Below are 111,082 nucleotides of genomic sequence, written 5' to 3'. Positions count from 1 at the left end.
GGGCAGATGCTTGTCGTGCGACAGCGCCTCGCCCGCGGCAAGGAAGAAGCTGCCATAGAGCGGCCCCGAGGCGCCGCCGACCGTCATCACCAGGGTCTTGCCGATCATCTTCAGCGCTTCGTCGAGCGGCTGCGCCGAGATCGCATCAAGCTTGCCGAGCACGGCTTCGCAACCGCGCTTCATGTTGGTCCCGTGGTCGCCGTCGCCGATCGCCTGATCGAGGCTGGTCAGCTCCGGCGCACTGGCGATGACCTGCTCTGCGGCCGCCTTGACCAACGACTTCAATGTCTCTGATGGCACCGACATCTCCTCGATCCTCTCGCCCCTCTAATGAACCGCCGCGGCAATACGCTGCCCCGTGCGGTCGAAACACAGCGGATGCACCAGATGCAGATCGACCTCCTGGCCGGCCTGCAGCGGCTGATGCGGATCCGCCAGCGTCACCAGCGTCTCGCCCTTATAGTCCAGATGAATATGATTCTGCTCGCCGAGGTGCTCCACCCGATGCACGCGGCCGACCATCTGCCCGCCGTTGCGCGCGGCGAGCTGAAGATGCTCGGTGCGAATGCCGACTGTCTCGGTGCCAGCCGGCATCGCGACATCGGCGAGCAGGCGAGCCGGCAGGAAGTTGATCTGCGGCGTCCCCAGCCGCGAGGCGACATAGCTGCTGGACGGGCTTTCGTAGATCTCCCGGGGCGTGCCGAGCTGCAGCAGCTGGCCGTCCCTGATCACGCCTATGCGCGAGGCCATCGTCATCGCCTCGACCTGATCGTGGGTGACGTAAAGGATGGTCGCGCCCAGTTCGATCTGGATCCGCTTGAGTTCGAGCCGGAGTTCGGCGCGGAGCTTTGCATCCAGCGAGGACAGCGGCTCGTCCATCAGATAGATCGAGGGATCGCGGACCAGCGCCCGGCCGATCGCCACGCGCTGCATCTCGCCGCCGGACAGCCGGGTGGCGCGGTTGTTCAGCTTGCTCGCGATATGCAACAGCTCCGCGGTCTGTTCGACGCGCTTGCGGATGATCGGCTCCGCCACCCGCCGTGCGGGAGAGCGCAGCGGAAACGCCAGATTGTCGTAGACCGTGAGATGCGGGTACAGCGAGTATTGCTGGAACACGAAGGCGATATCCCGCGAGCCCGGTGGATCATGCGTCACATCGCGGCCGTCGATCATGACGGAGCCCGCATCGGGGCTCTCCAGTCCGGTGATCAGCCGCAGCGTCGTGGTCTTGCCGGCGCCGCTCGGTCCGAGCAGGACCAGGAACTCGCCGTCGCTCACCGTCAGCGACAAGTCGCGGACGGCTTCCACCGCGCCGAAGCGCTTGTTGACGTTGCGCAGGGTGACGTCAGCCATGGCGCACGCCCTCCGCGCTCGCGGTCCGGATCGCACGGCCGCTGCCGATGTCGAACAGCGCCAGCCGCTCGGCATTGAATTCGAGACCGATGGTCTCGCCGATCTGCACCGACGCGCTGGAGGGCAGCCGCGCCGCGACCCGTCCATAGGCCGTGTCGACGGTGACGATCTGGGTGGTGCCGAGATATTCCGCACCGAACACCTCGCCGCGAACGGCGCCCGCGTCGGCGAAGCGGATATGCTCCGGACGGACGCCGAGCGCCAGCGGCGCGTTGGCGCGGTCCTCGCGGATCTCCGGCACCGCAAGCCTGGTGTCGTGGAAGCTGACCGCGCGGTCGCCGGACCGCAGGCCGCCCTCGAAGCGCAGGAAGTTCATCGGCGGCGAGCCGATGAAGTCGGCAACGAACATGCTCGCGGGCCGGTCATAGACCTCCTGCGGCGTCCCGATCTGCTCGACACGTCCCTTGTTCATGACGGCGATCTGGTCGGCCATCGACATCGCCTCCAGCTGGTCGTGCGTGACATAGACCGTCGTTGCCTTGATACGATCGTGCAGGTCGCGCAGCTCGCCGCACATCAGATGGCGAAACTCGGCGTCGAGCGCGCCCAGCGGCTCGTCCATCAGGAACGCCTTTGGACGCCGCACCATGGCGCGCCCGAGCGCGACGCGCTGCCGGTCGCCGCCCGAGAGCTTCGAGGTCTTGCTCGACAGCAGATGCTCGATCCGCAACATCCGCGCGGTCTCCTGCACCCGCTCGCGGATCTCGCGGCGACCCATGCCCTGGCACTTCAGGGGGAAGCCGATGTTCTCCCCGACATTCATGTGCGGATAGAGCGCAAACAGCTGGAACACGAAGGCGATATCGCGCGCGGCGGCACGGTGGAACGTGACGTCCTCGCCATCGAGCAGGATCTTGCCTTCGGTCGGCAGCTCGAGGCCGGCAATCATGCGCAGGGTGGTGGTCTTGCCGCAGCCGGAGGGCCCGAGCATCGCGAAGAACGTGCCGTCGTCGATCGTGAAGGTCGAGCCTTCCACCGCGGTGAACTGATCGAACGACTTGCGCAGGTTTTCGATACGGATCTGTGCCATGGCCCTATTCCGGAAAATGGCTGACGATGACGAAGCCGACCGTGCCGGCCAGGATCGTCACGAAGGAGTAGCTGTAGAGATCGATCGACCAGGGCTGCACCAGCATGATGATGCCGCCTCCGATCAGGGTCATCGCGATGGCTTCCCACGGCCCGCGACGAAACCAGCGCGCTACGCCAGCTTTGGCAATCACTGAGCCGCTCATTTGCGCACCGCTCCGAAGGTGATGCCGCGCAGCAGATGCTTGCGCAACAGCACGGTGAACATGACGATCGGGACGACGAACAGCGTGGTCGCGGCGGCAACGGCCGGCCAGTCCTGTCCACCCTCGCCGATGATGAAGGGGATGAAGGGCGGCATGGTCTGCGCCTCGCCGCTGGTCAGCAGCACCGCGAAGGCGTACTCGTTCCAGGAGAAGATCAGGCAGAAGATCGCGGTCGCAGCTATTCCGGTGACGGCCTGCGGCAGCACCACCTTGCGCAGCGCCTGCAGCCGCGTATAGCCGTCGACCAGCGCCGCCTCCTCGTACTCGCGCGGGATCTCGTCGATGAAGCCCTTGAGCAGCCAGACCGCGAGCGAGACGTTCACGGCGGTGTAGAGCAGGATCATGCCGAGCCGCGTGTCGGTCAGGTTGAGCTGCCGGTACATCAGGTAGATCGGGATCGCCACCGCGACCGGCGGCATCATGCGCGTCGAGAGGATGAAGAACAGCAGGTCGTCCGCCAGCGGAATACGGAAGCGCGAGAACGCATAGGCCGCGAGTGTGCCGAGGAAGACCGCAAGAAACGTCGAGCCGAAGCCGATGATCAGCGAATTGACGAAGCGCGGCACGACCTTGGACGGTCCGGCGATCACCATGTCCCGCTTGCGCACCAGCTTGTCGTACCAGGCTTCGGGCGGCGGCAGCTTGGCGATGAAGTCCGGCGTCTGGCGCGTCCGCACGGTGAACAGGTTCACATAGCCTTCGAGGGTCGGCTCGAAGATCACCTTGGGCGGATAGGCGATGGCATCACTCTGCGACTTGAACGCGGTGGCGACGATCCACAGCAGCGGCAGAATCGTGATCAGGGCATACAGGATGACGAGGCCGCTGGCGAACGCCTTGGTGCGCGGTGAGGCCTCGACGATCGAATGCGCGGTGGATTTGGTGGCGGCAGCGGTCATCGTTGCTTCACCTTGTTGAGCGTCTTGACGTAGATGTTGGCGGCGCCGAACACGGTCACGAACAGGATGATGGCGAGCGCCGAGGAATAACCGGTGCGCCACTTCTCGAACGCCGCGCGCTTCAGCGAGATCGACACCAACTCGGTGGTCGAGCCCGGCCCGCCCGAGGTCAGGAGATTGACCATGTCGAACATCTTGAAGTTCTCGATCGCGCGGAACAGCACCGCGAGCATCAGGAACGGCACCGTCATCGGCAACGTGATTGACCAGAATTGCCGCCATGCCGAGGCGCGATCGACTTCCGCGGCCTCATAGATGTAGTCGGGGATCGAGCGCAGCCCGGCGAGGCAGATCAGCATCACGTAGGGCGCCCACATCCAGGTATCGACCAGCACGATGGTCCATGGCGCGAGCGACACCTGCCCGGTCATGCTGAACGAGCTCGGCGGCACGCCGGTGAACAGGCTGATCAGATAGTTGAACGGCCCGATCTGCGGCTGCAGCAGCAGCGTCCAGAAATTGCCGACCACCGCCGGCGACAGCATCATCGGCAGCAGGATGATCGTGGTCCAGAAGCTGTGGCCGCGAAACTGCCGGTTGATCAAGAGCGCCAGGCCGAAGCCGACGACCACCTGCAACGCCACCGACGAGATCACGAACTGCGCCGTGGTCTGCAGCCGGAACCAGACGTCCTCGTCGGTGAGGATGTCCCTGAAATTGTCGAGGCCGACGAACCGCAGCGGCAGATAGGACATGCTGAGGTTGAGGTTGGTGAAGGACAGCCGGATCATCCAGATCAGCGGAAAAATGTTGATCGCGAGCAGCAGCGCGATCGTCGGCGCGACGAACAGCCAGGCGATGGCCCGGTCCGACAGGCCGTGGACGCGCCGGGCGGCGCGGGATTTAACAGGCTTGCTCACGCCGGGGATCGTAGCATGATCGGGTTGCAGGATCGTCGTCATCGTGTCCATCAGCGGGGCTGGGCTGGTTCGGATTCCCCGAGGCAGCCCTCGGGGAATCCAGTTCAGGTGAAGTGTGGACGGGCGCTATTGCGAGGCGACTTCCTTGCCCTGCTCCTTGAACACCTTGGTCCAGTCCTTGACCAGGAGATCGAGCGCCTGCTGTGACGTGCCTTTGTCGGCGACGACGTAGTCATGCACCCGCTTCTGCATGTCGAGCAGCAGCTGCGCGTAGGACGGCTCGGCCCAGAAGTCCTTCACGATACCCATCGACTCCAGGAATTGCGGCGCAAACGCCGCGCTCTTGGGGAAGTCGGGTGCGTCGACCACCGCCTTGAGGGCCGAGTAGCCGCCGATCTGCCACCATTTCTGCTGCACGGCAGGCTGCGCGAACCATTTGATGTAGGCGAGCGCGTCGTCCTTGTGGTCGGAGGTTGCCACCACCGAGATGCCCTGTCCGCCGAGCTGCGTGAAATGTCCCTTGGGACCAGCCGGATTGACGAAGAAGCCGATCTTGTCGCCGCCGACATTCGGATCCTTGTAGAGGCCCGGGAAGAAGGCGAACCAGTTCATCTGCATCGCGACCTGGCCGGACTTGAAGGCATCAAGCCCTTCCTGCATGTAGGCGTTGGTCATGCCCGGCGCCGTGCAACACTTGTAGAGCTCCTTGTAGAACTCGAGACCCTTGGCCGCGTCGGCGGAATTGACGATGCCCTGCATCTGGTACGCCTTCTTCGGATTGTCGTAGGCGAAGCCGTAATTGTAGAGCACGTTGGTCACGCCCATCGTGATGCCTTCCGAGCCGCGCTCGGTGAAGATGTAGGCGCCATAGACCTTCTTGCCGTCGATCTCGCGGCCCTGGAAGAACTCGGCGATCTGCTTCAGCTCGTCATAGGTCTTCGGCGGCGCCAGATCGCGGCCGTACTTGGCCTTGAACGCGGATTGAATCTCGGGCCGCGCGAACCAGTCCTTGCGGTAGGTCCAGCCCACCGCATCGGCCATGGCCGGCAGCGCCCAGTAGTTCGGCGTGTTCTTCGGCCACTGCGAATAGCCGACGACGGTCGCCGGGACGAAATCGTCCATCGAGATCTTCTCTTTGTCGAAGAAGTCGTTGAGCTTGACGTACCACTTGTTCTCGGCGGCGCCGCCGATCCATTGGCTGTCGCCGATGATCAGGTCGCAGAGCTTGCCGTGCGAGTTGAGTTCGTTGAGGAAGCGATCGGCGTAGCTCGTCCAGGGGACGAACTCGTACTTCATCTCGATGCCGGATTGCTTGGTGAAGTCCTTGCCCAATTCAACCAGCGCGTTGGCCGGATCCCATGCCGCCCAGCACAGCGTGAGCTGTTTGCCTTGTGCTGCGGCTTCCCCGCCGCCGAGAACCCCAAGTGCTGCGGCCGCAACGACCGCGGACGCCACCGTACTGCGTAACCATCCCAATCTTCGCATATCCATTTCCTCCCTATCGTTGAAGCACCTAACTCGCCCGGCGTATCCGTGCCGGATCGACGCCGAGACTTTCGAAACCGAGTTGATGAGCGATGATGGAGAGCGAGACTGAACGCTTCCGGACGTCGGGGTCCGGATAGCGCGGCTCCTCCCACACATCAGCTCGATGCGCGATGTTTATCGTTTTTGTAATACTAAACGTATTACTAAATTCAGGAACCCGTCAAGCGGGTTTCTTGCGAGCCTTGAGGAAGAGCTCGCTGCACTATCTTGCGCGGAAAAAATCGTTGCAGTGCACCAACACCGATAGCGAGACCACCCAGCGCCTGGCTCGACTTGGTGTTTAGTGGATCATTTTACTGAACGTTCAGCGCAATGACGGCACCATCTGAAACGAGCGATGGCCAACGCCCCTGCCCGTTTCGCATCACCTCTTCGAAGCAAGGCGAGCGCAATCGAACACAGCCATTCGCGGAGGCTGATTGAGAAGTGTGCATTGCTTCGCGTGGCGCCGCCACGCATGGGCTCCGCGAAATTGGCATGGCAAGAGGAAGGCGTCGCTGGCGCCTAGCGCGCCAGCGCTGCGATCAACTCGACTTCGATCGATGCATTGCGCGGAAGCTGCGCGACGCCAACGCTCGTCCTGGTGTGCAGTCCCCGCTCCGGACCGAACAGCTCCATGATGAGCTCCGATGCGCCGTCAGCGACCGCCGTCTGACCGCTGAAATCCGCCGCGCTGTGCACGAACACAGTGAGCTTCAGGATCTGCGTGACACTGTCGAGCGACCCGAGATGCGCCTTGATCGCGGCCAATCCGCGGATCAGCGCCAACCGGGCCCCGCGCTTGGCGTCTTCCAGTGTGACATCACGGCCAACCTGGCCGACGACATGGACCTTGTCGCCGTCGCGCGGAAGCTGACCGCTGACATAGATCGTGTCGCCATGGACCACGACCGGCGCATAGGCGCCGCCGGCCGCCGCCGACATCGGCAGCTCGATCTTGAGTTCGTTCAGCCGCTGCTCAAGATTCACGATTGCACGCCAGCGAACTGGCCCTCCTGTCGGGACCGCGGCGGCTTCTGAGCGAAGCGGAGCTCGGTCTGCTGCCGGGCGCTCCTGTTAACCCGCTTCTGCGTGAAGCGGCACCCAGGAACATGCTTTCGGAGCAATTCTGCCTGTATCAGCGCTTCGTGAGGCTCTTCCGATACGCGCCGAACATGTCGGCCATGTCTTGCCGCCAGACGGGATTTTGCGGCCATATTTTGGCCATAGCCCGTTTCTTAAAGGCCCGTGCGGGCCATGTCCCCGCCTCTGTTTTGCGTCGCCTGACCGGTGCGGTCGCTTCGCAACCAAATCGCAGATCATCGCTGCGCCCCTCCCAGAATCAGGATGGTCTGCCAACAACAAGAGGACTTTGTAATGCGTAAAACTCTCGCGGCTGTCGCCGTGCTCTTGGCCTTCGCGTCATCTGCTGCCGAAGCTCGCGGCCGTCATCACCATCATCGACATCATGCCCATTCCGGTCGCCCCGCTGCGTGGTGCGGGTGGTTCATGCGCACGCAGGTCGGCAGCGATCCGGGCCCGCAATACAATCTGGCGCGCTCCTGGGCGCGATACGGCAGCAATGCGGGCGGCCCTTCGGTCGGCGCGATCGTGGTCTGGCGTCACCATGTCGGCAAGATCGTGGGCCACGAGAATGGCCAGTGGATCGTCCAGAGCGGCAACGACGGGCATGCCGTGCGCACGCGACCGCGCTCGCTGGCCGGCGCCATCGCGTTCCGAAACGCCTACGCTTCGTTCTAAGGGAACTCTCGAACGCCTCTGCCAGCATGCAAGCCGGCGACGTTCAGCGGTATACGAACCGTTCATCATCGCGGCTTACGTTCAGGCGGGGTTTCGCCCTGAAGCCCTCAGACGGGCGCCGTCACCTGCGTTGACCTGGTGGCGGCGCCTTTTTCAGGAATGCATCGGCTTGGCTCGGAAACCGAAGAAAGTTGCGACAGCCTCACGGACTGCTCCATATTGGTCCGCCGCTTACATGAGTTTCTGCAATGGCGCGGCCGTTTTCGCTGTGACCGGCGGCGTGCTCGGGTTTCTGCTCGTCGCCAAGCACTACACGTGAACGACGGCCGGATCGACGGTGCGCGCTTCAGCGCTTTCCGAGGCTCCTGAGATACGCGCAGAACATGTCGGCCATCGCGTCGGCGTAGCTCTCGATCTCGGCCGGACTTCGCGGGCTTTCTGAAAAATCCTTGCCCACCGTGCTCATCGTGGTCGTGATCAGATCGCCGGCCGTCGCGCGGACCGCGTCGGATGCCTTCGGCAACGCCTCGCGCACCGCGGCCTCCTCGCATTCGGAGCGGATGAAGGCGTGCACCAGCACACGCAACCGCTCCAGTGGCGGCCGCGTGCGGTCGGCGAGAATGTCGCGCAGCAGGCTGGAGTTCGCCCGCCACTCATCGCTCCGCAGCCGGAACAGGATCGACGCCTTGTTCGCACCCGGGACAATCTCGCAGCCGGCGACCTCGACGACCTGGTCGAGATCCGCGAGGGCGACGCGCTCAAGACGCTGCGCGCCGATCTGCCCGATACGATCGATCTCGTGCTGCTCGACGGCGCCAAGGCGCTCTACCCCGACATCCTCGATCTCGTGGAGAACCGCCTGAAGCCGGGCGCCTTCGTCGTCGCCGACAATGCCGATTACAGCCCCGACTATCTGGCGCGGGTGCGCTCGCCGGCGAACGGCTACTTGTCGGTGCCGTTCGGCGAAGACGTCGAGCTGTCGATGCGGCTCGGCTGAGGTTGATGCTGGCGAAGCGCGCGATCAGGCCGTCTTGATCTTGTCGACGATGGCGGACAAGCGCGCGCGCTTGGCGGGGTCGACGACCTGTGCAACGGTGGTTTCGAGGTCGTCGAGCACGCTATCGACTTCCCATTTGGCCTTGCCTTCCGCAATCACATCCTCGGCAAGGTCGTCAGCCTTGTCGGCCTCGCCCAGGTCAAATGCTGCAACAAGCAGCGTCGGGCGATACCATCTGTCGGCAATCTGCAGCCGTCTGGCGCGCTCGCAGGCGGCGATAACTGCACGAAGGGTCGTCTGCGCGCGCTCCTCATCACCTGCCTTTCCCCGCGTTCGATAGAGTCGCGGCAGATTGCTGGAGCAATAATAGGCGTTGAGATCAAGGTCCATTCCCTGCTCATAGCAGTCGATCGCCTTGGAAAGGGCTCCCTTGCGCTCAGATTGACTGGTTGTCGGAGCCTTGAAGAGACGCTTGTAGCGACCACCCATCAGACCAAAGCGTTCCGGTGTCGGTCCCGAAAGATCAATCAGTGTCTGGATTTCGGCGATGGCCCGAACGTCGTCCCCTATCTGGGCCACAGCGAATGCGCGATTTTCCTGCACTTCCGGCTGGTTCGCGAAGCGCTTGGGAAGCCCGCGGGTGTAGTCGAGCAGGGCGTTCCAATCCGCTTTGGTATCGACGCAATCGCGCAACAACAGCAACAAAGCGAGGGCCTTCGCGTAGCTTAGGGGTGGATTTCCCTCCGCGGCGACCAACGCCTGCGCGCGCTTCATGCGCTCGGCCTTCGGTGCTGCGCGCACTGCCCGGATTTTGGTCTGGAATTCGGCTTGCTCGGCGAGTTGATCTCGCATGGTTATCGCCTTCTCCGGATCGACCTTGCAGGGATAGCCGGGGATCGACTGGTGCATCGGCGAAACTCCGTCACGACGCGCCTCGATTTGATCCTTGATCGCGCTCTGCACAGCGGTGGCAGTTGCCTCGGTGATCTCTCCCTCGGGAAGCGGATATCGAACGGTTCGCATCTGCGCGACATCGAACAGCGGCTTGGACCAGTCGGCCGCGAGCAGGACACACCCTGTCTCCTGCGATGCATGACGAATACCGACCTCGTAATACACATTGCCGTTCGGGATCGTCATGTCGGCCAGCACGAGATCGGCGAAGTAGAGCCGTTCCAGCATCTCGCTGATAATCAATGCGCTGGTGTCCTGATCAGCGCGCACCGGCTCATACTTGAGCGCCTTGATGACTGGAACATAACAACGATCCCACAGCGCGTTGAAATCGATCTCGGCCGGCCCGCGCCCGGCCTCAGCCTGGGTCGGCTTGCGACCGTAAGGCATGATCATGAAACACGATGGCATCTTGCAAATCCTTCAGTCCCATAATTTTCGTGTGTCCAGCCAGAAAAGCCGCGTCGTCCTGCGCCCCGCTTCCTCCATCAGGTGCTTGGCGCCGCCAGGGCCATCGCCGCCCTCGCCGTTCCACAGGCAGATGAAGGCGATCTTGTCGGCGCCAAATCGCGCGGCCCGCTCCAGCATCCATTGATTGTCGCGCTCGTAGGCGTTTTGGCCGTCCGGCAGTGGACCCAGTTCGTCCGGCATGACATGGAGCGCCGCGTTCGACTTCGCCGCGAAATAGCGCGCGCGCCAGTTGCCGCCGGCGAAATCGACCGAGTTGGCAAGGAACGTTGGTTCCTCGAATGGAATATAGATTTCAAGCTGCATGCCCCGCGCGAGCGCGGCTTCCGCAAACAGCAGATCGCCGCCGCAGGCGCCGCCGCAAATGGCGAGATCACCTTTGGTGACGCCGATCTTCGCAAGTGCGTCGGCGATCGCAGCGGCCGCAACAACTTCCTTGTCCGGCGGAAAGCGTGGCGTTTTTCGATCTGGCGCATCGATCATGTGACCGCTGAAGAGAACCACCGTGTTCGGTGATTTGGCGTCTTGTTCCGTGGCCATCGCGACACCTCGACTCATGATTGGATCATTGTGTCCAGGTGACGAACTTAACTGAAGGCGAATTCCTTGTCGAAACGGGATCGGAGTGTCGGGACGCCGCGCTCCGCGGCATCACGTGAGATCGAAGACGGGCGGGAAATGTTCCGGCCTGACCTGCTCCTTCGCGGCGAGTTGTCCGATCGCGGCGAGTTCGTCCATGTTCTTCGGGTCGTCCATCGCTGCGACCTTCGCAAGCGCGTCCGGCGTCCGCTCGATGCGGAGCTTCTCCTTCAGCCAAGCCGTTTCCAGCAGCACGTTGTAGCGCGCATAGGTCGCGAGTTGCGGCCCGTTCTGGCTGTCCGCTATCATGTTCGTCACCGCGCGATCGATCGGCCATGGCGTCAGGCAATTGGTCAGCCATTGCAGCATGCCGTGATTGTGCCGAGTGCAATCGTCCATGAGCGATTGCAGCGAGCGCACACCTTGCTCCGCCGCCGGCATGTGGACGATCTGGTCGGTCGAATATGTCGCCTTGAATACGCCGGTACCCGCCGAGATCAGCAGCAGCTTGTCCTTGCCGGTAGGCCAGCGAAAGCCATGGCCATGGAGTGCGGCGAGCATCAGGAGTTGCAGGGCCGGATCGTTGAACGGGCTGACGCCGCCGTCGACGAAGGCGCCGTTGATCGTGTCGCCATTGCGCGCCGAGATCGTGATCTCCTGGGGTTTGAAATAGGTTGGCGCCGCGGTGCTGGCGCGCACCACCTCGGTCAGCCGCAACGCGCCGTCCTGCTTGGCAAAGACCGCGTCCGGATTGTTATGCAGCGGCCAGGGACTGCCGGTATCAAGGCGCTTGGTCATGATCATCAGGCCGGTGCGGATGCGGTCGCCGCCGATCACGGTATCGGCGCCAAGCTGCGCATCGAGCGCGCGCTGCAAGGCGTCGGACTTGAATTTCGGCGCCAGCAGCCCCCGCCGCCAGAACGATTCCTGGAAGATGTCGGTGCCGATCCCGCGATAGAGCTTCTTCAGGGCGTCCACGGTCATGCCGCACGCAAGCCCGGCTGCGATGATCGATCCGGTCGAGGTGCCGCCGATCAGGTCGAAATAATCGCACAGCAACAGGTCGTTGTTCTTGTACCGCTCGCGCAACTGCGTCTCAATTGCTGCCAGATATTCGAGCGTCAGAATGCCGCGAATGCCGCCACCGTCGAGCGCCAATATCCGCTTCGGTCCTGCGTTACGATCAAGATGCTGCTGCTTGGTCTTCGGCATGACTGCCCCCGACTATGACTTTTGCTGATCTCGATACGGCCGACCGATCACGGCCGAAGGCTCAATTGGTCGTGCGTCGCGGCGCGAGCGGCGCCAGGCCGTGAAATGAAGCGATGCATTCAAATCGACACATCGGCAGGGTTTCGAAAAATTTTAGCCAGTCCGACCCGGTGCACGACAACGATCGCGCGCCGGTTCCCTGGGTATCTTGCACATGGCACACCCTAAGGTATAGTGAGATAAATCACTGGCAGGCGGTTTTTCTTTTTTCCGCCCGGCGATCGCAGATTTCAGAGACGAGCTATCATTCGGTCCGCGGCAGGACGTGCAGCCGCGGCATTCGGCCGACGAGACACGGCCAGCCGTCGCATAAAATTCATGCAGATCGGATTTTGCCATGCCCAATGATTTCTCGGTCTTTATCAGCCATCGCGCCGAAGACAGATTTCTCGCGCGTCTCTTGAAGGCGCGGCTCGAATATCTCAGCAGCCTGGACGGTCAGCGTTCGGTGGAATGCTTTGTCTGCGAGGAAATTCCCGGCGGCGCGGAATGGCGGCAATGGATGATCGACAACACGGCGAAAGCCGACTGCCTGATCTTCATCCACACCAATGCCGAACATAACTGGACGTGGTGCGCGTCCGAGATTTCCCAGTTCGACGGCTACAAGCGCGCGTTGAAGCTCATGTCAAAGGTGCTGTGGTTCTCGGTCGATACCTCGCCCTCGTTTCCGATGCTGGCGGAGAACGAGTTTTACGGGATCGGCGAAGACGACGTCCGGCGGTTTCTCGAAGATCTGTTCGTGAAGCCGACCTTCGGCAGCGCCCCACTCAGGCCGCGACTGAATGCCAACCACGCCCGCGACTTCAACGAGGCGGCAAAGGACCTGCACGCGCAGTTCATGCAGATCACTCGCCCCGAAGAGCTGTTTCGCCTGCGGCTTCGCATCGTGTTCAGCGACGAGTTGTCGTTCCGGCAGAAGGCCGATGCGCTGAAGGCATTGCCGCCCTCGGACCGTGCGCGCGGATTCCTGACCGATGCCAAGCTGGAGGCGGATCCCGCCACCACCACGCTGCTGTCCGGCCCTGATGCAGCTGATCTCGACTGGGAGGACCTGCTCAGCGCACAGAATCGGTATGACAGCGGCGCCTGGCTCGACGAGTTGACGAGCTACATCGCGAACTCGTTTGCCGACGTCGATATCGCCTGCCGGCGAAGCCGCGAGCAGGTCCTCAGTCCGATATTCCGCGATTTGAAGCTGTATCAACCGGTCATCGCCCGGCTCGAATATCTCGACAGCACGCCGTTCTCGGTCGTCATCATCTTCGTGCCGATGCCGCCATTCAGCGAGGATCCAAGGCTGATGGTGGCGCAGAACATGCCGAAGGACATCGTCTTCCTGTCGATCCTGCTGCGCCTCGCGCGACGCTTCCGATGGTCGTTTCTCGAACCGCTCTACAACGCAGTCGAGGACCTCGACGATGACTTCAGCGCCAAGCGATGGGACGATCTGCTGCAGCGCTACCACGAATGCCTGGAAAACCTCGATTCAATCCTGCGACAGGGCAACATGCGCGAGCTCGAGACCGTCGGCGACATCAAGTCGACGACCAACATCTCCGACGATGCTCTCTTGAAGGAGATGTACAAGGATTGGGGGACGTTTCAGACCCGGCTGGCGCAAGCCATCGAGAAGAAGTCGCCGGGCGACGTACGGCAGACGCTGGAGCCCTGGCTCAAGCGCAACAAGGACTTCATGAAGCAACTGCTCGTCGAAACCCAGGGCAAGGTGGACAAGCTGCGTCCGCTGGAGGCGCACTAGAGCATCTGGTTCTGATTGAATCAGACCGAAGCTCTAGAATTTTGCTTTGACACGTTTTCTTCACGCGAACCGGCGTCACTTCGATCGAAAACGCTTTTGGATTCGTCGACCGCAGGTTCGGCCTGGCCGACCCCTGCGCTCAGATCATCGAGGCGACGCGTTCGAGGCCGATCAGGCGCGCCAGCGAACGGACCTCGTTCTTCTGATCCTCGCGGAGCTGGAACAGCAGCGGCATCGCCGCCGACTTCAGCTGCTGGACTTCCTCGGAGTCGGGATCGATCGGCATGCTTCCTGAAGCGGGATCGCCCTGGCGCTTGGCGTGGATCTTACGCGCGACAGCGCGCAGCGCAGTCTCGACCGCCGGCCAGTAATACTCCTGCGATGACGACAGCTTCAGCCGGTCCTTGATGCCGGCGATCTGCGCGTCGCTGAGCAGCGCATAGGTCTTCTGCGGCGCCGGCTTGGCGGCAGCCTTGGGCTTCGGCGGCACGGCGGGGACCGCCGGCGCAGGTGCGGCGGGCTCGGCGGTCTGCAGCTGGGCCGCATCGACGGGGTCATTGAGCTTCGGCAGGCCGAGATCGGCAGGCTCGGCGGAGGCATAAGCCTGGCGCACGGTATCGGTCGCGCCCGGGATCGCGGCTTGCGCCCGCAGCAGGAGCGGCGATGGACTGGCGGCAGGCTCGGCAGGCTGCGGCACCTCGAAGGCGGCCGTCGCGAGCGTCGTGACCGCGAGCTTGTCCTGCTTGCTGGCGCGATTGGCGACGGGGCCAATGTCGGCCTGCGCCGCCGGCAGGCTGTCACGGCCCAAAATGGCTGTTATCGCAGCGCCGGCGAGGAGGAGGCAGGTCAGCGCGGCGAGGGTGATGGCTCTGGTCAAAAACTACTCCATTCCCGGCCGGTGTTGCCGCAAACTGCGCGAGAAATGCGGCGTTACCGTGCCGTGACAGCGCCAAATAGGTGAAATCGTCCCGAAACGGCCCGAAAATCAGGCCGCGGCGTCGAGCTCATAGGCTTCCTGGATGTCGGCCACGATCTCATGCGCCGTCCAGAGGGCACCGGGCTGGACCGAGTGCAGGCTGACTGTCCAGTTGGTGCGGCGGGTGCGCGGCGTGCTGACGATGTCGAATTCGACCTGACGGCACAGCGGGTGCCGCTGCAGGGCGTAGAACACGCGGGTCCGGAGATCGTCGAGCGATGCCGGGGTCTTGGCGAGCGCCTCAAAAGCCATGTCGCATTCCCACTACTGCCGGGCGGCCAGCCGCGGCTGGCGGACCATCCCATGGCGCATAGTTGGGACTGGCATGGTTAATGCTGGGTTAAGCGAACAGGCGGGACTTGATGGGTCAGGCGAGCCGCACCCGCGCACTCGCCGCCTCGTACTCCGCCATGGTCTGCGCCACGAGGTCGTCGACGCCAAGCACCTCGGTCACCCCCGAGGTGGAGTGACCGCCGCTCCAGACGTCGCGCCAGCGCTGCGGCCGGCTTTCGCGGGCGCCGATGTCGATGTCCTTGCCGATGTCGATCGCGCCGCGCGCCGGCAGGTTGTCGGGGTCGAGACCGGCGGCCTCGATCGAGGGCCGCAGCATATTGGTCTGCAAGCCGGTGAACGCCGTCGTGAGCACGATGTCGTCGGCGGTGGAGCCGACCAGCATCTGCTTGTACCGCGCGTCCGCCATGCTCTCGCGCGTCGCGATGAACTTGGTGCCCATATAGGCGAGATCGCAGCCGAGCGCCTCTGCGGCGCGCAGCGCGTGACCGTCGCTGATGCCGCCGGCCAGCACGATCGGGCCGTCGAAGAATGCGCGCACCGCGCGGACGAACACGAACGGATTGAGCCAGCCGGTCTGCCCGCCGGCGCCCGCGGTGAGCAGCACGAGCCCGTCGGCGCCGGCCGCGACCGCGCGCTCGGCATGACGGATCGAGGCGACGTCGGCGAAAACAAGCGCGCCGGCATCGTGCAGAGGTGCGAGCACCGGCGCCGGCGAGCCGACCGAGGTGATCACAAGCTCGGGCTTATGCCGCAACAGCACGACGAGGTCCTGCGCCAGCCGCGTGTTGGAGCGGTGCACGATCAGGTTCGGACAGATCGGCGCCGCCGCCCTTCCGCTTGCGTCGGTATGCGCTTGCAGGCGGCGCGCGATGTCGCCGAGCCATGCATCAAGCTGTTCCGTCTCGCGGCAATTCACCGTCGGAAACGAGCCGATCACGCCATTGCGGCAGGCAGCTACCACCAGTTCGACGCCCGACACCAGAAACATCGGCGCGGCAATCAGCGGCAACCGGAGGCGATCGCGAAAACGCGCAAGAAGATCAGCGGACAAGTTGTTTCATCCCTGCATCATTGTGTTAGCGTTATCGCCAACATTGGCACGAGAGAAGCCAAAGACAAAGGCGGGAGGGACAACGACATGAGCAATCCGCTCTATGCATTTCCGGCGGTGTGCGAGCAGACCTTGCGGGCACTGGCGCGCTATCCGTCGCGCACGGCCTTCGCATGGCCGGGCGGCTCGCTCAGCTATCAGGGCGCAACCGATTTGATCGGACGGATGCAGAGCGTGTTCATGCGGCTCGGCTTTGCGCCGGGCACCCGCGTCGCGCTGCTCACCGCCAACCGCGCCGACAGCTGGTGCGCCGGCGTCGCCGCACAATTGTCGCGGCTTGCGATCACCTGGCTGCATCCGCTCGGCTCGCTCGACGACCAGCTGTTCCAGATCGAGGACTCCGAGGCCGAGATGCTGATCGTCGACGGCATCACGTTTCGCGATCGCGGCGGCGAGCTCACGGCGAAAGCCGCCGGCCTGAAGACCGTGTTCACGCTCGGCCCGGCGGATTACGGCGCCGACTTGTTGCAGGTGGTCGAGGATGCCGGCAGCGCGAGCGCGAAGAACTTCGCCCGCGAGGACGACATCTCGACTTTGAACTACACCGGCGGCACGACCGGCAAATCCAAGGGCGCGCTGCGCTATCACCGCGAATATGGCGGCTTCGCCGCCGCCATCCTCGCCGACTTCGAGATTCCGGAGACCCCGCGCTATCTCACGGTGGCGCCCATCAGCCATGTCGCCGGCACAAAAGTGCTACCGACGCTGATGCGCGGCGGCACCGTGCACATGTTGAAGGGGTTCGACCCGGAGGCCGTGTTCACGACCATCGCGCGCGAGAAGATCAACTTCACGCTGTTCGTGCCGACCATGATCTACGTGATGCTGGATCATCCGGCGCTTCCCAGGACCGATCTCTCGTCGCTCGAGCTGTTGCTCTACGGCGCATCCGCGATGTCGCCGAGCCGGCTGGTCGAAGGCATCGAGCGGATCGGCCCGGTATTCTCGCAGCTCTACGGCCAGACCGAATGCTATCCGGTCTCGGTGCTGCGCAAGGCGGACCATGACCCGAAAACGCCGGAGCTGTTCCTGTCCTGCGGCTTCCCGATCACCGCTTGCCAGGTGAAGATCCTCGATCAGGACGACCAGGAGGTCGCGACCGGCGAGGCCGGCGAGATCTGCGTGCGCGCCACGCATGTGATGGCCGAATACTGGAAGCGTCCCGACATCACGGCGGAGACGCTAAAGAACGGCTGGCTGCACACCGGCGACATCGCGCGCAAGGACGAGCGCGGCTACATGTTCATCCTCGACCGCAAGAAGGACATGATCGTCTCCGGCGGCTTCAACATTTTTCCGCGCGAGGTCGAGGATGTCCTGTCGCAGCACGCCGACGTCGCGATGGTCGCGGTGGTCGGCGTGCCCGACGACAAATGGGGCGAGGCCGTCACCGCCGTCGTGGTGGCGCGCGAGGGCGCCGTGCCCGACGCCGACGAGTTGATCAGCCTGGTCAAGGCGAAGAAGGGCTCGGCGCACGCGCCGAAGCAAATCCAGTTCGTCAAGGAGCTGCCGATGACCGGCGTCGGCAAGGTCGACAAGAAGGTGCTGAAAGCCCGCTTCTGGTCCGGCCGCGACCGCATGGTGGGGTGAGCGATCACGCCGCATTCGTCATTGCGAGGAGCTCGCGACAAAATTGCAAAGCAATTTTGCGCTGAAGCGACGAAGCAATCCATCGAGCCGAGACATGGATTGCTTCGCTTCGCTCGCAATGACGTGGACAACGAGCTGCGAACACCAATCCTTCCCCGTCATCGTGAGGTGCGCGCTGTTGCGCGCCTCGAAGGATGCACGGCCCCGATATTTCAGCGTGCGTCTCGTCCATCGCGGCGACAGCCGGGCCGTCGCCCTTCGAGACGCCGCTACGCGGCTCCTCAGAGTGGCGGTGAGAGACCGCTGGGATTTGCGACAGGAGGGAGCTGCCCGGCTCCCTGCCCCAGCAGCTGATCGAGCCGCTCGCGCAGTTGATCCTGGTGGTAGGGCTTGGCCAGCCGCGGCAGGTCGACCTGAGTGCCGTCGGGCAGTTCGGCATAACCGGTGGCGAGCAGCACGACGAGGTGTGGCCGCACTTCGCGCGAGGCCGCGGCGAGTTCGAGGCCGGTCATGCCGGGCATCACGTGATCGGTCATCATCAGGTCGATCTCCTGGTCGCTCCTGAGGATATCGAGCGCGTGCGGTCCGGAATTGGCGCCGATCACGCGATGGCCGAGGTCCTCCAGCATCTCCATGGTCGACATCGCGATCAGCGGATCGTCGTCGACCAGCAGGATCACCGCCGAGCGCTTGACCTTCTGTGCCGCAGGCGCCGGGCTTTCGACCGCCGGCACGGCAGTCGCGACCGGCAGCACCAGCACGGCCGTGGTGCCCTTGCCGACCGCGCTCGACAGCTGCAGCGCGCCGCCGAGCTGAACCGCAAGCCCATGCACCATCGACAGGCCGAGCCCGGTCCCCTTGCCCACCGGCTTTGACGAGAAGAACGGCTCAATCGCCCGCTTCAGCACGTCCGGCGACATGCCGGTGCCGCTATCGACCACCGATAGTTTGAGGTAGTTGCCCGGCTGCAGCGCGGGATCGCCCTTGACCTGATCGCTCCTGGCCTGATCGCTCCTGGCCTGATCGTTTTTAGCCTGCCAGGCCGCGAGGCGGATCTCGATCACGCCGCCATCCGGCATCGCATCGCGCGCATTGATCGCAAGGTTGAGCACGGCAAGCTCGAGCTGGTTGGTGTCGACGCAGGCCGCCGGCAGGCCGTTCGGGATGTCGAGCCGCAGCGTGATGCGCGGCCCGAGCGAGCGCTCGAGCAATTCGCTCATGTCGCGCACCAGCGCGCCGAGATCGACGGGCACCGCGCGCAGATCCTGCTGCCGCGCGAAGGCCAATAGCCGCTGCGTCAGCGAGGCACCGCGCTCGGCGCCCTGCAATGCGCCATCGACCAGCCGGTGCAGGCGCGGGTCCTCCGGCATCCGCTTGCGCAGCAGATCGAGATTGCCCATCACGGCCATCAGCAGATTGTTGAAATCGTGCGCGACGCCGCCGGTGAGCTGGCCGATCGCCTCCATCTTCTGCGCATGGCGGAGCTGTTCTTGCGCCCGCTCGCGCGCGGCGACCTCCTTCATCAGGTCGGCGGTGCGCTGCTCGACCCGCTGCTCCAGCGTCGCGGTGAGCTCGGCAAGCGCGGTGCGCTCCGAGGCGAGCTGCGCCAGCAGCGCCTCGCGCTCGATCTCCGCGGTCTTGCGCGCGGTGATGTCGGAGCAAACCCCAACCAGCGATCGGATGCTGCCGTCGGGCCGGCGCACCGCGCGGGCGCGCACATCGAGCCAGTGCTGGGTGCCGTCGGGCCAGATGTTGCGATACTCGATCCGGTAATCCGCGCCGGTGCGCAGCGTTTGCTCGACGATTTCGCTCCGGCGAGCACGGTCATCGGGATGCACCGCGTCGAGCAGATCCTGATAGGTGAAGGGATCGCGAGGCTTGCGCCCGAAGAATGTCTTGCAGGTCGGCGACGCCTCGAGCTCGAAATCCGGCAGATGAAGTTCAAGCGCGCCGAGATGCCCGGCATCGAGCGCGGTCTGCAACAGGTCTTCGCTCTCGGTCAGATCTTCCAGTATCTGGCGGGTCTGGTACTGACGGCGGCGGCCGCGCACCGCCGCGGCGACCAGGCTCACCAGCGTTGTCGGATGAAACGGCCGCTCGATGAAGGTGACATTGCCGAGCGCGCGGCCGAGCCGCGCCGCCTCGGGATTGCGCTCGGGCCCGCCCTTCTCGCTCATCAGCACGATGGGAAAATCCGACCATGACGGCTGCTCGTTCAGCCAGCGCGTCAGGCCGGCGAGGTCGGCGGTCCTGATCGCCTCATCGGCAATGATGGCAAGGCCCGCCCCGCTCGTGACCTGGTGCTCGAACTCGGCCAGGTCGCCGCAGATGTTGGCGTAGTAACCGGCTTCCTTGATCAAGTGGGCAGTCTTGACGGCGTGCCGCTCGCTCGCGGCGAGGATGACCGCGCGTTCCGAGGACGGGCCGGGCTTCACCGCGAGGCTCCGAGCCGCCGCGCAGCACCGATACCGACTGCCCGCAACGCACACGGCCGCCGGACGGCCTTGGCCAGGAAACCGGCGGCGAGATCGATCCGCGTCATGACACCCCCTAACGGGACCAAAACTCGTTGGTGCCGCCAACCGTTCCGGACCCGCGGGGGTATTTTTGTACACGGGCAGCCGCTGCGGGCCGCCCCTTCTCTCCATCGTGGCGGCTGAAACCAGCCGGCGCTAGCGCCGCTCGATCACCAGGCTCTGGACAGTACGGCCAAAATAGCCGCGCTGGTCGGCGAGCCGCGACATCGCAAGCCCAGCACCATCAGGTCCGATCCAGCTTTCGCTGTCGAGCAGGATCCAATCGCCGACCGGCTCGCGCGCCAGGCTCACGGAGAGATCGGCGTTGATGAAGGTCCACTGGCTGAAATCGAGCGCCGGCGAAACGCCGTTGGAGAAATCCGAGGCGACCACCGCGCGCATCGCCTGCGAAACGGCGACGCCTGCGATCAGCGGCTGGTTGACGCGGAACCAGATCGCGCCCGGGCCCAGCACGCCGAAGCGGCCGCGCGCGGCGCGCATCGAGATGTTCTTCACGAACGGACTGTTCGCGAGGTTCCCCGGCTCGACCATACTCTCGTCGGGGCCCAGCAGATCGACCGCAAGGGCTGCGACATCGGCCGGCAGCTCGGCCGCCTGCTGCTTGATCTTCAGCACGGTGGCCGAGACGACGAGAACGCCGTCGGCGAGCAGCCTGACGCCGCAGAGCTGGATCTTGCGGCCGTCGCGCAGGATCTCGCTCGAGACCGTCAACGGCGCCACCGGCACCGGACGCATCAGGTCGATCGTGACGCGCGCGATCCGCATCGGCACCGGCGTAGGGATAGCTTCGGCGGCCCACACCACCAGCGCGGCCGGCGCGGAGCCGTGCTGCATCCGCGGGTCCCATGGACCCGCAGCATCGGGACTGGTGACGACGCGGTCGCCGTCAACGCGAAAGATCGGCTCCATCAGAGCATGATCCGGAAAAGTGTTGAGCGGTTTTCCCCGCGACAATCGCCAAGCATTTGCGCGCAGATCATGCTCAAACAGAAAGCTAAAGCGCGGTGATCCATCTTGATCACCGTGCTTTAGGCAAGCGCCGGATCAACCGCCTCGTCATACTCTTTCTTGAAGCGCGCAATCAGCTCGGCCGCAGGCACCACCTTGGAGATGCTGCCGACGCCCTGGCCGGAGCCCCAGATCTCCTTCCAGGCCTTCGGCTTGGCGCGCTCGCCCGAGGAATCGGTGCCGAAGCTCATCTTCGAGGGATCGGAGGTCGGCAGGTTTTCCGGATCCATGCCGGCGGCGACGATCGACGGCTTCAAATAGTTGCCGTGCACGCCGGTGAACAGATTGGAATAGACGATGTCCTCGGCGGACGAATTGGTGATCATGCTCTTGTAGCCCTCGACCGCGTTTGCCTCTTTGGTCGCGATGAAGGCGGAGCCGATATAGGCGAAGTCGGCGCCGATGATGCGCGCGGCGCGAATGGCGCGGCCGTTGGCGATGGTGCCTGACAGCGCGATCGGCCCGTCGAACCACTGCCGCGTCTCCGACACGAACGGGAACGGCGACAGCGTGCCGGCATGACCGCCGGCGCCGGCCGCGACCAGGATCAGGCCGTCGGCGCCCTTCTCAATCGCCTTGTGCGCGAACTTCTGGTTGATCACGTCGTGGAACACGATGCCGCCCCAGCCGTGGACGGCCTGGTTCAGCTCCTCGCGCGCGCCGAGCGAGGAGATGATCATCGGCACCTTGTGCTTCTCGCAAAGCGCCATGTCGTGCTCGAGCCGGTTGTTCGACTTGTGCACGATCTGGTTCACCGCGAACGGCGCCGACGGCCGCTCCGGATGCGCCTTGTCGTAAGCGGCGAGTTCCTCCTTGATCCGGTACAGCCATTCGTCGAGCAGTTCCGGCGGCCGGGCATTCAACGACGGAAACGAGCCGACCACGCCGGCCTTGCACTGGGCGATGACGAGATCGGGCACCGAGATGATGAACAGCGGTGCCCCGATCACGGGAAGAGACAGGCGGCCCTTGAACAGAGCAGGCATGGACATTGGCGGCGGATCCTCAAGTTGGTTGGTCTCGAATGCTGACCGTCATACCAACAAGGCAATCTTTCCACTGTCAAGGATTGCGTTTTGGCGCTGCAAAAGGATGACAAAACCTCATCCACACTCGGCATTTTTCGCAGGCGTATGGCATCCCAGACGCAGTTTTGCCCGCCTTATTGGCAGACTGCCCGCGTCACGAAATTTTCCGTCTTGCAGTCGTTCGGTCCGCGCTTGTGGCCGGGCAAATAGACCAGCGGCGAGCATTTCTCCGAGGCGTCGGTGTCGAGGCCCTTGCCCTCCTTGAACCCCTTGCTCTGACACAATCGATCGGCGCCGATCTTGCAGTCCGGCGCGCCGTTCGAGGCCACCACGCAGGCTGCGCGCCCGGTCACCATCGTCGAGGGGCGCGCGATGTTCGACAGGTCGTTGATGGTCTCGCCGGGGCTCTTCAGCTGTGGCAGCGCCGACTTCGATTTCTCGAACAGCTTTCCGATTTCGTTGATCAGTCCCGGATTCTCGCGCTCGACCGGCGCGGGCGGCAGCTCGATCTGCTGCGGCTGGACTTCAACAGGCTGCGACTGCTGCGCCGGCGACTGCACGCCGAGCGCGGGCGGCGCAGTCTGCGCCCGTGCGCTGTCGGTCGCAGGCAGCGCAATCGACAGCGCAAGGCCCGCCATCGCAACGCACGCCTTGGCGGGATTGAGTCTCGCGAGATTCACCGGTCGTCGATTCCATTAGCCAACACAGCGACCGTAGTCCGAAGCCGTCCGCGAGCATAGACGCGAACAGCTAGAACTTTGGTTAGATCAGCTTGAATGCGACAACAAAGCCCAGCACCAGCACGATCGCGCCGATCGCGACCCACAGGCCGAGCCGCTTCTCGAGTTCGGCGCGGATGACATCGCCATAGCGGTTGAGCAGCACCGCGACGAAGAAGAAGCGGCCGCCGCGGGCGACGATCGAGCAGAGCATGAACAGCCAGATGTTGTAGCCGGCAAAGCCCGAGGTGATCGTCACGAGCTTGTAGGGGATCGGCGTCAGCCCCTTCACGAGGATGATCACGGCACCCCACTCGGCATAGGAAGCGCGGAACGCGTCGACCTTGTCGGAGAGGCCGTAGAGATGAATCAGCCACTGGCCGAGCGAGTCGTAGAGCAGCGCGCCGATCGCGTAGCCGAGCACGCCGCCGGCGACGGACGCGACGGTGCAGACGGCCGCGAACCACCACGCCCGCTTCGGCCGCGCCAACGACATCGGCAACAGCATGATGTCAGGAGGGATCGGGAAGAAGGAGCTCTCGGCGAAGGCGACGGCGGCGAGAATCCAGAGTGCGTAGGGCTTGTCAGCCGCTTCGACGCACCAGTCGTAAATCCGTTTCAACATGGGCGCGATGAACCATCATGGAGCGGATTTGTCCATGCCGGGAATGGGCTGATTTGAGGCGTTTTACGGCTGCCGTTTACGCAGCCGGCTCTCCAGCGCGACAATTCGACGCCGAACCACGGGAACGGGCGCGGTCTTAGGGAGCTTAACCGGCGACTTCGGCAGCTTCTCGGCGATCCCGAGCAGCCGCTCGCGCCGCTCCATCTCGCGCCACACATCCCCCGGCTTTACGCCGGCCGATGCCCACAGAACGGTGAGATTGTAGAGCAGGTCGGCGCTCTCGCGGACGACGGCGTCCGGCTTGCCGCTGATGGCGTCGATCACGACTTCGACCGCTTCCTCGGCGAGCTTCTTGGCCATCTTGGCCGGCCCGCGCTGGAACAGCCGTGCCGTGCGCGACGTAGCCGGATCAAGATCCTTGGCCGCGATCACCGCATGGTAAAGCCGCTCGATCGAATCACTCATCCTTCGAGACTAATCGAAACGCGTCGCCAGCGTGTTAACGGGCGGGCCGACAACGAAAAATCCACCGGCCTCGCAGCCGGTGGATTCGATCCTTTGTGACAGTTCTGAGAACCGATGACGGTGTCAGTACGGCGTATAGGGCAGTGTCGAGCGGCGCCCGTAATAACCGTGATAACCATAATACGGTCCGCCGCCGTAATAGGCCGGGCCACCACCATAATAGGCGGGACCGCCGTAGTAGCCCGGGCCGCCATCGTAGTAGCCATAGGAGTCGTAATAGTCGCGACGGTTCTGGGCTGCGGCGATTGCCAGACCCGTGCCGACGATCCCGGCGAACACAGCCGCAGCGGCCGCACCACCGCCTCCGCCACGATAGTAGCGACGGCGCGCGCTGATGTCGGTTGCGCCGCTCGTGCCGTGCGATGTGGTCACAGCGGCCGCCTTGCCCGCCGGAGCAGAACCTGCGAACGCCATCGTCGGCTCAACGGCCGTCAACGCCACCGCGGCAACCGTTGCCAATGTGGCTGCGCGGCCAATGGACGAAAAAACACCTTTTCGCGCAAACATTGCAGTCATCCTTTGTGGAAGCCGGCCCGACGGGCCCTGGTTAGCTAACCACTGCCTCTAGATTAGGTTCCCCAAACCGAATGCAAGCTGAACAACCTGAGGTGAAATCGAGGCAGTCATCGGCTGTTCACCTTGCCTGGGGCAGAATGCCGTCAATACGGCTTGAAATTGATGCTTGAATTGCACCCTGCCCTGGCGCATTTCGATGTCATGAAGCAGGCGCAGCCGGCGCGGCACTTTGTCTCGCCTCCCGGATGTCATGATGCAGGTAAGTCGGACCACCGTTCTCCGCTGGATACTGGCCGGCATGATCGGCCTTTCGGGCGGCGTGTGGCCGGCCGTTACACAGCTGCGCGCCGGCGATGCGCCGCAGCCGCTCACCATCCAGTTCACCCTCGACCGTCCGCTTGATGCCGCCGCGGCCCCATTCGTGATGGCGTCGGCCGGCGGCCTGTTCAGCGCCGAGGGCCTTGCGGTCGGCACCAACGTCGCCACCAGTTCGGCGGACGCCATCGCGCGCGTCGCCGACGGCTCGAGCGACTTCGCCCTCGTCGACATCAACTCGCTGATCCGCTTTCGCGACAAGCCTGGTGCTGCCCCGGTCAAGGCGGTGTTCGTGCTGTTCAACCAGGCGCCTTATGCAATCATTGCCCGCAAGAGCCGTGGCATCAAGGCGCTGACCGACATGCAGGGCAAGAATCTCGGCGTCGCCGAGGGCGACCTCTCGATCCGGCTGTGGCCCGCGGTCGCGAAGCAGAATGGCATCAAGCTTGCGAGCGTGAAGCAGAACACGATCAGCGCCGCGGTGCGTGAGCCGATGCTTTCCGCCGGCCAGATCGATGCCGTCACCGGCTTCTCCTATCTCTCGGCGATCAATCTGCGCGATCGCGGCGTGCCTGCCGACGATCTCGCGGTGCTGCGCTTCGCCGACTATGGCTGCGAAGCCTATGGCTTTACGGTGATCGTCAGCCCGCGCCTTGCCGCGGCGAAGCCGGACGCGGTGAAAGGCTTCGTGCGCGCGGTGATCGGCGGCACCAACCTCGCGGTCAAGGACCCGGCCCGCGCCGCCGGCGAGGTGGTGAGCCGGATGGATGGCGGCTCGCGCGATCTGGAGCTCGAGCGGCTGGGCGCCATCATCCGCGACAACATCCTGACCGGCGAGGTGAAGCGCAACGGCCTCGGCGGCATCGAGGTGGAGCGCTTCGAGCGATCGGTCGACCAGCTCGCGGAGGACTTCAAATTCCAGAAGCGACCGCACGCCGCCGACATCTTCGACGACCAATTCCTGCCGCCGATCGATGGCCGGCTGGTGAATTGAGGGCCTGCGAATGCACGACTGACGAGCGGCACCAAATGTCCAACGTCGTCCTGGCGAAAGCCAGGACCCATTACCCCAGCCGTTTGTTGTTGCGCGACGCTGGGGCCGCTATCCCGCTCTCAATCAAATTCGGTGGCTATGGGTCCTGGCTTCCGCCAGGACGACGACGTAGGGAGCTGCTCGCCACAATCACCGTCACCCTGAGCATGACGCGCTGTCACCGCTGGCCCTCGCTGGCGAACCCTGATTAAATTGCATCCCGCCTGACCGGGCGCCCACCGCTGACGAGTCCCGCCGGCATGTCCATGCTTCGCCTCTACACCCGCGTCCTAGAACTGCTTGGCAAGGAGGCGCGGCTCGGCTGGATCCTCGCCGCCGCCAACATGCTGCTCGCCGGCGCGCAATTCGCTGAGCCCGTGCTGTTCGGCAAGATCGTCGACGTGCTGTCGGGGCGGCCGGTCACCGGGTTGTTCGCGACCTCCTCGGCATGGCCGCTGCTCGCGGCCTGGGCGGCGTTCGGCCTGTTCACGATCGGCTGCAGTGCGATCGTCGCGCTGCAGGCCGACCGGCTGGCGCATCGCCAGCGCCAGGCCGTGCTGACCGATTATTTCGAGCACATCCTGCAGCTGCCGCTGACCTTCCACTCCGGCACCCATTCCGGGCGGCTGATGAAGGTGATGCTGAACGGCACCGATGCGCTGTGGCGGCTCTGGCTCGGCTTCTTCCGCGAACACTTCGCCGCGATCATGTCGCTGATCGTGCTGTTGCCGCTTGCGCTCTACATCAACTGGCGGCTGGCGATCCTGCTGTTCGCGCTCTGCGTCGTGTTCACCGTGCTGACCACGCTGGTGGTGCGCAAGACCTACGGCATGCAGAGCGAGGTCGAGGCCTATTACAGCGACCTGTCGGCGCGCGCCTCCGACGCGCTCGGCAATGTCGCGCTGGTGCAGAGCTTCGTGCGGATCGATTCCGAGGTGCAGGGCCTGCGCTACGTCGCCGACAAGCTGCTCGCGGTGCAGATGCCGGTGCTGTCATGGTGGGCGCTGGTCACCGTGATCACGCGCGCCTCGACCACGATCACGGTGCTCGCGATCTTCACGGTCGGCATCGCGCTCCACAATGAGGGCCTCACCACGGTCGGCGAGATCGTGATGTTCGTCTCGTTCGCCACCATGCTGATCCAGAAGCTCGAGCAGGTGGTGAGCTTCATCAACAACGTGTTCATGGAAGCGCCGCGCCTGCAGGAATTCTTCGACGTGCTCGATGCGGTGCCGGCGGTGCGCGACCGGCCCGGCGCGGTCGATCCCGGCCGGCTGTCGGGGCTGGTCGAGTTCAACGACGTCTCGTTCTCCTATGACGGCAAACGGCCGGCGATCGAGGACCTCACCTTCACCGCGTTGCCCGGCCAGACCATCGCGCTGGTCGGCTCGACCGGCGCCGGCAAGTCCACTGCAATCGCGCTGCTGCATCGGGCATTCGATCCGCAATCCGGCATCATCAAGATCGACGGTATGGACATACGTGCGCTGAAGCTGACGGCGCTGCGGCGGAACATCGGCGTGGTGTTCCAGGAGGCGCTGCTGTTCAACCGCTCGCTCGCCGACAATCTGCGCGTCGGCAAGCCCGATGCGACCGACGAGGAGCTGCGTACCGCCGCGGCGCGCGCGCAGGCGCTGGATTTCATCGAGCGCAGCGAAAAGAAATTCGACACTCATGCCGGCGAGCGCGGCCGCATGCTGTCCGGCGGCGAGCGGCAGCGGCTGTCGATTGCGCGTGCGCTGCTCAAGGATCCGCCGATCCTGATCCTCGACGAGGCGACCAGCGCGCTCGACGCCGTCACCGAGGCCAAGGTCAATGCTGCTCTCGACGAAGTGATGAAGGGCCGCACCACCTTCGTGATCGCGCACCGTCTCTCGACCATCCGCTACGCCACCCGCATCCTGCTGTTCGACCAGGGGCGGGTGATCGAAAGCGGAACTTTCGATGAACTGGTCGCGAAAGGCGGGCGTTTTGCCGAGCTCGCGCGGGCCCAGTTCATGGTCCAGGACCAGGCGCGCGCCGGCATCGAGGCACCATAATTCTCCCCTTTCCAATTGAGGCGGCTGCCGAAATTCAGCCGATTTCGTCCACGATATAATTGCCCGGCCTCTGTTCTCAGCTGGCAAGCCGGTATAGGTTTGCATCGCCGCAATGCGGCGCCGGACACGCTTGAAACCCGTACGTCACATCGCAAGACCTCCTTCTCGAAGGCGGGTCTCAAAGGACCGGAACCGTCGTGTATTTTCCTCGCCCGCTGCGCCCGTCGTTGAAATGGATTCTGGCCGTCGCGATGCTCGCCATCGCAACGCCGCAGGTCGCGCAAGCCGAGGCGCTGCTCGTCGTCGAGGCTGATACCGGGAAGGTGCTGCAGGCCGACAACGCGACGATGCCGTGGTATCCGGCCTCGCTCAGCAAGCTGATGACCGCCTATGTGACGCTGAAGGCGGTCAAGGATGGCCGGGTGTCGCTCGACACGCTGCTCACGGTGTCGCCCACCGCCTCATCGCAGTCGCCCTCGAAGATGGGGCTTCGGCCCGGCACCCAGGTCACCGTCGACAACGCGCTGAAGATGATGCTGGTGAAGTCGGCCAACGACATGGCCGTGGTGCTGGCCGAGGGCATCGGCGGCTCGATCGACGGCTTTGCCGGCGAAATGAACCAGACCGCGCAAAAGCTCGGCATGACGCAAACGAGCTACGTCAACCCGAACGGCCTGCCCGCCGACGGCCAGATCACCTCGGCGCGCGACCTGGCGATCCTCGCCCGCGCCATCATCCGTGACCTGCCGGAATACGAGTATTTCGTCCACATTCCGTCGATTCGCTTCGGCCGCCGCATCACCCAGAACTTCAACAAGCTGATCGGCCGCTATCCCGGCGCCGACGGCTTCAAGACCGGCTTCATCTGCGCCTCCGGCTACAATCTCGTGGCGTCGGCGACGCGCGACGGCAAGCGGCTGATCGCCGTGGTGCTCGGCGCCTCCTCGGGCCGCATGCGCGCGATCCGCGCCGCGCAGCTCTTGGATCGCGGCTTTGCCAATAACGGGCTGGCGTGGCTGCGGCCCTCGCTCGGCACCGTCGACAATCTGGTGCCGATCGATACCACCCCGCCGAACCTGCGCGAGGAGATGTGCGGCGCCAAGCACAAGCGGCCCGCCAGCGACGAGGACGGAGAAGACACCGTCGCCAGCGCCGGCGCGGGCACCAACGGCGACAGCGGCGTGAGCTTCTTCGCCTCAGGCCTGCAGGCCGCGATGCCGACAAAACCGGCCGACCTGCTGGCGCAGCCGGCGGCGGCGTCCGAACCGGTTGTGGTTTATACGGGGCCGACCAAGACCGGCGCTGCGTTGATCGCCGCGGTCGAGGCGGATACCGAGAAGCTGCAGCCGGCCAAGCGCGCCAAGGGAAAGCACACCCGTGTCGCCGGCAAGAAGTCCGATGCGGCAGACGACGCGAAGGGGGACGCCAAGAGCGCTTCCAAGTCGGACAACAAGCCGGTCGCCAAGCCGGTGCGTCACGCCAACGCCAAGCCGGATGCCGCAACTGCGAAGCCCGCCGCGGACAAGCCGGCCGCTGCAAAGCCTGCCGGCAAGCCGGCGGCGACGGCAAAGCCTGCTGCAAAGCCCAAGGCTGAGAAACCCAAAGCTGAGAAGCCGAAGGCCGACGCCAAGCCGGCCGGCTAGCCGAGCGGCCGCTCGTTCTATTCTCCAATGCGTCGATAGCGCGCAGCGGCTTGCCATTGGCCGCGGCATCGCTCAATACTGCCCGAAATAAGGCGGCCAAAATAACCCGGCCACGACACGGTCAGGGGCCGGAAAACCCGGAAACAATCCGGGACATCTGCCAGATTTTGAGAGAGGGAATGACCATTATGGAGCGCATCTGGCTCAAGCATTATCCAGCCGGCGTGCCCGCCGATATCGACGTCACGCAATATTCGTCGCTGGTCGAATTGCTGGAAGAGAGCTTCAAGAAGTTCGCCGATCGCAAGGCGTTCATCTGCATGGACAAGGCGATCACCTATCGCGAGCTCGACGAGATGTCGACCGCGCTCGGCGCCTACCTGCAGAGCAAGGGCCTGCAGAAGGGTGCACGGGTCGCGCTGATGATGCCGAACGTGCTGCAATATCCGGTCGCGACTGCCGCCGTGCTACGTGCCGGCTATGCCGTGGTCAACGTCAACCCGCTCTACACCCCGCGCGAGCTCGAGCATCAGCTCAAGGATTCCGGCGCGGAAGCGATCATCGTGCTGGAGAACTTCGCCACCACCGTGCAGAAGGTGCTGGCGAACACCGCGGTGAAGAACGTGATCGTCGGCAGCATGGGCGACCTGCTCGGCTTCAAGGGCGTGATCGTCAACCTGGTGGTGCGCCGGGTGAAGAAGATGGTCCCGGCCTGGTCGATCCCCGGCGCGGTCTCGTTCAACGAGGCGCTGTCGGCCGGCCGCGGCATGAAGATGAACAAGCCCGCGCTGACGCTCGATGACGTCGCCTTCCTGCAATATACCGGCGGCACCACAGGCGTCTCCAAGGGCGCCACCCTGCTCCATCGCAACATCCTGGCCAACGTGCTGCAGAACGACGCCTGGCTGCAGCCGGCGCTGGCGAAACCGCCGATCGTCGAGCAGATGGTCATTGTTTGTGCGCTGCCGCTCTATCACGTCTTTGCGCTGACCGCGTGCTATCTGCTGGGCATGCGGGCCGGCGGCACCAATCTGCTGATTCCGAATCCGCGCGATATGGCAGGCTTCGTCAAGGAACTGTCGAAGTACCAGGTCAGCTTCTTCCCGGCGGTCAACACCCTCTACAATGGCCTGCTGAACACGCCCGGCTTCGACAAGCTCGACTTCTCCAAACTGAAGATCGCCAATGGCGGCGGCATGGCGACGCAGAAGCCGGTCGCTGAAAAATGGCTGAAAGTCACGGGAATCTCGTTGTCGGAAGGCTACGGTCTGTCGGAGACCTCGCCGACCCTGACGTGCAATCCCGCGACGATCACGGAGTTCTCCGGGACGATCGGCCTTCCGGTCCCCTCGACCTGGCTCTCGATCCGTGACGACGACGGCAATGAACTGCCGCTCGGCGAAGCCGGCGAAATCTGCGCCAAGGGCCCGCAGGTGATGTCGGGGTACTGGAACAGGCCTGACGAGACCGCCAAGGTGATGACGGCGGACGGCTATTTCCGCACCGGCGACATCGGCGTGATGGACGAGAAGGGCTATACCAAGATCGTCGACCGCAAGAAGGACATGATCCTGGTCTCGGGCTTCAACGTCTATCCGAACGAGATCGAGGAAGTGATCGCGAGCCATCCGGGCGTGCTCGAATGCGCCGTGATCGGCGTGCCCGATGCGAAGTCCGGCGAGGCGGTGAAGGCCTTCGTGGTCAAGAAGGACCCGAACATCACGGCCGAGGACATCATCAAGTTCAGCGCCACCCAGCTCACCGCCTACAAGGTGCCGAAGCAGATCGAGTTCAGGACCGATTTGCCGAAGACCAATGTCGGCAAGATCCTGCGCCGCGAGTTGCGCGACGAGAAGAAGGCCGCGGCCTAGAGCGTGAGTGAGGCTGACGTTGGATACGACTGACGTGCGCCTCGCGACGCCTGCCGATGTCATCGCGTTCTGGCGAGAAGCCGGCCGCGACCGCTGGTACACGCACGACGGCGCCTTCGATGCCGAAATCCGCAGCCGCTTCCTTGCCACCTGGCAGAAGGCGGCTGCCGGCGAATTGTCGTCATGGGAGGCGAGCGACGAGGGCGCGCTGGCGCTGACCATCGTGCTCGACCAGTTTCCGCGAAACCTGTTTCGAGGCGACGCCAGGACGTTTTCAAGTGATGCGCTGGCGCGTGACGTGGCAAGGCACGCCATCGACCACGGCGTCGATGCGCGGACCGACCCGGTGCTGCGCGAATTCCTCTATCTGCCTTTCGAGCATTCGGAGAACCTCGACGACCAGCAGCGCTGCGTGACGCTGTTCCAGCAATACGACTGCCATCCCGACAACCTGAAATATGCCGAGGACCACGCCGACATCATCCGCCGGTTCGGCCGCTTCCCGCACCGTAACCGGGTGCTCGGCCGGGAAACGACCGCCGACGAACAGGCCTTTCTCGACGCCGGCGGGTTTTCCGGCTGATGACGGAACGGTGAGTGGAGCCTTTGCCGTTCCGATTGCATCGGAACGGGGCTCCGGATTCTTGTTTTGACGCATTTTCTTCACGCGAACCGGTACCCACTTCGCTCGAAAACGCTCTCACCTTCGGCATTGCCGTTCCTGCAGCAGGTCGTATTGTGCCGTCCGACCGCCGGGTTTAAGACAATTCCGCTTCACTGAGGGAGAACAACGATGACGATCAATGTTGGCGACAAGCTGCCGGAAGCCAAGTTTCGCGTGATGACCGCCGAGGGTCCGCAGGTCAAAACCACCGACGATATTTTCAAGGGCAAGAAGGTCGCCCTGTTCGCGGTGCCCGGCGCCTATACTGGCACCTGCCACAAGATGCATCTGCCGAGCATCTTCCTCAACGCCTATGCCATGAAGAACAAGGGCGTCGACACCATCGCGATCGTCTCGGTCAACGACGCCTTCGTGATGAACGCGTGGAAGCGCGATACCGACCAGCGCGACGAAGCCGTCTTCCTGGCCGACGGCAATGCCGACTTCGCCAAGGCGATCGGCATGGAGCTCGACGCCTCCGGCAACGGCCTCGGCATCCGCTCCCACCGCTACTCGATGCTGGTCGAGGACGGCGTGGTGAAGAAGCTCAACAAGGAGCCGGCTCCGGGCAAGGTCGAGGTCTCCGGCGGCGACACGCTGCTCGGGCAACTCTGAGCTGACGGCCCACGCACACTGTCATTGCCCGGCTCGCCGCCTTCGCTAAAGCTTCGGCGCGCCAAGGATGCATGGCCTCGTCGGAGCCTTGGCGAAGACGGGACCGGGCGATCCAGTACGCCGGGGCCTCTCGGTTCAATCACCACTGTCTCTGGAATACTGGATCGCCCGCCTTCGCGGGCGATGACAGTTGTGGGCATGCGATAGTAGGGGATCGCGGATACGTAGGATGGGTAGAGCGCAGCGAAACCCATCACCTTCGTGCCGTGCTTCGAGATGATGGGTTTCGCTTCGCTCTACCCATCCTACGCAGCCGATATGCGGCGCGCAGCGCGCCCTACCCCTTCAACCTCGCCATCGCCACGCCCTCGCGCGCCAGCTCGTCGGCGCGTTCGTTCTCGGCGTGGCCGGCATGGCCCTTGATCCAGTGCCAGCGCACCTCGTGCGGCTTCAGCGCAGCGTCGAGGCGCTGCCACAGCTCGACATTCTTGACCGGCTTCTTGTCGGCGGTGCGCCAGCCGTTGCGCTTCCAGCCGTGGATCCATCCGGTAATGCCCTGGCGGACGTACTGGCTGTCGGTGGTGAGGTCGACGACGCAGGGCTTCTTCAGGGCTTCCAGCGCCGAGATCGCCGCCATCAGCTCCATGCGGTTGTTGGTGGTGTGCGCCTCGCCGCCCTTCAATTCCTTCTCGACGTCGCCGAACCTGAGGATCGCGCCCCAGCCGCCCGGTCCGGGGTTTCCGGAGCAGGCACCATCGGTAAAGACAATCACATGCGGCTTGTCGCTCACGCCACGCATCCTGCCGGCGTGATGCCGTAGTCGTTCAGGCTCGCGACGTTCTGGTGGAAGCGCAGCTTGCGGACGTATTCCAGCGGATCCTTCGGCTGCACCAGCGCCCCCTCGGGCACGTTGAGGAAATCGACCAGGCGCGTCAGCAGGAAACGGAGCGCGGCGCCGCGCGCGAGCAGCGGCAGCGCGGCCTGTTCCGCCGCCGACAATTGCCGCTCGCGGCCATAGGCATTGAGCAGCGCGCGCGCCTTGGTGACGTTGAAGGAATGATCCGGCTCGAAGCACCAGGCGTTGAGGCAGATCGCGACGTCGTAGGCCAGGATGTCGTTGCAGGCGAACGGAAAGTCGATCAGGCCCGAGACCTTGTCGCCGAGGAAGAAGACGTTGTCGGGAAACAGGTCGGCATGGATCACGCCGACCGGAAGATCGGCCGGCCACGCGGCTTCGAGATGATCGAGCTCGCGCGCGATGAAGTCGTGCAAGCCCGGCTGCACGCTGTCGGCCCGCGCGGCGGCGAGATCGAACAGCGGCCGCCAGCCGGAGACCGACAGCGAATTGTTACGGACCAGCGGAAAGTCGCGGCCGGCCAGATGCATCTTGGCCAACGCCTCGCCGACGCCGGAGCAATGCGCCACGTTCGGCCGCCGCGGCCACATGCCTTCGAGGAAGTTGATGATCGCCGCGGGCCGGCCGGCAAGCCGGCTGTAGACCTCACCCTTGCGGTTGCGCGCCGGTTGCGGACACGACACCCCGCGCTCGGCGAGATGCGCCATCAGCGACAGGAAATACGGCAGATCGTCCTCCGCCACGCGCTTCTCGTAGAGCGTGAGGATGTACGCGCCCTGGCTGGTGTGCAGCAGGAAGTTCGAATTCTCGACGCCCTCGGCGATGCCCTTGTAGGAGAGCAATTCGCCGATGTCGTAGCTCTTGAGGAATTCCGCGAGGTCTTCGGCGGCAACGTCGGTGTAAACCGCCATATGGTCTATTCCGCCGCGGCAGCGTCGGGCCGCAGCGAACGCGGCAGCGGGAAGAACTCGTTCTCTTCCGCAGCCGAGACCGTCTCTACGTGAAGCTCGAAGCGCTCGGCGAAGGCGCCCATGATCTCCTCGACGATCACTTCCGGCGCCGAGGCGCCCGCGGTGATGCCGAGGCTCTTGATGCCTTCAAACCTGCTCCAGTCGATGTCGCTGGCACGTTGGGCAAGAATCGCAATGGGGCAGCCCTCGCGCTCGGCGACCTCGCGCAGGCGCTGCGAGTTCGACGAGTTCGGCGCACCGACCACGATCAGGGCATCGACCACCGGCGCCACCTTCTTGACCGCGAGCTGGCGATTGGTGGTGGCGTAGCAGATGTCTTCCTTGTGCGGACCGTTGACGTTCGGGAAGCGCTGCTTGAGCAGCGCCACGATCTCCGCGGTGTCGTCGATCGACAGCGTGGTCTGGGTCACGAAGGCGAGATTGTCGGGATCCTTCGGCACGAAGGTTTTGGCATCCTCTGCGGTCTCGATTAGGGTCACGGCGCCCTCTGGCAGCTGGCCCAGGGTGCCGACCACCTCGGGGTGATGGGAGTGCCCGATCAGCAGGATCTCGCGGCCGCGCTTGAAATGGATCGCCGCCTCGCGATGGACCTTGGTCACCAGCGGGCAGGTCGCGTCCAGCGAGAAGAAATTGCGGGATTTGGCCTCGGCCGGAACCGACTTGGGAACGCCATGGGCCGAAAATACCACCGGCGCATTGGTATCGTCGGGGATTTCGGCCAATTCCTCGACGAAAATGGCGCCTTTGGTCTTCAGGCTGTCGACCACATACTTGTTATGGACGATTTCGTGCCGGACATAGACCGGGGCACCATAAATGGTGAGCGCGCGCTCGACCGTATCGATGGCGCGGACCACCCCGGCGCAAAAGCCGCGGGGGGAACAAAGCACGATTCTAAGATCGGGTTTTTTCGCTGACATCAGGCTGTCTCGGGGCAATCTCGGGACCGAATCACCCCTCGCCGGCGGGCAGGGAACGGCCAGTTAGGATAAGGACTTGGGACTGCTTTCGGGCGCTGTCAAGGCGATTTTGCTGGCCCATTGCGCCATTCCCCCCGGAGGGCTTATATAGGCCCTATAATTCCCGTCATCGCCGATGACTACCAGCTTCGCCTCTACAGAGGTGGGCGAAGCACAAAGGAGATTTGCCATGAGCAACGCACCGCTGATGCCGAAGGCGACTGCCGTGTGGTTGGTCGATAATACCGCCTTGACGTTCGATCAGGTGGCCGATTTCACCAAAATGCACCCCCTGGAGGTGCGCGCCATCGCTGACGGCGACGCCGCCCAGGGCATCAAGGGCATGGACCCGATTTCGAACGGCCAGCTGACCCGCGAGGAGATCGAGCGCGGCGAGCGGGACCAGAACTACCGCCTCAGGCTCCAGGAGAGCAAGGTGGTGCTGCCGACCGCCGCCAAGAAGAAAGGCCCGCGCTATACCCCGGTGTCGCGCCGCCACGAGCGGCCGAGCGCGATCCTCTGGCTGGTGCGCAACCACCCCGAGCTGAAGGACGCCCAGATCATGCGTCTGGTCGGCACCACCAAGACCACGATCGCGAGCGTGCGCGACCGCACCCACTGGAACGCCTCGACCCTGACCCCGATGGACCCGGTGACGCTCGGCCTGTGCTCGCAGATCGAGCTCGATTTCGAGGTGCAGCGCGCCGCCAAGGAGAAGCCGACCACGACCGTCTATGGCGGCGCCACGCTGCTGCCGGCCTCCGAGACCACGCGCAAGGACGAGCTGGACGATCAGCCGATCGAGCGGCACGACGATCTCAATGTCGATGCCGTGTTCGCCAAGCTGAAGACGATCGGCGGCAAGAAGGCCGACGACGAAGAATAAAGCGCCGGCTAGTTTTCGCGAAGACCGGAATACGAAACGCGGCAGGGCAACCCGCCGCGTTTTTTGTTTGGGGCACGCGGAGCTTAATCCCGCGAGCGGCGCGCCGGTGGCCGGCTTTCGCCTACCCGAACGAGAAGCGCCGGTGGGCGAAGTCGAGCAGCGGACGTTCGAAATATCGATAGCTCAGGGCACACAGGGCGAACGTCAGCGCGAACGCGCCGAAGGTCAGCGAGATGCCGGCAAGGCTCCCGACCGTCCTCGGTTGATGCAGCACGGCGAACAGCAGGTATAGGATGACGTGGTGGGTGAGATACGCCGCGTAGGACGTCCTGGCGAAGAAGTTCGCGACCGAACTGCGCAGCAGCGCGAGTTTTGGCGAGCCGCGGTTTTCCAGAACGACGAACAGCAGAGAACCGAAGAAGATCTCGACCTGCGTGTGCGAGAACGCCACCGACCAGCGCTTCCATCCGAGCAGCCACAGCAGGGGAAGCGAAATGCTCGACCATTTGAGGATGGTGGCGACGCGTCCGGAGACCTCGGCGTCCGGCTTGCGATAGAGGCGCCACCAGGCGATCAGCGCCCCGATCGCAAGCGAATCGATCCTGAATTGCGGCAGCACGTACCAGCCGTAGGCGTCCGGCAGCGCGCTATCGATCAGGCGCCCGACCGGGCAGATCAGGATCGGCACGAGCAGGATCGCAAACAGCCGCTCGGACGGGATGTTCCGGACCAGCAACGGAAACAGCAGATAAAACTGCTCCTCGATCGCGAGCGACCAGGTCACGGCCAGAAAGTAAGCGCCATCGGTCTGCGCCTTGGCCATGCCGAAATTCTGCAAGCCGAACAGATACAGCCAGCCGGGCACACCCCTGGTGTCGAACAGATCAGGGCTTAACGAAAAATACCAGCCGATCGCCGCGCAAGCGCACATCAGGTAGTAGAGCGGCCAGATGCGAAACGCACGCCTGCCGTAGAAGGCCGAGTAATATCGTTCGGCCGCACGGTGGCGCAGAAGAATATCCGTGATGAGATAACCGGACAGAATGAAGAACAGGTCGACGCCGAAGCGGCCGACATGCAGCAGTTTCCACGGCCAGCACTGCGGACCGTCCGGCGCGCCGAAATAGTGCCAGATGACGACGATCAGCAGCGCGATCGCGCGCAGCCCGTCGAGCTCACCGATCCTGTCACGTTGCAACGCGAGCTCGCCTTCCACAAGCACAGGACCTGGTCTCATCCAAAAGGGCCGCTCATTGTCGTATGCGGCGCGCCGATGCCTTGCCGGAATTGGGCCCGGCGGCAATCCACGCATACCTCACCGGGCGGGCCGTCACCATGGCGCCTCGAGCGTTTTCGAGCGAAGTGGATACCGGTTCGCGTGAAGAAAACGCGTCAAAGCAAGAATCCAGGGCCCCGTTCCGATTCATCGGACCGGGGCCCTAGTGGCGGTCCGGATTGTTCATCATGTATTCGCCGAGATCGCGCTGCCGCCGATCGGTGCGGGCTTCGGCGTTCTGGCGCTGGACGTCGCGATCCTTGCGGCAGGCGACATATTCCGGCGAGCCGACCGCGACCTTGCCATTGCCCTGGCAGTATTGATCGTCGTCGCCCATGCTCTCCGCGATCGGCGATCGGCCGCGCTCGAGGCAGCCTGCCAGCAGCGGCAGTGCGAGCAGCAATGCAAGGGGCGCGCGTGCGGAAATGGATCGCATCCGGTGGTCCGTATCTCGTGGCATGTGACAGGGAAGGCCGGGATGACCCGGCAATCCATCAAAATCAAGGCCATTTTGCTTCCAATGGGTTTCGAGGGTGCGCAGGGCCCGATTGCACGATGGCGCGCTCATTGATGGATCTCGCCCGGGGCCACCCCTCTCCCTAACCTCGAGAGCGAGCTTCGCTCGCCTCGAACTCCCACAAGGGGACAGGGAACCCTTCCATCAGGTGGCTAGCTCACGTCAGGTGAGCACGCTGGTAAGGCTCCCTCTCCCCTTGTGGGAGAGGGTGCCGAGCAACACGCTCTCTCGGCAGCGCGCCGACAGCGCAACGAGCAAACTACGCCTTGCCCTTCAGTGCCTCGCCGATTTCGTCGAGCACCTTGGGGTCCTCGATCGTCGCCGGCATGGTCCAGGGCTCGCCGTCGGCGATCTTCTTGATGGTGCCGCGCAGGATCTTGCCGGAACGGGTCTTCGGCAACCGCGCCACCGTGATCGCGAGCTTGAACGCGGCGACCGGCCCGAGCTTCTCGCGCACCAGCGCCACGACTTCCTTCTCGACCTGATCCGGCGCCTTGGTGACGCCGGCCTTGAGCACCAGGAAGCCGCAGGGCACCTCGCCCTTGATCGCATCCTTGACGCCGAGCACGGCGCATTCGGCGACATCGGGATGCGAGGCGAGGATCTCCTCCATGCCGCCGGTGGAGAGCCGGTGACCGGCGACATTGATGATGTCGTCGGTGCGGCCCATCACCCAGACATAGCCGTCCTCATCCTTGTAGCCGGCGTCCGAGGTCTTGTAGTAGCCGGGGAATTCCGTGAGGTAGGCGTCCTTGAAGCGATCGTCCTGCTGCCACAGCGTCGGCAGGCAGGCCGGCGGCATCGGCAGCTTGATCACGATCGAGCCCATGGTGCCCGCAGGGACTGGCTTCGCGGCCTCGTCGACGATGTCGACCTGATAGCCCGGCATCGGCACCGTCGGCGAGCCGTGCTTGACCGGCAACTGGCCGAGCCCCACCGGATTGCCGGCGATGCACCAGCCGGTCTCGGTCTGCCACCAGTGATCGATGACCGGCACCTTGAGCTGCTGCTCCGCCCATTCCACCGTCGGCGGATCGGCGCGCTCACCGGCGAGAAACAGCGTGCGGAAGCGCGAGAGATCGTAGCTCCTCAGCAGCTTGCCTTCGGGGTCTTCCTTCTTGATCGCACGGAATGCGGTCGGCGCGGTGAAGAAGGCGACCGCCTTGTGCTCTGAGATCACGCGCCAGAACGCGCCGGCATCCGGCGTGCCGACCGGCTTGCCCTCATACATGATGGTGGTCGCGCCGTGGATCAGCGGGCCATAGACGATGTAGGAGTGGCCGACCACCCAGCCGATGTCGGAGCCGCACCACCAGATCTCGCCGGGCTTCACGCCGTAGAGATTGTGCATCGACCATTTCAACGCCACCAGATGCCCGCCATTGTCGCGCACCACGCCCTTCGGGATTCCGGTCGTGCCCGACGTGTAGAGGATGTACAGCGGATCGGTCGCGGCGACCGGTACGCAGGGCGCGGCCTTGCCGGCATCGAATGCGGCGCGGCGCAGCGTCGCCCAGTCATGATCGCGGCCCGCGGTGAGCTCGCAGGCCTGCTGCGGCCGTTGCAGGATGATGCAGGTCTCCGGCTTGGCGCCGGCGAGGCGGATCGCTTCGTCGAGCAGCGGCTTGTATTGCACGATGCGCCCGGGCTCGATGCCGCAGCTCGCCGAGAAAATCAGCTTCGGCTTGGCGTCGTCGATGCGGGTCGCGAGCTCCTTGGCCGCGAAGCCGCCGAACACCACGCTGTGCACCGCGCCGATCCGCGCGCAGGCGAGCATCGCGACGACGGCCTCCGGCACCATCGGCATATAGAGGATGACGCGGTCGCCCTTGGCCACGCCGAAATCCTGCATCACCGCGGCCAGCGTCTGCACCTCTTTCAGAAGCTCTGAATAGGTGAATTTGGTGATCGTGTTGGTAAGCGGCGAATCGTGGATCAGCGCGACCTGGCGGGCGCGGCCGCCGGCGACATGGCGATCCAGCGCGTTGTAGCAGGTGTTGACCGCGGCACCTGCGAACCAGCGTCCGTAGGTGCCCATGGAGGGATCGTAGATCTTCTTGGCCGGCTCGATCCAGTCGATCTCGCGCGCCGCTTCCGCCCAAAAACCCTCGGGGTCTCGAAGCGAGCGGGCATACACCTCATGATACCGGCTCTGCTGGATGTTCATCGCGTTTCTCCCTCGCGCGGTCGCGCGTCATTTGCCGACCATTGTCACGGGAAGCGGCGCCGTTTCAAGCCGAAATGACCGCGACCTTCGGCCGGGTGAAACGAAAACGTTTTCGGGACGGGGCTCTAGTACCCGTCAACCCCGTTGATCCGCTGCAGCCGCTCGCGCATCGCCTTTTGCAGGTCATAGCCCGGCTTGCCGAATTCGGCATTGCGGCGGACGATGAACTGGTCCTGATCGCGCTGCAGCTCGCGCGCCTGGTGCGGATCTTTTGCCTCGCGCACAACGCGAAAGGTCGATGCGCCGAGCTCGCGATCGAGATCGGCGAGCGCGGGATTGGCGCAGATCGCCTTCTCCACCGGCCGGCGCGCCTTGCGGCAATCGAAGCTCGGCTTGCCGGCGACCGCCATCATGGCGCCGATCCGCTCCAGCTCCAGCGACAACGATTTGTAGTTGGCCTTGGCGGCGGCGTGATCGGGGTTGAGCTTGACGGCGGCGCCGAAATCCATGATCGCCTTCGGCCGGTCGCCCTTGCGGCGCCACAACTCGCCGCGCGCATTGTGGGCGTCGGCAAGCGACGGATCGAGCCTAAGCACGGTGTCGTAATCTGCGATCGCGCGGTCGATCATCTGCTTGCGGTCAAAGGCGGCCGCGCGTGCCAGGAGCGCCTTGATTCGATCCGGCCTGGTCGCCTTCTCATTGTCGATGAGCGCGCCGCAGGCCTCGATGGTCTTGTCGTCGTCCGCCGCCGCGGCAGCGGCCATGCAGGGCCCGGCATCGGCCTGCACATCCTTGCCGGGCTCGCTGCTCGTCGCGCGCGCAACGCCTGATGTCAGCGTGCCTGACAGGCAAACGCACAGCAGCGTCAGGGCCAGATTCAGGGCCCGATTTGCAGAGCCGCGTCGCATCCCGATTGCCGACAAGACATCCCTCTCCCGCGCCCGAACCACCGGCCTCTGATGTCCGGCAGCGCGCCATTTGCCGCAAAACCACACGCTGGATTATACGTCAATTGCGACGATCGGCTGCACCTGGAGCCGTACTTGGAGCCGTATCTGGGGGTCCGCCTTGCTGACATTCGAATGGATCATCGGCCTGTTGCTCGCAGCGGTGGCGCTGTCGGCGCTGGCGCGGCGGATCAAGGTGCCCTACCCAACCTTTCTTGCGCTCGGCGGCGTGCTGCTGACCCTGCTGCCATGGGCGCCGACCTGGGCCCTGGAACCGAAACTGGCGCTGGCGTTGTTCGTCGCACCAGTGCTGCTCGATGCCGCCTACGACACCTCGCTGCGCGATCTCCGCAACAACTGGCTGCCGGTCTCGACGCTGGTCGTGGTCGCGGTTGGCGTCACGACCGCGGCGGTCGCCGTGGTCGCGCACTGGCTGCGCCCGGACATGCCCTGGCCGGTCGCAATCGCGCTCGGCGCCATCGTGGCGCCGCCGGACGCGGCCGCGGCCACCGCGATCCTGCGCCAGGTCAACCTGCCCTACCGGATCCAGAAAATCCTCGAAGGCGAAAGCCTGCTCAACGATGCCACTTCGCTGTTGATCTATCGCGTCGCGGTCGGCCTCGTCGCCGCCGAGCACATGAAGATCCGCGAATTCGTGCCGTCGATCACGGTCGCGCTGGTCGGCAGCCTCGCCGCCGGCTACCTGTTCGCGCGGGTCTGGATGATGATCACGCGCCGCATCACCGAGGCGCCGAGCGCGATCATCACGCAATTCGGCGGCACCTTCATGGTGTGGATCGTCGCCGAGCATCTCGGCCTGTCCGGCATCCTCACCATCATCGCCTATGCCATCACCATCGCCCGCACCGCGCCGGCCCGCACCTCGGCACGGCTGCGCGTGTCGTCCTATGCGGTGTGGGAGACCGTCGTGTTCGTGCTCAACGTGCTCGCCTTCATGCTGATCGGCCTGCAATTGCGCCCGATCTGGTCGGAGCTCGACGACGAGGTGCGGTGGAAATATTGCAGCTTTGCCGCCGCGATCCTCGCCGTCGTGATCCTCGCCCGCATCCTCTGGGTGATGCCCTACGGCGCCCTGCTGCGCCTGCTGAAGGCGCGCCATTGGCTGCCCGCCCATGTGGTGGAGGCCGTGCCGACCTTGAAGCGCGGCTTCATCGTGTCGTGGTGCGGCATGCGCGGTATCGTGACGCTCGCCGCCGCGTTTGCACTGCCTGAATGGTTTCCGTACCGAGACCTGATCCTGCTGACGGCGTTTTGCCGTGGTGCTGGGCTCGCTCGTGATCCAGGGCCTGACCTTGCGGCCGCTGATCCTGGCGCTCAATTTCGATGACGACGATCCGGTCGGACGCGAGGCGGCCCATGCCCGCGGCGTGGTCTTTCGCGCCGCGCTCGAGGAGATCGACGCGGACCCGTCGGAAGAGGCCGAGATCCTCCGGCTCGAATACCGCGCCGTGCTGCTGCGCGCCGAGAACGACCCGGACGGCGGCCTGACCTCACGCGAGCTGCCGTCGGATCCGATCCGCCGCCGCGCCATCGCGGCTGCGCGTCAGGCGCTGCTCAATCTGCGTCGCACCGAGACCATCGGCGACGACGCATTCCATCTGGTCGAGGAAGAGCTCGACCGCGCCGAGCTCAGCGTCGAGGCGTGATACCCTAGCTCCTCAGGCACCCGACTTCGAGGTGATGCCGCCGTCGACCACCAGCTCGATGCCGGTGACATATTTCGATTCGTCCGATGCCAGGAACAGCGCGGCATTGGCAACGTCCCAGGCGTCGCCCATGTGCCCCATCGGCACCTGCGCGTCGCGGGCGCGCCACATCGCCTCCACATCGCCCTTGGCGTAGCTCTGCGCCAGACCCGCGGAATGTTCGACCATCGGCGTCTTCATCAATCCCGGCAGGATCGCGTTGACGCGCACATGCTTGGAGGCGAACTCGACCGCGGACGAGCGCGTCATCTGGTTCATCGCGGCCTTGCTCGCATTGTAGCTGACATAGGAAATGCCGACATGGCGGATCGAGGCGATCGAGGAGATGTTGATGATCGAGCCGCCGCCCTGCTTGATCATGACCGGAATGACGTGCTTCATCGACAGATAGGCGCTCTTGAGGTTGACCGCGAAGACGCGGTCCCACTCGGCTTCCGCGACTTCCACCACGCTGCCGACCTCGGCGATGCCGACATTGTTGTCGAGCACGTCGATACGGCCATAGGTCTTCAGGCAGGCCGCAACCATCGCCTCGACCTCGCTGGCGCGCGAGACATCAGCGGTGAATGCGGCGGCCTTGCCGCCCTCGCCGGTGATGATCTTGACCGTCTCCTCGGCCGCCGCGCCGTTGCGATCGACGCAGAACACGCTGGCGCCCTCGCGCGCGAAGGTCACGGCGGTCGCCTTGCCATTGCCCGAGCCGGGCCCGATCGAGCCCGCGCCGACCACCATCGCAACCTTGCCCTTGAGCCGATCCATCACCTGTTCTCCCTTGTTGTTCTTGCAGTCTGACGTAACCCGTAGCCCGGATGAAGCGAAGCGCAATCCGGGAACACTGGCCCCGGATTACGCTGGCGCTCCATCCGGGCTACGGACTTTTACACACACTCATCGTCGTGACATTAGCACCGATCGGATGCCCGAAAATCTCCGATAGCGTCTGGCAGCGTCCCGCATGGCACAGGTGCCATTCGCCCGCCGCGCCGGAATTGCCGAGCACGACCTCGGGCCTTGGCGTGGGCGGCGGCGACCATTGAAACCAGCCGCCAATGAGGTGCGCCTCCGGCGGCGGCTCCATGCCGGCGCCGGTGCCCTTGATGCGCGCCTGCTGCAGCGTCAGCCCGGCCGGCGTGACCAGCCAGTCTTCCTGCCAGGCGATCTTCTCGATCGAATGCGTCCAGGCGAGTGTGAAGGCCGCGATCGACAGCGCCTTCACGACACCGGCGGATGCGAGGCATAGGCTCAAGCCGCCGCCACCGCGTTGCGCGGACGCTGCCGCCACTGCCACAGCACGACCGCGGCAGCGAGCGTGAAGCCCGCCGTATCCGAGAACTGGAAGTCACCGAGCAGGCAGAGCGCGGCGCCGAAGGCGACCGCGATTTCGATCAGGGTCAGTCGCGTGAACAGGAAGCCGATCGCGACGATGCCGAACAGGGCGATCGCCACCAGCGCCTTGAAGGTCGCCAGCGACACCGCGCCGTAGAAGCCGAGTTGGGCGACCATCGGATCATTGCCTTGCAGCATCAACGCCGGCGAATAGACGAAGATGAAGGGAATGACGTAGCCGGCAAGCGCGATCCGCATCGCTTCCCAGCCGATCTTGTCCGGATTCTCCTTGGCGATCGGCGCCGCCGCCAATGCCGCGAGCGCGACCGGCGGCGAGAGATCGGCCATGATGCCGTAGTAGAACGCAAACATGTGGCTTGCGATCAGCGGCACGCCGAGCTTGGCGAGCGCAGGCGCGGCGAGCGCCGCGGTGATGATGTAGGTCGGGATCGTCGGGATGCCGGTGCCGAGCAGGATCGACAGCAGCATGGTCATGATCAGCGCGAGGAACAGGCTCTTGGCGCCGAGCCCGATGATCCAGCTGCCGAAGATGGTGCCGACGCCGGTCTGCGTCATCATGCCGATGATGGTGCCGACGATGGCGCAGGCCATGCCGACGGTCAGCGCCGACTTGGCGCTATCGGCGAGCGAGTCACGGCAGGCTCGGAGCGTGGCGCGGCCACCGCGTGTGATCGCAGCGATGACCATCAGACCAACGACGACGCCGGCGACCGGAACGATCTCGAGCCCGTGGCGCGACACCGCGGCGACCACAAGCGCAAGGCCGATCCAGAAGATGTAGCGCACGACGGTGTTGGAGAAGCCGAGCGTGATGCTGGCGCCGAGGATCAGCGCAACCGTCAGCGCGAGCCCCATGCTGCCGGCGTAGAGCGGCGTGAAGCCTTCGAACAGCATGTAGACCAGCGCCGCGAGCGGCAAGACGAGATACCAGCGGGTGACCAGCGCCTTCCAGGCGCTCGGGATCTCCGAGCGCTTCATGCCGACGAGGCCATGCTTGCCGGCTTCCAGATGCACCATCCAGAACGCCGAGGCGAAATACAGGATCGCCGGAATTACGGCGGCCTTGACGATCTCCGAATAGGGAACGCCAAGCGTCTCGGCCATGATGAAGGCGACCGCGCCCATCACCGGCGGCATGATCTGGCCGCCCATCGAGGCGGTGGCCTCGACACCGGCGGCGAACGCGCGGCGATAGCCGAACCTGATCATGAGCGGGATCGTGAACTGGCCGACGGTGACGACGTTGGCGACGCCGGAGCCGGAGATCGTGCCCATCATGCCCGAGGCGAACACCGCGACCTTGGCCGGGCCGCCGCGGGTGCGGCCGAACAGGCCGAGCGAGACGTCGGTGAACAGCTGGATCATCCCGGCGCGTTCCAGGAACGAGCCGAACAGGATGAACAGGAAGATGTAGGTCGCCGAGACGTAGATCGGCACGCCGTAGAAGCCTTCGGTGCCGAACGAGAGATGGGTGACGATCTGGTCGAAATCATAGCCGCGATGGTTGAACGGCGACGGCAGATATTGTCCGAAGAACCAGTAGAGCAGACAGGCGCCGCACATCAGCGGCAGCGCCGCGCCCATCAGCCGCCGCGTGCCCTCGAAGATCAGGATCGCGAGCAGCGTACCGACCGCAAGGTCCATGTTGGTCGGATCGCCGTCGCGGGCGATCAGGTCGGCATAGAAGATCCACTGATAGAGCCCGCAGAGGAAGCCGGCGGCGCCGACGATCCAGCTCACCGCACGGCCGAAATCGGTCTTGGCGGTGAAATTGCCGATCAGGCCGAAGGTCAGCAGGATCAGGAAGCCGACATGGACGCCGCGCACCACCTGGCTCGGCAGATAATTGAAGGCCGCGACATAGAGCTGGAACACCGCGAAGGCGAGACCGATGGCATAGGCCAGATGCCCCCAGGCGCCCGGGCCAAAACCTTCGGGAAAGCCATGCTCGAAATTGTCGAATTCAACCTTGATGGGCTCTTCGCCCGCCACCTGCTGCTGCATTTGATTAGTCCCCCCGCCGTGCCCGCGACGCTTATATCCACTGAGTCCGCCCGCCGAAAGCCGCGTCAGGAACAACGCTTCCCGTCATTGCGAGCGAAGCGAAGCAATCCATCACGCCGCAAGCGGAGGAATGGATTGCTTCGTCGCCTCGCTCCTCGCAATGACCGCAAGGAGCGGACGTTCCGGCCCTACTTGATGAGGCCCTTTTCTTTGTAATAGCGGATCGCGCCGGGATGCAGCGGCACCGGGCTGCCGGTCGCGGCGGTCGCAAGCTTGATCTCCTTGCCCGCGGCGTGGGCATTGGCGAGTTCCGGCAGCGATTCGTAGACCAGCTTGGTCATCTGATAGGCGAGATCGTCCGACACCGCGCTCGAGGTGACGAGGTAGTTCACGACCGCAGCGGTCGGCACATCCTTGTCCTGACCGGTATAGGTATTGGCCGGAATGATCACGGAGACGAACGGCGGGCCGATCTTGTCGACGGTCTCCTTCGGCACGGCGACCACCGTGATCTCGCTGGAGGTCGAGAGGTCCTTCAGCGAGGCGACGCCGAGGCCGGCGGACTGCAGCGTGGCGTTGAGCTGGCGGTTCTTCATCAGGTCGACCGATTCGGCGAACGGCAGATACTCGACCTTGCCGAGATCCTTGTAGCTCATGCCGGCGGCCGCAAGGATCGCGCGCGAGTTGAGCTCGGTGCCGGACTTCGGCGCACCGACCGACAGGCTCTTGCCCTTGAGATCGGCGAGCGTCTTGATGCCGCTTTCGGCGGTGGCGACGATCTGGATGTAGTTCGGATAGATCGCGCCGATGGTGCGCAGCTTGTCGAGCTTGTTCTTGAAGCCGGCCTCGGCGTCACCTTCCCAGGCGGCCTTCAGCGAATCGCCGAGCGTGAAGGCGATCTCGCCGCGGCCCTGCTGCAGCAGCACCAGGTTCTCGACCGAGGCCTTGGTCGCCTGCACCTGGGTCTTCACATCAGGGATCTTGTCGCCGTAGATCTTCCCGATCGCGACGCCGAGCGGATAGTAGACGCCCGAGGTGCCGCCGGTGAGCACGTTAATGAACTGCTGGGCCTGTGCGACAGGCGCGGACAAAACACTGGCGGCCACGATCGCGGCAGCCATCAACCTTGAATTCATGAGTATTATTCTCCCCTAAGCCGGGCCGGAAATTGGCCGCACAGCCCCTGCCGGGTCAACCCATCCAAATGACGCATGCAGGGCCGAAACCCCCGATGGCAGCACCACTTTACCTGCGCAGGAACCCTGTGCCGGCGAGCGGGTTGAGGTGCGCAATCTCGCCGCGAGGTATCACTTGCAGCCGTCCGGGAAGCCCGTTGAGCGCGCGCTTGATGCGTTGAACTTCTTCCTCGCCGACGTGCGGGACGGGCTCGGCCCTTATCTTGCGATCTACCTCCTGACCGAACGGAGGTGGGACGAGGCCTCGATCGGGTCGGTGATGTCGATCGCCGCCATCGCCGGGAGCATGGCACGTTACATGACCGGCCATCCGGCTTTCGCGAGCTGCTGACCTGTAAGCCGCTGCAGGTCTTCGCGGTCGCGACCGTGATCTGTCATTTTGCGATGTGGCGATGCTGCCACCGGTCGGGCAGAAGCTCGCGTTCGTCAATCGCAACCTCGGGACGTCGCTGATGTCGGTCTGCATCATCGCGGCGCAACTGGTGATGGTGCCGGTCGCGATGCTGGTCGGACGCAAGGCCGACGTCTGGGACCGCAAGCCGATCTTTGTTGTGGCGGCTTCATCATCGTCCACGCCGGTTACAGCGCCGCATTTCTGTTCCTCGCGGCCGTCGCTTGTGCCGGGCTGATCGGCTACTGCGCGTTGATGCCGGAGACACTGCGAACGGCAACGACGACAGCACACACGACCGCATTGGCGCCGCAGAACGGATGATCTGATTCGCCGCTGGTGCTCGGCGGCAACCCGATCCGATGTCCGACAATGGTGCAGTTCCGCTTCTGCATCGACCCGACACCACAGTCATTAACATCGTCTCGCGATGACACACGCGCGCAACGTTTCCGGCGCCCTGCAAACTCCGACACGATTGCCCTCATGAACGTCAGATGACGCATTTGTTGCGCGTGTAACGGCGGTGAGACGCAGCGATTCCAGCGTAATTTGATTCGAATTGAGTCCTTTAAGGTTATCGAGCCAATCAATGTATGAACCAGAAATTTCCATGATTGCCGCCGCTCTTGGATGTACGAGTCAAGCCGGGGTAATTACGGGTAAGGCGGGGCATGAACCACATCAGTCACATCGGACAAACGCGAGCCGGCTGGTTCGGACATCGCAAGCTGACCCCACGCGCATGCATTGCGGACAGCAAAAAGCACCTTCGGACCTTCCTCGCAGAGGCGCTGGAAGATCTCGGCTTCATCACCAGTGAATGCAGCCAGGCTTTGGAACTCGACACCGTCCTCGACGCGGAACGGCCCGATCTTCTGGTGCTCGGCGTGTCCGTGGACGGCATCGAAGTCAGTAAAATTCTCGAGACTTTGGTGAGAAAGGACTACGGCGGCAAGGTCCTCGTCATCGGCCAGCCGGACTCGATCATCGTCAAGGCGGTCCGGCAGATCGGCGATGAGTACGGCATCGCCATGCTGCCGGCCCTCACCACCCCGTTCAGCGCCGGAACGCTTCGTGACAGTCTTGCGTCACTGATGCCGCTCGAGCCCGCACCGAGCCCGGCAGTGGATGTGCCCGAAGCGCTGAAGGCCGGCTGGCTTGAGCTGTGGTATCAGCAGAAAATTCATCTCCGGACATTGGTTCCGAGCGGTGCCGAGGCGCTGATCCGGATGCGCCATCCCGCATGGGGCGTCGTGCCGCCAGCCTACTTCATCCCCGACGAAAGCGATCCGCATTTTCATGCGCTGTCCGAGTTCGTGATCGAGCGCGCGATCGAAGACTGGCGCTATCTCCTCGAACAGATCGGACCGGTCGATCTCTCGATCAACCTGCCGATCTCGTTTCTCGCCGACGATCACGCAGTGCGCGAGCTTTGCTACCGGATTCCGGATCATGCCGCCTTCGCCGGCCTGCTGATCGAGATCGACAGCGCCGAGCTGGTCGACAATCTCGATTTGGCTATCGATGTCGCCCGGCGCGTTCGCCTGCATAATATCGGCATCTCGATCGACAATGTCGGCGCGAACTGGCCATCCCTGCTGGGATTGCCGAACTTTCCGTTCGTCCAGCTGAAGGTCGACCATCAATACGTCACCGGTTGTGCGGATCAGCGCCTGAAGCAGACGGTGTGCCGGCGTATCGTCGAGCTCGCGCACGACGCCGGCGCGCAGGTTATTGCGCAGGGAGTCGAGACGCGCGCGGACTTTCTCGCCGCGCACGAGATGGATTTCGATCAGGTCCAGGGCTACCTGTTCGGCAAGCCGATGGGCGTCAAGAAGTTCGCCCGCTCGCGCATGCACTTCTCGGAGAAACAGCCGGCGTCCTAAGGCATGGCCTTCGGTCAGGCTCGAGCGTTGTGATCGATCGCGCGTAGCGCTTCGCCGCGCGCGATCAGGCGCTTTGCGTTGGAATAGGTCGGGACTTCCAGCAGCGCGCCGTCAAGTTCGACGCGCCCAAGGCCCTGTGCCCGCGCCGCTTCGAAGGCAGCTACGATCCTGCCCGCCTGACACAACTCGTCCTCGCTCGGCGTGAGCACGCCGTTGACGATGGCGGCATGCGCGGGATCGACCAGGCTCTTTGCGGTGTAACCCAGCCGTCGCGCCCAGATCGTATCGCGTTCGACGCCTGCAGCGTCGCTCCAGGTGTAGGGACAGTCGACCGCGACGACATTGGCGGCGCGACATTCGACGATGAAGCGCTGCCGCGCGTAAGCGAGCTCCAGGCCATCGCTGCCGCGCTCGGCGCCAAGATCGGCGGCGAGATCTTCGGAAGCCATCAGGCAGCCGACGGTGCGCCGGCTCGCCACAGCGATCGCGCCGGTCTGCACCAGGCCGCGCGCGAACTCGATGTTCGGCAACAGCGACGTCGATCCCTCGGCGATGCCGTAGTCGCGCTCGAACCGTGTCACCGCCTCGTCGAGCTTGACGACATGGTGCGGCTCGGCGACCTTCGGCAGCGCGACGATATCAGGATGGCCGCGCATCACCGCGGCAAGATCGTCCATGCCGTCCTGCTCCAGCGGATTGACGCGGACCGCGACCACCCCGCCCTGGTCGCGCCAGGCCGCGTAGAGCTCGACCGCCAGCGCCCGCGCCTTCGGGCGCAGCGGCGGCGGGGTGAAGTCCTCGAGCTCGTGGATCAGCACGTCGGCGCCGCTGGCGGCTGCGCTCTGCAGGACCGCCTCGTTGGCGCCTTCGAGAAACAGCCAGGAGCGGCACAGCGGGGCCGGGCGCAGCTTGCGCATCACGCCGCCCGCACAGCCGTCACTGAAACGTCATGTCGAGGCATTTCGAGATGTCGGAGCCGAGACCGGACGAGATGGTGATGCAGCCGCGGATCTTCTGGGTGTTGGTATCACTGGCCCAGATCGCATAGCCGCCCGTTCCAAAGAACGAATTGGTGTTCGGCGGCTCGGTCTCGGTGGCGTCGAAGGTGTAATTGCCGTCGGTCTCGAAGATGCGCGGCTTCTTGGTGCAGCCACCGTCGGCCTGGACGTTGATGACCTCCTTGTTGTCCCGCGTCAGCGCCAGCGAGACCTGACAGCGGAAGTATTCAGAGGTCTTGGCGTTGAACAGATAGGCGTAGGACTTGCATGTCGCCGTGTTGAGCTTGCCGGCCGACAGGCCTCGGCTGCAGGAGATCCGCTGGTTGTTGGAGAGCTTGAACTCGTCAGCCTGCGCGACTGACGCCAGCGCCATGAACGACAGAGCGACACCGATACCGATCTTCATGACGTGGCTCATCCCGATCATCCCCAGGTAGTGTTTCCGGCAATCGAAGCGTTTGTAAACGGTAACGCGAAAATAGTCGCCAAGCTTGATGCAGGAAATCACAAAGTCGCTGGCGCGTGTGGGCGGTCGCGCCGATTGTCGTATTGACGCGCGAATGCCGTTCGTGATTTGTTCAAAAAACGTGGGGACGACGCCGTTTTTTTTCGGCCGGAGGTGGATCATGACGCATTTTTTGACCAAGACTTTTATCGCGACCGCGACCCTTGCTGCACTGACCACTTGTGCATTCGCGCAAGAGGCTGCGCCCTGGGAGCTGAAGACCGACATGGGCTACGCCTATGACAAGGACGGCAAGACCTGGGCCTACAAGATGGGGACCAACAATGCCAACACGCTGCTGAAGGGCGCCAAGAAGGTGCCGAAGGGGACGCTGTTCTTCATCGGCCACAACGGCCAGCTCTACATGCGCTCCGGGCCCTATCTCGAGGGCGACGGCAAGTTCATGTTCGGCTCGAATTAGAGCGTTTTCGAGCGACGTGGACGCCGGTTCGCGTGAAGAAACCGCGTCAAGAGAAGGGTCGAGAGCTTCGGCAGACCTCAGAACGCCGCGGCCAATTCCCTCGCGCCGGGCTTGTTGCTGTTGGAATCCATCCGCTCGTTGGTGACAGCGAGCAGCTTGGCCACGGTGTTGTGACGGATCGCGACCGGATTGCGCTCATAGCCCGAGCGCTGGAAGAAGTTCGAGGTCGGCACCTGCTCGCGCATCGCCTGCGGCATGGTCACCATGTCGAGCCCGGTGCCGTCGCCGGTCAGGTTCATCATCTCGAGTTCGGCCGCGGTCAGCGGTCTCGTGTAGCCCTTGTTGCGGGCGAAGATCACCGAGGTCAGCAGCTTGTGGGTCTGCAGCATCGGGCCAATATCGACATCGAGCACCATGGCGTGACACGCCCAGCCCTGCGGCGTGTCGGCCAGGCGCTGATGCGCCGACCAGTCGTCGGGCACGGTCAGCGTGAACGCGACCATCTTCTTCAGCACCGCGAGCTTGTGCTCCATGGCCTTGCGCGCCGGACCCTGCGTCGCGGCCACCCGCGCGGTCAGATCCCGCACGAATTCATGGCCCTGCTCGGCCAGGAGCTCGACGGTGTTGGTGGTGAGCAGCTGGTTGTAGCCCATCGCGGTGGAGATGGCGCGCTTGCCGCCATGCTCGATGCCCGCCTGCACGTCGTAATTGCCGGTGCCGCCGGTCTCGAACGAATAGACCCGCACCGCCTGCTCCGGCGTCAGCCCTGCGGCGCGCGCGTAGCGGGCATAGGCGCGCTTGAACTCCACCTCGCTCGCCGGGCGCTGCGGCGTGAACTGGAATTGTTCGGCCGCCGCCCTGACGAGATCCGAGACCACGGGGATCGTTTTGGGCGGACGCGGCGGCTTGCCGCCCTCTTCTTCCGGCGCCGGGTTGACCGGCCGCTTCGGGCCCTCATAGACCGGCGGCTGCTGCAGCACGTAATCGTCCAGCGATATCTGCACGCGGTCGCGGCGCTTGGCGTTGCGGCCACGCCGCTTGTCGGCGATCGCGCTCCAATAGGCGCTGGCGTCCTGCTCGAAGGCGTCGCGCGCCTCCTGATATTCCTGCAGCTTGCGGCGATATTCCATGATCGCCTGCGGCGAGGCCTGCGCCATCGCATTGGCGACGGACGGCGGCAACGCATCGGCCTCGCCGGCCAATACCGATGGCGCGCTGGCGGCGAGCGCGAGCGCGACAAATCCAGGAACGAGGCGAATCAATTGCGGGCGCATGGCCTCGTTGTAGCAAGCGCTGCCGCGAAGTCAGCCCGGAAATGTCCGGAGCGCAAGCGGCCGGATGCCGCGATCAGCTCCAGAATTTTCGCCACAATGCGGTGTTCTCCGATGAAAACCTTTCGCGAGGAAGGCCTTGGAGATCGCGATGAGGATGGCACTCTGGCTCGCCGCCGCCGGCGCGTTAACGCTCGCCGCACCTGCGCGCGCCGGGCGTCCGGATTGCGGATCGTTTCCGGACACGCGTTCACGGTTCTCTTGTCACGAGAATGTGTCGCGGGCGCCGCCGGAACCCGAGAGCATAACGCATCCGCCCGCTGCGCAAGGCAAGGTCATGAAGATGAACGCCCGCAAACGCCGACACAAATAGCCGCATCGTTGCGGCCTACTTCCATGCGAACACCGGCTGCTCGAGATCGGCGACGCGGGTGTTGCGACCGGCGAGCACCTCACGGAACTGATAGATCAGCGCGGCCGTCGGCGCATGGATTTGCTGGCCGCCGAGCCGGAAGCGGATCACGCGCCGCGAGCTCTCCGGGATCGTGACGAAGGTGAATGCATTGTCGGGCTCGACCGCATCGAGACCGATGCGATGGACGGAAGCAACCTCGTCCGGATTCGGCGCGAGCGCCGCATGCGCACCGGCCCAGACCACGACCGGCGTGATCAGATAGCCGGACCGCGTCGGATAATCGTCGAGCATGCCGAGCACGTCGCGTTCGGATAGCGCGAGCCCCAGCTCCTCGTGCAGTTCGCGCAGCGCGGCTTGCGGCTGGGTCTCGCCGGCATCGCAGCGCCCGCCCGGCAGCGCCCATTGCGCGCTGTGGGCGCGCAGGCGCGCGCTGCGGCGGGTCAGCAGGAAGGCCGTGCTGCTGTTGTCTTCGCCTTCGGTCAGCGCGATCGCGACCGCCGCGCGCTTCAGCGTCGGCGCCGCGTCCACTGGCGCCAGGCGCGCGAACGCGGCACAGAGCTCTGCGATATTCCGCCGGGTGGCATCGTCAAATGTGCGGGCCATTGAGCTTGACTACAACACAACAGCGATTGATGAAATGAGCGGAACGACATGCCTCCTGCGATCAATCATCTGCAAGCAAGGGATCCCTCCTCATGACGGCCAAGGCCGCGGACAAACTCAAATCCGACGGCTGGAAGATCGCCGACACCACGGGTTTCCTGACGCTGATCGGCCCGTTGTGGGAGCGGTTGAAGGACGGCGCGCTCGAGCTCGCGCTGATCACCGAGGACAAGCACCACAATCGCCGCGGCCTCGTGCAGGGCGGCGTGATCATGACCTTCGCCGACCGCGCCTGCGGCATGGCCGCGCGCTTCGTCTCGGGCAGGCCGACGCTTGCGACGGTGCAGCTCGACACCCATTTCGTCGAGGCCGGCAAGATCGGCGAGATCCTGACCACGCGGCCGCGGGTGGTGCGCTCGACCCGCAGCCTGATCTTCATCACGGCCGAGGTGACCGTCGACAAGCGCTGTGTCGCGATGGCCAACGGCGTGTTCAAGATCTTGAAGAACGAGAGCTGATCCCCGTCATTCCGGAGGAACGATCGATGCAATACCGCCAGCTCGGCCGCAGCGGCCTGAAGGTCTCGCCGATCTGCCTCGGCACCATGATGTTCGGCGGGCCGACCGATGAGGCGACCTCGTCGCGGATCGTGGCGAAGGCGCGCGAGGCCGGCATCAATTTCATTGACAGTGCCGACGCCTATAATGGCGGCAAGTCCGAGGAGGTCGTCGGACGCGCGATCTCCAACAGCCGGTCGAACTGGGTGCTCGCGACCAAGCTCGCCAACCCGATCGGCGACGATCCGAACCATGGCGGGCTGTCGCGGCGATGGGTGTTCCAGGCCGCCGACGAAAGTTTGAGGCGGCTCGGCACCGACTACATCGACGTTTACTATCTGCACAAGGAAGACCACACAACGCCGCTCGACGAGACCGTGCGCGCGATGGGCGACCTGATCCGCGCCGGCAAGGTGCGCTATTTCGGCGTCTCCAACTACCGCGCCTGGCGCGTCGCCGAGATCTGCAACATCTGCGACCGGCTCGGCATCGACCGTCCGGTCGCGAGTCAGCCCTATTACAATGCGATGAACCGGATGCCGGAGGTCGAGCATTTCCCGGCCTGCGCCTATTACGGCCTCGGCATCGTGCCCTATAGCCCGTTGGCGCGCGGCGTGCTGACCGGCAAATACGCGCCCGATGCCGCGCCGCCCGCCGACACTCGCGCCGGCCGCAACGACAAGCGCATGATGCAGACCGAGTGGCGGCCGGAATCGCTGCGGCTCGCGCAGCAGATCAAGCACCATGCCGAGAGCCGCGGCATCACCGCCGGGCAGTTCGCTGTGTCCTGGGTGTTGAACTCCTCGTTCGTCAGCGCGGTCATTGCTGGCCCGCGCACCGAAGCGCAGTGGGACGATTACATCCGCGCGCTCGATTACCGCTTCACCGCCGAGGACGAAGCCCTGATCGACCGCCTCGTCGTCGCCGGCCATCCCTCGACGCCGGGCTTCAACGATCCGGCCTATCCGATCGAGGGGCGCCGCGCGCGGACCGGATAGCGTCCAGCCTTCGGCACTCCGCTCGGCTACGCCGAAGTCACGTTTCGTAGCTTCCGAATTGCGCAAGCGTCGCGTCGGCTGCACCATCGGCGCATGGAAATGCTGATGCTGGTGCTGCAATGACGGCATCCAATGTACTGGACTGGATCGTGGCTCTGTTGGTGTGCGGGGCGAGCCTGACCGCGATCTTCGGGCCTTCGCGCGGGGCCTCACAGTGCGATGCGCCCATCGTGACGAGCAGCGCGGCGCCATCGCCAGAGGCGATTCCGACGCAGGCGGAGTTCGAGGAGATGATCCGGGACATGAAGCTGCACGACTAAGCAAGACGCGGAAAGCCTTATCTCTTCCAATGGCATCCCCCAAATGAAACAGGGCGGCGCCGAAGCGCCGCCCTGCCCTGATTGCCGTGACGTACCGGCCGCTTACTTCACGAGATCGAAGCGATCGGCGTTCATCACCTTGGCCCAGGCCGCGACGAAGTCGTTCACAAACTGCTCCTTGGCATCCGACGAGCCGTAGACCTCGGCGAACGCGCGCAGCTGCGAGTGCGAGCCGAAGATCAGGTCGACGCGGGTGCCGGTCCACTTCACCGCCTTGGTCTTGCGGTCGCGGCCCTCATAGACGCCCTGGCCGGCATCGCTCCACACCGTGCCCATATCGAGCAGGTTGAGGAAGAAGTCGTTGGTCAGCGTCCCCGGCTTGCCGGTGAAGACGCCGTGCTTCGACTTCTTGGCATTGGCGCCGAGCACGCGCAGGCCGCCGACGAGGACCGTCAATTCCGGTCCGGTCAGCCGCAGGAGCTGCGCACGGTCGACCAATGCCTCCTCGGGCTGCAGGAACTGGTGCTTGCCGCCGACATAGTTTCGGAAGCCGTCAGCCCGCGGCTCGAGCGGAGCGAACGATTCGACGTCGGTCTGGTCCTGCGTCGCATCGGTGCGGCCCGGCGTGAAGGGAACCTTCACGTTGGTGCCGCCGTCCTTTGCCGCCTTCTCGATCGCAGCCGCGCCGCCGAGCACGATGAGATCGGCCAGCGAGACCTTCTTGCCGAACTCCTTCTGGATGGCTTCGAGTTTGGCCAGCACACCCTTGAGCTGGGCCGGCTCGTTGACATCCCAGTCCTTCTGCGGAGCAAGGCGGATGCGCGCGCCGTTGGCGCCACCGCGCTTGTCGGAGCCGCGGAACGTGGAGGCCGAGGCCCACGCGGTCGATACCAGTTCGGACACCGAGAGACCCGAGGCGAGGATTTTCGCCTTGAGCGCCTCGATATCCTTGTCGTCGATCACGGCGTGATCGAGCGCCGGCACCGGATCCTGCCAGATCAGCGTCTCCTTCGGCACCAGCGGGCCGAGATAGCGCTGGATCGGGCCCATGTCGCGGTGCGTGAGCTTGAACCAGGCGCGGGCGAAGGCGTCCGCGAACTGATCCGGATGCTCATAGAACCGGCGCGAGATCTTCTCATAGGCCGGGTCATAGCGCAGCGACAGGTCGGTCGTCAGCATTGTCGGGACATGCTTCTTCGACGAATCGAACGCGTCCGGAATGACGGCGTCCGCGCCCTTTGCCTTCCACTGCTTCGCACCCGCTGGGCTCTTCGTCAGCTCCCATTCGTACTTGAACAGGTTCTCGAAGAAGTGGTTGCTCCACTTGGTCGGGGTCTGGGTCCAGGTGACCTCGGGACCGCCGGTGATCGCGTCAGCGCCGACGCCGGTGCCGAACTTGCTCTTCCAGCCGAGACCCTGTTCCTCGATCGCGCCACCTTCCGGCTCCGGACCGATCAACGACGGATCGCCCGCACCGTGGGTCTTGCCGAAGGTGTGGCCACCGGCGATCAGCGCAACCGTCTCCTCGTCGTTCATCGCCATGCGGAAGAACGTCTCGCGGATGTCCTTCGCGGCGGCGACCGGGTCCGGATTGCCGTTCGGGCCTTCCGGGTTGACGTAGATCAGGCCCATCTGCACCGCGCCGAGCGGCTCGGAGAGCTGGCGCTCGCCGCTGTAGCGCTCGTCGCCGAGCCAGGTGCCTTCCGGACCCCAGTACAGCTCTTCCGGCTCCCACACGTCGGCGCGGCCACCCGCAAAACCGAAGGTCTTGAAGCCCATCGATTCCAGCGCGACGTTGCCGGCGAGGACCATCAGGTCGGCCCAGGAGATCTTGCGGCCGTATTTCTGCTTGATCGGCCACAGCAGCCGGCGCGCCTTGTCGAGGTTGGCGTTGTCAGGCCAGCTGTTGAGCGGGGCGAAACGCTGCTGACCAGCACCGGCGCCGCCGCGGCCGTCGGTGATGCGATAGGTGCCCGCCGAGTGCCAGGCCATGCGGATCATCAGGCCGCCGTAGTGGCCGAAGTCGGCCGGCCACCATTCTTGCGATGTCGTCATCAGGGCCGTGAGGTCCTTGATCACGGCGTTGAGATCGAGCGACTTGAATTCCTTGGCGTAGTCGAAGCCCTTGCCCATTGGATCGGACAGGCTGGAATTGTGATGCAGCACCTGAACGTCGAGCGTCTCCGGCCACCAGTCGCGATTCGCGTGCCCGCGGGGCCCGCCCGTGAATGGGCATTTGCCCGCGCCGTCGTCGGTTTTTGCGTCCATGTTTCTTCTCCGAGGTGATGGATTCTGGAATGCGCTGGAGCTCTTCCAAGAACGATTCTACGCGTCCCAATCCATCAGGTGAAATTGACTTTAGTGATCGCGCCGATAAGATAATCTGATGATAAATGTCACACTCCGGCAACTGAGGTATTTCGATGCGCTGGCCCAGCACGGGCATTTCGGGCGCGCCGCGGATGCCTGCGCGGTGTCGCAGCCGGCGCTGTCGATGCAGATCCGCGAGTTGGAACGAGCGGTCGGCGGCGTGCTGATCGAACGCAATGCCCGGCAGGTCACCCTGACGACCTTCGGCGAGGACCTGCTGCATCGCGTGCGCGACATCCTGCGCTCGGTCGACGAGCTCGGCGACTTCGCGCGCGCCTCGCGCGACAAGCTCGCCGGCCGGCTACGCGTCGGAATGATCCCGACCATTGCGCCATATCTGCTGCCGCGGGTGATCGAGACCCTGGCGCGGCTGCATCCCGAGCTCGACATCCATGTCCGCGAGACGCTGACGCCGAAGCTGATCAAGGCAGTCGCCGAGGGCCGGCTCGACACCGCGATCGTGGCGCTGCCGGTGCATGAACCGTCGCTGACCGAGGTCGTGCTGTTCTCCGAGAATTTCCTACTGGTGCGGCCCGGCGAGGACGCCAAGACACCGGTACCGAGCGCCGAGATGCTGCGCGAGATGCGGCTGTTGCTGCTCGAGGAAGGCCATTGCTTCCGCGACCAGGCGCTTTCGTTCTGCAACATGCAATCGTCGTCGCCGCCGCGCGAGGTGCTGGATGCGAGCTCGCTGTCGACATTGGTGCAGATGGTCGGCGCCGGCATCGGCGTCACCCTGATCCCCGAGATGGCTGTGACGGTCGAGACGCGCTCTGCACCCGTCACGGTCTCGCGCTTCAAGAACCCGCAGCCGTCGCGCACCATCGGCATGGTCTGGCGCAAAACCAGCCCGCTCGCCGCGCAGCTGCAGCAGATCGCCGAAGTGGTGAGCCTCGCCGCCCGGGAATTGCGTGCGCCGAAGCAGGATGGTGCCAAGGACACGAAGCGTGCGGGACGGCGCAAGGTGGCGTGATCTCGACTGTGCAGTGGAGACAATGCCGTCCGTGTTTGATGCACCAGGAGCGCCACGCTTACAGCTGTCGTCCCCGCGAAAGCAGGGACCCATACTCCGCGGCGGGTGTCGTGAATGGGACTCGTCGTTCCAGCGTCGCGCAACAATGAACTTCGGTGGTTATGGGTCCCGGCCTTCGCCGGGACGACATCGTGGATGGTTCTGGCGCAATGTCATCGCCCGGCTCGACCGGGCGATCCAGTATTCCAGAGACGCCGGCGCTTGAATCGAGAAGCCGCGGCGTACTGGATCGCCCGCTTTCGCGGGCGATGACAGACGTGCGTGGGGACGTAGCTTCGCATTCCCGCGACATGAACCGTCCGAGTCTTGCTTCTCGCCGCGCGTAGCGCGAACTGGAGCCCCCTATTTCTCCAGATACTTCTTCATCTCGGCGATCAGGCCGTCGCGCAGTTCGGGGCGCTTGAGGCCGAAGGCGATGTTGGCGCGGAGGAAGCCGGGTTTGGAGCCGCAATCGTGGCGCTCGCCCTCGAACTCGACGCCGTAGAACTTCTGCGTCTTGGCAAGCCCGATCATGGCGTCGGTCAGCTGAATCTCGCCGCCGGCGCCGCGCTCCTGCGTGGCCAGGATGTTGAAGATCTCCGGCTGCAGGATATAGCGGCCGGTGATCGACAGGTTCGACGGAGCGGTGCCCTTCGGCGGCTTCTCGACCATGCCGTCGACCTCGAAGATGTTGCCGGTGCGTTTTCCAACGCCGCAAATGCCGTATTGATGGGTGAGTTCGTCCGGCACGGCTTCGACCGCGATCACGTTCGACTTCTCACCAAGCTTGTTGGCGGCGTCGATCATCTGCTTCAGGCAGCCCGGCGTATTCAGCACCAGCTCGTCCGGCAGCACCACCGCGAACGGCTCGTTGCCGACGATGTCGCGCGCGCACCACACCGCGTGGCCGAGCCCGAGCGGCGATTGCTGCCGGGTGAAGCTCATCGCGCCGGCTTCCGGCTGGTTCTGCGCCAGGATCTCCTGCTCGGTCTTCTTGCCACGTTGCGCGAGCGTGGTGTCGAGCTCGAACATGCGGTCGAAATGATCCTCGATGACGCCCTTGTTGCGGCCGGTGACGAACACGAAGTGCTCGATGCCGGCTTCACGGGCCTCATCGACCACGTACTGGATCAGGGGCTTGTCGACGATCGTCAGCATCTCCTTCGGCATCGCCTTGGTGGCGGGCAGCACGCGGGTGCCGAGACCGGCGACGGGAAATACGGCTTTGCGGATCTTCATGGGATTATCGGGAGCCTTGAAACGGGTGGGACGGCGCGAAATGCAATCGCTCCTTGGTACCCGTTTTGCAGCCGAGAACAAAGGCGGATGTGTGATGCGCACGGATCCGTCCTTTTCCGCCCATGCGTATGGTTTACCGAGGCATCCCGACGGCCCGCACATTGGCGCGCGACCGCGCTGACGTGCCGTGAGACGCGGCCGTCGCGTTGGCAGATGACGCGATCCAGCGGCGATATTTGCGAGTGAGCGACGCCGTGCGCAATTGCGCGAGAACCAATGCCTTCAGCGGCGAAACGTTCGGATTGGCCGCGCGGCCTCGGCTCAACCGCCGCAGCTGGAATTTCACGACGGCCATGGCGGCAAGCGAGGCCATCGGCTTGCTCTTCCAGCTGATGGGCGCGACTTCTGGCCGCAGATCCTCGCCGCCGCGCCACGCATTTGGCAAATCCGGCCTGACGGCAAGCGCGGTGGCGATACCTGCAATGGCGACGCCGCTGTCGAGCACCTGTTGCACGATGCCGATGCGGCGAATGCCGCCGGTGACCATGACCGGCATCCTTGCGACCCCGGCGATGTCGCGCGCGAAATCGAGGAAATAGGCCTCGCGCGCCAGCGTGCGGCCATCGCGCGCATCGCCTTGCATCGCCGGCGCCTCGTAGCTGCCACCCGACAGTTCCACCAGATCCACCGGCAATTCATTCAGCATCTCGACGACCGTCTTCGCGTCGGTTGCATCGAAGCCGCCGCGCTGGAAATCAGCCGAGTTCAGTTTGACCGCAACGGAGAAGCCCGGCGACACCGCGGCGCGGACGGCCTTGACGGTTTCGATCAAAAGACGCGCCCGATTTTGCAGCGAGCCGCCCCAGCGGTCGGTGCGCCGGTTGCTCAAGGGCGACAGGAACTGGCTGATCAGGTAACCGTGCGCGGCATGGATCTGCACGCCGGAGAAGCCGGCCTGCTCTGCGAGCTTCGTGGCCGTGACGAAGCGCGCGATCACCTCGTCGATGTCGTGCTTGGTCATTGCCTTGGGCATCGCGAACAGGTTCGAATGCTTGCCGAGATCGAGCGCCACCGCCGATGGCGCCAGGGTTGGCTGGCCCATGTTTTTCATCATCTGCCGCCCCGGATGACTGAGCTGCAGCCAGATTTGCGCGCCCTTGGCCCGGCCAATCCGCGCCCAGTTGCGGAAGGATTCAAGCGGCGTGCCGTCCTCCAGCACGACGCCGCCCGGACTGGTCATCGCGCGGCGATCGATCATGACATTGCCGGTGATGATGAGGCCGGCGCCGCCGTCGGCCCAGGCCTGATAAAGGCGCAGCAGCTCGGCCGACGGGAGGTGCCCGGCGTCGGCCATGTTCTCCTCCATCGCCGCCTTGGCGACGCGGTTGGGAACGCTGCTTCCGTTGGGCAGGTTGAGGGATTCGAACGGCGACATGAGCCAAGCTTCCTTATCGAGTTCCGTGTTGATCTGCGGGCACCCTAACCTTAAAGTAAACTTTAAGGTCAAGCAGCCCGAAGGAGCGCCGCAATGAAGATCGGGGAACTGGCTCGGGAGTCTGGCCTGGCGCCATCGCGCATCCGCTTCTATGAGCGCGAGGGCCTGATCGGGTCGATCGATCGCGGCTTGAATGGCTACCGGCAGTATTCGCGCGGAACCAGGCAGGTCCTCGAGATCATCGTGATGGCCCAGCAGGCCGGATTTTCGCTCGACGAGATCCGGAACCTGCTGCCGCCACACGGCAAGGGAGACTGGAGCCGCGACACGCTGGTGGCCGCGCTCAAGGCCAAGGTGGTCGAGGTCGCAGCCCTGCGGCATCGACTGGCTGAAACCCAGGCCGGGCTGGAAGCCGTGATCGCCCGGATCGAAGCCACGCCGCCGGGCGGCGACTGTTTTGAGAACGCCGAAGCTGTCTTGGCCGGTCTCAGGGAACAGTCCAAGGCGGATTGACGACGGCGGACAATTTGTGCCGGTCAAACCATCGCGCGCGATTTCGTCACGCCCCAAATGCTGCGCTTTGTTAAGCTATTGGAAACCGTGACGGGGCCTTCTGAGGCGGCACGATTTTGACAGGCACACGACGAATGCGCGCGACCGGAACACCAAGGACCAGGCTTTTCAGCGCGAGCCTGATCGCGCTGGCCCTGCTGCTGCCAGGCGCCACGCCGGCTCAATCGGCCGGCAACGGCCTGACCAACCTGATCGACAGCATCTTCTCCCCGAACGCCGCGACGCCGCCGCAGGCCGCGACCGGACAGGACGGCGCAGCGCCGCCCTGGAGCGGGGAAGACGGCGCCTCCGGCCATCCGCTGATGACGGCAGCCGCAATCCGCCAGGCCGCATCCGACTTCCCCAATTGCGTCGCGGCGATGTGGCCGGATGCCGCGCGGCGCAACATCACCCAGCAGAATTTCGAGCGCTTCACCGCGGGCCTGCAGCCCGACCTGCGCATCATGGATCTGCTGGATTCGCAGCCGGAATTCACCAAGGCGATCTGGGACTATCTCGACATCCTCGTCAGCGACGCCAGGCTCGCCAAGGGCCGCGAGATCCTTGCGAAATACAAGCCGCAGTTCGACGCGACCGAGAAGGCGTATGGCGTCGATCGCTACATCATCGCGGCGATCTGGGGCATCGAGTCGAACTATTCGACCCAAATGGGCGATCGCAGCGTGGTGCAGTCGACCGCGACGCTCGCCTGCATCGGTCGCCGCCAAGCCTATTTCAAGGACGAATTCCTGTCGGCGCTGGAGATTCTCAACCGCGGCGATCTCAGGCCCGAGCAGATGCGCGGCTCCTGGGCCGGCGCGTTCGGCCCGACCCAGTTCATGCCGACCGCGTTCAAGCGCTACGCGGTCGACGGCGATGGCGACGGCCGCCGCGACGTCGTCGACGATCCAAGCGACCTGATCGCGTCCACCGCCAACAATCTGAAGAAGGACGGCTGGCAGACCGGCGCGAGCTGGGGTTACGAGGTCGTGCTGCCGCAGGGCCTGAACTACATGCTGGCCGACCGCGCCAAGGCGATGCCGCTGTCACAGTGGGAGCAACTCGGCGTCAAGCGGCCGAACGGCCAGGCGTTCCCGCGGCCATCCGACAAGGCCTATCTGCTGGCGCCCGCCGGTGCCGAAGGTCCGGGCTTCCTGATGCTGCAGAATTTCCGGGTGATCATGAAGTACAACCCGGCCGAGGCCTATGCGCTCGCCATCGGCCATTTCGCCGATCGCCTGCGCGGCGGCCAGCCCTTCGTGCAGCCCTGGCCGCGCCAGGAACGGGTGCTGTCACGCGCCGAGCGGCTGGAACTGCAGCAGCTGCTCGCCCAGCGCGGTTTTTACAAGGGCACGCCCGACGGCCAGTTCGGCGGCCAGACCCGCGAGGCGCTGCGCGGCTTCCAGGTCTCGATTGGCGCACCCGCCGACGGTTTTGCCACCGCCGAGGTGCTGGAGCGGCTGCGGGGACGGTAGGGCTGAGGCCACGACCTCGTCCACCTCTCCCGCTTGCGGGGGAGGTCGGATTGCATCGGAGATGCAATCCGGGTGGGGGCTCTCTCCGCACAATGACCAGCCCCATCGCGGCAACACCCCCACCCCAACCCTCCCCCGCAAGCGGGAGAGGGAGCGCAGTTCCCGCGTGGCGACCTGAGAGGTCCTCCCCCGAAAGTAACCGTGAAATCCGATATTTGCCCGGTGCCTTGACGGCGGCCGGAGGCACCCGATTTATGGTGGAAAAGCTGCCCGCTTGCGGCCCGATTCCGCTAATATGCTCACGTACTTCCTGATCATTGCGACGAACTCGATGGCGAAGCCGAAATCCTTCCTGCGCCTATTCACCGAAGCCGGCCCGCTGGTCGCGCTGACGGTGGCGCTTGCGCTGTTGATCGGCATCGCGCAGCCCGCCTCGGCGCAGTTCTTCGGCTTCCCCGGCTTCGGTGGCGGACCGCCGCAACCGCAGCGCCGCGCTCCGCCGCAGCACGGCGGCGGTGGCGGCTGGTTCGGGGGCGATTTCTTCGCGCCGTTCCAGCAGCAGCAGCCGCAATCACAGCCGCAGCGGCCGCGCGAGGATTTCTCGCGGGCGCCGCCGCCGGCCAAGCGCGAAGCCGCGGCCGAGCGCAACGTGCTGGTGATCGGCGACGCGATGGCCGACTGGCTCGCCTACGGCCTGGAAGATGCCTATTCCGACCAGCCCGACATGGGCGTGATCCGCAAGCACAAGACGGTCTCCGGCCTGATCCGCTATCAGCCCAAGGGCGACCCGGCGGACTGGGCTGCGGCCGCCAAGGGCATTCTCGCCACCGAAAACCCCGACGCGATCGTCGTGATGCTCGGCCTCAACGACCGCACCGCGATCCGCGAGCCGGTCGCGGAGAAGAAGGTCGACAAGAAGGACGAGAAAAAGGACGCGCGCGCCAAGCCGGACGCCAAGCCCGGCGACAAACCCGATGCCGCTGCCAAGACTGACGGCAAGACCGATGCCAAGGCTGATACCAAGGCCGACAACAAGCCGGCCGACGCCGAGCTGCCGGCCGACGACGCCGACACCGACTCGCAGGCCGCGCCGGAAAAGACCGCGCGCTCGCCCAACGGCCTCTATGATTTCCGCGACGACCGCTGGGTCGAGCTCTACGGCAAGAAGATCGAGGAGCTGATCAACGTGCTGAAGAGCAAGGGCGTGCCGGTGCTGTGGGTCGGCCTGCCCGCGATCCGCGGCCAGAAGGGCACGTCGGACATGCTGTTCCTCGACGCGCTCTATCGCGACGGCGCCGGCAAGGCCGGCATCACCTATGTCGACGTCTGGGACGGCTTTGTCGACGAGGCCGGCCGCTTCATGCAGAAGGGCCCGGACTTCGAAGGCCAGCCGCGCAAGCTGCGCTCCGATGACGGCGTGTTCTTCACCAAGGCCGGCGCGCGCAAGCTCGCGCACTATGTCGAGCGCGAGGTGACCCGCCTGCTCGCGGTGCGCACCGGTCCGATCGCGCTGCCGAGCGAACCGGCGACGCCCGAGACCAGCACCGAGCCCGGCAAGCCCGCGCCGCGGCCGCTGGCAGGCCCCGTGCTGCCGTTGGTCGCCTCCACGGTCGGCACCGATCAGTTGCTCGGCGGCCCCGGCTCGCGGCCCGCCGCGGTCGATGCACTCGCCGCGCGCACGCTGGTGAAGGGCGAGGCGCTGGCGCCGCCGGCCGGCCGCGCCGATGATTTCGCCTGGCCGCGCCGCGAAATGGGGCGCGAGCAGGCCAAGGGTGACGTGCCGGTTGCCGCGACCATGCCGGCCGCCCCGACGGGGGGCCCTGCGAATCCGCCGCCCTCGACCACAGCGATCGCGCCCGACGGCTCGATCATCACCGCGCCGAAGCCGGCAAAGCGCGTGTTCCGTCCGGCCCAAACCCAGCAGCAGCCACAACAGCAGACTCAGCCCTGGCTGCGTGACTTCTTCGGTTTCGGCGCGCCGCAGCAGCGCCCGCTGGTCGCCCCGCCGCCGCGGCCGCCGCGCAATGTCGGACAGCGGGCCGCTGGGCCGGGGAATCCCTGGCAGTAGGCGGCGCGCCTTCTCGTCGAATTGAAGCTACATCCACGTCAGTGCGAGCCATCCGGTCGGCGCGAAGCGCCGCCGGACGACAGGCTCCGCGAAGCAATCCATCGATCCGCAGACGCGGACGGATGGATGGATTGCTTCGTCGCTTCGCTCCTCGCAATGACGGTGAGTGAGGCTCAACCGTAGTACCGCCAGCGTGACGGCGGACGGCGCGGCTGGCGCGTCATCAGGAGCGCGAGCGCAAAGCCGATACCGCCGGCGATCAGAAGGGCGCCGAGCGGATTGTCCTGCACTGATCTCGCCATCGCCTTCTGCCCGTCGCGGATCGTCTCGCCGCGATTCTCATAGGCATCCTTGAACGTATCCTTGGCGTAGTTGACCGCAGTGTCGGCGGCGTCGCGCGCGGCATCCTTGGCCTGGCCGTAGAGATCCTGCACTGCGCCTGCGGCTTCGCGCGCGCGGCCCGAGGCCTGGGTCTGCGCGTCGCCGGTCGCATCGCCCAGGGCGCCTTCGGCCTTGCCCGCGAATTCCTTCGCCGTTCCGAAAATCCGATCCTTGTCCATCATGACTGCTCCCTGAAACTGTCAGGGAGCCAACCGCGGAACCTCGCCCAAGTTCCTAAGCTAGAGAATGAGCCCGCCATCGACAATGATGGTCTGGCCGACGACGTAGGAAGCGAGCGGCGAGGCCAGGAACAGCGCGGCGCCGGCCATGTCGGCGGGCGTGCCGAGACGCTTCAGCGGAATGCGCTCGAGCGCGCCTTCGAGCCGCTTTGGATTCGCGGTCGTCGCCTTGGTCATCTTGGTGTCGACGAGGCCCGGCGCGATGCCGTTGACGCGGATGCCGTTCTCCGCCCAGGCCTCGCCGAGCGTGCGGGTCAGACCGACCGCTCCGGTCTTCGAGGCGTTGTAGGCCGGATTGCCCATGGTGGAATGATAGGCCGCGGTCGAGCTCACGATGATCAGCGAGCCTTTGCTCGCGCTCAGCATCGCGTGGAATTTGGTGGCGCAGGCCATCAAGCTCATCAGATTGACTTCCATCACCTTGCGGAAACCTTCCATCTGGAATTCCCCGCGGCGGTAAATCACCGCGCCCTGCGCCAGCACCAGCACGTCGAGCCGATCGAATGCCGGTGTGAGGTCCTCGATCGCTTGCGGATTGCTGACGTCGAGCTGCGCATAGGCGAGGCCGTCGAGATGCGAGCCTTCCTCAGCCGAATAGTCGCTCGCCTGCGCGCGGGTGCCGTACACGGCAACGCGCGCGCCCTTGGCGCGGAAGGCCTGCGCGATGCCGTTGCCGATGCCGCTGGAGCCGCCGACCACCAGTACCTGCTTGCCGCCGAAATCGAGCTCGTTCATCGCGTTCCTCTCCCGTGTTGTTTTCTTGATTGAGCATGATCCTTTTCGAAAAGCCAACGCAAAAGCCGACGCAGAACTTGCGTTAACGCGCTGCGCGCGTGGCGATAGCGGATCAGTGGTTTGACGTCTCTGCGGATCGGTGCCAGCCTCGTCACTCTCACAACGCGCCAAATTTCATCCCGCGAGAATCCGTCATGTCCGAATTCAAACAGCTCAGCCGCTCGGTGAAGGGCCTTACCGTTCTCGTCACCGGTGCCGCCAGCGGCATGGGCCGCGCCACTGCACGCGTGTTCGCCGATGAAGGCGCCAATGTCGCGGTCACTGACCTGACCGAAGAGGGCACGCAAGCGGTGGCGAAGGAGATCGCAGCAAGCGGCGGCTCGGCAAAGGCGTGGACGCTCGACGTCAGCGATCGCGATGCGATTACAAGGGTCGTCAACGATGTCGCCGCGCATTTCGGCGGGCTCGACATCATCGTCAATAATGCCGGCATCTCGGTGCGCGTGGCGATCGACGATCCCGGGTATGAGGACGCCTGGGCCAAGGGCATCGCGGTGATGCTGACAGCGCATCCGCGCATCATCCGCGCCGCACTGCCATACCTGCGCAAGTCGCGATCGCCGCGCATCGTCAACATCGCCTCGACCGAAGCACTCGGCGCGACCGGGATGCACAGCCCCTACTCCGCGGCGAAGGGCGGCGTCACCAGCCTGACCCGCTCGCTCGCGGTGGAACTGGGACGCGAAGGCATCACCGTGAACTGCATCTGCCCGGGCCCGATCCGCACAGGAATCACCGACCGCATCTCCGAAGAGCACAAGACGATCTACGCCAAGCGCCGCACCGCGCTCGCGCGTTACGGCGATCCGGAGGAGGTCGCGCACATGACGCTGAGCCTGTGCCTGCCCGCAGCATCGTTCCTGACCGGCGCGGTGATTCCCGTCGACGGCGGGTTGATGGCGCGGAATGCCTGACCCGCGCATCGCCGTATCCTGCCGCGAAGCGTTGACAGCGCGTGCGTCGGGAGTAGCCTTCTCGTCAAACGAAGCGGGACAACCGCCCGCGAGATCCGGGGAGATAAGCCAATGACGGTCCTGATCCGGCAGCTTCACAAGCATTTCGTCGGCGAGGTCTCCGGCGTCGATCTGCGCAAGCCGCTGACGAAGCAGGAAGCGATCGACATCGAGGCCGGCATGGACAAATACGCCGTGCTTGTCTTCCACGGCCAGGACATATCAGACGAGCAGCAGATGGCGTTCGCGCTGAACTTCGGCGAGCGCGAGAACGCGCGCGGCGGCACGGTGACCAAGAAGGAGGACTACCGCCTCTCCTCCGGGCTCAACGATGTCTCCAATCTCGGCAAGGACGGCAAGCCGCTGCCGAAGGATCACCGCACCCATCTGTTCAATCTCGGCAACTGCCTGTGGCACTCCGACAGCTCGTTCCGGCCGATCCCGGCGAAGTTCTCGCTGCTGTCGGCGCGCGTGGTCAATCCGAAGGGCGGCAACACCGAGTTCGCCGACATGCGTGCGGCCTATGACGCGCTCGACGACGAGACCAAGGCCGAGATCGACGACATGATCTGCGAGCACTCGCTGATGTATTCGCGCGGCTCGCTCGGCTTCCTCGACTACACCGACGAGGAGAAAGAGATGTTCAGGCCGGTGCTGCAGCGCCTGGTGCGCACCCATCCGGTGCACGGCCGCAAGTCGCTGTATCTGTCCTCGCATGCCGGCGCCATCAGGGGCATGAGCATGCCGGAGGCGCGCCTGTTGTTGCGCGATCTCACCGAGCACGCCACGCAGCCGGAATTCGTCTATGTGCACAAATGGACGGTGCATGACCTCGTGATGTGGGACAACCGCCAGACCGTGCACCGCGTCCGCCGCTACGATCAGTCGCAGCCCCGCGACATGCGCCGCGCCACGGTGGCCGGCACCCAGCCGACGGTGGCGCAGGAGGCGGCGGAGTAGGTACTCCGCTGTCGCAGCCAAAATCACTGCCGTCGTCCTGGGGCAAGCGAAGCGCGACCCGGGACCCATAACCACAGGGCGCCGTTGTGGCGCGACGCTGTGGCCGCAGCGCGGCGTCACACCATATCCTGTGGTTATGGGTCCCTGCTTTCGCAGGGACGACACCGGGCCGAGGCGCGAGCGCCTGCTACGTCAACACAGCCTACGCGTGGCCCGCGTCGTTCGACAGCATGCCGGCCTCGATGCCGATCTTGCGCAGGGCGCGCGCGTATTTCTCGTCGACGTCGGTGCCGAAAATCAGTTCCGGATCGGCGTCGCAATGCAGCCAGCCATTGTGCTGGATCTCGTTCTCGAGCTGGCCCGGCGCCCAGCCGGCATAGCCGAGCGCGAGGATCGCGTGCTTGGGGCCGGAGCCCTTGGCGATCGCCTTGAGGATGTCCACCGTCGCGGTGAGCGAGATGCCGTCGTCGATGTTGAGCGTCGCGTCCTGGATGTAGAAATCGCTGGAATGCAGCACGAAGCCGCGGCCGGTGTCGACCGGGCCGCCCTTCATCACCTTCATCATCTCGGCATTTTCCGGCAGCTTGATCTGGTCCGACTTCTCGATGATGTCGAGCTGCACCAGCAGGCCGGGGAAATCGATGCTGCCGGCCGGGCGATTGACGATGATGCCCATCGCCCCCTCGGAGGAATGCGCGCACATGTAGATCACGGAGCGTTCGAAGCGCGGGTCGTTCATGACAGGCATCGCGATCAGCATCTGGCCATCGAGATAGCCATCTTCGGTGGCATGGGGACCGACGGCCGGGTTTCCGCCGGCGGCGGTCTTGCGAGTCTTGCCTGTTTTGCCTTCAGGGCGCATCCACAAAGGCCTTTCCTGCTGATTTGGCATCCTGATATTGGGTCGCCGTTCTGTCAATCAACCTTCGGCCGCAGTGCGGCGATGCATCACAAGCAATTCAATGGTTTGCGACGAAAGTTGCGGGTAAAGACGTCTCATGATCGTCACAGTTCCCATGCGTGCCGCATTTGCCGTCGCCGCCATAATTTCCGTCGCATCCGTGGCAACGGAGGTTCGCGCCGACGACGCCTCGCCGTGGCAGCAGGACACGCATTCGGCGGTCAGGCTGCTGGCCGGATCGCGCAGCGGCGCAGTGCTGCTCGGCGGCATCGCGTTCCAGTTGCAGGACGGCTGGAAAACCTACTGGCGCACGCCGGGCGATTCCGGTGTGCCGCCGCGGTTCGATTTCTCCAAGTCGGACAATGTCGATGCGGTCACGGTGATGTGGCCGGCGCCGCGCCAGTTCGACGACGGCGCCGGAGGTACCTCGCTCGGCTACAAGCACCAGGTGGTGCTGCCGCTGCGCATCGTCGCGAAGAATCCCGACAAGCCGCTGGTGCTGCGCGCCGACATCAACTACGCGGTGTGCGAGAAGCTGTGCGTGCCGGTAGAGGCGAAGGCCGAGCTCGCATTCGCCAGCGTCGCCTCGACCGAGGACGCCGCGCTGTCTGAAGCGCTCAACGCGGTGCCGAAGCCTGCCAATATCGGTGATCCCACCCCGTTCACGATCCGCGACGTCAAGCGCGACGGCAACAACGTGCTGGTCGATGTCGCCGCGCCGGAGTCAAAGGACCTCAGCCTGTTCGTCGAGGGACCGACGCCCGACTGGGCGCTGCCTGTGCCGAAGCTCGTCGAGCATGCGCCGCCGGGCGTGAAGCGCTTCTCGTTCGAGCTCGACGGCTTGCCGCCGGGCGCGAAAGCGGACGGTGCCGCGCTGAAGCTGACGCTGGTCGGCGGCGACAAAAGCTACGAATTCAATATCAATTTGAACTGACGGCGCAGCGTCGTTCCAATAGGTCGTTCCGGCGAAAGCCGGGACCCATACTCCGCGGCTGCAGTCTGAGGCACGCTGGGGTTCAAGGTGTGCGCACCAACTGTTCCCTGTGGTTTTGGATCCCGGCTCCCGTGCGCAATCGCGCACTAGGCCGGGATGATGCAAGATGGGAACATCCGTCACCCAACCCAATCTTAACGTTTCGTTGATAGATCGGGGGCCATTGCCGCCTTGCGGCGCTTTAGGAATTTTTCCGCCTTGGCTGTGATGGAGACACAATCCGCAACCTCTGCGCCATCGGGCCCGGCGGCACGCCTGCGCGGCCTCGCTGCGCGCCTGCTCGGCGGCACCAAGGAGGCGTCGGTCACCAAGCGCCTCGCCGGCATGATCTTCGTCATCCGCGTCATCAGCGCCGCGATCGCCTATCTCGCCCAGATCCTGCTGGCGCGCTGGATGAGCGGCTCGGACTACGGCATCTATGTCTATGTCTGGACCTGGGTGCTGCTGCTCGGCAGCACGATGGATTTCGGCATCGCGCCGTCCTCGCAGAAGATCATCCCCGAATATCGCGCGCGCGGCGACCTCGCCGCGCTGCGCGGCTTCCTCTCCGGCGGCCGCTGGGTGGTGCTTGCCGCGTCAAGCACGGTGGCGCTGCTGCTCGCCGGCGTGATCCACCTCGCCTCGCCCTGGATCGACCCCAATGCGGTGGTGCCGCTTTACATCGGCTGCCTGACATTGCCGCCCTTCGTGGTCGCCAACACCCAGGACGGCATCTCGCGCGCGCATGACTGGATGCAGCTCGGCCTGATGCCGCAGTTCATCGTGCGCCAAGGACTGATCATCGCGCTGACCGCCGGCGCGCTGGCGCTCGGCCTCAATCTCGGTGCGACGGCTGCGATGATCGCGAGTGCCGCGGCCGTGTACATCGCGGCGATCGGCCAGATGATCGTGCTGAACCGCCGCCTCAAAGCCCATCTCGGGCCGGGCGAGCAGACCTACGACGTCAGAGGCTGGTTCGCGATCTCGCTGCCGATCATGCTGGTCGAGAGCTTCTATCTGCTGCTCGGCTACACCGACGTGCTGATGCTGCAACAATTCCGCTCCTCGGAGGAGGTCGGCATCTATTTCGCCGTGGTGAAGACGCTGGCGCTGGTGTCGTTCGTGCACTACGCGATGTCGGCAACGACGGCGCATCGCTTCGCCGAGTACAATGCACTCGGCGACAAGGAGCGGCTGTCGGCTTATGTCGCACACGCGATCAGCTGGACGTTCTGGCCTTCGCTGCTCGCGACCATCGCGCTGCTCGCGTTCGGCAAGCCGCTGCTATGGCTGTTCGGACCGAAATTCGTCGACGGCTACGGCATCATGTTCGTCGCCGCGATCGGGCTTGTGGTGCGCTCGGCGATCGGGCCGGTGGAGCGGCTGTTGAACATGCTGGGCCACCAGAAGATCTGCGCCACCGCCTACGCTGTGTCGTTCTTCATGAATGTCGGGCTCTGCATCGCACTCGTCCCGCGCTACGGCGGCATGGGCGCGGCCGCCTCGACCTCGCTGTCGCTGACCTTCGAGACGATCCTGCTGTTCGTCGTGGTGCGCTCGCGGCTCGGCCTGCACGTGCTGGCGTTCGGGAAGCGGCAGTCGGCGCCGCAGCATTGAGGCGGGCCGGATGCCTGACCGCCGGCGGCGATCATCAGATCGAAAGAAAAAGCCGGCCCTGATCGGATCAGGGCCGGCTCATTCTTCGGCGAAAATCCTGCCGGAAGGTTACTCCGCGGTCCAGCCGCCGTCGATCGAGAGATTGGCGCCGGTGATCTGCGCGGCATCGTCGCCGCACAGGAACAGCGCCAGGGCTGCGACCTGCTCGGAGGTGACGAACTCCTTGGTCGGCTGCGCGGCGAGCAGCACGTCCTTGATGACCTGCTCCTTGGTCATGTTGCGCGCCTTCATGGTCTCCGGAATCTGGTGCTCGACCAGCGGCGTCCAGACATAGCCCGGGCTGATGCAGTTGCAGGTGATCTTGAACTGCGCGAGCTCCAGCGCCGCGGTCTTGGTGAGGCCGGCGATGCCGTGCTTGGCCGAGACGTAGGCCGACTTGAACGGCGAGGCGACCAGCGAGTGCGCGGAAGCCGTGTTGATGATGCGGCCCCAGCCGCGCTTCTTCATGCCGGGCACCGCGGCGCGGATGCCGTAGAACGCCGACGACAAATTGATCGCGATGATCGCTTCCCACTTCTCCGGCGGGAATTCCTCGATCGGCGACACGAACTGGATGCCGGCATTGTTGACGAGGATATCGACCGAGCCGAAGGTCTTTTCGCCGAGCGCGATCATGTCGGCGATCTCGGCCGGCTTGGTCATGTCGGCCGGCGAATAGGCCGCCTTGACCTTGAAGTCGGTCTCGATGCCGGAACGCTCCTTCTCGATGTCCGCCGGCACACCCATGCCGTTGAGCACGATATTGGCGCCAGCGCCGGCGAAGGCGCGCGCATAAGCCAATCCGATACCGCTGGTCGAGCCGGTCACAACGGCGGTCTTGCCTGTCAACGTACCCATTGTTCTTCGCTCCTATTTGCTTGCAGGGGATGTGGGTTCATCCCCCGTGAGGTCGTAAGTCACCATGGTTTCCCCGGACTGCGGCCGTTCTAGCCATTCTTTGTGACGCATCGACAAATGCACGTCGCGGACGCCCGCGCCCCAGTGCTCGACCATCGCAACATGGGAGAAGTCGTAGTCCTTCGACGAGGTTTCGTAATTCTTGCTCTTGTAAATCAAGTGAACCACCGTGACGGTGTTCTCCTTCGACGCCTTGCGCAACAGTTCGACCGACGGATCGTTCTTCAGGTAATCCGGCAGCTTGCCGATCAGGTCGCGCACCGCCATGCGGGCGTTGTGGATCTGCCTGTTCTTATCGGTGTTCATCCGCGTCCGGCTGGAATAGCGGATGTCCTTTTCGCGCTCGGCGGCCTCCAGCAGCGTCTCCGGCAACGGCCCGCGCGCGCTGAACAGGTCGACCTGGAAGATCAGGAGATCGCGGCTGGTCTCCTCATCGAGTACGAAGTCGAGCGGCGTGTTGGAGGCGATGCCGCCGTCCCAGTAATGCTCGCCCTCGATCACGACGGCGGGAAAGCCCGGCGGCAACGCGCCCGAGGCCATGATGTGCTCGGGACCGATCTTCTTGCCGAGCTTCTTGAACTCGTAATTGTCGAAATAGCGGAAGTTGCCCGAGGTGACGCCGACCGCGCCGACCGACAGCCGCGTCTTCAGATCGTTGATGCGATCGAAGTCAACCAGCCGCTCCAGCGTCTTCTTCAGCGGCGCGGTGTCGTAGTAGCTCAGCGATTGCGAGCTGCCGGGAGGCCACAACGGCGCCGGCGGAATCCGCGGCGTGAAGAAGCCGGGCACGCCGAAGGTCGCGATGATGGCGGCGCTGGTCTCGTTGAACAGCGAGCGGGCGCGCTCATGTTTCGAGACCGGATTCCACGGCACCGGCGCCGACACCATCTCCCAGAATTCCTTCAGCCGCGGCACCCGCTTGTCCGGCTCGTTGCCGGCGATGATCGCGGCATTGATGGCGCCAATCGAGATACCGGCGATCCATTCCGGCTCGAAGCCCGCGTGGCAGAGCGCCTGAAAGGCACCGGCCTGATAGGAGCCGAGCGCGCCGCCGCCCTGGAGAACCAGCACCCGCTGCGCTTGCGCCGGCGTCGAGGCCGGCGCGGAATCCGAAGTATCCATTCGTAACCGTTCGGTTCAAATGACTCGAAGGCGCACCGTGGCGGCTGTTCGCAGCCGCGTCAATCAGCGAGATACGGAGGGGAGTTCACGCGGAATTTATCGAGATCAGGTTGCCGCCAAAATGAGCGTCCAAAACACCTTGTATTTTGTATTCGGAGCATAGACAGCCGCGATGCCCATTTTTGTGACGCCGCTTTTGAGCATGTTGGCCTTGTGCGGCGGTGAATCGCGCCAGCCCGAAAACGCCTCCGCGAGCGTGTGATAGCCGGCCGAGATGTTTTCGACCGCCACGGTTGCCGGGTAGCCGCCGGCCTCCAGCCGCTTGCCGAGCGGGGCCTTCACGTCATGGTCCATCTTGTTGCGGGCGGCCATCGCCTGCGACTGCTGCTCGGCGAGCCTGGTCAGGTCCGGATCGACCACGACGGTACCGAGACCATTGTTCTGGCGGTACTGCGAGAACATGATCGCGGCGGCCTGGCTGTCCAGCACGGCGCCGGGCTGCGCCATGTTGAGATACATGGCCGGTTCTTCCGGGATTTTGGTCTCTGTGCCGCAGCCGGCAAGCACCAGAAGCCCGAACAGGGCGACCGTCGTCCGTTTCACTAGTGAAAACCCCCAAGGTTGGCCCGCCGTTGTTGCATACCAACCGTGGCTGAATGGTGAACAGGGGCTAACTTTTGGCCATCAATAGCCACCGATCTCCGGGGGCCGTAGCCCGGATGGAGCGAAGCGCAATCCGGGACAGCCTGACCGCGGAGCAAGGTCCCGGATTTCGCTGCGCTCCATCCGGGCTACGAGACTTTTCAAGGGAGGTTTTCAGCGGGCGGTTGGAGCCCTACCCTTGCGTGGCAAAGATCCGGTAGCGGCGGGGCTGCAGCGAGACGATTTCGCCGGCTTGCAGCTCGCGGTCGCGGGGGGCGTCGATCTCGATCACGGTCTTGCCCTCGCTCCCCGACAGGGCCACCTCGGCGCGCTGGATCGGACCGAACGAACGGACATGCCGGATCGCGCCTTCCAAGGCGCCGGTTCCCGCCGGGCCGACCGCCATGTCGTGACGGCGGACGAACAGCTTTGCCGCGCCGGACGCCGCACCCAGGGCTGGAATGTTCAGGGGACGGCCGTCGAGCCGGACGGCATCGCCGGCGACATCGACCGGCAGCACGATGGATTCACCGATGAAACCGTGCACGAAGGCGGTCGCCGGATTGTCATAGACCTCGCCGGGCGAGCCGATCTGCTCGATCTTGCCTTTGTCCATCACAACCACACGGTTGGCGACCTCGAGCGCCTCCTCCTGGTCGTGGGTGACGAAGATCGAGGTGACGTGGATCTCGTTGTGCAGCGAGCGCAGCCACTGCCGGAGCTCCTTGCGGACCTTGGCATCGAGCGCGCCGAACGGCTCGTCAAGCAGCAGGATCCGCGGTTCGATCGCAAGCGCGCGCGCCAGCGCGATGCGCTGACGCTGGCCGCCGGACAACTGGCTCGGATAGCGATTGGCGAGCCAGTCGAGCTGCACCAGATCGAGCAGGTTCTTGACGCGGGCGCGGATCGTCGCCTCGTCCTTGCGGATCGCGCGCGGCTGCACGCGCAGGCCGAAGGCGACGTTCTCGAACACCGTCATGTGGCGGAACAGCGCGTAGTGCTGGAACACGAAGCCGACCTGACGCTCGCTGGCGCCGCGCGAGAGCGCGTTCTCGCCGTCGATCGCGACCTCGCCCGAGTCAGGCCAGTCCAGCCCTGCGATGATCCGCAGCAGCGTCGTCTTACCGGAGCCGGACGGGCCGAGCAACGCCAGCAGTTCGCCGTCGGCGACCTTGAGATCGACGTTGTCGAGCGCGGCAAAGCTGCCGAACTTCTTTACGATATTCGTGACTTCAATCGCCATCGGGCACCTCTGCCTCGTCGAGCCGCCGCTCGAGAACGGTTTTCGCCACCAGCGTGATCAGCGCCAGCATCGCCAGCAGCGATGCGATCGCGAACGAGGCGACGAACTGATATTCGTTGTAGAGAATCTCGACCAGCAGCGGCATCGTGTTGGTCTCGCCGCGGATATGGCCGGAGACGACGGACACTGCGCCGAACTCGCCCATCGCGCGCGCGTTGCAGAGCAGGACGCCGTAGAGCAGGCCCCATTTGATGTTGGGCAGCGTGACGCGGAAGAAGGTCTGCAGGCCGGAGGCGCCGAGCGAGATCGCCGCTTCCTCTTCCTGGGTGCCCTGCTCCTGCATCAGCGGGATCAGCGCGCGCGCCACGAAGGGGAAGGTGACGAAGATCGTCGCCAGCGCGATGCCGGGCACCGCGAACAGGATGTGGACGTTGTGGGCCTGCAGCCATGTTCCGAAATAGCCCTGCGCGCCGAACAGCAGCACGAAGACCAGGCCCGAGATCACGGGCGAGACCGAGAACGGCAGGTCGATCAGCGTGATCAGGAAGGTCTTGCCGGTGAATTCGAATTTCGAGATCGCCCAGGCCGCGACCACGCCGAACACGAGGTTGAGCGTGACCGAGATCGCGGCAATCAGCAGCGTCAGCTTGATCGCAGCGAGCGCCTCAGGCTCGGCCAGCGCCGTGAAATAGGCGACGATGCCTTTCGAGAAGGCCGAGGCGAACACGACGACAAGCGGCAGCACGACAAAGATGCTGAGGAAGGCGATCGCGAGCGCGATGATGATGAGGCGGACCGGGCCCGGCTCAGTGCGCGGGTTGCGCCGCGCCGCGACCGGCTCCGTGCGCGCGATCTCGAGCCGCGGCGCCGGCGCCGCTACACTGACATCGGTCGCGGGCGCATAGGTCCGCAGTTGCGTGGTCGAGGTCGCCAGTCCCGTCTGCATCGACATCTCGAACCTCAATGCACGGGAATGCGGGCTTGCGCCCAGCGCTGCAGCCGGTTGATCAGGAAGATGATCAAGAACGAAGCCACCAGCATCACCACCGCGATCGCGGTGGCATCGGCGTAGCGGAACTCGGACAGCCGGATCACGATCAACAGCGGCGCGATCTCGGAGACGTTGGGCAGGTTGCCGGCGATGAAGATCACCGAGCCGTATTCACCGATGGCGCGGGCAAAGGCGAGCGCAAAGCCAGTGAGCAGCGCTGGGATCAAACTCGGCAGGATGACGCGAAACACGGTGTGCCAGCGATTGGCCCCTAAACTCGCAGCGGCTTCCTCGATCTCGGGATCGAGATCGATCAGCACGGGCTGCACCGTGCGCACCACGAAGGGAATGCCGATGAAGATCATCGCGATGAAGATGCCGATCGGCGTGAACGCGACCTTGATGCCGAGTTCGGCGAGCGGCGCGCCGAGCCAGCCCTTCTGGGCGAACAGCTGCGTCAGCGCGACGCCTGCGACCGCGGTCGGCAGGGCAAACGGAATATCGACGATGGCGTCGAACAGCCGCCGGCCCGGAAAACGGTAGCGCACCAGCGCCCAGACGATGATGGTGCCCATCACCAGATTGACGCAGGCGGCCGCAAACGAAAGCCCGAACGAAATCTTCAGCGCATTCAGGGTGCGGCGGCTGGTGACGATGCTCCAGAACTGATCGAGGCTGAGCTCGAACGTCTTGAGGAACAGCGCGGCCAGCGGAATCAGGATGATAACGGAGAGCCATGTCAGGGTCAGTCCCATGGTGAGACCGAACCCCGGCAGGGTACTGCGCCTTGCAACCGCTGTGCTCACATGTCCCCCTAATGCTTCGATCAGTTCTTGTAGATCTGATCGAAGATGCCGCCCTCGGCGAAGTGCTCCTTCTGCGCCTTGGTCCAACCACCGAAAACGTCGTCGATGGTGAAAAGTTCAACCTTGGCGAAGGATTTTTCGTACTCCTTGGCGATCTCGGGATCGCGCGGCCGGTAGGAGTTGCGCGCGGCGATCTCCTGGCCTTCCTTGGTGTACCAGTACTTCAGATAGGCTTCCGCGACCGCACGGGTGCCCTTCTTGTCGGCAACCGTATCGACGACGGCGACCGGCGGCTCAGCGAGGATCGACTGCGCCGGCGCCACGATCTCGAACTTGTCCGGACCGAATTCGCGCAGCGCCAGGAAGGCTTCGTTCTCCCACGCGAGCAGCACGTCGCCGACACCGCGCTCGACGAAGGTCACGGTCGAGCCGCGCGCGCCGGTGTCGAGCACCGGCACGTTCTGATAGAGGTCGGCGACGAACTTCTTCGCCTTGTCGACTGATCCGAACTTCTTCTGCGCATAACCCCAGGCGGCGAGATAGTTCCAGCGCGCACCGCCCGAGGTCTTCGGGTTTGGCGTGATCACGGCAACGCCGGGCTTGATCAAATCGTCCCAATCCTTGATGCCCTTGGGATTGCCCTTGCGGACCAGGAACACGATGGTCGAGGTATAGGGCGACGCATTGAGCGGCAGCCGCTTCTGCCAGTCCGCTGCGATGAGGCCCTTGCCGGCGATCGCATCGATGTCATAGGCCAGCGCCAGCGTGACGATGTCGGCCTGCAATCCGTCGATCACCGAGCGCGCCTGCGAGCCCGAGCCGCCATGCGACTGCTTGATCTCGACGCTCTTGCCAGTTTCCTTCTGATAGGCTGCAGCAAACGCCTTGTTGAAATCGACATAGAGCTCGCGTGTCGGATCGTAGGACACGTTGAGCAACGAATAGTCGGCCGCGAAGGCCGAGCTCGCCCACAACAATCCCGCGACCAGCGGCAGCATACGACGGATCATTTCTGTCTCCATTCAACCTGAGAATGTCAGGGAACACGCAAGACATAACTCACGGTGAAGTGGCCTGAAGTCAACGAAACCGGTTTTCTTTGTTTTCAGCGGCGCAGCGCGCTTGTGCTACGAAGCCGCCGCACTGCGAAGGCTTTGTCACGTCGCCAAATCGCGATGAAGTGTCATCGCGATCTGGCGCAGCGCTCTACGACAATTTCGCCCTACGACATCTTCGTTGTGTGGATGCCGCATTCCGTCTTCGCCCGGCCGCGCCAGCGGCCGTCGCGCGCATCCTCGCCGGCTGCAGCCCGACTGCTGCAAGGCATACACCCGACCGACTGATATCCCGATGCGACAAGTGGATGCGGCGGCAGTCTGCCGAGCGTGTAGATCGCTTCGATCTCCTCGCGCGAGACGTTGGCGAACGGATTGAATTTCAACCTGACGCCGTCGTCCTCGACAACAGGGATATCGGTGCGGGCACCGCCCTGGAAACGCTTGCGGCCGTTGATCCAGCCGGCGAACGGCTTCAGCGCGCGCGCCAACGGCTCCACCTTGCGGATGCGGCAGCAGGCGTCGGGATCACTGAACCACAATTCGCGGTCCGGGTCCTGGCGCGACAGCGCCTGCTCGTCGGGCTTGATCGAGCGCACATCGGTGAGGCCGAGGGTTTTGATCAGCGTGTCGCGATAAGCCAGCGTCTCCTCGAACAGCCAGCCGGTGTCGAGGAAGACCACCGGAATTGCCGGATCGACGTCCGCCATCACCTTGAGCAGCGCGGCGGACTCGGTGCCGAACGACGACACCAGCGCCAGTCTCTCGCGGCCGACCGTCTGCAATGCGGCAGCGATCACCTCGGCGGGCGACGCTTTGCGCAGCGCGCGATCGAGCGCGTCGGCCTGAGGCAACGCGGCTGATGCCACTGCGAGCTCTGGTGCAAGCATGCTCACTGGCCGGCGCTCTCCGAGTGACGCAGCTGCATGCGGCGGTTGAGCGCGGTGACGCGGCCGTCGCCGGTCGGCTGATAGAACACCGAATAGCGCTTCATGGTCTGGGCGAACGCGTCGGCGTCGGCGTCCTTCTTCACCTCGAAGGCGTCGAAGCCGGCGCGGGTCATGAACACGAACTGGTCGCGCAGGATCTGCCCGGTGGCGCGCAGCTCGCCGCCATAGCCGTAGCGCTCGCGCAGCAGGCGGGCCTGGCTGTAGGCACGGCCGTCGCGGAAGGTCGGGAACACCAGCGCGACCGAGGCCAGCCGATCGAGATGCGGCACCAGTTCGTCGAGGTTGCGGTTGTTCGGCCAGATCACCCCGAGCTTGCCGGGGCGGCGCAGCAGCGCCTGCGGATCGGCAAGAAAGCGCTCGGCCGTCACCAGCACTGCGCCGTCGCCCGGCAGCTCGGCGCCGTCGGCGACATGAACGAACAGATCGGTCGTGATTCTTCCTTGCTTAACGAGTGGCATAGACGCGCTCCCTGATAGGCTCGACGCCCAGACGCTTCACCGTATCGACGAACAATTCCTCGGGACGGTCGCGCAGCGCGAGGTAGGCTTCGACAATGTCTTCGATCACGTCGGCGACTTCCGCATAGGGAACGGCCGGGCCGATCAAGGTGCCCAACTGCGCGTTCTCGTCGGCGCGGCCGCCGATCGTGATCTGATAAAACTCCTCACCGTTCTTCTCGACGCCGAGAATGCCGATGTGGCCGACATGGTGATGGCCGCAGGCATTGATGCAGCCGGAGATGTTGATGTGCAACCGGCCGATCAAGTCGGCGGTGTCATGGTTGGCGAAACGGCGCGTCAGCTCCTGCGCGATCGGGATCGAGCGCGCATTGGCCAGCGAGCAATAGTCCAGCCCCGGGCAGGCGATGATGTCGGTCACCAAATTGACGTTCGGCGTCGCGAGGCCGAGGCGGTCGAGCGCCTTGAACAGCTGCGGCAGATCGCGCTTGGCGACGTGCGGCAGCGCCAGGTTCTGCTCGTGGCCGACGCGGATCTCGCCGAACGAATATTTGTCGGCGAGGTCGGCGACCGCGTCCATCTGCTCAGCGGTCGCGTCGCCGGGCGGGCCACCGATCGGCTTCAGCGACAGCGTCACGATCGAATAGCCCTGCACCTTGTGCGCCGACACCGAGTTCTTGCGCCAGCGCTCGAACAGCTTGTCATGCGCGGCCTGCTTCAGCTCGTCCGGCATGTGCGGCAGCTTTTCGTAGGCCGGGTAGGAGAAGCGCGAGCGGACCTCCTCGATGGCGGTGTGATCGAGCGTCAGCCCGACATCGCCCATCGCCTTCCACTCCTCGTCGACTTCCTTGGCGAACTTCTCGATGCCGAGCTCGTGCACCAGGATCTTGATGCGCGCCTTGTAGATGTTGTCGCGGCGGCCGTACTGGTTGTAGACGCGCAGGACTGCCTCGATGTAGCTCAGGATATCGCGGCCGGGAACGAACGGCTTGATGGTCTTGGCGATGAACGGCGTGCGGCCGAGGCCGCCGCCGACCAGCACCTCGAATCCGGTCTCGCCGTCGGCGTTCTTGTGCAGACGCAACCCGATGTCGTGGATCTTGATCGCGGCGCGGTCGTGCTCGGCGGCGGTGATCGCTATCTTGAACTTGCGCGGCAGGAACGAGAATTCCGGATGCAGCGTGGTGTGCTGGCGGATCAGCTCCGACCAGATGCGCGGATCCTCGATCTCGCCCGGCGCGACGCCGGCCCACTGGTCCGAGGTGACGTTGCGCATGTTGTTGCCGGAGGTCTGCATCGCATGGATGCCGACCTCGGCGAGATCGGATAGCGCGTCGGGCAGCTCGGCGAGCTTGATCCAGTTGAACTGGATGTTCTGCCGCGTAGTGAAGTGGCCGTAGCCGCGGTCGTAGCGGCGCGCGACATGGGCGAGCCGGCGCAGCTGCTTCGACGACAGCGTGCCGTAGGGGATCGCGACGCGGAACATGTAGGCGTGCAGCTGCAGGTACACGCCGTTCTGCAGGCGCAGGATCTTGAATTCGTCCTCGGTGAGCTCGCCGGAGAGGCGGCGCTTCACCTGGTCGCGGAATTCCGAAACACGCTCGTTGATCAGCGTGCGGTCGAGTTCGTCATAAGCATACATGTTCGATAAGCCTTACGCCGGAGCGCCTTACGCGGGGACCTGGAGATCGATGGTGACGCCCTTGGCGCGGATATGTTCGCGGAGATTGCCCGGCTTGACCTTGCCGCCATCCTTGAGTTCGACCGGCGCGATATAGGGGCCGACCGCGCCGACATCGTCGGCGGTGGCTTCAGCCAGCAGCGCGCGGGCGTCGTCGGAGGTGCTGACGACGGCGGAATCGGAAAGTTCGGTGGACCAGCCCTGTTTGGCAGTCCGGTACACGACGGCGCCATCCCAGGTGCGGTTGGCTGTCACCACCGAGGGGCCGGTGATCCTGATTTTCTTCTGTTCGAGCGGAGAGGTCATTCGGCAGCTTTCAGCAGTTCGGAGAACATCTGGTTGGAGAACAGTTGGGTGACGTTGGATCGGCTCCACGGCGCGGAATGCGCGACCACGTCGCCGATGATGAGGACAGCAGGACCGCCATCGACTTGTTTGACCAGCTCGGGCAGCCGCGCCAGCGTGCCGACCGCAGCCTTGGCGTCGGGCCGCGTCACGCGCGCGAACACGCCGACCGGCGTCTCCGGCGAGCGGCCCGCGGCGAGCAGGCCTTCGCGGATCGCGGGCGCCGCGGTCATGCCCATGTAGACGACGACGGTCATCTTGGTGTCGGTGAGCACCGACCAGTCGACGACCTCGGCATCGCGCGCCTTGTGCGCGGTGAGGAAGGTGATGCGCAGCGCCTCGTGCCGGAAGGTCAGCGGCACCTCGAATTGCGCCGCCGCGCCGAGACCGGCGGAGATGCCGGGGATGATGGAGTAGGCGACGCCGGCGTCGCGCAGCGTCTCGATTTCCTCGCCGCCGCGGCCGAACACAAAGGGATCGCCGCCCTTCAGCCGCACCGCGCGCTGGCCCGACTGCGCCGCCTCGATCATCAGGCGGTTGATGGCGTCTTGGCCGATACCGGGCTTGCCGATGCGACGGCCGACCGGAATCCGCGCGGCATCGCGCCGGATACGGTCGAGAATTTCTGGTGACACCAATTCGTCATAGAACACGACGTCGGCATCCTGCAGTGCGCGCAGCGCCTTCACGGTGAGCAGATCCGGATCGCCGGGACCGGCGCCGACCAGCGTCACATGACCGACAGCCTTGCCTTCGGTATCAGCGCCGGCGAATGCGGCGGGATCGCCGATCGCGTTCAGCGCCTGCTCGGCCTCGTCCTTGCGGCCGGCCAGCACAAGCGCGCCGATCGGACCGTCGACGATGCGCTCCCAGAAGCGGCGGCGCAGCGGAAATTCTTCGATCCGCGCATGCATCGGTTTGCGGAAGCGGCCAATGAAGCCGGCGAGATCGCCGATCCGCGCCGGCAGCACCGCCTCGATCTTCTCGCGGATGCGACGCGCCACGACCGGCGACGTGCCGCCGGTTCCAACTGCGACCACGACATCGCCGCGATCGACGATCGCAGGCATGATGAAGGTGGAATGCACGAGGTCGTCCATCACGTTGACCGGCAGGCCAATCGCCTTGGCGCGCACCGACATCGCGACACCAATGTCACCTGCACCGGCGCAGAACACGGCGATGACATCGGAGAGATCGGCTGCGAGCGGATCGCCCTCGGCGCGCTCGATGCGCGCAGCGTCCTCCGCCGCGAGGCCGGCAAGCTCATGATTGCCGTCGGTCGCGTACCAGCGAACCGCGGCGCCGGCAGCTGCGAGCAGCCGCAACTTGGCGCGCACGAGATCGCCCGCTCCAACGAGCAGCACCTTGCCGCTTTGCAGATCCAGAAACACCGGCAGATATCGCATCAGACACTCGCTTCCCCAATTTGGGGGTTGACTGAAATTATTTTCTATTTATCTCTCGATCAAGCCCAGCAAAGAGAAAATTATTTCTTCTCTATTGCAGCGCAACTTTAGAATTTTCAACTCCACAGGCCAAGGCCAAGAGATGCATCTTCTCGACAACGAATCCGCCGCTGCCGGAACACGGTCCGCAGCCCTTCGCAATGCATCTTCCGTGCCGGGGATTCCTGCCAATCAGGCTCCCCCGTCCATGGATCATCTCGATGAGCTGGAGGCCCAGAGCATCTACATTTTGCGCGAGGCGTTCGCCCGGCTGAAGAAGCTCGCGCTGCTGTGGTCGCTCGGCAAAGACTCCAACGTGATGATCTGGCTGGCGCGCAAGGCGTTCTTCGGCCGCGTCCCGTTCCCGGCGCTGCATGTCGACACCGGCAAGAAGTTTCCGGAGATGTATGCGTTCCGCGATCGCTTCGGGAAGGAATGGGATCTCGACCTGCGCGTCGACCCCTGCCCGCCGATCGACAGCGTCGACCCGACACTGCCGCCGGCCGCGCGTTCCGCCGCGCGCAAGACCGAGGGGTTGAAGCTCGCGCTCAACAAATACGGCTTTGACGGACTGATCGCCGGCATCCGCCGCGACGAGGAAGCAACGCGCGCCAAGGAGCGCGTGTTCTCGCCGCGCGGCCTCGAAGGCGAATGGGACGTCCGCGACCAGCCGCCGGAATTCTGGGATCACTTCAACGCCTCGCCGCCGCAAGGCGCGCACCTGCGCATCCATCCGATCCTGCATTGGACCGAAGCCGACATCTGGGCCTACACCAAGCGCGAAGGAATTCCGATCATCCCGCTCTATCTCGCCAAGGACGGCAAGCGCTATCGCTCGCTGGGGGATCAGGACATCACCAACCCGGTGGCTTCGACCGCATCCAGCATCGATGAAATCCTGGATGAGCTCGAGAACACCAAGATCCCGGAGCGCGCCGGCCGCGCACTCGATCACGAAACCGAGGATGCGTTCGAGCGACTGCGTGTCGCCGGCTATCTCTGATCCCAGTTTGGCGTGAGTGCTCTGATGAACATGATCCTTCCCACCGCCTCGATCTCGGCGACCCCCAACGGCACCACGCGTCCCCAGGTGCGCATCGTCATCGTCGGCCATGTCGACCACGGCAAGTCCACCCTGGTGGGCCGCCTGCTGCATGAGACCGGCAGCCTGCCGGACGGCAAGCTGGAGATGCTGAAGGCGGTCAGCGCGCGGCGCGGCATGCCGTTCGAATGGTCGTTCCTGCTCGACGCGCTGCAGACCGAGCGCGACCAGGGCATCACCATCGACACCACCCAGATCCGCTTCCGCACCCGCTCGCGCGACGTCGTGCTGATCGACGCGCCCGGCCACGCAGAGTTTTTGCGCAATATGATCACCGGCGCCTCGCAGGCCGACGGCGCGGTGTTGATCATCGACGCGCTCGAAGGCGTCCGCTCGCAGACGCGGCGGCACGGCTATCTCCTGCATCTGCTCGGCGTGAAGCAGGTCGCGGTCGTCGTCAACAAGATGGACCGGGTCGATTTCAGTGCCGATCGCTTCAAGGAGATCAGCGACGAAATTTCGGCGCATCTGATCGGTCTCGGCGTGACGCCGACCGCCGTGGTCCCGATCTCCGCGCGCGACGGCGACGGCGTTGCCGAACACACGCCGCGGATCGGATGGTACGAGGGACCGACCGTGGTCGAGGCGCTCGATGCGCTCGAGCCGGCACCACAGCTGGCGGAGCTGCCGCTGCGGCTGCCGGTGCAGGCGATCTACAAGTTCGACGACCGCCGCATCGTTGCGGGCCGTATCGAGTCCGGCAGCCTGAAGGCTGGCGACGAGATCGTCATCATGCCCGCGGGCAAGATCGCGAAGATCAAGACGGTCGAGAGCTGGCCGGTGACACCGGTGCACGGCCCGCAGGGCGCCGGGCGCTCGGTCGGCATCACCCTCGACCGCGAGCTGTTCCTCGAGCGCGGCGACATCATCGGACATAGCGGGCAGAGCCCGCGCGATACCCGCCGCATCCGCGCCCGGATCTTCTGGCTGCACGACAAGCCGCTGACCAAGGGCGAGCAGATCCTGATCCGGCTCGGCACCAGGGAAAGCCGCGCCACCGTGGTCGCGATCGAAAAGGCGATCGATCCCGGCGCGCTGTCCAACGAAGAGAACACCGCGATCGCGCGCAACCATGTCGGCGAGATCGACATCTCGCTGGCGCAGCCGGTTGCGACCGATCCCTACACCGAGAATCCGCGCACCGGCCGCCTCGTGATCGAGGTCAACGGGCGCATCGCCGGCGGCGGCCTCGTGCTGTCGGTCGATGCCGGCCGGCCTGCGGTGCCGATCGACATCGTGCCGGTGGAATCCGCGCTGCGGCCGGACGAGCGCTCGGCGCGCTATCATCACAATGGCGCGGTGATCTGGCTGACCGGCCTGCCCGGTTCGGGCAAGTCGACCTTGGCGCGGGCGCTGGAGCGGCGCCTGTTCGGCAATGGCGGCTCGCCGATCCTGCTCGATGGCGACACCTTCCGCGCCGGGCTGAACAGCGACCTCGGCTTCTCGCCGCAGGATCGATCCGAGAACATCCGCCGCCTTGCCGAGGTCGCGACCCATCTGGCGCGCAACGGCCATATCGCCATCGTCGCCGCGGTCTCGCCGTCGACCGCCGACCGCGCGGCCGCCCGCCGCATCGCCGACAGCGCGTTCCGCGAAATCTATGTCGCGACGCCTGCCGAGGTCTGCGAGACCCGCGACCCCAAGGGCCACTACGCCAAGGCGCGCTCCGGCGGATTACCCTCCTTTACCGGCATCACCAATGACTACCAGCCGCCGACCGGCAACGAACTGACCATCGACACCTCGAACCGCTCGGTCAGCGATGCCACCGACGAGATCGAGCGGATGCTGGCCAGCACCGGCATCCTGTTCGACGAGCTGACCGACCTCGCGGCGAATATCTAGCCTGCATTGTCATCCGTCGCCGTCTAACTCCGCTGTCATCGCCCGGCTCGACCGGGCGATCCAGTATTCCAGAGACGCCGGCGCTTGAATCGAGAAGCCGCGGCGTACTGGATGCCCCGCTCAAGGCGGGGCATGACGGCGGTGTGAGACAGCGCGGGTCCGGTCTCACGATTGACGCCGACTTCTAGAGCCCTTCGCCCGACACCTACTCCGCCGCGCGGCGGCTTCCGCCCCCGTGCCGCACCATCCCCGGCGATTGCCCGGTGACACGCTTGAACGCGCGGCTGAAGGCCGCCTGTGACGCATAGCCCAGCCGTTGCGCGATCACATCGATCGGCTGGCGTTCATGTTCGATCCACTGTGTCGCGAGGCGCATGCGCAGCTCGGCAAGATAACGCAGCGGCGATTGCCCGGTCATCGACTGGAAGCGCTCGGCGAACAGCGAGCGCGAGCAACCCGCCTCCGCCGCCAGTTCAGCAACAGTCCAGTTGCGGCCGGGAGCGCGATGCAGCGCTCCGATCGCGCGGCCGAGACGCGGATCACGCAACGCCTCGAACCAGCCCATGGCGTTGTCGCCGCCGCATTCGACCCAGCCGCGCACGATCGACGCGGCGAGAACATCGGCGAGCCGCGCCATCACGCCGACGGAACCGGCCCGCGGCGTGCAGGTCTCTCGCTCCATCGCCTTCAGCATGGGTTCGATCTCCGGCTGGCGCACAAGCAACGTGTCGGCCCGCATCACCTCGGGCATCAGGGCGATGAGCGGGCGCATGCCGCCAAGATCGAAATTCATGCAAGCGCTGAAGACCAGGACCGACTCGTCCTGCGGGCATCCCTCAGGGCAGGCCGACGTCACATCGACATTGCCGCACAGCGTCTCGGTCTCGAAACGCTCGACGTCACAGCTCGGCTCGTCCGCGGCCGAGACGAGATCATGCGCGCCGCCGCGCGGCAGGAAGATTGCGTCACCGCACCCGAGGGGAAGCAGCGCCGCATCGGCGTAGCGCAGCAGCGCCGTGCCATGCGCGACGAAGTGGAATTGCGCGCGTCCGTACGGCGTCTCGAAGCGAAAACCGAACGGAGCCCGCGTCTGGACCCGACGGTAGTGAACGCCCTCGAGCCGCATCCCGAGCAACAATTCGCTCACCAGATCGACGGCGGCGTCGGTCGTATAGGCGGCGGGCGATTTGGACGAACGATCAAACATTGGAGTGTTTATGGCATAGATTGTCCAAAACCTCCAGCCTATGTCTGCGGCGCTGCAACATAAGATGGAAGTTTCGGGCAATGGATCAAGAAGTGGACCCCGCTCTGGCGCACGCCGATGTCGTTGCGCTGATGCCCGGCGAAGTCGCACTCAAGGCTGGTGACAAGCCGGTCTCATCGGAAGAGCCCGCCTGGGGCGCCGTCGTCGCAATGATGCTGGGCGTGACCGCACTTCTGACCGCGGAATTCCTGCCGTCGGGCCTGTTGACGCCGATGGCGAAGGACCTCGGTGTAAGTCCGGGCCTCGCCGGTCAGGCGGTGACGGCGACCTCGCTGGCCGGCCTGGTCGGCGCATTGTTCACGCCGAGACTGACCCGCAGCTTCAATCGAAAGCCGGTGCTGCTCAGTTTCTCGATTCTCCTGGTCATCTCCAATCTGCTGGTGGCGCTGGCGCCGGACATCACGTTCCTCCTCGCCGCGCGGATCGTGCTCGGCCTCGCCATTGGCGGCTTTTGGGCGATGGCGGCAGCCACGACGATCAGGCTGGTGCCGCCGTCACTGGTTGCACGTGCCTTGTCGATCGTGATGAGCGGCATTCCCGCCGCGATGATCATTGCCGTTCCGCTCGGCAGCTATCTGGGTGAGGTCGCGAGCTGGCGCTCCGTGTTCCTGCTCGCGACGGCACTGGGCGCGGCGGTGTTCGTCGTCCAGGCACTCGCTCTGCCGCGTTTGGTCCCGAAGGGAGAAGCCGGGCTCGGCACCCTGATCGACATCCTGACACGGCCGGGGATCGGTGCCGGCATCTTCGCGGCAACCTTGGTATTCACCGGACATTTCGGCTATTTCGGCTACATCCGTCCCTTCCTTGAAAGCGTGACCGGGCTTGGCGCTGCCGGCGTCGCGGCAACGCTGCTTGCTTTCGGCGTTGCCAACTATATCGGCTCCTTCGCGAGCGGGCTGATGGCCGAGCGCAATCTCAAGCTCACGCTGATCGCGACGCCGCTCGCGATCAGCGTGCTCGGTCTGTTGCTCTCGGTCTATGGCAAGGACGTCATTCCGGCGCTGGCGCTGGTCGCACTCTGGGGCTTTGCCTTCAGCGACGTACCGGTTGCGACGACGACCTGGATCACCCGCATGGTGCCCGATGAGACCGAAAGCGGCACTGGCCTCACGGTGGCCTCGATCTTCCTCGGCATCACCATGGGCGCGGCCGGCGGCGGGCTGGTGCTTGATTTGATGGGCGCGGCGGCCGTGTTCGTGGCAGGCGCAATTCCCTTGTTGCTCGCCGCATTGCTGATCGCCACCAAGGTGCGAACCAGGGCGCCCTGACCGCGCGCTCTGCCGGTGCAGCGCCGGGGGAAAGGGGGCCTTCTCAGAACCGTGGCTTTAAGGCTAAAAGAGCCGTGAACGCCGCCCTTTGGCGCGTTTTTTGCTGATTTCTTTCGAAAGCAGCCCCTAAACGCCCCATTTCTTTGAGAAAGCCCATCATGACTCGTGTCGATGCCCATGGATTGAAGATCGCCCCTGTCCTGTTCGATTTCATCGCCAACGAGGCGACGCCGAAAACCGGGATCGCGCCTGACGCGTTCTGGGCAGGACTCGCCGCCATCATCCAGAAGCTCGGCCCGAAGAATCGCGAGCTGCTCGCGGTCCGCGACACCTTGCAGGCCAAGATCGACGACTGGCATCGCGCCAACAAGGGCAAGGCGTTCGACATCAACGCCTACACCGTGTTCCTCAGGGACATCGGCTATCTGCTGCCCGAGCCCGCGACCCACAAGGTCGAGACATCAAATGTCGACGAGGAAATCGGCAAGATCTGTGGCCCGCAGCTCGTGGTGCCGCTGACCAACGCCCGCTACGCGCTGAACGCCGCCAACGCGCGCTGGGGTTCGCTGTACGACGCCTTCTACGGCACCGATGCGATCCCGCATGATCCGAGCGAGAGTGGCAAGGGTTACAACAAGGCCCGCGGCGACAAGGTGATCGCGAAGGCAAAGGCGTTCCTCGACGCCGCCGTGCCGCTCGCGACCGGAAGCCACACCGACGTGACCTCCTACAGCGTGATCGCGGGCCAGCTCTCGGTCAAGCTGAAGAGCGGCAATTCGACCGCGCTGAAGAACGGCGCCCAGTTCGCCGGCTATCTCGGCGACGCCGCCCAGCCCACCGCGATCCTGCTCGTCAACAACGGCATGCATGTCGAGGTCAAGATCGATCGCAGCAACGTCATCGGCAAGGACGATCCGGCCGGCGTCGCCGACATGATCCTGGAATCGGCGGTCTCGACCATTCTCGACATGGAAGACTCGGTCGCCGCCGTCGACGCCGAGGACAAGGTGCTGGTCTATCGCAACACGCTCGGCCTGATGAACGGCACGCTGTCGGCCGATTTCGACAAGGGCGGCAAGACGTTGACGCGTTCGCTCAATGCCGACCGCCTCTACAAGAAGCCCGACGGCAGCGAGCTGAAGCTGCACGGCCGCAGCCTGCTGCTGATGCGCAATGTCGGCCACCACATGTTCACCGACGCGGTGCTCGACGCCAAGGGCGAAGAGATCCCCGAGGGCCTGCTGGACGCCGCGGTCGCTGGCCTGCTCGCGATCCACGACCTCAAGGGCAATTCCAAGGTCAGGAACAGCCGCACCGGCTCGGCCTATATCGTCAAGCCGAAGATGCACGGCCCCGACGAGGTGACGCTGACCTGCGACCTGTTCGCCGAGGTCGAGAAGATGCTCTCGCTGCCGGAGAACACGCTGAAGGTCGGCATCATGGACGAGGAGCGCCGCACCACGGTCAATCTCAAGGCCTGCATCCAGCGCGCCTCCAAGCGCATCATGTTCATCAACACCGGCTTCCTCGACCGCACCGGCGACGAGATCCACACCTCGATGGAAGCAGGTCCGATGATCCGCAAGAACGACATGAAGGCACAGCCGTGGATCAAGGCCTATGAAGACTGGAACGTCGACAACGGCCTGATCGACGGCCTGCCCGGCCATGCCCAAATCGGCAAGGGCATGTGGGCAGCGCCGGACAAGATGGCCGACATGCTGGCGCAGAAGATCGGCCACCCGCAGGCCGGCGCCACCACCGCCTGGGTGCCGTCGCCGACCGCGGCCACGCTGCACGCCCTGCACTATCACCAGGTCAACGTGATCGCCCGCCAGCAGGCGCTCGCCAAGGGCGGGCCGCGCGCAAAACTCTCCGACATCCTCACCATTCCGGTGTCGCAGTCGAACTGGGCGCCGGATGATGTGAAGCAGGAGATCGACAACAACTGCCAGGGCATCCTCGGCTATGTCGTGCGCTGGATCGACCAGGGCGTCGGCTGCTCCAAGGTGCCCGACATCCACGATGTCGGCCTGATGGAAGACCGCGCCACATTGCGCATCTCGAGCCAGCATCTGGCGAACTGGCTGCATCAGGGCGTCATCACCAGGGATCAGGTGATGGAGTCGCTGAAGCGGATGGCCGTCGTCGTCGACAAGCAGAACGCCGGCGATGCCCTCTACAAGCCGATGGCGCCGGCATTCGACGGCGTCGCCTTCAAGGCAGCCTGCGACCTCGTATTTGAAGGACGCACCCAGCCGAATGGCTACACCGAGTACATCCTGACCGCGCGCCGCCGCGAGGCCAAGGCCGCGGGTTGATCCCGCGGGTCGCGACGACAAGCAAAAGCCCCGGCGATGAGCCGGGGCTTTTTTGTTGGCGCCGCGAGTGACGCTAGAATAGCCGGATGCGATAGCCTGCCGTCGCAGGGGCGCACTGCCAAAATATCGAAAACAACCCCATGCAAAGTAGCCGGCGGACACGACAACTTGACTCGTCGGGCAAATCAGCGGCATTATTCTATTATCCAGAAATCGCGATGTGAGTCTGCGGCTCCTCCAACACGTCGTCCCTGCCTAGTGCGCAATTGCGCACGGGAGCAGGGACCCATACGCCGCGGCGGACCTTGTTGAAGGCACTCGTCGTTCCAGCATCGCCCAGCAATTGGCAGTTGTGGTTATGGGTCCCTGCTTTCGCAGGGACGACGATGAGGATGGTTCCCGATTCAAGGTGTCACACCACGCAGTGTCATCACCCGCGCATGCGGGTGATCCAGTATTCCAGAGACCGCAGTGCTTGAGCGGAAGAGCCGCGGCGTACTGGATCGCCCGGTCGAGCCGGGCGATGACATCGGTGGACGAGGGTATACCTCTTGTTTCGCGGCTAAACTGTAGATCCTCATGGTGCTGCATCGACGTCGTTGCGAGGAGTGAAGCGACGAAGCAATCCATTGCTCCACTCGCGCGGTGAGATGGATTGCTTCGCGGAGCCTGTCACCGGGCGCGCGTTCGCGCGACCCGGTGGCTCGCAATGACGAATCTAGAACACCGCCAAATATTTCAGCAGCGAGACGATGCCGATGATGATGACGACGACGCGCGCGATCTGCTTGGCGCGGCCGTCGAGCGGCAGCATGTTGATGAGATAAAGTACGAGAATAATGACAAGGAAGGTGACGAGTACGCCGACGAGCATGCGGGGCCCCCTGATGGCATCGGTGAATGTGCTGTTCGCCCGTTGCTAACGTGCAGGAGCAAGACCGGTTCCGGACCAAGGAACCGAAGCGGCCGATCTCGCGTGAGCGACGCTATTCGCGCGCCAGCACCGGCGCGCGCTGATACTTGGCGCGGATGCGATCCGGCGCCGGCGTGAAGTTGAGAGATGCGCCGCGCCGGTCTGCGCGGCCGACCGACATCAACCCATCCTTGCCGGCGACGATGTCGCCCTTGCGCAAGGTCGGATCGTCCTCGATCTTCACCGCGGCGAGCCCGACAGGGTCCTTGCCGTTGCAAGTGCAGCCCGAAACGATCTCGTCGCGATAACGGAATGCATTCGGCAGCTCGGAATAGGGCTTGCCGTCCTCCGTCGCGGCGTTGTCGATGTTGCCGCCATAAACCACTTCGGTCGCACTCGCCGGGCAGAAGCTGTTGCAGCTCTCCGCCTTGCTCTGGTTGCCGGTCGCAGCCAGCGGGAAATAACGGCCGTCGCAGGTGCGCACGCAATAGGCCTGGCCGACATCATAGCGCGCGCGCCGCTCGGCCCGCGGCACTGGCGCCGGGCCATCATCGAACGGCATCCGGATCACCGGCGGACGGCCCTGCATGAAGCCGCCGAACAGCTGCGAGAAGAAATCCTGAGCTTGCGCAGCGGGCGCAAGGGACAGGCCAAGCAATGCCGCCGTCCCGAACGCCAACCGCCTGGAATATCGCTTCACCATCACCGACCCCTCGCTACAACACTCCTCAGTACAACGGGGAAGTCGCCGGGATGTTCATCGCCTGACGGCCGGACGGCAGCGTCATCACCGCGGGGCGCGGCTGCATCGGCGCCGGCCGGACCGAGATCTGCGTCGTGCTCGGGCCGAGTTCGCGTGCGGCAAGATGCGGCGCGTTCTTCGGCAGCACCACCACCCTGGTCCCGACATCGACCCGGCTGAACAGGTCGGAGACGTCTTCATTGGTCAGGCGGATGCAGCCCGACGACACGAACTTGCCGATCGTCGACGGATCGTTGGTGCCATGGATGCGGTACTCGCTGGAGCCGAGATACATCGCGCGGGCACCAAGCGGGTTGCCCGGGCCACCGGCCATGAAGCGCGGCAGATAGGGCTGGCGCTTGATCATCTCGGCCGGCGGATGCCAGTCCGGCCACTCGGCCTTGCGGCTGATGGTCTGGGTGCCCGCCCAGGTGAATCCTTCGCGGCCGACGCCGACGCCGTAGCGGATCGCCCGGCCGCCGCCGAGCACGTAATAGAGCGTGGTGTTGCCGGTATCGATGATGACGGTGCCGGGCGCCTCTGTTGTGTTGAGCGCGACGGTGGTGCGGCGCAGCCGCTCCGGCAGCGCGCCGTCCTCGCTGGCCCCGGCCGAAGGATCGTTCATCACCTCGTCGGAGGGGAAAGCACCCGGCTGGGTGGACGCATAGCCGAGCGCAGACGAGCGGACTTGAGCGCTGACTTGGGCGCTGGCCGAATTGGCGATAATGAATGGCGTCGCGAGCAGGACGCTGGCGAAGGCAAAGGTGCGCACGGCGCGCGACGCAAGCCGGCGGCTGGAGAGAGACTGCTGTGTCATGTGCTGCCCCTGGACGGGATGCGCATCATGGTGATGCGATGCCCAACCAACGCGCGTGACCATCAGACAGTTCCGTTGCGAATCGTCGTGAAGCCGCGATTGTCAACCCGGCGCGTCTCACGAGAGCGCGATGGAACCTTTGCCGGGCAATGCCGTTGTCACGCGCAATTTGATGCGAAATTCATTTGTCCCCATTCGGGAGGAGTCTGGTGCGCGCCTTTCCGGGTGAACGTATGCTTGGCAACGCGCCCGAAGGCACGCCCCTCCCCGACAGCAAAGCTGAAACGCCGCCGGTGATCAGCCGCGCCGAGGTCGTCGCCTTCGCGCTGGTCGCGCTGCTGGTGATTGTCATCGTCGGAGTGCTCTATCTCGCGCGCGCCGTCTTCCTTCCAATCACCATGGCCTTCATCGTCGGCACCATGCTGTCGCCGGCGGCGAGCCTGCTCGAGCGCTACCGGATCCCGCGCGCGGTCGGCGCGGTGCTGATCGTGATCGCGGTCGGCGCCGCGGTCAGCTTCATGGTCGGACTGATCGCCTCGCCTGTCATGGACTGGAGCTCACGGCTGCCCGAGCTCGGCGCCATCCTGAGGCAGAAGCTGCATGTGTTCGACCGGCCGCTCGCACTGTGGCAGGAGCTGCAGAGCATGGTCGGCGGCCCCGATACGCTGGCGACATTCCAGATGCCGAAATTCGAATGGGTGCAGCCGACGCTGGAATTCCTGTCGCCGACCTTCGCCGAATTCCTGCTGTTCATTGCCACCCTGATCCTGTTCATCGCGAGCTGGAAGGATCTGCGCCGCGCCCTGGTGATGACCTTCAGCGAACGCGCGGCGCGGCTGCGCACGCTGCGAATCCTCAACGAGCTCGAAACCCACCTCGGCAACTATCTGCTGACGGTCACCATGATCAATGCCGGCGTCGGCATCGTCACCGGTGCGATCTGCGCGGCGACGGGCATGCCCAACGCGGCCGGACTCGGCGCGCTCGCCGCGACGCTGAACTTCATTCCGATCATCGGCCCGGTCGCGATGTTCGTGGTGCTGGTTGCGGTCGGCATCATCTCCTCGCCGACCATCGGCGCGGGGCTGATCGCGCCGGCGTGCTTTGCGGTCGTGACCTTCATGGAGGGACATTTCGTGACGCCGACGATCGTCGGCCGCAGGCTGTCACTGAATGCGCTCGCGGTCTTTCTCGCGCTCGCGTTCTGGACCTGGCTGTGGGGCCCGATGGGCGCCTTCCTGTCGTCGCCGCTGCTGATCGTGGCGTTGATCGTGAAGGAGCATTTGATGCCGGTCAATTCGCCGCAGCTGCCTGACGGCTAACCTCGGTTTCGCATCTGGAACCTTGCGCGATGCGAAGCGTTTTTCTCCAGACACACACGTTCTCCGGGAGCTTTCGATGTCGAGCACGGACAGCGCATTTGGGATCAAGAACATGACCGACAAAGCGACCTACGAACGCCTCGAAAAGGATGTCACTGCCGTGAAGAACGATATCGCAGCCCTCACCGAGCAGATCACAGACGCGCTCAACTCGTTTGCCAACAACGCAGGCAAGCAGGCCCGCCGCCGCTACAAGGATGCGCGCGCCAACGCGGAATCGACCCTCGACGACATGTCGGAGCGCGGCAGCGCGATGATGGGCGCGGCGCAGGATGCGGCATCCTCGATCGAGGAATCGCTGGAAGAGGTGATCACGCAGCGGCCGCTGGCGACCGTCGGCCTTGCGCTCGGCCTCGGCTTTTTGATCGGCCTCACCTGGCGGCGCTAGGTCATGCGCAAACCACCGCTCTGGACGCGATGGCAGCGCTGGCGCGCCGCCACCTCGTTTGTCGATGCGCTCTTCAAGGCAAGATTCAAAGCAGAGCTTTTCAGGACAAGGTTGGTCAATGCTTCAGCGGCTGATCGATGACGTCAAGCAATCCACCGGCAGCGCGCTGCGGCTGACATCGCTTGCGGCTGCCGCCGCGATGGCGCTGTTCGTCACCATCGCCTTCCTGTGCGCGGCGGCCTTCGTCTATGTGCTGCAGCACTACGGTCCGGTGGAGGCGTGCTTGTCCGGCGCCGCGGTGTTCCTGGTCGTCACGCTGATCGCCATTGCCGTTTACATGGTGCGCAAGCGCGAGATGCAGAGGCGTGCCGAGAAAGCGGCAAAGGCCGCGAAATCCGCCGCGGCAACAATGCTCACCGACCCTGCATTGATCGCGACCGGCCTGCAGATCGTGCGCGCCATCGGCGTGAAGCGGCTGATCCCGATTCTGGCGGTCGGCGGCCTCGCACTCGGCCTGATGGCAAGCCGCAGCGCCGCCGGCAGCAGCAAGCCGGACGAAGAGGAATAGCCCACCAACAAGCACTGCTGTCATCGCCCGGCTTGACCGGGCGATCCAGTATTCCAGAGACAGTCATTGTTGAGCCGATGGGCCGCGGCGTACTGGATCGCCCGGTCAAGCCGGGCGATGACACCGTTCAAGGGGTGCTCAGGTCACGCAGCGGCCGGGCTGCAGCAGCTTGGCCACTTCGGTCAGGACGCTGACCACGGGCTCGCAAGCCACTTTGCGGGTGTCGCCGGGCCGCGCCCGGGCGGGCGCCGCAGGGTGATTGCGAGCTTCTTCCCGCGCCACGGGAACGCGGACCAGGACCGACGTATCGGGAAGCCGATCAAGCTTCAGCGCGACGGTCCGGCTCGGCAGGGCGGCAATCGGAACCGCGGCACGATCGGTCTTGGCGGCCCGATTGACCGCGCTCTCCGGCGCCAAAGCGGTGGTGACCTGCTGCCCGCCAATGAGATCGTGGCCGGACGCCAGCTGGACCGCGCCCAGCGTCAGCCCAGCCGCCAACGCAGCGAAAATTCCCTTTTGAATATTTGACATGGTGATGTCCCTCGCCCCATGGAAATTCCCTTTGGCGATCACGGACACAACGCGAACGAAACCTGTGGGGTTCTCGCGTCCAGCCATCACTTAACCGTGTACGAAAAAATTTTGATTCGCGCGGAACGAGTCCGGGGGTCTGCGAGTCATTGGAAGAGCCGGTTATTCCCCCTGCCCCATTGACCGGCGACGTAGGGCGCGACCGTGGTGATGCCGGTCGCGCCCTGCTCTTTTTTCGGCCCTGCCGTGAACGATGCGTCAGCCGGCCTGTCACTCATCTCGCGCATTGGAAGTCACACACAAAGGACTGGTCCTTCCGCCAAACGAGAGGATCGCCCGCTTCAGGCATTGTCGTTTGATGGCATGTCCTGGGATCGAACGACCGTCACTTCACGGCATGACGGGCAACGACCGATATGAAACGTGATTTCGGTCGTCTGGTCGTCGACGAGCATCAGTTCGCTCAGGGGTTCGCCGCATTTGCAAGTGACCGGTTTCGTATCGGCAAAATACATCTGACGTCCTCCATAAGCCTGGAGATTTCGTCGCGTCATTCGGGCGAACTCACTTGCGCCGTGCTCGCCCCCCTCGCTTCCGCTCCTTCTCGGTCTGTCAGATCCGGGCAATCCGGACGATGGGAGTGGCTCCCGGCGCCTATTTCGCAGCGGATTTCTTCCGTGATTCCGCGGCTTCACGCGCCTGCCGCTCGGCTTTGAGGCGGTGGAAGTTGTCGTAGAACGCCTTCTCGTGGGCGAGGTGCTCCTTCATCGCCTGCGACGCGTCTTGCTGACGCTGCTCGTTACGGACCTTGCGCTGCTCGGGAGTAAGATTCATACGACCTCCAACTAAGCTCTTGAATCAACGTTGGATTCAACGCACGAGGCCGGAAAAGGTTCCACCCCGGAAGGAGCTGGATCTATTTGCGCAGGCTCGCCCAGACGCCGCCGAGGATCAGCAAGCCGCCAACCAGGTGGATCACCGTCGGCGGCTCGCCAAGGATGATCCAGGACAGCAGCGCGCTCGCGATTGGCGCGACATAGAGCACGAGCGACGTCCGCACCGAGCCGAACCTTGCGCCGAGCCAGGCGAAGCCGGCATAGGCGATCAGGCCCGGGACGAGACCGGCGAAGACATAGGCCTCGAACGCCCGGGCGTTGAACACCGCAGCCGGCGTCGCCCACATCTCCTGGAGCGCCGGCGGCAGCGAGCAAAGCGCGCCGGCCGCCGAGAACAGGCTGACCCGCGCCAGCAGCGAAGCACGCGGCGCGACGCGCGATTGCACCAGCGTGTAGCCGGACCAGCCGAGCATCGCGCACACCACCAGCAGATCGCCCCAGGCCGCGCTCGATTGCGTCAGCGTTTCCAGATGGCCGCCCGAGACGATCAAGAGTGCACCGGCGAGCGCCAGCGCCGTGCCGAGCCATTGCAGTGGACCGATATGCTCGATGCCGAGCCCGGCCGAGATCAGCAGCACCATGATCGGCGACAGCGCGAAGATCAGCGCGATATGGATCGCGGTGGTGGTGATACCCGCGATGTAGACCGGGCCGCCGCACAGGAACATGCCGAGAAAGCCCGCGGCGAGGATCGGCCAGAAATTCTGCGCCAGCGGGATCTTGCCGTCCCGGATCGCCGCGATCGCGAACGGCGCGAGGCCGATGGCGATGATGCTCCAGCGGAAGAAAGCCAGCGAGAACGGCGGCACCGAACCGGCAAGGCCGCGCGCCAGCACCTGGTTGGAGGCCTGGCCGACCGCGACCAGGATGAAGCCGGTCAGCGCGACCGCGTCCTCCCAGCCCGGGGCCGGGCGGCTCACCTGAGCTTTCGGCAGCTCCGCATCCATGACACCGCCCCTCAGCCGGCGCACCTACAGCCAGGATGGCTTCCGTGAGCGCACCGCGTTCGCAGCGCGCCCGCGCTATTGCTCCGCCGCCTCGCGCTCCATGTCGCGGCCGGACATGTCCTCGCCCTGCATGTTGGTGTATTCGCGCGCCATCTCGCGCATCAGGAATTTGGCGGGGACGTCGTGATAGGTGCCGTGGTCGTTGACATACTGCATGTAGGCGCGCCCCGCGCCGTCGAACGGGTGCAGCAGCGCATCCGAATGGCCGTCGAAATCGAGTGGCTTGACGCCGAGCTTGGCGCACAGCGTGTCGTTGAAGGTCGGGGTCGCCTTGCGCCAGGCGCCGTCGACGAACACTTCGGTGAAGCCGTGCCAGGTGAACAGGTCCGACCCCATGCTCTGGCGCAGCTTCTCGGTGGTGAGATGATTGCGGACATCGGCGAAGCCGACCCGGGCCGGGATGCCGTGGACCCGGCAGGCCGCGGCGTAGAGCGCCGCCTTGCCGACGCAGTAGCCATTGCCGGCGGCGAGCACGCTGGAGGCCCGGTAGCTCTCGGGCGAACGCATGCTGACATAGGGGTTGTAGCGGATGCCGTCGCGTACCGCGGTGTAGAGCCGGCTCGCTTTGTCGCGTGCGCTGGCGTCGGGTGGGACAGCAGCGCGGGCGAAGGCCTCGACGGCGGGATGGTCGCTGTCGACATATTCGCCGGGGTCGGTGTAGAGGCGGCTGATCGTATCGGGGAGATGCTCGGTCATGGCACGAGCTTAACAAGCCATCGACGCAGTTCAATGCAGCAAGTGCAACCCGTCTTGCAGACCTGCTGCGCTTAGTTCTCGAAGTGTTCGTCCAACCGCGGCGGCGGGTAGCTGCGCCGCTTCGCCTTGAAATATTCGCGTGCGAAATGGATGCCGATCCCGATCAGGAACGGCGGGGCGAGCGCGGCGGCGATCATCAGCGCGGTGATCGACTTCGGCGTCAGGATGTCCAGCACCATCGACGCCAGCAGCCACAACGTGGCAGCAATCACCGCGACGTCGACATGCTTCATTCCCCAGTCTCTCCCTTGGTCCCTGACCTCGATCCGGGTTCCATCCTACCGGCTGGTCCCGGGCGCGCCAAGGATTCCGGCGGCAGGCGATACCTCCAGCCCTTCACTTTTTTGGAACGGCGCCCGCGCGGACCGGACGCGAACCCGCACACCGGCCGCGATTCCACCGGCTAGGCCGCGAACGCCCGCACCAGCAGCAGGCCGCCGAACAGCGCGAGGATCGACAGCGCAACGGAGGCTGCGATGTAGGCGCCGGCCGACCATAGCTCGCCCCGCTGCATCAGCACGATCGCATCAAGCGAAAAGGTCGAGAAGGTGGTGAAGCCGCCGCAGATGCCCACGGTGAGAAACACCCGCACCGCCTGGCTGACATTCCAGCTCAGCGCGAAGGACTCCGCGAAGACGCCGATCAGGAACGAGCCCACGATATTGATCACTAGCGTGCCCCAGGGAAATTCGGTGCCGACCAGGCGCCCTGCGCCGATCGCCACCAGATAGCGCGCGACCGATCCCAGCGAACCGCCGATTGCGACCGCCGCCAACAATTGAACGTTCAATGCTCCACCTTTCCGGCTCGCCACTCGGCAAAACCCGCCAGCAACCCAACAACGAAGGTCGCGGCGACCAGCTCGCCCGGGGCGCCGACCAGCAAGGCGACGACACCGACGAGCCAGATCGACCCGACCAGCGACAATGCGATTGAGAGTGACCCAGGAAGACCCGTCATGCTCTGCCCCTTCTCATTCGCGGGGCACGCTGCGGATCGGCGGTGGCGCATGCTCCTACCGACGCTGTCGCGCCCGGTAGGAGTCATCAGCCTTGCGGCGGTTATCGGGGGACTCCATCCCCATCAACGCAGGGATGGTAGGCGCGCCCAGCGGCGGGAGCAAGTGGGCATCCCGCGCCGGTGTTGGCTCATTCGCTCATCGACAGCATCGCGTTCAGCTCGACGGCGGTCCGCAGCTGTTCGATCCGCGCGGCAATCTGTTGGCGCTTGACGCCGCGCGGCAATTCCGCGAGCTGGCGCTCGAGCCGCGCCCGGTGTTCGTCGAGCCGCTGCTCGAACGTGTGGGGCTCAGATCGCTTCCGCTTCTGAATCGTCTTCTGCATCACTCACCCTTGGCGGTTGAAGACCGGGACTGTTGGCCCAGCGGTCCAGTTGATCGATCACCCGTGCGTGGCTCGGGCGCCGCGGTTCCGGCGCTTCCGGCTCCTCGGATAGCTTGCGGGGCAGCTTGACGTGGTTGGTCATGGCGTCACTCCCGCAACATAACGCGAAAGGCAGCCGGACCGTTCCTCTAATTTTTCTAGTAAGTCATTGATATAATTTGATAAACTTGCTCAATCGGTGTTTTTGTCTCAATCTGTGGAACCCGCCGCGACTTGGCTCGTTTAGCAAAATACTCAACTAACTAATTCTGGGCGATTTGCGATGAATGAGCTTCGCGCTGAACGTCTTCAAGTCATGCTCTCTCCTGAAGAATTATCGGCTCTCGACGATTTCCGCTTCAAGCACCGCATGCCGACCCGTGCCGCGGCGGTCCGCGAGCTGCTCAGGCTCGGTCTGGCCGGCAACGGCGTCGATGGAGGCGCGGGGGTGAAGTCGAGCGAGTATGGGGTGTTTAACCGGGGGCCGGATGGCCACACCCAAGGCGACGCGCCGCAGGAGGAGTGACGGCGCGTTGGCGCTGGTGCGGCGGTTCAGCCGGCGACGAACAGGTCCACGACCGCTTTCAGCGTGCAGACCACGAGCGCCGAGGTAAACATCGCCGTTCCGAGATCTGCGAGATAAAGCAGTTGCGCCTTCTGCTCCGCATCAAGCCGCGCGATCGCCTTGCGCATGGCTAAGCTCCCTTTTCAGGAGAACGCGGCTCGTGCACGTCGGTTCCCTCGACCGGCAACTCATGCCCGCTGCAGCGCCAGCGTCACGCCGCCGAGCGTCAGCGCCATCGCGCCGATCTCACGCAGGCCCAGGGGCTCGCCGAGAATGATCGCGGCCGAAATCACGCCGATGACCGGCACCAGCAGCATGCCGGTCGACGCCGATGTCGGCGGCAGGCGGCGCAGCGTCTCGAACCAGGTGAGATAGCAGATGCCCATCGGCATCAGCGTCATATAGGCGAAGCAGCCGAGGCCGAACGGCGTGATCGCGGCATAATTCGGGTGCTCGAACAGAACGCCGAGCAGCAGCATCACGAGACAGCCGATGCCGACCTGCCAGGCGACCACCGCGAGCGGCGGCATCGGCAGCGGCTTGCGGTTCAGCACGTTGCCGAGCGCGAACAGGATGGCGCAGGCGAGCGCCAGCGCTATACCAGTGAGCTTGTCGGCGCTGAACGCAAAGCCGTTGCCGCCGAGCAGGAGCGCGACACCGGCGACGCCGAGCACCAGCGCCGCCAGATCCCGCAGCGTCGGGCGGCTGTGCAGCACCGGCCAGGCGAACAGCATCGCCCAGATCGGCATGGTGTAGGCGAGGAGCGCGCCCTCGCCGACCGTGACGAATTTCATCGCGATGGTGCCGAAGCCCATCCAGGCGAAGACATTGGTGAACGAAGCGAACAACAGCCGCGGGACCGCCTCGCGCGGCACCGCAAGCGACTGGCCGCGGGCCAGCGCCAGCGTGCCCAGGATCACCGCCGCGCAGGTCCCAGCCAACCCGCGGGCGAACAGCGGCGGCCATTGCTGCAGCAGCAGCTTCATCAGCGGCCAGTTCAGGGCCCAGCCGAAGGCCGTCACCACCAGGCAGCGAAAGCCGATCGTTCGGTCGCGTTGCGTCGTATCCATGGGGCGCGCTTAGCAGGCGGAGGCAGCCGATTCCACTTCGCAGCGCGCATGCCGCATCAGCGCGGCTGGAGGCGGAGGCCGTGATCGCAGCGCTCGCCAGCCGCGTGAAGCAGTTCGACATTGCGGGCCCCTTTGCCTTCCGCGACAGCTCGGGCCTGCGGGCGCTCAGCACGATGCCGGTCCGCGTCGTCAGCAAGTAGCTTGGCGCACCACGCTCGGGAGCCTTCCTCACAAAAAACCGGCGTACCTCTCGGTACGCCGGCTTGCATTTTGCCCTCTTGCGTAAACTCAGCTCATGCCGATGCCGCACGCGGCGTGCGGTTGCGCGAGTTGCGCTGGAAAAACAGCGCCTGGCTCGCCACCGCCGACACCATCGCCGGCTGGAACGGCTTCGAGATCAGGAACGCCGGCTCCGGCCGCTCGCCGGTCAGGAAGCGCTCGGGATAGGCCGTGATGAACACCACCGGCACCTCGAAGGTGCGCAGCAGCTCATTCACCGCATCGAGGCCGGACGAGCCGTCGGCGAGCTGGATGTCGGCGAGGATCAGGCCGGGCTTCTTGTTCTTGGCGAGCGCCACCGCATCGGAATGCGTGCGCGCAACGCCGATGACGTTGTGGCCGAGATTCTTCACCAAGCTCTCGAGGTCCATGGCGATGAAGGTCTCGTCCTCGATGATCAGGACATCGGTGGCGATCTCGGCGGCCATCTCGCGACCGGCGGCATCGGTCAGCTTGCGCGTCTCGGCAATGTCGGTGCCGAGAATGTAGCCGACCTCCTCCTCCGAGAAGCCTTCCAACGACAGCAGCAGGAAAGCCTGCCGAGGCAGCGGCGTGATGTTGGAGAGCCGGCGCTCCGGCGGCAGCGAGAGCGTCGCCACGTCGGCATTGTCGTTGTTGTTCACCGATACCGAATTCCAGATCTGGGTGAACAGCCGAAACAGGCCGGCGCGCGGGCCGTGCGTCTGGTCCAGCAACGATCCGTCCTGCAACAGGGCCTCGAGCATGGCCCCGACATAGGCGTCCCCGGACGCCTGGTTTCCGGTCAGTGCGCGCGCATAACGGCGCAGCAGCGGAAGGTGTTCGGCAACGATCTGCGATCGGGACATTCCCACTCCATCCTGTTCTTAGGCCAACCGGCCTGAAACCCGTACTCTGGGGCGGCGTACCATTTTTTGGGGCAACCCCGGTTCCCCTGCATGCCCGACTACGCGCGAGCGCCGGAAAAGTTCCACGAAATAGTTCCAGCGTTCCGGAACTTTCTGCGCAACTTTGCATTAGCTCCTGACCGACGAGGCAACGCGGCCAGCCTCTTTTTTCGAGGAATCGACTTGAGAATCAGAGACTTAACTCCCGGGGAAGCGTGGATCAGATCATGAAGGAAGTAAAGAAGCAGGGCGGTCTCAACGCCGAGATTCAATCGAGAATCGGCCACCAGCTTCGCGCCATGTACGACGACGTGGTGCGGCAGGGGGTGCCCGACCGCTTTGCGGAGCTGATCCGCAAACTCGACGGACCCGAGGCTGCCGCGGCGGCCGTCGCCGGGGGCGATACTGACAAGAACAATGGAGGGGACTAATGCCTCTCACGAATGAACTTCGCGACGACATCCTGGCGTCGGTCCCGAGCCTGCGCGCGTTCGCGATCTCGCTGTCCGGTAATGGTGATCGCGCCGACGATCTGGTGCAGGAGACCCTGCTGCGCGCGATCGCCAATATCGACTCATTCCAGCCCGGCTCGAACCTGCCCGCGTGGTTGTTCACCATCCTGCGCAACCTGTTTCGCTCCGACTACCGGAAGCGGCGGCGCGAGGTGGAAGACGCCGAAGGCAATTATGCCAAGACGCTGAAGAGCCAGCCGTCGCAGGCAGCGCATCTGGAGTTCGAGGAATTCCGCGCGGCGCTCGAAAAGCTGCCGCAGGACCAGCGCGAAGCGTTGATCCTGGTTGGTGCCTCCGGCTTCTCCTACGAGGATGCCGCGGCGATCTGCGGCTGCGCGGTCGGCACCATCAAGAGCCGCGTCAACCGCGCGCGATCGAAGCTCTCCGCACTGCTCTATGTCGACAGCGCCGAGGATTTCGGCCCCGACAACACCGTGCGCGCCGTCATTGGCGGCAATGGTGGATAGACAGGCGCGATGCTAGAATGGAAGGGCGGCCCGCTGGGCCGCCTTTTTCATTCGGCGATCGTCGATCACGGTATCGCGCAGCATGACCAGGAAGACGTTTGAAGCCACCATCGTCCTGGAGAGGAGCGCCTGCTTCATACCGGTGACGTTCGATCCGAAGGTTGTTTTCGGGAAGATTCGCGCTCCGGCTCGCGTCACGCTGAACGGCTAGACCGCCGCGTTGCGCGACGGTCGCACCATCAGCCCGCCATCGCCTGCTGGACGGCAGCCGGCTTGAAGCCGTTTCTCAATTCGAGGATCTTGCCCGCGATCTCGGTCACCGGGACCGGATGACTGAACAGGAAGCCTTGGGCCTCGTTGCAGCCCTCGGCCCGCATGTGGTCCAGCTGCTCGACGGTCTCGATGCCCTCGGCGATCGTGGTCATGCCGAGGCTTCTGCCAAGGCTGATGACGGCGCGCACGATCGACTTCGATCCATGCGTCGCGGTCGCGTCGCGCACGAAGGATTTGTCGATCTTGAGCTTGTCGAACGGGAAACTGCGCAGATAGCTCAGCGACGAATAGCCGGTGCCGAAATCGTCCAGCGCGATGCGCAGCCCCAGCGCCTTCAGCTTGTGCAGCGTCGCAAGCGTCTCGCTACTGTTTGCCAGGAAGACGGACTCGGTGATTTCGAGCTCCAGCCGGCGCGGCGACAATTTTGACGCCGCCAGCGCGTCGACGGCGACGTCGATGAAATCGGGATCACGGAACTGGACCGCGGAGACGTTGACCGCGAGCTTCATCTCGCTGGGCCAGGTGACGGCTTGCTCGCAGGCGCGATTGAGCACCCATTCTCCCAAAGGGCCGATCAGTCCGATCTCTTCGGCGATCGGGATGAACTGGTCCGGCGCCACCAGCCCACGCTTCGGGTGATGCCAGCGCAGCAGCGCCTCGAAGCCGCAGATGCGGTCGAGATGGAGATCGTAAAGCGGCTGGTAGTACAGCGAGAACTCGTCCTTGACCATCGCCTCGCGGAGATCGAGTTCGATCGCCCGGCGCCGCTGCAGGCTGGCGTCCATCGCAGGCTCGAAGAAGCGCCAGGTGCCCCGGCCTTCCATCTTGGCGCGATACAGAGCGACGTCGGCGTTCTTCAGGAGCTTCTCGCCGGTGGTGCCGTCGCCCGGCGACATCGAGATGCCGACGCTGCATCCGACCACGACGCGATGCCCGTTCAGCTCATAGGGAGCGCCGACGCATTCCACGATGCGGCGAGCGAGGCGCTCGGCCTCCTCGCCGCCTTGGACGCCACACTGGATAACCGCGAACTCGTCGCCGCCCAGACGCGCGACGGTATCGATCTCGCGGACGCAGGCGTTGAGGCGGTCGGCGACCGCACACAGCAATTCGTCGCCGACCGGATGTCCGAGCGTATCGTTGACCTGCTTGAAATTGTCGAGATCGAGGCAGAACACCGCGAAGCCGGATCCGCGGCCGACCTGAGCGACCGCGAGCTCGATCCGTTCCGCCAGCAACGTGCGGTTCGGCAGCCTGGTCAGGGCATCGTGCCGGGCCATGAACGCGATCTGCGACTCGGCCCGCTGCTGTTCGGTGACATCCTCGCAGGTGACGAGCCAGCCGCCGTCCGACGTCGGCCGCTGCGCGATGGCAATGATCCGTCCATCGCTGAGATGCTGCAGATAGTTGCCCTCGTGCTGGGCCATCGATCGCTCGCGTTCCGCCAGCAGGTCGGCGACGGTCCGCTCACCGTGATTGCCGGCGGCGACGCTGAGGCCGAGCACGTCCTCCATGGTCATTCCGGGAACGACGAGCTCCGGCGAAATATCGAATATCTCGCAGAACCGGCGGTTGGCGACCTGCAGTCGCGCCTCGCTGTTGTAAAGGCACAGCCCCTGCGACATGTGCGTAAGCGCCGCATCGAGCCGCAGATTGGTTTCATGCAGCTCGGCCTTCTGCTGCTTCAACGCGGAGATGTCGCTGTAGACGAGGACGACGCCGCCCTCTTGCGTCTCGCTGCGGCTGACACGCAGCCAGCGTCCGTCGGCAAGCTGCGCCTCGCTCGCGAAGCCATCGAAGTCACTGTCGGCCGGCGCCAGGCTGGGCGCATCGAGCCGATCCGACTGCAGAAGCTGCGGCGAGAGACGGATGAATTCGCTGGCGCGCGAGTTGGCCAGCGCGATCTGACCATCCGCATCGAGCAGCACGACGCCTTCGTGCGACGTTTCGAGCGCATCGGAAAGCCGCGCCTGCGCGGACCGGCGTTGCGATACCTCTTGATCGACCATCCGCCTGATGTTGTCGCGCATGGTTTCCATGGCGGTCAGCAGCGTGCCGAGTTCGTCGGTGCCACCCTTGGGGACGGTCGCGTCGAGGTCACCGCCGGCGATGCTCCGCGCGGCCCGCGATGCAATGGCGACAGGCCCGATGATCCGGCGCGCCAACAACCACGAGAACAGCGCCGACAGGAACAGCGCGACGGTCAGACCGGCGACGTTGAGCTGCAGATCCCGCTTGATCGTCGAGAGCGCCTTTTGCCGGAACAGAAAGCCGTCGCCGGCCGTATAGTTGACCAAGAGCTCGACCTGCTGGCTGACAATCTTGGAGTAGCGATCGACATCGCCGACCGTCGTCCCCGATAGCTGCGGATCAGCAGCCGAATTTCCCTCGACCGACGATCCGATCGCACGGCGATGCAGCGCCATCCAGGCGTCGGCAGCCTCCTGAACCTTGGCTGCGGCTTGCGCGGCGCGCGAGGACTGCGACCGGTCGGCGGCGATCGTCAGGTCTTCCGCGAGCGTCTTGGCGAGCTTTTCAATCTGGCTGTCGAGGCTGGCCCGGATTTCCGGATCCGTGGTCAGCAGACGCTGCGACGACGCGACCCGCATCGAGGCGAAGTCCGCACCGGCCGCGCGGGCGTAATTGATCGACATCAGGGATTCGTCGAACGTCTTGGCCACCAGATCGCCGGCATGGCGGATGCCAAGAATGGAGTATCCGCCGAGCGCGACGGCAACGGCGCTCATCGCGAGGCAGAAAATCAGGATCTGGGTGCGGATCGAACCCGTGGTCAGGGCAAGACGCGACAGGCCGCCGGTCGCGAACCGAAAGGCTGCACCGCTCTTTACCTTGAGGTTGCCTAATAGGCTATCCATACCCGCGTTTCGCCGTAGTGCTCGATGTTCAAGCTACGCGGAAACGCGCAGCGCTTTGCGGAAAAATGACTGTCTGCTCAAAATTGCTTTAGTAGTGACTGCAACTCATGCTGAAATCGTTAAGATCAGCTGGCGATAATCACTCTTACAGGTAATCCGGGACACATCATTTGCACGCTCGAGTAGCCGGTATTGGAATTCCAAGCGAGGGTCTCATGCAGTCAGGCTTGTTGCGCATCCTGCGCCTCGGCCAGTCCGTCCGCGTGCCTTTAGTGGCCGCGATTGTCACGGGAGCGCTAGCCGGCGCCGCTCTGGGTGCGGCTCCCTTCGTGATCTCGCAGAAGGATCGTGAATTCAAGCCCGCAGATATCTCGATCAAGCGCGGCGAGGTTTTACGATTCATTAACGATGATGGCGAGCTGCTTCATCACGCTTATTTGAGCACCGATACGTTCAGTTTCGACTCAGGCGACCAGCAGCCGGGCAGCAAGTTCGACGTCACCTTTTCGGTGCCCGGCGACTACACCGTGTTGTGCGGCATTCATCCGAAGATGAAGCTTGCCGTCCACGTCGCCAAATAGTCCCCCACAGGCATCAACGATCTACAGGACCGAGGTCTTGAAGATCGCGGCGTGGCCGAAATAGTAGACGAACAGCGTCAGCGACAGCGCGGCACAGAGCGCGACCGGGGCAAGCCATGGCGCGCGACGGTCGCGCGGCAGCACCTTGTTGTCGGCGAGAATCGCAAACAGCACGGCGATGATCGCCGAGTGTCCGATGGTGTCGATCTTGCCGAACTCGAAGCACGCGCTGATGAACATCCCCGTCAGCACGGCGGCGGCGCAGCGCCGGATCAGCGGCGTCCAGATCAGGGCAAAGGCGAGCGTGAACTCCACCATGCCGGCGGCGCGCATGTAGAATTCATTATCGAAGCCGAGGCTCATCCCGGCATGCTCAATCAGGAGCGGAAAGCTCCATTCCGGATAGGCCCATTTTTCGATCGAGGCCCACATCAGCGTCACCGCCGCGGCGTACCGCATCACGTCGATCGGCCGGATCCCGAACAGGTCCTTGTTCAGCCCGATCAGCGCAAAATAGGCGGCAACACCTAGAAAAATCGGGTAGTCGGCAAGATGGAAGACACCGTAGTCGCGAACGCCGATGCCGAACAGGATCGCCATCCCCACGGCCGACAGCGGCAGCGTACGCCGCGACAGCATGCCGGCGGCGATGGCGAGCTGCAGCGCGCCCACGAGCGGTGACGACGTCTTCAACTCGGGCGTCAGCAATATCCCGCCGACGGCCCAGATCGAAATGAAGAAGAACGCGCAGACTGCACGCATCATCAGTTCGGTGTGCAGCCGCAGTCTCTCGGTAATTCGGTCCAGCACGCGAATGGTCGCATCGCCCAGCGATGTCGGCTCGATCAGGCAGCCCGCAAACAGCCAGAACACGGCGACGCCGAGCAGCAGTTCAAAGTCGAGGCAGAGGACATTCTCGAGTCCGCGGGGCTGCCCGGCGACATCGTAAGCGCAAAACCATTTGACATGTGCCTCGGCACTGCGCGCGGCTGTGACGCAAAACAAAACCGCTGCAAGGCACGTGGCAAAAAAGGAGCGCACAGCCGAGCCGGCATCTCGCTCCCGCCCACTAAACATGAACCAACCGCCCACACACAGATACGCTTTAAGGACTTGTTTAACTTATATCAAATTTTACGCTTTGCGCCTGCCTCCGACATCCGCTGGTTGCATTGTGGTTAATTGCGGCAGGCAGGCCCCAACCCGTCCTTCAGTGCACCCTTTCCGGCCGGTTCCATCGAATTTTAGCTAATTCCGGCACGGGGGCTCAATTCAACTGTCGTAGTGAAACCCGGACAAATCGGATCGGGAGGCCGGTTAAATGTTCGGAGTGTTGAGCGTCGTGAGTATCGGGGTGGGGTCAGCCCTCGCCTATGTGACAAAATCATCCCCGTCGCGCACGGCCGCCCTCGAGACCTGCGCCGGCGCGTTCCTGGTCGTCGGGCTCGGCCTGCTCGGGGCCGCACTGCCGCACCTCGCCTGACGAGCCCCGGTCCTGGATCCTCTGCTGCGCTCAGCGCGGCAGTTTGGGGATCCCCGCCACCGGCGGTGCCGTGGCGGTCA

110 protein-coding genes, 4 pseudogenes and 1 riboswitch (2 of these 115 only partly in view) are annotated in these 111,082 nt (G+C 64.6%); of the genes and pseudogenes, 38 read left to right on the top strand and 76 right to left on the bottom strand.

Going from position 1 to position 111,082, the window contains the following annotated elements:
- The 8 genes from dhaL to Q0030_RS10205 all read right to left on the bottom strand — a co-directional run.
- Positions 1 to 306, bottom strand: the 5' end (the start) of a protein-coding gene (dhaL, locus tag Q0030_RS10240; protein WP_298366120.1) for a dihydroxyacetone kinase subunit DhaL. 318 nt of this gene lie to the left of the window's left edge; only the first 306 of its 624 coding nucleotides appear in the window; the start codon lies at positions 304 to 306; its stop codon lies beyond the left edge, outside the window.
- A gap of 21 nt (positions 307 to 327) precedes the next feature.
- The gene (locus Q0030_RS10235) at positions 328 to 1,353 is read right to left on the bottom strand and encodes an ABC transporter ATP-binding protein (protein ID WP_298366118.1); all 1,026 of its coding nucleotides are present in this window, start codon (positions 1,351 to 1,353) and stop codon (positions 328 to 330) included.
- Positions 1,346 to 2,443 carry an ABC transporter ATP-binding protein gene (locus tag Q0030_RS10230; protein ID WP_298366116.1) on the bottom strand — a complete coding sequence of 366 codons (1,098 nt, stop codon included), beginning with the start codon at positions 2,441 to 2,443 and terminating at the stop codon, positions 1,346 to 1,348. Before Q0030_RS10230 ends, Q0030_RS10235 begins: the two co-directional genes overlap by 8 nt.
- Positions 2,444 to 2,447: 4 nt before the next feature.
- A complete protein-coding gene (locus tag Q0030_RS10225) occupies positions 2,448 to 2,648 on the bottom strand; it encodes a hypothetical protein (protein WP_298366114.1) in 201 nt (66 codons plus the stop codon).
- On the bottom strand, positions 2,645 to 3,607 hold the full coding sequence (locus Q0030_RS10220) for a carbohydrate ABC transporter permease (RefSeq protein ID WP_298366111.1): 963 nt from the start codon (positions 3,605 to 3,607) through the stop codon (positions 2,645 to 2,647). Before Q0030_RS10220 ends, Q0030_RS10225 begins: the two co-directional genes overlap by 4 nt.
- Positions 3,604 to 4,578 carry a sugar ABC transporter permease gene (locus Q0030_RS10215; protein ID WP_298366109.1) on the bottom strand — a complete coding sequence of 325 codons (975 nt, stop codon included), beginning with the start codon at positions 4,576 to 4,578 and terminating at the stop codon, positions 3,604 to 3,606. Before Q0030_RS10215 ends, Q0030_RS10220 begins: the two co-directional genes overlap by 4 nt.
- A gap of 75 nt (positions 4,579 to 4,653) precedes the next feature.
- The gene (locus Q0030_RS10210; protein WP_298366107.1) at positions 4,654 to 6,012 is read right to left on the bottom strand and encodes an extracellular solute-binding protein; all 1,359 of its coding nucleotides are present in this window, start codon (positions 6,010 to 6,012) and stop codon (positions 4,654 to 4,656) included.
- Between the two features lie 567 nt (positions 6,013 to 6,579).
- Complete coding sequence (locus Q0030_RS10205; RefSeq protein ID WP_298366105.1) at positions 6,580 to 7,044, bottom strand: RidA family protein; 465 nt, start codon at positions 7,042 to 7,044, stop codon at positions 6,580 to 6,582.
- A gap of 519 nt (positions 7,045 to 7,563) precedes the next feature.
- Here Q0030_RS10205 and Q0030_RS10200 point away from each other — a divergent pair.
- Entirely contained in the window at positions 7,564 to 7,815 is a 252-nt protein-coding gene (locus Q0030_RS10200; RefSeq protein ID WP_097673702.1) for a hypothetical protein, read from the top strand.
- A gap of 346 nt (positions 7,816 to 8,161) precedes the next feature.
- On the opposite strand, the pseudogene Q0030_RS10195 reads toward Q0030_RS10200, so the two are convergent.
- Positions 8,162 to 8,506: pseudogene (locus tag Q0030_RS10195) on the bottom strand (TetR/AcrR family transcriptional regulator); the annotation flags it as partial.
- Between the two features lie 6 nt (positions 8,507 to 8,512).
- Here Q0030_RS10195 and Q0030_RS10190 point away from each other — a divergent pair.
- A pseudogene (locus Q0030_RS10190) lies at positions 8,513 to 8,812 on the top strand (O-methyltransferase); the annotation flags it as partial.
- Between the two features lie 24 nt (positions 8,813 to 8,836).
- Here the strand turns inward: Q0030_RS10190 and Q0030_RS10185 are convergent.
- From Q0030_RS10185 to Q0030_RS10175, 3 genes are all read right to left on the bottom strand, one after another.
- Positions 8,837 to 10,162, bottom strand: coding sequence for a TRAFs-binding domain-containing protein (locus Q0030_RS10185; protein WP_298366100.1), 1,326 nt, complete (start codon positions 10,160 to 10,162; stop codon positions 8,837 to 8,839).
- A gap of 27 nt (positions 10,163 to 10,189) precedes the next feature.
- Positions 10,190 to 10,774, bottom strand: a complete 585-nt coding sequence (locus Q0030_RS10180; RefSeq protein ID WP_298366097.1) for a hypothetical protein — start codon at positions 10,772 to 10,774, stop codon at positions 10,190 to 10,192.
- A 111-nt stretch (positions 10,775 to 10,885) separates the two neighbouring features.
- Complete coding sequence (locus Q0030_RS10175; protein ID WP_298366095.1) at positions 10,886 to 12,025, bottom strand: patatin-like phospholipase family protein; 1,140 nt, start codon at positions 12,023 to 12,025, stop codon at positions 10,886 to 10,888.
- 397 nt (positions 12,026 to 12,422) lie between these two features.
- Between Q0030_RS10175 and Q0030_RS10170 the strand changes: the two genes are divergently transcribed.
- On the top strand, positions 12,423 to 13,847 hold the full coding sequence (locus Q0030_RS10170) for a toll/interleukin-1 receptor domain-containing protein (RefSeq protein ID WP_298366092.1): 1,425 nt from the start codon (positions 12,423 to 12,425) through the stop codon (positions 13,845 to 13,847).
- 139 nt (positions 13,848 to 13,986) lie between these two features.
- Here Q0030_RS10170 and Q0030_RS10165 read toward each other — a convergent pair whose 3' ends face one another.
- From Q0030_RS10165 to Q0030_RS10155, 3 genes are all read right to left on the bottom strand, one after another.
- Positions 13,987 to 14,724 carry a hypothetical protein gene (locus Q0030_RS10165; RefSeq protein WP_298366090.1) on the bottom strand — a complete coding sequence of 246 codons (738 nt, stop codon included), beginning with the start codon at positions 14,722 to 14,724 and terminating at the stop codon, positions 13,987 to 13,989.
- 108 nt (positions 14,725 to 14,832) lie between these two features.
- The gene (locus Q0030_RS10160) at positions 14,833 to 15,075 is read right to left on the bottom strand and encodes a hypothetical protein (protein WP_050405529.1); all 243 of its coding nucleotides are present in this window, start codon (positions 15,073 to 15,075) and stop codon (positions 14,833 to 14,835) included.
- A 115-nt stretch (positions 15,076 to 15,190) separates the two neighbouring features.
- On the bottom strand, positions 15,191 to 16,168 hold the full coding sequence (locus Q0030_RS10155) for a nitronate monooxygenase (RefSeq protein WP_298366087.1): 978 nt from the start codon (positions 16,166 to 16,168) through the stop codon (positions 15,191 to 15,193).
- Positions 16,169 to 16,255: 87 nt separating this feature from the next.
- On the opposite strand from Q0030_RS10155, the gene Q0030_RS10150 reads away from it, so the two are divergent.
- On the top strand, positions 16,256 to 17,818 hold the full coding sequence (locus Q0030_RS10150; protein WP_298366085.1) for an AMP-binding protein: 1,563 nt from the start codon (positions 16,256 to 16,258) through the stop codon (positions 17,816 to 17,818).
- Positions 17,819 to 18,099: 281 nt separating this feature from the next.
- On the opposite strand, the gene Q0030_RS10145 is transcribed toward Q0030_RS10150, so the two are convergent.
- From Q0030_RS10145 to Q0030_RS10115, 7 genes are all read right to left on the bottom strand, one after another.
- Positions 18,100 to 20,253: a hybrid sensor histidine kinase/response regulator gene (locus Q0030_RS10145; RefSeq protein ID WP_298366083.1), complete on the bottom strand. Its 2,154-nt coding sequence runs from the start codon at positions 20,251 to 20,253 to the stop codon at positions 18,100 to 18,102.
- A gap of 237 nt (positions 20,254 to 20,490) precedes the next feature.
- Positions 20,491 to 21,264, bottom strand: a complete 774-nt coding sequence (locus tag Q0030_RS10140) for a thioesterase family protein (protein ID WP_298366081.1) — start codon at positions 21,262 to 21,264, stop codon at positions 20,491 to 20,493.
- 119 nt (positions 21,265 to 21,383) lie between these two features.
- The gene (locus Q0030_RS10135) at positions 21,384 to 22,355 is read right to left on the bottom strand and encodes a nitronate monooxygenase family protein (protein ID WP_298366079.1); all 972 of its coding nucleotides are present in this window, start codon (positions 22,353 to 22,355) and stop codon (positions 21,384 to 21,386) included.
- Between the two features lie 170 nt (positions 22,356 to 22,525).
- Positions 22,526 to 23,029, bottom strand: a complete 504-nt coding sequence (locus Q0030_RS10130) for a hypothetical protein (RefSeq protein WP_298366605.1) — start codon at positions 23,027 to 23,029, stop codon at positions 22,526 to 22,528.
- Between the two features lie 124 nt (positions 23,030 to 23,153).
- The gene (locus Q0030_RS10125) at positions 23,154 to 23,735 is read right to left on the bottom strand and encodes a YqaA family protein (protein WP_298366077.1); all 582 of its coding nucleotides are present in this window, start codon (positions 23,733 to 23,735) and stop codon (positions 23,154 to 23,156) included.
- 63 nt (positions 23,736 to 23,798) lie between these two features.
- Positions 23,799 to 24,200: a phosphoribosyl-ATP diphosphatase gene (gene hisE, locus Q0030_RS10120; protein WP_298366074.1), complete on the bottom strand. Its 402-nt coding sequence runs from the start codon at positions 24,198 to 24,200 to the stop codon at positions 23,799 to 23,801.
- Positions 24,201 to 24,323: 123 nt separating this feature from the next.
- Entirely contained in the window at positions 24,324 to 24,767 is a 444-nt protein-coding gene (locus Q0030_RS10115; RefSeq protein ID WP_298366072.1) for a hypothetical protein, read from the bottom strand.
- A 262-nt stretch (positions 24,768 to 25,029) separates the two neighbouring features.
- Here Q0030_RS10115 and Q0030_RS10110 point away from each other — a divergent pair, with 262 nt between their 5' ends.
- The 6 genes from Q0030_RS10110 (at position 25,030) to Q0030_RS10085 (ending at position 32,956) form a co-directional block, all read left to right on the top strand.
- A complete protein-coding gene (locus Q0030_RS10110; protein WP_298366069.1) occupies positions 25,030 to 26,085 on the top strand; it encodes an ABC transporter substrate-binding protein in 1,056 nt (351 codons plus the stop codon).
- Positions 26,086 to 26,384: 299 nt separating this feature from the next.
- Positions 26,385 to 28,163, top strand: a complete 1,779-nt coding sequence (locus tag Q0030_RS10105; RefSeq protein ID WP_298366066.1) for a glucan ABC transporter ATP-binding protein/ permease — start codon at positions 26,385 to 26,387, stop codon at positions 28,161 to 28,163.
- Between the two features lie 197 nt (positions 28,164 to 28,360).
- Positions 28,361 to 29,806 (top strand): D-alanyl-D-alanine carboxypeptidase family protein, encoded by a 1,446-nt coding sequence (locus Q0030_RS10100; RefSeq protein ID WP_298366064.1) that lies wholly within the window; start codon positions 28,361 to 28,363, stop codon positions 29,804 to 29,806.
- Positions 29,807 to 29,994: 188 nt separating this feature from the next.
- Complete coding sequence (locus tag Q0030_RS10095) at positions 29,995 to 31,677, top strand: long-chain fatty acid--CoA ligase (RefSeq protein WP_298366602.1); 1,683 nt, start codon at positions 29,995 to 29,997, stop codon at positions 31,675 to 31,677.
- Positions 31,678 to 31,696: 19 nt separating this feature from the next.
- Positions 31,697 to 32,260 carry a DUF924 family protein gene (locus Q0030_RS10090; protein WP_298366062.1) on the top strand — a complete coding sequence of 188 codons (564 nt, stop codon included), beginning with the start codon at positions 31,697 to 31,699 and terminating at the stop codon, positions 32,258 to 32,260.
- A 210-nt stretch (positions 32,261 to 32,470) separates the two neighbouring features.
- Complete coding sequence (locus tag Q0030_RS10085) at positions 32,471 to 32,956, top strand: peroxiredoxin (protein WP_050419364.1); 486 nt, start codon at positions 32,471 to 32,473, stop codon at positions 32,954 to 32,956.
- 337 nt (positions 32,957 to 33,293) lie between these two features.
- Here the strand turns inward: Q0030_RS10085 and rnhA are convergent, their stop codons facing one another.
- The 3 genes from rnhA to ispH are packed head-to-tail and all read right to left on the bottom strand — an operon-like array spanning position 33,294 to position 35,703.
- Positions 33,294 to 33,755: a ribonuclease HI gene (gene rnhA / locus Q0030_RS10080; protein ID WP_171947839.1), complete on the bottom strand. Its 462-nt coding sequence runs from the start codon at positions 33,753 to 33,755 to the stop codon at positions 33,294 to 33,296.
- A complete protein-coding gene (locus Q0030_RS10075) occupies positions 33,743 to 34,723 on the bottom strand; it encodes a homoserine kinase (protein WP_298366054.1) in 981 nt (326 codons plus the stop codon). The genes rnhA and Q0030_RS10075 overlap by 13 nt, the downstream gene beginning before the upstream one ends.
- A gap of 5 nt (positions 34,724 to 34,728) precedes the next feature.
- Positions 34,729 to 35,703, bottom strand: a complete 975-nt coding sequence (gene ispH / locus Q0030_RS10070; protein WP_298366052.1) for a 4-hydroxy-3-methylbut-2-enyl diphosphate reductase — start codon at positions 35,701 to 35,703, stop codon at positions 34,729 to 34,731.
- A gap of 229 nt (positions 35,704 to 35,932) precedes the next feature.
- On the opposite strand from ispH, the gene Q0030_RS10065 reads away from it, so the two are divergent.
- Entirely contained in the window at positions 35,933 to 36,628 is a 696-nt protein-coding gene (locus Q0030_RS10065) for a cell cycle transcriptional regulator TrcR (RefSeq protein ID WP_050405544.1), read from the top strand.
- 121 nt (positions 36,629 to 36,749) lie between these two features.
- Here the strand turns inward: Q0030_RS10065 and Q0030_RS10060 are convergent, their stop codons facing one another.
- The 4 genes from Q0030_RS10060 to Q0030_RS10045 form a co-directional block, all read right to left on the bottom strand.
- On the bottom strand, positions 36,750 to 37,865 hold the full coding sequence (locus Q0030_RS10060; RefSeq protein WP_298366047.1) for an acyltransferase: 1,116 nt from the start codon (positions 37,863 to 37,865) through the stop codon (positions 36,750 to 36,752).
- A gap of 202 nt (positions 37,866 to 38,067) precedes the next feature.
- Positions 38,068 to 38,340: a hypothetical protein gene (locus Q0030_RS10055; RefSeq protein ID WP_229168563.1), complete on the bottom strand. Its 273-nt coding sequence runs from the start codon at positions 38,338 to 38,340 to the stop codon at positions 38,068 to 38,070.
- 340 nt (positions 38,341 to 38,680) lie between these two features.
- Positions 38,681 to 40,588 carry a propionyl-CoA synthetase gene (locus tag Q0030_RS10050; protein ID WP_298366039.1) on the bottom strand — a complete coding sequence of 636 codons (1,908 nt, stop codon included), beginning with the start codon at positions 40,586 to 40,588 and terminating at the stop codon, positions 38,681 to 38,683.
- Positions 40,589 to 40,713: 125 nt separating this feature from the next.
- Positions 40,714 to 41,496 (bottom strand): hypothetical protein, encoded by a 783-nt coding sequence (locus Q0030_RS10045; protein ID WP_298366600.1) that lies wholly within the window; start codon positions 41,494 to 41,496, stop codon positions 40,714 to 40,716.
- 160 nt (positions 41,497 to 41,656) lie between these two features.
- Here Q0030_RS10045 and Q0030_RS10040 point away from each other — a divergent pair.
- Positions 41,657 to 43,202, top strand: a pseudogene (locus Q0030_RS10040) (sodium:proton antiporter).
- Between the two features lie 12 nt (positions 43,203 to 43,214).
- Here Q0030_RS10040 and Q0030_RS10035 read toward each other — a convergent pair.
- From Q0030_RS10035 to Q0030_RS10020, 4 genes are all read right to left on the bottom strand, one after another.
- Complete coding sequence (locus Q0030_RS10035) at positions 43,215 to 44,021, bottom strand: glucose 1-dehydrogenase (RefSeq protein ID WP_298366038.1); 807 nt, start codon at positions 44,019 to 44,021, stop codon at positions 43,215 to 43,217.
- Positions 44,022 to 44,130: 109 nt separating this feature from the next.
- Positions 44,131 to 44,508 (bottom strand): DUF1850 domain-containing protein, encoded by a 378-nt coding sequence (locus Q0030_RS10030; RefSeq protein WP_298366036.1) that lies wholly within the window; start codon positions 44,506 to 44,508, stop codon positions 44,131 to 44,133.
- Complete coding sequence (locus tag Q0030_RS10025) at positions 44,505 to 46,613, bottom strand: TRAP transporter permease (RefSeq protein WP_298366033.1); 2,109 nt, start codon at positions 46,611 to 46,613, stop codon at positions 44,505 to 44,507. Before Q0030_RS10025 ends, Q0030_RS10030 begins: the two co-directional genes overlap by 4 nt.
- A 188-nt stretch (positions 46,614 to 46,801) precedes the next feature.
- The gene (locus Q0030_RS10020; protein WP_298366031.1) at positions 46,802 to 47,749 is read right to left on the bottom strand and encodes a TAXI family TRAP transporter solute-binding subunit; all 948 of its coding nucleotides are present in this window, start codon (positions 47,747 to 47,749) and stop codon (positions 46,802 to 46,804) included.
- Between the two features lie 175 nt (positions 47,750 to 47,924).
- Here Q0030_RS10020 and Q0030_RS10015 point away from each other — a divergent pair.
- Together Q0030_RS10015 and Q0030_RS10010 are read left to right on the top strand one after the other, a co-directional pair.
- Positions 47,925 to 48,524 (top strand): annotated as a pseudogene (locus Q0030_RS10015) (hypothetical protein).
- 350 nt (positions 48,525 to 48,874) lie between these two features.
- Positions 48,875 to 50,089 carry an EAL domain-containing response regulator gene (locus Q0030_RS10010; protein ID WP_298366029.1) on the top strand — a complete coding sequence of 405 codons (1,215 nt, stop codon included), beginning with the start codon at positions 48,875 to 48,877 and terminating at the stop codon, positions 50,087 to 50,089.
- Positions 50,090 to 50,103: 14 nt separating this feature from the next.
- Here Q0030_RS10010 and Q0030_RS10005 read toward each other — a convergent pair whose 3' ends face one another.
- On the bottom strand, positions 50,104 to 51,006 hold the full coding sequence (locus tag Q0030_RS10005) for a CoA ester lyase (RefSeq protein ID WP_298366026.1): 903 nt from the start codon (positions 51,004 to 51,006) through the stop codon (positions 50,104 to 50,106).
- Between the two features lie 19 nt (positions 51,007 to 51,025).
- Complete coding sequence (locus Q0030_RS10000) at positions 51,026 to 51,505, bottom strand: hypothetical protein (RefSeq protein ID WP_298366024.1); 480 nt, start codon at positions 51,503 to 51,505, stop codon at positions 51,026 to 51,028.
- A gap of 208 nt (positions 51,506 to 51,713) precedes the next feature.
- On the opposite strand from Q0030_RS10000, the gene Q0030_RS09995 reads away from it, so the two are divergent.
- Complete coding sequence (locus Q0030_RS09995; RefSeq protein ID WP_298366021.1) at positions 51,714 to 52,013, top strand: hypothetical protein; 300 nt, start codon at positions 51,714 to 51,716, stop codon at positions 52,011 to 52,013.
- A gap of 77 nt (positions 52,014 to 52,090) precedes the next feature.
- Here the strand turns inward: Q0030_RS09995 and Q0030_RS09990 are convergent, their stop codons facing one another.
- Positions 52,091 to 53,287, bottom strand: coding sequence for a hypothetical protein (locus Q0030_RS09990; RefSeq protein ID WP_298366020.1), 1,197 nt, complete (start codon positions 53,285 to 53,287; stop codon positions 52,091 to 52,093).
- 385 nt (positions 53,288 to 53,672) lie between these two features.
- A complete protein-coding gene (locus tag Q0030_RS09985) occupies positions 53,673 to 54,302 on the bottom strand; it encodes a CoA pyrophosphatase (protein WP_298366018.1) in 630 nt (209 codons plus the stop codon).
- A 92-nt stretch (positions 54,303 to 54,394) separates the two neighbouring features.
- Here Q0030_RS09985 and Q0030_RS09980 point away from each other — a divergent pair, with 92 nt between their 5' ends.
- The 3 genes from Q0030_RS09980 to Q0030_RS09970 all read left to right on the top strand — a co-directional run bounded on the left by Q0030_RS09980 (position 54,395) and on the right by Q0030_RS09970 (position 56,177).
- Positions 54,395 to 54,820, top strand: a complete 426-nt coding sequence (locus Q0030_RS09980) for a PaaI family thioesterase (RefSeq protein ID WP_298366016.1) — start codon at positions 54,395 to 54,397, stop codon at positions 54,818 to 54,820.
- 26 nt (positions 54,821 to 54,846) lie between these two features.
- Positions 54,847 to 55,857, top strand: coding sequence for an aldo/keto reductase (locus Q0030_RS09975; protein WP_298366013.1), 1,011 nt, complete (start codon positions 54,847 to 54,849; stop codon positions 55,855 to 55,857).
- Positions 55,858 to 55,976: 119 nt separating this feature from the next.
- On the top strand, positions 55,977 to 56,177 hold the full coding sequence (locus Q0030_RS09970) for a hypothetical protein (protein WP_298366011.1): 201 nt from the start codon (positions 55,977 to 55,979) through the stop codon (positions 56,175 to 56,177).
- A gap of 102 nt (positions 56,178 to 56,279) precedes the next feature.
- Here Q0030_RS09970 and katG read toward each other — a convergent pair whose 3' ends face one another.
- Positions 56,280 to 58,445 (bottom strand): catalase/peroxidase HPI, encoded by a 2,166-nt coding sequence (gene katG / locus Q0030_RS09965; protein WP_298366008.1) that lies wholly within the window; start codon positions 58,443 to 58,445, stop codon positions 56,280 to 56,282.
- 118 nt (positions 58,446 to 58,563) lie between these two features.
- Between katG and Q0030_RS09960 the strand changes: the two genes are divergently transcribed.
- Entirely contained in the window at positions 58,564 to 59,520 is a 957-nt protein-coding gene (locus tag Q0030_RS09960) for a LysR substrate-binding domain-containing protein (protein ID WP_298366006.1), read from the top strand.
- Between the two features lie 402 nt (positions 59,521 to 59,922).
- Here Q0030_RS09960 and galU read toward each other — a convergent pair whose 3' ends face one another.
- The gene (gene galU, locus Q0030_RS09955; RefSeq protein WP_298366003.1) at positions 59,923 to 60,798 is read right to left on the bottom strand and encodes a UTP--glucose-1-phosphate uridylyltransferase GalU; all 876 of its coding nucleotides are present in this window, start codon (positions 60,796 to 60,798) and stop codon (positions 59,923 to 59,925) included.
- A 133-nt stretch (positions 60,799 to 60,931) separates the two neighbouring features.
- Positions 60,932 to 62,233 (bottom strand): NADH:flavin oxidoreductase/NADH oxidase family protein, encoded by a 1,302-nt coding sequence (locus Q0030_RS09950; protein WP_363323439.1) that lies wholly within the window; start codon positions 62,231 to 62,233, stop codon positions 60,932 to 60,934.
- A 93-nt stretch (positions 62,234 to 62,326) separates the two neighbouring features.
- Here Q0030_RS09950 and Q0030_RS40570 point away from each other — a divergent pair, with 93 nt between their 5' ends.
- The 3 genes from Q0030_RS40570 to Q0030_RS09940 all read left to right on the top strand — a co-directional run bounded on the left by Q0030_RS40570 (position 62,327) and on the right by Q0030_RS09940 (position 66,328).
- On the top strand, positions 62,327 to 62,746 hold the full coding sequence (locus tag Q0030_RS40570) for a MerR family transcriptional regulator (protein WP_363323438.1): 420 nt from the start codon (positions 62,327 to 62,329) through the stop codon (positions 62,744 to 62,746).
- Between the two features lie 134 nt (positions 62,747 to 62,880).
- Complete coding sequence (locus Q0030_RS09945) at positions 62,881 to 64,260, top strand: lytic murein transglycosylase (RefSeq protein ID WP_298365998.1); 1,380 nt, start codon at positions 62,881 to 62,883, stop codon at positions 64,258 to 64,260.
- 331 nt (positions 64,261 to 64,591) lie between these two features.
- Positions 64,592 to 66,328 (top strand): DUF459 domain-containing protein, encoded by a 1,737-nt coding sequence (locus tag Q0030_RS09940; protein ID WP_298366597.1) that lies wholly within the window; start codon positions 64,592 to 64,594, stop codon positions 66,326 to 66,328.
- Between the two features lie 173 nt (positions 66,329 to 66,501).
- Here the strand turns inward: Q0030_RS09940 and Q0030_RS09935 are convergent, their stop codons facing one another.
- Both Q0030_RS09935 and Q0030_RS09930 read right to left on the bottom strand, forming a co-directional pair.
- Positions 66,502 to 66,888: a CsbD family protein gene (locus tag Q0030_RS09935; RefSeq protein ID WP_298366595.1), complete on the bottom strand. Its 387-nt coding sequence runs from the start codon at positions 66,886 to 66,888 to the stop codon at positions 66,502 to 66,504.
- A gap of 60 nt (positions 66,889 to 66,948) precedes the next feature.
- Positions 66,949 to 67,683, bottom strand: coding sequence for an SDR family oxidoreductase (locus Q0030_RS09930; protein ID WP_298365996.1), 735 nt, complete (start codon positions 67,681 to 67,683; stop codon positions 66,949 to 66,951).
- A gap of 194 nt (positions 67,684 to 67,877) precedes the next feature.
- Between Q0030_RS09930 and Q0030_RS09925 the strand changes: the two genes are divergently transcribed.
- Positions 67,878 to 68,657, top strand: a complete 780-nt coding sequence (locus Q0030_RS09925) for an SDR family NAD(P)-dependent oxidoreductase (protein WP_298365993.1) — start codon at positions 67,878 to 67,880, stop codon at positions 68,655 to 68,657.
- Positions 68,658 to 68,768: 111 nt separating this feature from the next.
- Entirely contained in the window at positions 68,769 to 69,656 is an 888-nt protein-coding gene (locus Q0030_RS09920) for a TauD/TfdA family dioxygenase (protein WP_298365991.1), read from the top strand.
- A 202-nt stretch (positions 69,657 to 69,858) separates the two neighbouring features.
- Here the strand turns inward: Q0030_RS09920 and Q0030_RS09915 are convergent, their stop codons facing one another.
- Positions 69,859 to 70,518 carry a YqgE/AlgH family protein gene (locus Q0030_RS09915; RefSeq protein ID WP_298365988.1) on the bottom strand — a complete coding sequence of 220 codons (660 nt, stop codon included), beginning with the start codon at positions 70,516 to 70,518 and terminating at the stop codon, positions 69,859 to 69,861.
- A gap of 136 nt (positions 70,519 to 70,654) precedes the next feature.
- Here Q0030_RS09915 and Q0030_RS09910 point away from each other — a divergent pair, with 136 nt between their 5' ends.
- Together Q0030_RS09910 and Q0030_RS09905 are read left to right on the top strand one after the other, a co-directional pair.
- A complete protein-coding gene (locus Q0030_RS09910) occupies positions 70,655 to 71,491 on the top strand; it encodes a protein-disulfide reductase DsbD domain-containing protein (RefSeq protein WP_298365986.1) in 837 nt (278 codons plus the stop codon).
- A gap of 267 nt (positions 71,492 to 71,758) precedes the next feature.
- The gene (locus Q0030_RS09905) at positions 71,759 to 73,147 is read left to right on the top strand and encodes an oligosaccharide flippase family protein (protein WP_298365983.1); all 1,389 of its coding nucleotides are present in this window, start codon (positions 71,759 to 71,761) and stop codon (positions 73,145 to 73,147) included.
- 108 nt (positions 73,148 to 73,255) lie between these two features.
- Here the strand turns inward: Q0030_RS09905 and Q0030_RS09900 are convergent, their stop codons facing one another.
- The 12 genes from Q0030_RS09900 to cysG all read right to left on the bottom strand — a co-directional run bounded on the left by Q0030_RS09900 (position 73,256) and on the right by cysG (position 84,806).
- Positions 73,256 to 74,044, bottom strand: coding sequence for a 3-hydroxybutyrate dehydrogenase (locus tag Q0030_RS09900; RefSeq protein ID WP_092118875.1), 789 nt, complete (start codon positions 74,042 to 74,044; stop codon positions 73,256 to 73,258).
- 12 nt (positions 74,045 to 74,056) lie between these two features.
- Positions 74,057 to 75,226 (bottom strand): DUF3734 domain-containing protein, encoded by a 1,170-nt coding sequence (locus tag Q0030_RS09895; RefSeq protein WP_298365979.1) that lies wholly within the window; start codon positions 75,224 to 75,226, stop codon positions 74,057 to 74,059.
- A gap of 105 nt (positions 75,227 to 75,331) precedes the next feature.
- Entirely contained in the window at positions 75,332 to 75,829 is a 498-nt protein-coding gene (locus Q0030_RS09890) for a CAP domain-containing protein (RefSeq protein ID WP_050405382.1), read from the bottom strand.
- Between the two features lie 232 nt (positions 75,830 to 76,061).
- Positions 76,062 to 77,111 carry a sulfate ABC transporter ATP-binding protein gene (locus Q0030_RS09885; protein WP_298365977.1) on the bottom strand — a complete coding sequence of 350 codons (1,050 nt, stop codon included), beginning with the start codon at positions 77,109 to 77,111 and terminating at the stop codon, positions 76,062 to 76,064.
- Positions 77,101 to 78,063 (bottom strand): sulfate ABC transporter permease subunit CysW, encoded by a 963-nt coding sequence (gene cysW / locus Q0030_RS09880; protein ID WP_298365975.1) that lies wholly within the window; start codon positions 78,061 to 78,063, stop codon positions 77,101 to 77,103. Before cysW ends, Q0030_RS09885 begins: the two co-directional genes overlap by 11 nt.
- A gap of 8 nt (positions 78,064 to 78,071) precedes the next feature.
- Positions 78,072 to 78,908, bottom strand: coding sequence for a sulfate ABC transporter permease subunit CysT (cysT, locus tag Q0030_RS09875; RefSeq protein WP_298365972.1), 837 nt, complete (start codon positions 78,906 to 78,908; stop codon positions 78,072 to 78,074).
- A 20-nt stretch (positions 78,909 to 78,928) separates the two neighbouring features.
- Complete coding sequence (locus Q0030_RS09870; RefSeq protein ID WP_298365970.1) at positions 78,929 to 79,918, bottom strand: sulfate ABC transporter substrate-binding protein; 990 nt, start codon at positions 79,916 to 79,918, stop codon at positions 78,929 to 78,931.
- A 212-nt stretch (positions 79,919 to 80,130) separates the two neighbouring features.
- The gene (locus Q0030_RS09865) at positions 80,131 to 80,859 is read right to left on the bottom strand and encodes a phosphoadenylyl-sulfate reductase (RefSeq protein WP_298365968.1); all 729 of its coding nucleotides are present in this window, start codon (positions 80,857 to 80,859) and stop codon (positions 80,131 to 80,133) included.
- Positions 80,856 to 81,371 carry a DUF934 domain-containing protein gene (locus tag Q0030_RS09860; RefSeq protein ID WP_298365966.1) on the bottom strand — a complete coding sequence of 172 codons (516 nt, stop codon included), beginning with the start codon at positions 81,369 to 81,371 and terminating at the stop codon, positions 80,856 to 80,858. Before Q0030_RS09860 ends, Q0030_RS09865 begins: the two co-directional genes overlap by 4 nt.
- Positions 81,358 to 83,013, bottom strand: coding sequence for a nitrite/sulfite reductase (locus Q0030_RS09855; RefSeq protein WP_298365963.1), 1,656 nt, complete (start codon positions 83,011 to 83,013; stop codon positions 81,358 to 81,360). The genes Q0030_RS09860 and Q0030_RS09855 overlap by 14 nt, the downstream gene beginning before the upstream one ends.
- A gap of 27 nt (positions 83,014 to 83,040) precedes the next feature.
- Entirely contained in the window at positions 83,041 to 83,358 is a 318-nt protein-coding gene (locus Q0030_RS09850; protein ID WP_176528914.1) for a DUF2849 domain-containing protein, read from the bottom strand.
- The gene (cysG, locus tag Q0030_RS09845; protein ID WP_298365957.1) at positions 83,355 to 84,806 is read right to left on the bottom strand and encodes a siroheme synthase CysG; all 1,452 of its coding nucleotides are present in this window, start codon (positions 84,804 to 84,806) and stop codon (positions 83,355 to 83,357) included. Before cysG ends, Q0030_RS09850 begins: the two co-directional genes overlap by 4 nt.
- 247 nt (positions 84,807 to 85,053) lie before the next feature.
- Between cysG and cysD the strand changes: the two genes are divergently transcribed.
- Together cysD and cysC are read left to right on the top strand one after the other, a co-directional pair.
- The gene (gene cysD, locus Q0030_RS09840) at positions 85,054 to 85,848 is read left to right on the top strand and encodes a sulfate adenylyltransferase subunit CysD (protein WP_298365955.1); all 795 of its coding nucleotides are present in this window, start codon (positions 85,054 to 85,056) and stop codon (positions 85,846 to 85,848) included.
- Positions 85,849 to 85,872: 24 nt separating this feature from the next.
- The gene (cysC, locus tag Q0030_RS09835) at positions 85,873 to 87,792 is read left to right on the top strand and encodes an adenylyl-sulfate kinase (RefSeq protein ID WP_298365953.1); all 1,920 of its coding nucleotides are present in this window, start codon (positions 85,873 to 85,875) and stop codon (positions 87,790 to 87,792) included.
- 205 nt (positions 87,793 to 87,997) lie between these two features.
- Here cysC and Q0030_RS09830 read toward each other — a convergent pair whose 3' ends face one another.
- Positions 87,998 to 89,080 carry an AraC family transcriptional regulator gene (locus Q0030_RS09830; RefSeq protein WP_363323437.1) on the bottom strand — a complete coding sequence of 361 codons (1,083 nt, stop codon included), beginning with the start codon at positions 89,078 to 89,080 and terminating at the stop codon, positions 87,998 to 88,000.
- Between Q0030_RS09830 and Q0030_RS09825 the strand changes: the two genes are divergently transcribed.
- Together Q0030_RS09825 and Q0030_RS09820 are read left to right on the top strand one after the other, a co-directional pair.
- Positions 89,080 to 90,327, top strand: a complete 1,248-nt coding sequence (locus Q0030_RS09825) for an MFS transporter (protein ID WP_298365951.1) — start codon at positions 89,080 to 89,082, stop codon at positions 90,325 to 90,327. The two genes, Q0030_RS09830 and Q0030_RS09825, sit on opposite strands and share 1 nt — an antisense overlap.
- A gap of 158 nt (positions 90,328 to 90,485) precedes the next feature.
- Entirely contained in the window at positions 90,486 to 92,648 is a 2,163-nt protein-coding gene (locus Q0030_RS09820; protein WP_298365948.1) for a malate synthase G, read from the top strand.
- A gap of 718 nt (positions 92,649 to 93,366) precedes the next feature.
- Here Q0030_RS09820 and Q0030_RS09815 read toward each other — a convergent pair.
- The 3 genes from Q0030_RS09815 to Q0030_RS09805 form a co-directional block, all read right to left on the bottom strand.
- Complete coding sequence (locus tag Q0030_RS09815; protein ID WP_021076357.1) at positions 93,367 to 93,522, bottom strand: Thivi_2564 family membrane protein; 156 nt, start codon at positions 93,520 to 93,522, stop codon at positions 93,367 to 93,369.
- Positions 93,523 to 93,634: 112 nt separating this feature from the next.
- The gene (locus Q0030_RS09810; RefSeq protein ID WP_298366589.1) at positions 93,635 to 94,264 is read right to left on the bottom strand and encodes a DUF2865 domain-containing protein; all 630 of its coding nucleotides are present in this window, start codon (positions 94,262 to 94,264) and stop codon (positions 93,635 to 93,637) included.
- 25 nt (positions 94,265 to 94,289) lie between these two features.
- Positions 94,290 to 95,120 (bottom strand): L,D-transpeptidase, encoded by an 831-nt coding sequence (locus Q0030_RS09805; protein WP_298365945.1) that lies wholly within the window; start codon positions 95,118 to 95,120, stop codon positions 94,290 to 94,292.
- 209 nt (positions 95,121 to 95,329) lie between these two features.
- On the opposite strand from Q0030_RS09805, the gene Q0030_RS09800 reads away from it, so the two are divergent.
- From Q0030_RS09800 to Q0030_RS09790, 3 genes are all read left to right on the top strand, one after another.
- Complete coding sequence (locus Q0030_RS09800) at positions 95,330 to 96,442, top strand: AI-2E family transporter (protein WP_298365943.1); 1,113 nt, start codon at positions 95,330 to 95,332, stop codon at positions 96,440 to 96,442.
- A gap of 76 nt (positions 96,443 to 96,518) precedes the next feature.
- The gene (locus tag Q0030_RS09795) at positions 96,519 to 96,890 is read left to right on the top strand and encodes a DUF883 family protein (protein WP_166210958.1); all 372 of its coding nucleotides are present in this window, start codon (positions 96,519 to 96,521) and stop codon (positions 96,888 to 96,890) included.
- Positions 96,891 to 97,008: 118 nt separating this feature from the next.
- Positions 97,009 to 97,458 (top strand): hypothetical protein, encoded by a 450-nt coding sequence (locus Q0030_RS09790; RefSeq protein WP_298365937.1) that lies wholly within the window; start codon positions 97,009 to 97,011, stop codon positions 97,456 to 97,458.
- 138 nt (positions 97,459 to 97,596) lie between these two features.
- On the opposite strand, the gene Q0030_RS09785 is transcribed toward Q0030_RS09790, so the two are convergent.
- The 10 genes from Q0030_RS09785 to Q0030_RS09740 form a co-directional block, all read right to left on the bottom strand.
- Positions 97,597 to 97,989 (bottom strand): hypothetical protein, encoded by a 393-nt coding sequence (locus tag Q0030_RS09785; RefSeq protein ID WP_298365933.1) that lies wholly within the window; start codon positions 97,987 to 97,989, stop codon positions 97,597 to 97,599.
- 341 nt (positions 97,990 to 98,330) lie between these two features.
- Positions 98,331 to 98,504 (bottom strand): hypothetical protein, encoded by a 174-nt coding sequence (locus Q0030_RS09780; protein ID WP_298365930.1) that lies wholly within the window; start codon positions 98,502 to 98,504, stop codon positions 98,331 to 98,333.
- A 139-nt stretch (positions 98,505 to 98,643) separates the two neighbouring features.
- Complete coding sequence (locus Q0030_RS09775; RefSeq protein WP_298365928.1) at positions 98,644 to 98,823, bottom strand: hypothetical protein; 180 nt, start codon at positions 98,821 to 98,823, stop codon at positions 98,644 to 98,646.
- Between the two features lie 82 nt (positions 98,824 to 98,905).
- Complete coding sequence (locus tag Q0030_RS09770) at positions 98,906 to 99,832, bottom strand: DMT family transporter (protein ID WP_298365926.1); 927 nt, start codon at positions 99,830 to 99,832, stop codon at positions 98,906 to 98,908.
- Between the two features lie 75 nt (positions 99,833 to 99,907).
- Complete coding sequence (locus Q0030_RS09765) at positions 99,908 to 100,588, bottom strand: transglutaminase family protein (protein WP_298365923.1); 681 nt, start codon at positions 100,586 to 100,588, stop codon at positions 99,908 to 99,910.
- A 71-nt stretch (positions 100,589 to 100,659) separates the two neighbouring features.
- Positions 100,660 to 100,881, bottom strand: a complete 222-nt coding sequence (locus Q0030_RS09760) for a hypothetical protein (RefSeq protein ID WP_097673775.1) — start codon at positions 100,879 to 100,881, stop codon at positions 100,660 to 100,662.
- A 170-nt stretch (positions 100,882 to 101,051) separates the two neighbouring features.
- Complete coding sequence (gene crcB, locus Q0030_RS09755) at positions 101,052 to 101,438, bottom strand: fluoride efflux transporter CrcB (RefSeq protein ID WP_076860855.1); 387 nt, start codon at positions 101,436 to 101,438, stop codon at positions 101,052 to 101,054.
- The gene (locus Q0030_RS09750; RefSeq protein ID WP_298365920.1) at positions 101,435 to 101,608 is read right to left on the bottom strand and encodes a hypothetical protein; all 174 of its coding nucleotides are present in this window, start codon (positions 101,606 to 101,608) and stop codon (positions 101,435 to 101,437) included. The genes crcB and Q0030_RS09750 overlap by 4 nt, the downstream gene beginning before the upstream one ends.
- A gap of 70 nt (positions 101,609 to 101,678) precedes the next feature.
- A riboswitch (Fluoride riboswitch) is annotated at positions 101,679 to 101,739 on the bottom strand.
- A 57-nt stretch (positions 101,740 to 101,796) separates the two neighbouring features.
- Positions 101,797 to 101,991 carry a hypothetical protein gene (locus Q0030_RS09745; RefSeq protein WP_298365919.1) on the bottom strand — a complete coding sequence of 65 codons (195 nt, stop codon included), beginning with the start codon at positions 101,989 to 101,991 and terminating at the stop codon, positions 101,797 to 101,799.
- The gene (locus Q0030_RS09740) at positions 101,957 to 102,133 is read right to left on the bottom strand and encodes a hypothetical protein (protein WP_171947849.1); all 177 of its coding nucleotides are present in this window, start codon (positions 102,131 to 102,133) and stop codon (positions 101,957 to 101,959) included. The genes Q0030_RS09745 and Q0030_RS09740 overlap by 35 nt, the downstream gene beginning before the upstream one ends.
- A 180-nt stretch (positions 102,134 to 102,313) precedes the next feature.
- On the opposite strand from Q0030_RS09740, the gene Q0030_RS09735 reads away from it, so the two are divergent.
- Positions 102,314 to 102,556, top strand: coding sequence for a hypothetical protein (locus Q0030_RS09735; protein WP_298365917.1), 243 nt, complete (start codon positions 102,314 to 102,316; stop codon positions 102,554 to 102,556).
- A gap of 26 nt (positions 102,557 to 102,582) precedes the next feature.
- On the opposite strand, the gene Q0030_RS09730 is transcribed toward Q0030_RS09735, so the two are convergent.
- The 3 genes from Q0030_RS09730 to Q0030_RS09720 all read right to left on the bottom strand — a co-directional run bounded on the left by Q0030_RS09730 (position 102,583) and on the right by Q0030_RS09720 (position 104,771).
- Positions 102,583 to 102,723, bottom strand: a complete 141-nt coding sequence (locus Q0030_RS09730) for a hypothetical protein (RefSeq protein ID WP_173643732.1) — start codon at positions 102,721 to 102,723, stop codon at positions 102,583 to 102,585.
- 60 nt (positions 102,724 to 102,783) lie between these two features.
- A complete protein-coding gene (locus Q0030_RS09725; RefSeq protein WP_298365916.1) occupies positions 102,784 to 103,665 on the bottom strand; it encodes a DMT family transporter in 882 nt (293 codons plus the stop codon).
- A 293-nt stretch (positions 103,666 to 103,958) separates the two neighbouring features.
- Complete coding sequence (locus Q0030_RS09720; protein ID WP_016847263.1) at positions 103,959 to 104,771, bottom strand: response regulator; 813 nt, start codon at positions 104,769 to 104,771, stop codon at positions 103,959 to 103,961.
- 266 nt (positions 104,772 to 105,037) lie between these two features.
- On the opposite strand from Q0030_RS09720, the gene Q0030_RS09715 reads away from it, so the two are divergent.
- Positions 105,038 to 105,241 carry a NepR family anti-sigma factor gene (locus Q0030_RS09715; RefSeq protein ID WP_018269610.1) on the top strand — a complete coding sequence of 68 codons (204 nt, stop codon included), beginning with the start codon at positions 105,038 to 105,040 and terminating at the stop codon, positions 105,239 to 105,241.
- Entirely contained in the window at positions 105,241 to 105,789 is a 549-nt protein-coding gene (locus Q0030_RS09710) for a sigma-70 family RNA polymerase sigma factor (RefSeq protein ID WP_016847265.1), read from the top strand. Before Q0030_RS09715 ends, Q0030_RS09710 begins: the two co-directional genes overlap by 1 nt.
- A gap of 12 nt (positions 105,790 to 105,801) precedes the next feature.
- On the opposite strand, the gene Q0030_RS09705 is transcribed toward Q0030_RS09710, so the two are convergent.
- Together Q0030_RS09705 and Q0030_RS09700 are read right to left on the bottom strand one after the other, a co-directional pair.
- Positions 105,802 to 105,927: a hypothetical protein gene (locus Q0030_RS09705; RefSeq protein ID WP_298365912.1), complete on the bottom strand. Its 126-nt coding sequence runs from the start codon at positions 105,925 to 105,927 to the stop codon at positions 105,802 to 105,804.
- Between the two features lie 101 nt (positions 105,928 to 106,028).
- Positions 106,029 to 108,938, bottom strand: coding sequence for an EAL domain-containing protein (locus tag Q0030_RS09700; RefSeq protein WP_298365910.1), 2,910 nt, complete (start codon positions 108,936 to 108,938; stop codon positions 106,029 to 106,031).
- 215 nt (positions 108,939 to 109,153) lie between these two features.
- Here Q0030_RS09700 and Q0030_RS09695 point away from each other — a divergent pair, with 215 nt between their 5' ends.
- Positions 109,154 to 109,519, top strand: coding sequence for a methylamine utilization protein (locus Q0030_RS09695; RefSeq protein WP_298365908.1), 366 nt, complete (start codon positions 109,154 to 109,156; stop codon positions 109,517 to 109,519).
- A gap of 21 nt (positions 109,520 to 109,540) precedes the next feature.
- On the opposite strand, the gene Q0030_RS09690 is transcribed toward Q0030_RS09695, so the two are convergent.
- Complete coding sequence (locus tag Q0030_RS09690) at positions 109,541 to 110,524, bottom strand: hypothetical protein (protein WP_298365906.1); 984 nt, start codon at positions 110,522 to 110,524, stop codon at positions 109,541 to 109,543.
- A 316-nt stretch (positions 110,525 to 110,840) separates the two neighbouring features.
- On the opposite strand from Q0030_RS09690, the gene Q0030_RS09685 reads away from it, so the two are divergent.
- On the top strand, positions 110,841 to 111,002 hold the full coding sequence (locus Q0030_RS09685; protein WP_298365904.1) for a hypothetical protein: 162 nt from the start codon (positions 110,841 to 110,843) through the stop codon (positions 111,000 to 111,002).
- Between the two features lie 30 nt (positions 111,003 to 111,032).
- On the opposite strand, the gene Q0030_RS09680 is transcribed toward Q0030_RS09685, so the two are convergent.
- Positions 111,033 to 111,082: the 3' portion of a cytochrome c peroxidase gene (locus Q0030_RS09680; RefSeq protein ID WP_298365902.1), read on the bottom strand. Its footprint extends 979 nt past the window's final position; only the last 50 of its 1,029 coding nucleotides appear in the window; its start codon lies off the right edge, out of view; the stop codon is at positions 111,033 to 111,035.

It is taken from the genome of uncultured Bradyrhizobium sp., from assembly GCF_947648125.1.
Classification (GTDB): domain Bacteria; phylum Pseudomonadota; class Alphaproteobacteria; order Rhizobiales; family Xanthobacteraceae; genus Bradyrhizobium.
The sequence above is the reverse complement of the archived record's forward strand: the minus strand, read 5'-3'. Positions and strand labels throughout refer to the sequence as shown.

Excerpts from the sequence above, each read along its gene's own strand:
- Q0030_RS10235 (WP_298366118.1), bottom strand. The coding sequence starts at position 1,353 with ATGGCTGACGTCACCCTGCGCAACGTCAACAAGCGCTTCGGCGCGGTG.
- Q0030_RS10230 (WP_298366116.1), bottom strand. The coding sequence starts at position 2,443 with ATGGCACAGATCCGTATCGAAAACCTGCGCAAGTCGTTCGATCAGTTC.
- Q0030_RS10225 (WP_298366114.1), bottom strand. The coding sequence starts at position 2,648 with ATGAGCGGCTCAGTGATTGCCAAAGCTGGCGTAGCGCGCTGGTTTCGT.
- Q0030_RS10220 (WP_298366111.1), bottom strand. The coding sequence starts at position 3,607 with ATGACCGCTGCCGCCACCAAATCCACCGCGCATTCGATCGTCGAGGCC.
- Q0030_RS10215 (WP_298366109.1), bottom strand. The coding sequence starts at position 4,578 with ATGGACACGATGACGACGATCCTGCAACCCGATCATGCTACGATCCCC.
- Q0030_RS10210 (WP_298366107.1), bottom strand. The coding sequence starts at position 6,012 with ATGCGAAGATTGGGATGGTTACGCAGTACGGTGGCGTCCGCGGTCGTT.
- Q0030_RS10200 (WP_097673702.1), top strand. The coding sequence starts at position 7,564 with ATGCGCACGCAGGTCGGCAGCGATCCGGGCCCGCAATACAATCTGGCG.
- Q0030_RS10185 (WP_298366100.1), bottom strand. The coding sequence starts at position 10,162 with ATGATCATGCCTTACGGTCGCAAGCCGACCCAGGCTGAGGCCGGGCGC.
- Q0030_RS10180 (WP_298366097.1), bottom strand. The coding sequence starts at position 10,774 with ATGGCCACGGAACAAGACGCCAAATCACCGAACACGGTGGTTCTCTTC.
- Q0030_RS10175 (WP_298366095.1), bottom strand. The coding sequence starts at position 12,025 with ATGCCGAAGACCAAGCAGCAGCATCTTGATCGTAACGCAGGACCGAAG.
- Q0030_RS10170 (WP_298366092.1), top strand. The coding sequence starts at position 12,423 with ATGCCCAATGATTTCTCGGTCTTTATCAGCCATCGCGCCGAAGACAGA.
- Q0030_RS10160 (WP_050405529.1), bottom strand. The coding sequence starts at position 15,075 with ATGGCTTTTGAGGCGCTCGCCAAGACCCCGGCATCGCTCGACGATCTC.
- Q0030_RS10150 (WP_298366085.1), top strand. The coding sequence starts at position 16,256 with ATGAGCAATCCGCTCTATGCATTTCCGGCGGTGTGCGAGCAGACCTTG.
- Q0030_RS10140 (WP_298366081.1), bottom strand. The coding sequence starts at position 21,264 with ATGGAGCCGATCTTTCGCGTTGACGGCGACCGCGTCGTCACCAGTCCC.
- Q0030_RS10135 (WP_298366079.1), bottom strand. The coding sequence starts at position 22,355 with ATGTCCATGCCTGCTCTGTTCAAGGGCCGCCTGTCTCTTCCCGTGATC.
- Q0030_RS10130 (WP_298366605.1), bottom strand. The coding sequence starts at position 23,029 with ATGGCGGGCCTTGCGCTGTCGATTGCGCTGCCTGCGACCGACAGCGCA.
- Q0030_RS10125 (WP_298366077.1), bottom strand. The coding sequence starts at position 23,735 with ATGTTGAAACGGATTTACGACTGGTGCGTCGAAGCGGCTGACAAGCCC.
- hisE (WP_298366074.1), bottom strand. The coding sequence starts at position 24,200 with ATGAGTGATTCGATCGAGCGGCTTTACCATGCGGTGATCGCGGCCAAG.
- Q0030_RS10115 (WP_298366072.1), bottom strand. The coding sequence starts at position 24,767 with ATGTTTGCGCGAAAAGGTGTTTTTTCGTCCATTGGCCGCGCAGCCACA.
- Q0030_RS10110 (WP_298366069.1), top strand. The coding sequence starts at position 25,030 with ATGCAGGTAAGTCGGACCACCGTTCTCCGCTGGATACTGGCCGGCATG.
- Q0030_RS10105 (WP_298366066.1), top strand. The coding sequence starts at position 26,385 with ATGTCCATGCTTCGCCTCTACACCCGCGTCCTAGAACTGCTTGGCAAG.
- Q0030_RS10095 (WP_298366602.1), top strand. The coding sequence starts at position 29,995 with ATGGAGCGCATCTGGCTCAAGCATTATCCAGCCGGCGTGCCCGCCGAT.
- Q0030_RS10085 (WP_050419364.1), top strand. The coding sequence starts at position 32,471 with ATGACGATCAATGTTGGCGACAAGCTGCCGGAAGCCAAGTTTCGCGTG.
- rnhA (WP_171947839.1), bottom strand. The coding sequence starts at position 33,755 with ATGCGTGGCGTGAGCGACAAGCCGCATGTGATTGTCTTTACCGATGGT.
- Q0030_RS10075 (WP_298366054.1), bottom strand. The coding sequence starts at position 34,723 with ATGGCGGTTTACACCGACGTTGCCGCCGAAGACCTCGCGGAATTCCTC.
- ispH (WP_298366052.1), bottom strand. The coding sequence starts at position 35,703 with ATGTCAGCGAAAAAACCCGATCTTAGAATCGTGCTTTGTTCCCCCCGC.
- Q0030_RS10065 (WP_050405544.1), top strand. The coding sequence starts at position 35,933 with ATGAGCAACGCACCGCTGATGCCGAAGGCGACTGCCGTGTGGTTGGTC.
- Q0030_RS10060 (WP_298366047.1), bottom strand. The coding sequence starts at position 37,865 with ATGAGACCAGGTCCTGTGCTTGTGGAAGGCGAGCTCGCGTTGCAACGT.
- Q0030_RS10055 (WP_229168563.1), bottom strand. The coding sequence starts at position 38,340 with ATGCGATCCATTTCCGCACGCGCGCCCCTTGCATTGCTGCTCGCACTG.
- Q0030_RS10050 (WP_298366039.1), bottom strand. The coding sequence starts at position 40,588 with ATGAACATCCAGCAGAGCCGGTATCATGAGGTGTATGCCCGCTCGCTT.
- Q0030_RS10045 (WP_298366600.1), bottom strand. The coding sequence starts at position 41,496 with ATGCGACGCGGCTCTGCAAATCGGGCCCTGAATCTGGCCCTGACGCTG.
- Q0030_RS10035 (WP_298366038.1), bottom strand. The coding sequence starts at position 44,021 with ATGGATCGGCTCAAGGGCAAGGTTGCGATGGTGGTCGGCGCGGGCTCG.
- Q0030_RS10025 (WP_298366033.1), bottom strand. The coding sequence starts at position 46,613 with ATGCAGCAGCAGGTGGCGGGCGAAGAGCCCATCAAGGTTGAATTCGAC.
- Q0030_RS10020 (WP_298366031.1), bottom strand. The coding sequence starts at position 47,749 with ATGAATTCAAGGTTGATGGCTGCCGCGATCGTGGCCGCCAGTGTTTTG.
- Q0030_RS10010 (WP_298366029.1), top strand. The coding sequence starts at position 48,875 with ATGAACCACATCAGTCACATCGGACAAACGCGAGCCGGCTGGTTCGGA.
- Q0030_RS10005 (WP_298366026.1), bottom strand. The coding sequence starts at position 51,006 with ATGCGCAAGCTGCGCCCGGCCCCGCTGTGCCGCTCCTGGCTGTTTCTC.
- Q0030_RS10000 (WP_298366024.1), bottom strand. The coding sequence starts at position 51,505 with ATGAGCCACGTCATGAAGATCGGTATCGGTGTCGCTCTGTCGTTCATG.
- Q0030_RS09995 (WP_298366021.1), top strand. The coding sequence starts at position 51,714 with ATGACGCATTTTTTGACCAAGACTTTTATCGCGACCGCGACCCTTGCT.
- Q0030_RS09990 (WP_298366020.1), bottom strand. The coding sequence starts at position 53,287 with ATGCGCCCGCAATTGATTCGCCTCGTTCCTGGATTTGTCGCGCTCGCG.
- Q0030_RS09985 (WP_298366018.1), bottom strand. The coding sequence starts at position 54,302 with ATGGCCCGCACATTTGACGATGCCACCCGGCGGAATATCGCAGAGCTC.
- Q0030_RS09980 (WP_298366016.1), top strand. The coding sequence starts at position 54,395 with ATGACGGCCAAGGCCGCGGACAAACTCAAATCCGACGGCTGGAAGATC.
- Q0030_RS09975 (WP_298366013.1), top strand. The coding sequence starts at position 54,847 with ATGCAATACCGCCAGCTCGGCCGCAGCGGCCTGAAGGTCTCGCCGATC.
- Q0030_RS09970 (WP_298366011.1), top strand. The coding sequence starts at position 55,977 with ATGACGGCATCCAATGTACTGGACTGGATCGTGGCTCTGTTGGTGTGC.
- katG (WP_298366008.1), bottom strand. The coding sequence starts at position 58,445 with ATGGACGCAAAAACCGACGACGGCGCGGGCAAATGCCCATTCACGGGC.
- Q0030_RS09960 (WP_298366006.1), top strand. The coding sequence starts at position 58,564 with ATGATAAATGTCACACTCCGGCAACTGAGGTATTTCGATGCGCTGGCC.
- galU (WP_298366003.1), bottom strand. The coding sequence starts at position 60,798 with ATGAAGATCCGCAAAGCCGTATTTCCCGTCGCCGGTCTCGGCACCCGC.
- Q0030_RS09950 (WP_363323439.1), bottom strand. The coding sequence starts at position 62,233 with ATGTCGCCGTTCGAATCCCTCAACCTGCCCAACGGAAGCAGCGTTCCC.
- Q0030_RS40570 (WP_363323438.1), top strand. The coding sequence starts at position 62,327 with ATGAAGATCGGGGAACTGGCTCGGGAGTCTGGCCTGGCGCCATCGCGC.
- Q0030_RS09945 (WP_298365998.1), top strand. The coding sequence starts at position 62,881 with ATGCGCGCGACCGGAACACCAAGGACCAGGCTTTTCAGCGCGAGCCTG.
- Q0030_RS09940 (WP_298366597.1), top strand. The coding sequence starts at position 64,592 with ATGGCGAAGCCGAAATCCTTCCTGCGCCTATTCACCGAAGCCGGCCCG.
- Q0030_RS09935 (WP_298366595.1), bottom strand. The coding sequence starts at position 66,888 with ATGGACAAGGATCGGATTTTCGGAACGGCGAAGGAATTCGCGGGCAAG.
- Q0030_RS09930 (WP_298365996.1), bottom strand. The coding sequence starts at position 67,683 with ATGAACGAGCTCGATTTCGGCGGCAAGCAGGTACTGGTGGTCGGCGGC.
- Q0030_RS09925 (WP_298365993.1), top strand. The coding sequence starts at position 67,878 with ATGTCCGAATTCAAACAGCTCAGCCGCTCGGTGAAGGGCCTTACCGTT.
- Q0030_RS09920 (WP_298365991.1), top strand. The coding sequence starts at position 68,769 with ATGACGGTCCTGATCCGGCAGCTTCACAAGCATTTCGTCGGCGAGGTC.
- Q0030_RS09915 (WP_298365988.1), bottom strand. The coding sequence starts at position 70,518 with ATGCGCCCTGAAGGCAAAACAGGCAAGACTCGCAAGACCGCCGCCGGC.
- Q0030_RS09910 (WP_298365986.1), top strand. The coding sequence starts at position 70,655 with ATGATCGTCACAGTTCCCATGCGTGCCGCATTTGCCGTCGCCGCCATA.
- Q0030_RS09905 (WP_298365983.1), top strand. The coding sequence starts at position 71,759 with ATGGAGACACAATCCGCAACCTCTGCGCCATCGGGCCCGGCGGCACGC.
- Q0030_RS09900 (WP_092118875.1), bottom strand. The coding sequence starts at position 74,044 with ATGGGTACGTTGACAGGCAAGACCGCCGTTGTGACCGGCTCGACCAGC.
- Q0030_RS09895 (WP_298365979.1), bottom strand. The coding sequence starts at position 75,226 with ATGGATACTTCGGATTCCGCGCCGGCCTCGACGCCGGCGCAAGCGCAG.
- Q0030_RS09885 (WP_298365977.1), bottom strand. The coding sequence starts at position 77,111 with ATGGCGATTGAAGTCACGAATATCGTAAAGAAGTTCGGCAGCTTTGCC.
- cysW (WP_298365975.1), bottom strand. The coding sequence starts at position 78,063 with ATGTCGATGCAGACGGGACTGGCGACCTCGACCACGCAACTGCGGACC.
- Q0030_RS09870 (WP_298365970.1), bottom strand. The coding sequence starts at position 79,918 with ATGATCCGTCGTATGCTGCCGCTGGTCGCGGGATTGTTGTGGGCGAGC.
- Q0030_RS09860 (WP_298365966.1), bottom strand. The coding sequence starts at position 81,371 with ATGCCACTCGTTAAGCAAGGAAGAATCACGACCGATCTGTTCGTTCAT.
- Q0030_RS09855 (WP_298365963.1), bottom strand. The coding sequence starts at position 83,013 with ATGTATGCTTATGACGAACTCGACCGCACGCTGATCAACGAGCGTGTT.
- Q0030_RS09850 (WP_176528914.1), bottom strand. The coding sequence starts at position 83,358 with ATGACCTCTCCGCTCGAACAGAAGAAAATCAGGATCACCGGCCCCTCG.
- cysG (WP_298365957.1), bottom strand. The coding sequence starts at position 84,806 with ATGCGATATCTGCCGGTGTTTCTGGATCTGCAAAGCGGCAAGGTGCTG.
- cysD (WP_298365955.1), top strand. The coding sequence starts at position 85,054 with ATGGATCATCTCGATGAGCTGGAGGCCCAGAGCATCTACATTTTGCGC.
- cysC (WP_298365953.1), top strand. The coding sequence starts at position 85,873 with ATGAACATGATCCTTCCCACCGCCTCGATCTCGGCGACCCCCAACGGC.
- Q0030_RS09825 (WP_298365951.1), top strand. The coding sequence starts at position 89,080 with ATGGATCAAGAAGTGGACCCCGCTCTGGCGCACGCCGATGTCGTTGCG.
- Q0030_RS09820 (WP_298365948.1), top strand. The coding sequence starts at position 90,486 with ATGACTCGTGTCGATGCCCATGGATTGAAGATCGCCCCTGTCCTGTTC.
- Q0030_RS09815 (WP_021076357.1), bottom strand. The coding sequence starts at position 93,522 with ATGCTCGTCGGCGTACTCGTCACCTTCCTTGTCATTATTCTCGTACTT.
- Q0030_RS09810 (WP_298366589.1), bottom strand. The coding sequence starts at position 94,264 with ATGGTGAAGCGATATTCCAGGCGGTTGGCGTTCGGGACGGCGGCATTG.
- Q0030_RS09805 (WP_298365945.1), bottom strand. The coding sequence starts at position 95,120 with ATGACACAGCAGTCTCTCTCCAGCCGCCGGCTTGCGTCGCGCGCCGTG.
- Q0030_RS09795 (WP_166210958.1), top strand. The coding sequence starts at position 96,519 with ATGTCGAGCACGGACAGCGCATTTGGGATCAAGAACATGACCGACAAA.
- Q0030_RS09790 (WP_298365937.1), top strand. The coding sequence starts at position 97,009 with ATGCTTCAGCGGCTGATCGATGACGTCAAGCAATCCACCGGCAGCGCG.
- Q0030_RS09785 (WP_298365933.1), bottom strand. The coding sequence starts at position 97,989 with ATGTCAAATATTCAAAAGGGAATTTTCGCTGCGTTGGCGGCTGGGCTG.
- Q0030_RS09780 (WP_298365930.1), bottom strand. The coding sequence starts at position 98,504 with ATGTATTTTGCCGATACGAAACCGGTCACTTGCAAATGCGGCGAACCC.
- Q0030_RS09775 (WP_298365928.1), bottom strand. The coding sequence starts at position 98,823 with ATGAATCTTACTCCCGAGCAGCGCAAGGTCCGTAACGAGCAGCGTCAG.
- Q0030_RS09770 (WP_298365926.1), bottom strand. The coding sequence starts at position 99,832 with ATGGATGCGGAGCTGCCGAAAGCTCAGGTGAGCCGCCCGGCCCCGGGC.
- Q0030_RS09765 (WP_298365923.1), bottom strand. The coding sequence starts at position 100,588 with ATGACCGAGCATCTCCCCGATACGATCAGCCGCCTCTACACCGACCCC.
- Q0030_RS09760 (WP_097673775.1), bottom strand. The coding sequence starts at position 100,881 with ATGAAGCATGTCGACGTCGCGGTGATTGCTGCCACGTTGTGGCTGCTG.
- Q0030_RS09750 (WP_298365920.1), bottom strand. The coding sequence starts at position 101,608 with ATGACGGGTCTTCCTGGGTCACTCTCAATCGCATTGTCGCTGGTCGGG.
- Q0030_RS09745 (WP_298365919.1), bottom strand. The coding sequence starts at position 101,991 with ATGCAGAAGACGATTCAGAAGCGGAAGCGATCTGAGCCCCACACGTTC.
- Q0030_RS09740 (WP_171947849.1), bottom strand. The coding sequence starts at position 102,133 with ATGACCAACCACGTCAAGCTGCCCCGCAAGCTATCCGAGGAGCCGGAA.
- Q0030_RS09735 (WP_298365917.1), top strand. The coding sequence starts at position 102,314 with ATGAATGAGCTTCGCGCTGAACGTCTTCAAGTCATGCTCTCTCCTGAA.
- Q0030_RS09730 (WP_173643732.1), bottom strand. The coding sequence starts at position 102,723 with ATGCGCAAGGCGATCGCGCGGCTTGATGCGGAGCAGAAGGCGCAACTG.
- Q0030_RS09725 (WP_298365916.1), bottom strand. The coding sequence starts at position 103,665 with ATGGATACGACGCAACGCGACCGAACGATCGGCTTTCGCTGCCTGGTG.
- Q0030_RS09720 (WP_016847263.1), bottom strand. The coding sequence starts at position 104,771 with ATGTCCCGATCGCAGATCGTTGCCGAACACCTTCCGCTGCTGCGCCGT.
- Q0030_RS09715 (WP_018269610.1), top strand. The coding sequence starts at position 105,038 with ATGAAGGAAGTAAAGAAGCAGGGCGGTCTCAACGCCGAGATTCAATCG.
- Q0030_RS09710 (WP_016847265.1), top strand. The coding sequence starts at position 105,241 with ATGCCTCTCACGAATGAACTTCGCGACGACATCCTGGCGTCGGTCCCG.
- Q0030_RS09705 (WP_298365912.1), bottom strand. The coding sequence starts at position 105,927 with ATGAAGCAGGCGCTCCTCTCCAGGACGATGGTGGCTTCAAACGTCTTC.
- Q0030_RS09700 (WP_298365910.1), bottom strand. The coding sequence starts at position 108,938 with ATGGATAGCCTATTAGGCAACCTCAAGGTAAAGAGCGGTGCAGCCTTT.
- Q0030_RS09695 (WP_298365908.1), top strand. The coding sequence starts at position 109,154 with ATGCAGTCAGGCTTGTTGCGCATCCTGCGCCTCGGCCAGTCCGTCCGC.
- Q0030_RS09685 (WP_298365904.1), top strand. The coding sequence starts at position 110,841 with ATGTTCGGAGTGTTGAGCGTCGTGAGTATCGGGGTGGGGTCAGCCCTC.